The organism is Thermoflavimicrobium dichotomicum, from assembly GCF_900114055.1.
Lineage (GTDB): Bacteria > Bacillota > Bacilli > Thermoactinomycetales > Thermoactinomycetaceae > Thermoflavimicrobium > Thermoflavimicrobium dichotomicum.
The window spans coordinates 1-115,343 of record NZ_FORR01000008.1; the positions used below are offsets into that span (position 1 = coordinate 1).

The following is a 115,343-nucleotide window of genomic DNA, read 5'->3' on the forward strand; positions in this document are numbered from 1 at the left end:
CCACCCGTTCCCATCCCGAACACGGAAGTTAAGCCCTCCAGCGCCGATGGTACTTGGGGTGAAGACCCCTGGGAGAGTAGGTCGTTGCCAGGCAATGAGTAAAGCTCATCCATATTGGATGAGCTTTTATTATGTGTTTTTCTTTTTAATATAAAAAAATGACTTTTTTTCCAATTATTTATAAAAATAAAGTACGGTATTTAGGATGAAAGATTTTTGTGCAATTGAATGGTTTTGGAAAATAGAGGGTATTAAATGAGTAAATATGCAAGAGAACCGTCCAATGTTGGGCGGTATTTTTCATAAAAATAATAATTGAAATATGTATTATATTACTAAATGGATTTATTTAAAATATATTTGGTGGTGTTTATTATATGGGAGTCAAAAGTTTAGAAATGGGTGGTGATCAATATGCTGAAACTGAATGATCAAGAAATGGAGAAGTTAAGTATGGCGGCTCAGTCAGGGGATGTCTGGGCGATGGGACATCTAGGCTTCTGTCTATTGAGTGAGGATTTATTTCCTTCTTATTGGCAAGAAGGTGAGAAATGGTTACGTCGCTCTGCGGAAGCGGGTGGGAAAGAAGCGATGGGATGGCTGGGCTACTGTTTGATTACAGGTTATAAGCTGAGAAAAAATATAAAGGAGGGTGAAAAGTGGTTGAGAAGGGCAGCTAACTTGGGAGATATATGGGCGATGGATCGATTGGGGACATTGTTAGTTCATGGATATGGCTTGACCAGAGATTTATGCGAAGGAGAATACTGGTTAAGACAAGCAGCCAAAGCAGGCTGTGTGACCACGATGATCAAGCTGGGTAAACACTTGTTACAGTCAGGAATGTATACGGAAAGTAAAAAAGAGGGTGAAATGTGGTTAAGGGAAGCAGCCAAGTTTGGAAGTTATGAGGCAATGACTTATTTAGGAAAACATTTGCTTAAATATGCACAGACTGCGACTGAAAAACGAGAGGGGGCCATGTGGCTTTTGAAAGCGGTTGAATTTGAAGTGAATCAATATGAATGCGACTTACGTTATATTAGTTCTCAATTTATTGTTGAATTGATGGAAGGAAAAGATGACCCGAAAAAATTAGCCTCCCTTTGTAAGCAAGCAAAGAAATTTACGGATGTTTGGACTTTGGGTGAGATTAGTAAATATATTTCTAATGGAAGTTTGTCACTAAACAGTTTAAGGGTGATTACGATGGCCCTTCGCAAAGCAGGAGAAGCGGGTGAAATCAAAGCGATGAGAGAATTGGGAACTCGTATGTTGGGAGGATATGAAATGAAAAAAAATCCTCAGGAGGGAGAGAGGTGGTTGCGAAAGGCTGCAGATTTAGGTGACCGTTTATCAATGGGCATCCTTGGGGTTCGTTTTCTTAAAGGAGAAGGATTATCAAAAGATAAAAAAGAAGGTGTTAGGTGGTTAAGTAAAGCCGTCAGGTTATTAGCGTAAAGGAAATGAGCTGGACATTTTACATACTTGGAAACATCCTTTAGGATTCGGGATCCCTAGGGAATTTAATTAGATAAAATAGATGGACATATATTATTATAAATCGATTGGATTCATTGGAAAGTATAAAATATGGCATTTCTGTTTAGTGGATTATTTTCGGTATAGTTGTTTAAATATATTTTTTCTGTCAATAATGGGATATAAGGCAATTGGCCAGTCAAATTCAAAGAGGTAGGCGATTGAATGTCCAATCAAATGGAGCTCATGCATTGCAGCATTTGTCATCATTCATGTATGGATGGCATCATGCTATTAGAAAAACAAATTTGTCCGTCTTGTGAGCAGAAGTTAGTTTGTATCAAAGCGGAGGATCAATCATACTTTTATTATGTTTGGCGTATAAAACAATTATGGTTAAATTAAAGAAGGCTTGCATTTTAGTCTGAGATGATCCTTTGATCTGGATCTTTTCAAATACCCCACTCTTCTCAGACTAGCATCCAAGCCTTTTTTCTTTTTCGATTTCATGGAAAAGAGGAGAGGAACTATGAACAAGCAAGAAAGGGCGCCTCTATTTGAAGCATTATTGAATCATAAGCAATGTGCAAAAGGAAATTTTCATGTTCCAGGCCATAAACAGGGGCGGGTCTTTGATAAACAAGGAAAAGATTATTTCCACCCGATTTTGCAACTGGATCTGACTGAGGTGGGCGAACTGGATGACTTACACGATCCAAGTGGTGTGATTGCTGAAGCGCAACGGTTAGCTGCTGATCTGTTTGGTGCGGATGAAACATTTTTTTTGATTGGAGGTACTACCGCAGGAAATATCGCCACGATTCTCAGTCTTTGTCAGCCGGATGATGAAATAATTGTTCAGCGCAGCTGTCACCAATCCATATTTCATGGCTGTTTGCTGGCTGGAGTAAAGCCGGTTTGTTTACGGGGGAAGTTGAATTCAAAAAATGGATTGGAAGAACCCATTCAACCAGCAGAGCTGGAAAAAGCGTTAAGGGACTATCCAGAAGCAAAGGCTGTTATTGTTACCAGCCCTTCTTACTTTGGAGTCGTACAGCCGCTTCAAGAGTTAAAACAGGTATGCGATCAATATAACGTTCCTCTTGTTGTCGATGAAGCACATGGAGCGCACTTTACATTTCATCCTGACCTTCCCATGTCTGCGATGGAAAGTGGAGCTGATATAGCGATTCAATCTACACATAAGATGTTGTCTTCGATGACCATGTCCTCCATGTTGCATCTGAAAGGAAATCGGGTGAAAAAAGAAGAATTGGCCCGATGGCTCAGAGTGATTGAATCAAGCAGTCCGTCGTATCCACTCATGGCTTCACTGGATTTGGCCAGACGTGATATGGCTTTACATGGTCGAGTTTATCTGGAACAAACCTGGAATGATATAAATGATTTACGTAAGCAGTTGCTATCTCTCCATCATTTAGAAGAAGTGAAACGATCTGGAGAGTATGATCCTTTTAAACTTGTCCTTCGTTCACGTAAGCGGATAACGGGTTATCAAATGGCAGACTGGCTGGCTGACCAGGGGATTTTTGTGGAACTGGCCGATCATGAAAAAATCTTGCTTTGTTTTTCATATGGGAACCAAAAAGAGGATTTTCACTATCTGTCTGTCAAATTAAAGGAGTTAGATCAAGCTATATCCTCATTCCGAACGATTCCGTTTGAATCATGGCCAGAGTTTCCAGAGGTTCATACACTAACTTCTTCTTTTTATCAACTCAAGAAAGGAACCCGTGTTCTGATTTCATTAAGTGAAGCTGTCGGTAAAATTTCGACAGACATGGTTGTTCCATATCCTCCGGGTATTCCCATAGTTCTTCCTGGAGAAGTATTCACTAAGGAAGTGGTGGATTATCTTCTTCATCTGGTTAGTTTAGGTGGAAAAATTAGAGGGGTGTTTCAATCTTTCGCTCCTCAGGTGTACGTGTTAGAATTAAATAATATGAGTAAATAAGCTGAGCGGGTTGACAAAATTTTTTGGGGTTTGTCAACAGGCGCAGTCAATAATCGCCTGATTGTTGTTTGCTAGAGAAGTTGAAATGGATTTGTAAGTTGGGATAGTTGGAGGCCTTAGCTGTGAAAGGGTTATTTGTCAGCTTGGAAGGACCAGAGGGAGCTGGAAAAAGCACACAGATTGCATTGATACGGAATTTATTACAAGAGAAACAAATTCCTTTTATGATAGTAAGAGAACCAGGCGGAACACGAATTGGTGACCTGATTCGAAATATATTGTTAAATCCGGAATTGACAGAGATGACACAGCGAACGGAGATGCTTTTGTATGCAGCATCCCGGGCGCAATTGGTTGAACAGAAGATTATACCTGCGTTAAGGCAGGGGCAAATGGTTTTATGTGATCGCTATGTAGATTCTAGCATTGTGTATCAAAGCATTGGAGCTAAATGGGATTTGGATGAGGTCATTGCCATTAATGATATTGCAACAGGATGTTTAAAACCAGATCGCACATATCTACTCGATCTCCCGGTTGAAATCAGTCAGCAAAGATTGTTATCGCGTCAGGCTGAAAAAGATCGGATTGAGATGAAAGATATCGATTTTCATCTACGAGTGCGTGAAGGATATTTGGCTTTGGCTCAAGAGGAGCCAGAACGCTTTCGGGTGATTAAGGCTACAGGATCGATCGAGGAAGTTTTTGAACAGATTGCCGATGATTTGCGAAAACTGATTGAGGTTCATTATAAATAAGGGAAATCCCTTGGCAAAATCATCCATATATTGGAAAAAGAGAGGTGTTTGCTCCATTGTATAGCGAAATGCTAGAATGATATTTAGAAAGCTCTCTGATCCATGGATTTTGGAGCTTTTCCATGGGAATGTTAGACCGTTTGTCTTTTTAATCTAATCTATCCCTTCTTGGTTGAATAGTAAGCCACACGATAAGCTGTGGTTGCTAAAAATGGGAGTTTGCAGTGTGAAGCGAGTTGATGTTACTGCTCTCCCCAAAGCCGTACTGAAGCAGATGGCATTGGCTGTGCAGGAGGGATCCTATATGTTAAAGGTCATTGGCGTTCGTTTTAGACAAGCGGGTAAGATATACTATTTTGATCCGGTAGATTTTCAAATTCAGCGTGGCGAAAATGTGATTGTAGAAACGGTTCGTGGAATCGAGTATGGAAAAGTAGTAATGGGTACTCGATTTGTAAAAAAGGATCAGGTTGTCCTTCCGTTGAAAAAAGTCATACGTATTGCGACAGAAGAAGATACAAAGCAGATGGAGGCTAATCGAAGGGATGCTTTATTGGCTTTAAGTATCTGTCAGGAAAAAGTATCAGATCATGGATTGGAAATGAAACTGGTAGATGCGGAGTACACTTTTGATCGCAATAAGGTGATTTTCTATTTTACAGCGGATGGGCGTGTTGATTTTCGGGAGTTAGTTCGTGATTTGGCTGCCGTTTTTCGTACACGTATTGAACTCAGACAAATCGGTGTACGTGATGAAGCGAAGATGTTAGGTGGAATAGGTCCTTGTGGACGTATTTTATGTTGTTCCTCGTTTTTAGGTGACTTCGAACCGGTCTCGATCAAAATGGCCAAGGATCAAAATCTTTCTCTTAATCCTGCCAAAATTTCTGGTTTATGTGGACGTTTAATGTGTTGTCTCAAGTACGAAAATGATCACTATGAGGGAAGCAAACAATTAATTCCTGATATTGGCGAACAAGTATATACACCAAATGGAGAAGGGCAAGTCGTTGTACTGAACTTATTGGAGCGTCGAGCGTACGTTCAACTCTCTGAAACGGGTGTAACAGTTGAACATTCTTTGGATGAATTGTCACCTGTGCACTCTTAAATTCTTCATAACGGAATGTTTTCAGGTGAAGGCTAGGTTGATTTCTCAATCTAGCCTAAATTACAAGGAGAATATAAATCGATTGGCAAACAAATTAGGTAAGTCTGCCTTTGATCAGTTTTCTGTTTTGTGTTTATCCTATGAATAGGAGCTAGACTGCTGATGTGAGTATGGGATTGTACAATGCTTGAAGTAATGAGGTGGGGGTTTGGATAAGCAAGCAATTTTAAAACAAGTCGCTCAAGTAGAGGAGCAAATGGGAGAATTGTATAAAGAGCTGGGTGAATTAAAGGAGCAAATTGTTGCGTTGATGGAAGAGAACACAAGATTATGGATGGAAAATCAGAGACTGAGAGAATTGCAGGAGACTAAATCTTCTCTATCTGAAGTGCGGGATGAAAAGGATAAAGAAAATGACAAGCAGGTAGAAACAGGAAAAGGTTATAACAATTTGGCTCAATTGTATGAAGAGGGATTTCATATTTGCAATGTTCACTATGGGCGATTGCGTAGTGAAGGAGATTGTCTTTTTTGTATCGCATTTCTCAATAAATCAAATAAAGATTTTTGACGCTGGCTGAGTTGGTTGATAAAGAAGTGGATGGGAGAGGGGTGATTTTCCGTAAAACGAGGAAGTCAAAGAAACCAGACGGAAAATCATCCAATACTGACTCATCAGCGTCTTTTTTCATGCAAGAAGGGATCAGGATGGGACAAGAGGATCAAAGCTATTATGTATATATCTTGGAATGTGCAGATGGTACATATTATACGGGGATTACCAATCATTTAAAGCGCAGGATTAAGCTGCATCAACAAGGGAAGGCAGCCAGGTATACACGCGGGAGGTTACCGGTTACTCTGAAATATGTGGAAAAGGTGAAAAACAAATCCGATGCTCTTAAAAGAGAGTATCAAATTAAACAGATGGAACGCAAAGAAAAAGAACAGTTGATCCAAACGTTTGTGCATGAAGGGATGAAATACATTGTGGATTCAAAAGAGTTTTGAACAAAAGCAGGGGGCTCTTTATGTGGTAGGAACTCCGATTGGCAATCTGGGTGATCTAAGTCCCAGGGCACAGGAGGTATTGGCTCAAGTTGATTTGATTGCTGCTGAAGATACAAGGCATACACGTAAATTGCTTTCCAAATTCAATTTCTCCACACCATTGGTTAGTTATCATGAACATAACAAGATTCAGAGAGGGGAAGAATTAATCGAACGATTACAAAATGGAGAAAGCATTGCCATTGTCAGTGATGCAGGTATGCCTGCGATTTCCGATCCTGGCGAAGATTTGGTCAAGCTGGCGGTTCAAAAGAGGATTCCGGTTATTCCAATCCCTGGCCCCAATGCTGCACTTTCTGCTCTGGTTGCTTCCGGTTTGCCTACGCAGCCTTTTTTATTTTTAGGATTTTTGCCACGTACGACGAGAGAGAGAAAAACACAGTTGCGACGTTGGGTTCATGTTCCAGCTACTCTTCTTTGTTATGAAGCGCCGCATCGTTTAGTTTCGATGTTGGAAGATGTTTTGGAAGTGATGGGAGATCGTGTTATTGCTATTTCTCGGGAAATGACAAAAAAACATGAAGAATGGTTAAGAGGATCACTGAGCGAGTGCCTGGAATATGTGAAGAAAGAAGGGACCAAGGGAGAATATACCATTGTGATTGCTGGAGCTGATGAATATATAGAAGAGGAATCAAAGAAGTGGTGGGAAGATCTGTCTGTAATCGAGCATGTAGAACATTATTTGGCACAAGGAAAGCCCAAAAAAGAGGCCATTCAACTTACAGCACAAGATCGCGGTTTGCCCAAGCGGGAGGTATATAATTTGTATCATGCTGAACAGAGGTAGTCGTTCAAAACCGTTCATGGTGCGGATTATCCTGAATTTGTATATTTCGGTGGGATGGAGAACAGATCCGTGGAATAGAACAGGGATATTGATGATCGAATAAGCGAGGTGGACTGAAGAGGAAGGCTTTTTTGTAAGGATCAACGGTATGAAGGTTCAAAAATCCCTTGATCTCCATTCGGATATTGGGAAAGGAACACCACTGGGTAGAGAATTGTCTCATTCAATGAAAAAAGCGAGGCTAGCCCAGATTACCTCGCTTTTTTAAGTAATGTTTTGGTAACAGAAGTGAAATAGTCAACACATTTATGTGATGAGAGCCTGACTAGGTATTGTATTATTCAGAGGTGACTTTATCGCTATGAATCATACGGTACATTTCTTCGATGCATTTCTTGCTTACTACTTTGTTGCGATAGAGAACTGTGTCATCCACTTCGCCAGTAAAGATGCAAGCAGGTTCATATTTTTTTAGAACAATACGTTCCCCATCGACGTAAATTTCTAGAGCGTCTTTTTCACCGATTCCCAATGTTCGACGTAATTCGATTGGAATAACTACACGGCCCAGCTCGTCCACTTTGCGTACAATACCAGTTGACTTAAGCATCTCAGTAATCTCCTCTCAATTTTGGTCTTTGGTTTTTTACTTATTATCTTTATAAATTGCCGTCAAATTTCGACATTGACGACATTAAAATCATCATACCAACGATTGCCAAACCAGTCAATATTACATTAGAAGCTTTATAGAAATTTTCTTGACTATCTAGTGTATATATGTTTTTTAAAATATAAAACTTTCTATTATAGAAATATACTTTTGTTAGGATAAGGAGTTGATTTTATTGCTGCCTGTTTCGGAAGAATTAAAAAGGAAGCTTAAAAAAGTAAATGAATCTCTAAGAAAAATATACCCTATTTCCAATTTGGATCAAACAGAAATACGAGAACGGCTTTCAAGATATGGGAAATTTTATAAGATAGAGAAATGGAAGGATGATCAGTTAAAAGATTGGTTATCAAGTAAAACATTAGTTGGTGTCGATGGATCAGTCAATTCCACAAAAGGAATGCAGACACGTACATTATCTGTGTTTCAAGCCTTGGCAAAAGGAACACGTGGAGAAGAAAAATGGGCTGCAGATGTATTTACTCCTTTGTTGGCACCTGATGAAGAAGAGGAAGAGGGACAAGCAGCGCGAGAGGCAAAGGAAAGGGGTAAGCTTTTATCCGGTTTGGAACTGGAAGTAGCCAGGTTTGCGATTGAACACTGGCATCCGAAGGTCGTACTGATGGATGGTTCGCTATTGCACTTTTATATTGATCATTTGGAAGCGTGGATGCAAGTGGTTGAAGTTGCAGAGAAAACAGGTACTTTATTGGTTGGAGTGGCTGAAGAGATTGGAACACGCAGTTTGGTAAAAGAAGTGTTTCCTGAGCTTAAGAATTGGTCTGACCGTGACTTGTTGTATGGTGTATTACAAGTTGGAGAAGCGTTTGAATGGGAGGATTGGAGCCCGACAGGCAGTCAGATGTGGAAAATGGTATTGCGTTCTTCGCGCAGTCCCCAACCCATTGGGATTGATGGGTTGGAATCACAAAGAGAATATCGGCATGATTTGGTACGATTGATCTATACTTTAACTCCGGAACAGGGGCGTGGAGTTCCTTTTTGGCTGGATATTGTTGATAATCAAGTGCGAGTGACTGACCCGTTAGTTGAGACGATGGTAGAACAATATATTGATCCCGATTTGCGCCATCGACTGTTAGTTCCGAAGAGAACTGAACGGGTGATCTAGACAAGAAAGAGGGGAATGGATCTATGCAAGTTGTCGGGGTAACCACACAGCAAGAAGTTCATATTGTTTCGCGTGATCGGAAATTTCGGATCAATGAAATCCTGGTCATTGAAGATCCTGCTTTAAACTATCCCAAAGGGGAAGTTGTCGAAACGATGGCTTATAACCGTTTGATCCCGATGGGATATGATAAGTCACTGGTTGATCATCAAGTGTTGGAGACATTGCGCCACATTGGATATGATATTGAGTCTGATGAGATTAATGTGGCCAAATTGCGCCTGTTTGAAGAAGCACCCTACCCTGTTCGGACAGGCTGTGCTGTACGTTTGCCTGAATTTGATGAAGTCAGGCATTTATTGGTAAAAACGATGCCGGATGAGGGAATGGTGTTAGGAGAAATTCACGGGACAGAATCCATGGCTGACTCGATGAGTGAAGATTTGCAAGATCAAGTCATGATGTTGGAACAGGGAAAATTGAGATCTCAGCAAGGTGTTCCCTTTATTTTTGATATTAAATCCATGCAGCAATACCCTCATGTAGGAGTGTTTGGCGGATCTGGATCTGGAAAATCATTTGGTTTGCGAGTGATGTTGGAAGAATTAATGAAGCTGAGAATTCCTGCCATTGTATTTGATCCACACTTTGAAATGGATTTTCGTGACCGGGTTCCCGAATTGAAAGAAAGAAGCGAAGGGTTGATGGGACGTTCGGTTACTGTGCAGATTGGGCAAGATGTGGGGATTTCTTTTAGTGAATTGTCAACACGGGATATTGAACAGTTATTGGGAGCTGCTGGAGGCAATTTAACGGAATCGATGGTCAATGTCATTCAAAGTTTACACCAGCGTAAGGATTCCTTTACCTCTTTTAGTGATCGTTTGAACAATTTGGTGCTAGCCCAAGAAGAAGGAAGCAATCATTTAAAACGAAAGTTAAATGATCCAGAATTAACTCCAATGGAAGCAGAGCGGATTAAAGATTTGCTTTCAATACTCCAGCAATATGGAACTCTGCCTCCTGCTTCTGTGAGAGGCATTCATTGGCGTCTCAACCGTTTGGAAAAGGCAGGGCTATTTCAACATGATATCCGGGCGATTGAAAAGGGACTGGAGCAGAGAAAATTGGTAGTTGTCCAAGGATCGGCCTGGGTTTTGCAAGTGTTTGCCACTTATGTCATTGGTGCTCTCTATCGCAAGCGGAGAGAATATAAGGATCGTAAAATGAATGGTGAAGAAGGAAAGTTTTTCCCTCCGTTTGTCATTGTTACTGATGAAGCCCATAATTTTGCTCCTAAAGGAGTGGATTCGCCTGCCAAATCGATTCTGAAAGAAATTGCGCAAGAAGGTCGCAAATATGGTGTGTTTCTCTTTTTAGCGACTCAACGGCCTACTTTATTGGATGAAACCATTACAGCCCAGTTAAACACAAAGTTTGTGTTTCGTACGGTGAGAGCGACGGATATCCAAACGTTAAAAGAGGAAACGGATTTAACTTCGGAGGAAGCCAAACGCCTTCCATATTTACGTTCAGGGGATACATTTGTTTCTTCTGCGGCATTTGGTCGAACGGTTTTTATCCGAATTCGAGCTGCTTATACACGAAGTCCACATGTGGCGAATCCATTTGATGAATTGAACCAGTTTGCAGATGAGCGGGATGAAAAGGTACTAAAAGTGATTGAAAAACATCTCCCGATCTTTGATACAGACTTATTGCCATTAACAGGAGAAATTCGCCGGGAATGTGGTCTGGACTGGGATGTTTCCCGTTTGAAAGAAGAGATGGAACGTTTGGCTGAAGAAGGGCAACTGAAAAAACATGAAACTCCCTTTGCGACTCGTTATGATAAATAAATGGAGATGTTTCCTCGTCCAGAATGATGAGTTGAAACACAGGTCAGGATCCTTTTTGAAAAGTCAAGCAGAAAGTTGAATTTTCCATCATTCTGTGGCTATAATGAAAATAAATCATATAATGAATGATCGATGACAGGGAAGAGTAATCAGCTGTGGCTATTTCCAGAGAGCCGGGGCAGGTGAAAGCCGGTATAGCTAGGTTGATGAACATGGCCCTTGAGACTTTTCTGCTGAAATTCGCGGCGAAGAGTAGGCGGAAACGCATACCAGCGTTATTGGGTTAACCAAAGGGCATCCTTTTTTTAGAAAAAGGGTGCTGAAATTGGGTGGTACCGCGTGATCGATATCTCGCCCCAAGTCTGGGCGGGTTTTTTTATTCTAAAGAGAAAGGAGAAAGATCAATGAGTAAAAAGCAGACGTTTTATATTACAACACCCATTTACTATCCAAGTAACAAGTTGCATATTGGGCATGCTTATTCAACGGTAGCTGCCGATGTGATGGCACGTTATAAACGGTTGCGTGGCTTTGATGTTATGTATTTGACTGGAACTGATGAACACGGCCAAAAAATTCAAAGGCGAGCACAAAATGCAGGTAAAGACCCGCAAACTTTTGTAGATAACATTGTCAAAGGGATCAAAGAGCTCTGGGATAAACTGGACATTTCTTATGATGACTTTATTCGGACAACAGAGGAGCGCCACAAAAAAGTCGTACAGCAAATTTTTGAACGTCTCAAGGACCAGGGAGATATTTATTTAGGTGAGTATGAAGGTTGGTATTGTGTGGATTGTGAATCATTCTTTACGGATCGCCAGGCTAAAGACGAAAAATGTCCAGACTGTGGGCGGCCGGTGAAAAAAATTAGAGAAAAAAGCTATTTTTTCCGTATGAGCAAGTATGTGGATCGTTTGCTTGCCTATTATGAAGAAAATCCAGGCTTTATTGAACCAATTTCGCGCAAGAACGAAATGATCGAAAACTTTATTAAACCCGGTTTGGAAGATTTATGTGTTTCCCGTACGACCTTTGAGTGGGGTATTCGAGTTCCTTCTGATCCCGACCATGTTGTATATGTTTGGTTAGATGCATTAACCAACTATATTACGGCGATTGGTTATCTGTCCGATGATCCTGTTCAAAGAGAGCGGTTTGAAAAATATTGGCCTGCAGATGTTCACCTGATTGGAAAAGATATTCTGCGTTTCCACACCATTTATTGGCCGATTTTCTTGATGGCTTTGGGCTTGCCTTTACCGAAAAAAGTATTTGGACATGGCTTTTTCCTGGTCAAAGGGGAAAAAATGTCCAAATCGAAAGGAAATGTGATTGACCCTGTTCCGTTAATTGACCGGTATGGATTGGATGCCATCCGTTATTATTTAATGCGCGAAGTCTCCTTTGGAAGTGACGGGGTCTTTACTCCGGAAGCCTTTATTGAACGTGTAAATGCTGACCTGGCCAATGATCTGGGTAACCTCCTCCATCGTACTCTGACGATGGTTGAAAAATATCGGGATGGAGTTGTTCCCAAATGCCCGGAGCATGGAACAGAACAAGATCAGGGATTAAAAGAGTTGGCAGCCACCACGGTTAAACGCTTTGAAGAAGCAATGGAGAAAATGCAGTTCTCGGTGGCTCTAGCGGTTGTATGGGAGTTGGTGCGAGCTGGCAATAAATACATTGAAGTAACAGCTCCATGGAATCTGGCGAAAGATCCGGAAAAAGCGGAGGAATTGGACGCCGTTCTCTATCATTTGCTGGAAGTGTTGAGAATGGTGAGTGTCCTCATTCAACCGTTTATGACTCAAACACCTTTAAAAATGTGGGAGCAATTGGGAATCCAAAGAGGCGAACTGACCAGCTGGGATAGCATCCAAACCTTTGGAAAAATGCCGGCAGGTGTTCGTTTGAAGAAAGATAAACCTCTTTTCCCGCGTCTGGAAATGGAAAAAGAAGTGGAGGCGATTTTGGCCATGATGTCAGGACCAGCAAAAGAGGCAGTAGCTGACAAAAAAGAAACCAAACCGAAGGAAGAACCATCTTCAACAGAAGGAATCATCACCATTGATGACTTTATGAAAGTGGATCTCCGTGTAGCAGAAGTCATTGAAGCAGGCCCGGTAAAAGGAGCCGACCGTCTCTTGAAGTTACAGTTGGATGTAGGTGGCGAGAGAAGACAAGTTGTTTCGGGCATTGCAGAATTTTATCGCCCGGAAGAGCTAATCGGTCAAAAAGTCATTTGTGTTGTGAACTTGAAGCCAGTCAAATTGCGTGGTGAAAAGTCGGAAGGAATGATTTTGGCTGCTAAAGAAGGAGACCGTCTGGTGCTTGCTACCGTTTCAGGCGAAATTCCCACAGGTGTTCGGGTAAAATAATTCTTTTCAAGCAGTAGATTGAAAAAAAAGCTCCTTTTCCAGTTGAGCAACTGTTGGATTGTACCCATTGGACGGGAGCGAGATGGAAAAGGAGCCATGACGCTCATAAAGTGACTTTGCCAACAAGCTGAACCTCCCCAAAAAGGGAGGTATCATTTTTGTTATGGTAAACGTGGTAACAGAAAGAAACAGAATATTATCTATAAGTACACGTCAATGAATCCTGCTAAAAGGGAAAAAGAATTCTAGATAAACTGGGTTTTCACTTGCTTTTTGTCGTTCTGTTGACTACTTATATATGATAGAAGGTAGGTTACAGTGTGACGAGAAAAAAGGCCTTTTTCCCTATTTGGTCTGTGATCATGTTGACGGTTTTGGCTGTTGCCTTTTTCATTCGCCATTGTGTGTTTACTCCTTATGAAGTGTATGGGCGATCCATGAATCCTACTTTACAGGGTGGCGAACTGTTATTGGTAAACAAATGGATTTATAAGCTATCCAATCCGGAATTTGGAGATATCATTGTTTTTCACACACGAGAAGGAGAGAATCATCAACCTAAAGATTTTATCAAGCGTGTGATTGGATTGCCTGGTGATCATATTGTCATAGAACATGGGCATGTATTTCGTAATGGTCAACGATTGATAGAGCCTTATATTCAAGAACCGATGGAAGAAGAAAAGGAAACCAGTTTGGTTGTTCCAAATGGCAAGTTATTTGTGCTTGGAGATAATCGCAATGATAGCAAAGATAGTCGTGAAATTGGTCCGATTGAACTAAAAGAAGTAGTCGGACGTGCTGAATGGATTATTTACCCCATGGAACGAATGAAATGGTTGGTGCATTAGCTGAATGAACAGATCAAGGAGGAATTTGCCATGCTATTTGATACACATGCACATTTAAACGATGCGAAATTTGCAGAAGATCAGGACGAAGTCATACAGAGGGCAAGAGAAGAATATAGAGTTCGTTATATTTTAAATGTAGGTTATAATCGGGAGACCATTCCGACTTCTCTTGCTCTTGCTGAGAAGTATGATTTTATCTATACAAGTGTTGGTTGGCATCCGCATGATGCAGTTCATTGCACCGAGGAAGATCTGGAATGGATTCGTTCATTGACACGTCATCCCAAAGTGGTTGCTCTTGGGGAGATGGGGCTTGACTATTATTGGGACAACTCTCCACGTGATGTACAAAAAGAAGTGTTTCGCAAACAAATCCGTTTGGCACGTGAAGTGGGATTACCGATTATTATTCATGATCGGGATGCTCACGAAGATGTCGTACAAATTTTAAAGGAGGAGCATGCAGAAGAAGTAGGGGGTGTCATGCACTGTTTCAGCGGAGATCTCCATATCATGGAAGCTTGTTTGGAGCTTAACTTTATGATTGGATTAGGCGGACCGGTTACATTTAAAAATGCGAAGTTGCCGAAAGAAATAGCCGTGCAGGTGCCTGAGGATCGTTTGCTGATCGAGACAGATTGCCCTTACTTGGCTCCGCACCCCTTTAGAGGAAAGCGAAATGAAACGGGATATGTCCGGTTAGTAGCAGAACAAATTGCTGAACTTCGTGGAGTTTCATTTGAAAAACTGGCCCAATTGACAATGGATAATGCCAAAAGGCTATTTGGATTGACCGAACGTTTATGATTATGGATATTTTTTCTTTCTTTTCAGTCTTTTTGGTTAAAATTTATATATAGTGGAGAAAGAGGTTTAGGCATTGGTATTAAAGAGAATAAAAGAAGTAATTGTGGTGGAAGGCAGAAATGATACCGTTGCGGTTAAGCGAGCAGTTGAAGCAGATACAATTGAAACCAGAGGATCTGCAATTAGCAAGCAAGTGTTGGCTGAAATAGAGCGGGCACAACATCTTCGAGGAGTCATTGTCTTGACGGACCCAGATTATGCTGGAGAGAGAATCCGGCGAATTATTTCCGAACATGTACCTGGAGTGAAACATGCCTTTTTATCACAAAAATTGGCCAAAGGAAAAAATAAAGTCGGCGTAGAGCATGCTTCTGCCGAAGCGATTGCACAAGCTTTGGAGCAAGTGCGATCACCAGAAGGCTTTTTTGATAAAGAAGGGCCAATCACTTGGGAGGAGTACGTTGATTTGGGGTTTGCCGGTTCCCCTGATTCCCGTCATTTTAGAGAACAGGTAGCCGAAGAATTAGGAATTGGATATGGAAATGCCAAACAATTTTTTCGACGGCTACATATTCTATGTGTAAATAGAGAAGAGCTTTACCAAGCGATCAACCGAGTGAGAAAGGATGCAGGCGATGAAGCAAAAGACGATTTCTGTACGTACGCGTGAGATTTTAAATCAATATGGGCTCGTGCTGAAAAAAAGCTTGGGACAAAATTTTCTCACAGATCCTTATGTGTTGGAAAAAATTGTACAAGCAGCAGACTTGACGAATCACTCGGGGGTTATCGAGATCGGACCGGGAATTGGGGCTTTGACTGAAAAGTTGGCCGATGTGGCGAAAAGAGTAGTCGCCATTGAGATCGACCAGCGTTTGGTTCCTGTTTTAAATGAACTGTTTAAGGAAAGAAAAAATATAGATGTAATTCATGGGGATGCCTTGAAAGTTGACTTGCATCAAGTGATCACAAACCATCTGGCAGATGTGGATACGGTACATGTAGTAGCCAATCTCCCCTACTATGTTACTTCGCCCATATTAGTGCGTTTACTGGAAGAAAGGTTACCACTGAAAAATATTGTGGTAATGATACAAAAAGAGGTAGCTGATCGTTTAACCGCAACGCCAGGTACAAAAGACTATGGTTCACTGACCATATTGGTGCAGTATTTCGCTGTGGCGAAAGGGATCGCCCGCGTTCCTGGTCATGTATTTGTTCCACGGCCCCAAGTTGATTCAGCTGTTGTTAAGCTGGAGATTCGTGAAACACCTGCTGTAGAGGTAGCTGATGAAAAGCTGTTTTTCAAATTGGTACGTGCTGCGTTTGGACAACGTAGGAAAACGTTGTTAAATGCTCTTTATGCCGGTTTGCATTCATCAGCGACCAAGCAAGAAATTGAACAATGGCTTACATCTGCAGGGATTGATCCAAAACGAAGAGGGGAAACATTAAATCTACAAGAATTTGCAGCCCTAACCGAAGTGATTCATTCAGCTAATGGTTAACAGATCAATCGTCCAGTAGGTGAGTAATAGTCCAGGGAGGTTTAAAGTTGGACTTTTTTCATCCGCGCAAAGGTAGATGTAGCTTGGAACAGATGATAGAAGGAATTCAATCTTTTGTGCGAGAAGACGAAAATGCGGAGTATAAGATTGTGATCGGAACCGATTCGCAGACACGAAATGGCGAGACGCTATTTGTCACAGCCATTATCGTCCAACGGATCGGAAAGGGTGCAGTGTTTTACTATACCCGTTTCCATCACAGGGCGATGAAGGATTTGCGCTATCGGATTTATCGCGAAACCGAATACAGCTTGGCATGTGTCGAGATGTTAAAAGAAAAAGGTTTTTTTCGGTTTTTTTCCAACTTACCCATGGAGATTCACCTCGACGTTGGACAAAAAGGTGAAACGAGAAAGCTGATTCAAGAGGTAGTCGGTTGGGTGACATCGGTTGGTTATACTGCAAAAATCAAGCCAGAATCGTATGCAGCCAGTGCGGTAGCCGATCGTTTTACCAAATAAAAATTCATTGACAAAGTGATTGTCCCCTTGCTATAATACTTAAATTTGACTTACGCCCCCTCTTTATAGTATAATCTTCTATAAGTGAGGTGGTCGTAAGTCATGGGTAGAAATGCGCTATCTGAAATCAAATGTACATTGGATGGCTATATTGGATACAAGATCCGCCTAAAAGCCAATAGCGGCCGACGTAAGACCATTGAACGTACAGGAATTCTAGAGGAAACCTATCCATCTGTATTTATTGTTAAATTAGACGAGGACCAACATGCATTTAAGCGCGTTTCATACAGCTATGCAGATATTTTGACGGAATCTGTGGAGTTAACCATTCTCAATAATGATAATGAATTAGTCCCCGTCAAATATGTAAAGGAAACGCAATAAATAGAACACTTCGGTGTTCTATTTTTTTATGAGCTAAATGAAATTCTAACACAAAATCTGGATGGAATACAGCCAAACATCATGAACATAATAAGAACACCCTGTTAAAATTGCTTGAATTAAAGGAGGCTTGAAAATGGCGCGTCGTAAAGGTGTCATGTCTGAAGCCTTGAAAGTCGAGCTGGCCAAGGAATTAGGGTTTTATGATGTTGTCCAAAAAGAAGGCTGGGGCGGAATTAAAACCCGGGATGCCGGAAACATGGTGCGAAGAGCCATTGAATTGGCTGAAGAAAGGTTAGCTGATCGATCCAGTTCAAGTCAGTAACAGGGTGCTGATTTTAGAGAACATGGCTCTCTAAAATCCCAAAATCACTCCGCATTTCTGTGCGGAGTGATTTATTTTTTGATTGGTTCAAGCTTATGATAAAATAAGGACGATTGTCTTTTTTAACACGTCATACATACAACTCTTTCTTTTTTATCAGGCTTTTGAAATGGTTGGCCTTGTTGCATAATCATCCAGTCTTGGAGCGAATCGATTTTGTGTAGGAACGACTTTTGCGCCAAACGGGAGCGAAAAGGGAGTTCAAAAACGGTAAGCATCTGGATAATGCATCAGCCTATTTGCTTATTAAAAAATATCTGGTTCAGATAGAACAGGTTCATGTACAAAAAACGGTTTTTGATCTTTGTACCAGTTGGTAAGGAAAGGTGGGAAGATATGTACATATCAGAAAAAGCACCAGCAAAGATTAATTTGACCTTGGATGTTTTATATAAAAGAGATGATGGTTATCATGAGTTGGAAATGGTAATGACCACCATTGATTTGGCGGATCGCATCGATTTGATCGATCTTCCTTATAATGAAATTCGTCTGGAAAGCAGCTCCGGATTAGTCCCCCAAGATGAACGGAATCTGGCTTATTTGGCAGCTAAACGGTTAAAAGAAAAAATGAGGATTGATCGAGGGGTATCCATCTATATATCCAAACAAATTCCTGTAGCTGCTGGACTGGCTGGTGGTAGCAGTGATGCAGCGGCAACATTACGAGGTTTGAATAAACTGTGGAAATTGGGTTTGAGTTTGGAAGAACTCGCAGACATTGGCGCTGAAATTGGATCGGATGTTCCATTTTGTGTATATAGTCATACGGCCATTGCAAAAGGTCGAGGAGAGATTTTAATCCCCCTTCCGCCGCCCCCGCCTTGTTGGGTTGTTTTAGCTAAACCGGTTCATGGTGTGTCTACAGCCGATATATTTGGCCAACTTCGTGTCGATGAAATCCGTGTTCACCCTTCTACTGAGGCCATGGCAGCAGCGATTCGTTCAAATGATTTTGAAGCCATTTGCAACCATTTGGGCAATGTTCTTGAACCGGTTACCATGAGCATGTATCCAGAAGTACGCAAAATTAAAGATAAAATGATTCAATTTGGGGCAGATGCCGTTTTGATGTCCGGAAGTGGTCCCACTGTATTTGCATTGGTCAAACAGGAATCTCGGGCGCAAAGATTGGTCAATAGTTTAAAAGGATTTTGCCAGCATGTTTTTTTGGTCAGAATGTTAGGTATACTTGATCAAAGACGAACAAAGTGATATATTTCCGTCAGGATATTTGGTTATATCGGAGGTTATTCATGGAAAAATGGAAGCGGAGTGCACGTCTGGTAGATATGACGAAACAATTAATGGCACAACCGCACCAACTAATCCCACTGACTCATTTTGCACAAAAATACGCATCGGCCAAATCGTCAATCAGTGAGGATTTGGCCATTATTGATGAGGTCATGTCCAGCGAAGGATATGGTACACTGGAAACAGTCACGGGAGCAGCTGGGGGGGTTCGCTATATTCCTCAAATGAACTTGGCTCATGCCAAAAAAGTATTGGAGGAATTATGTGAGCGGTTATCCAATCCAGAGAGAATTTTGGCTGGGGGATTTTTATATATGTCCGATTTGTTGGGAGATGTGAATCTTCTGGATAAAATCGGGCATATATGGGCAACCGTATTTGCAAAAGAAAAAATCGATGTGATCATGACAGTGGAAACGAAAGGGATTCCGCTTGCCTATGCGGTTGCTTATTACCTCAGAGTTCCTGTTGTTATTGTACGTTATGATTATCGTGTAACTGAGGGCTCTGTCGTAACGGTGAATACAATTACGGGTTCGAGCCGTAGAATTAAGCAACTATCTCTATCCAAACGGAGCTTGCAGGAAGGTTCACGCGTTTTAATCATTGATGATTTTATGAAAGCCGGTGGCACCATCCGCGGGATGATAGAACTCCTTGGTGAGTTTAATGCAGAAGTAGTGGGAGTCGGTGTAATGGTTGATTCGCCAGCTGAAGAAAAATTGGTCGATTCCTATGTATCGTTGGTGAACATCACGCAAGTAGACACGAAACAACGGCAAATTCATGTAGAGTTTGGGAACTTTTTGCATTTGGAGGGAATGAAACATGAAGAAAATTGAGACTGCCCATGCACCACAAGCGATCGGCCCTTACTCTCAGGCGATTGAAGTTGGAGACTTTATTTATACCTCTGGACAGATCCCTTTGACACCTGCAGGCGAATTAGCAGGAGCTGACATTGAGACACAAACTCACCAAGTATTGAAAAATATCCAAGCCGTATTGGAAGCAGCTGGTTCTGATTTAAATCATGTTGTAAAGACAACCCTGTTCATTAAAGATATGAATCAATTTGCCAAAATCAACGAGATCTATGGTGAGTATTTCAAAGAACACCAGCCTGCACGTTCGTGTGTTGAAGTTGCTCGTTTGCCAAAAGATGTCCTGATTGAAATGGAAGTTGTTGCATTAAAAAGGTAACGAGATGGAAAATTTTTAATTTATTCCATTTTTTAGGAGGAGTCACTGCCGTTTGTCTCGAATAGGGAAAGTGAGACATCTTTGGAAATAGGTGGTGTATTCCGTTGGAGATTACCGATGTTCGTCTTCGTAAAGTAAACCGTGAAGGTAGGATGCGGGCGATTGCATCCATTACCATTGACAGTGAGTTTGTCGTTCATGATATTCGTGTGATTGATGGGAATAATGGTATGTTTGTAGCCATGCCGAGCAAACGGACACCAGATGGAGAGTTTCGTGATATTGCCCATCCCATCTCTCCAATGAGCCGTGAAAAGATCGAAGCAGCTGTTTTAGCGGAATATCATAAAGCTGACGCCCCGAAACATGCATTGAATGTATCAGAAAATACAACAGCATAAACTTGAAAAGAATGGGAAAACCCTTTGGAGGGGTTTTTAAATGGTATAGAGCCCTCTTGCTTTCATGCAAGAGGGCTCTTATTAGATGTTCAAAAAAATAACTTTCAGTCTCAATGTTTTGTGGAAATAAGTTCAGATGATATCTTATTGTAAATGTGCATGCTTTAGGATATATTTGAAAAGGAAGTTTGCGTGGAAACGGGGGCGTGCCAGAATGCAAGACTTATTTGCTGTAATATTAGCTGCGGGAAAAGGCACAAGGATGAAATCAAACAAACACAAAGTGCTTCATCAAATCTGCGGCAAGCCTATCATTGATCATATTTTGGATAGTTTGGATAAACTCGGTGCGGCCAAAACCATTCTGGTCGTTGGGCATTTAAAAGAATCGGTTCAAGAGCATTTGGGAGACCGAGTAATTTTTGCAGAGCAAAAAGAACAATTGGGTACAGCACATGCCGTACTGCAAGCGAAACCCATTTTAGCAAATAAAGCGGGGGTCACATTAGTTTTAAATGGTGATCATCCGCTATTTACTGTGGATACATTAGCCAAACTGGTGGAAGAACATAAAAGATCAGGAGCAGCTGCAACCGTTTTAACTGCCCGTTTGGATGATCCGACGGGATATGGTCGTATTGTGCGTCGAGCTGATGGAAGTGTCGAGCGGATTGTGGAACACAAAGATGCAAGTGAAGAGGAGCGTCAGATTAACGAAATCAATACAGGCACGTTCTGCTTTGATAATGAGAAATTATTTTCTGTTATCGGACTCGTGAATAATGACAATGCACAAGGCGAATATTATCTGCCTGATGTGCTAAGTATTTTGCAGGAGCAGGGAGAAAAAATTGCTGCCAAAGTGATGGATGATATTAGTGAAGCAATGGGAGTCAATGATCGTGTACAACTGGCACAAGCAGAAGCGGTAATGCGTCAGCGCATTTTGCGCAAACACATGTTAAATGGTGTGACGATCGTCGATCCTGCTCATACTTATATTGATGCAGATGTAGAAATCGGTCCGGATACCATTATCGAGCCTGGCACCTTTTTGAGAGGAAAGACTGTGATCGGAAGCGGGTGTCATATCGGTCCGCATTCGGATTTGACCGATGTGGCTGTTGCTGATGATACAACGGTCAAATATGCAGTCATTGATGGTAGCCAAATCGATGAACAAGCAAAAATTGGTCCATTTACTTATATTCGTCCAGGTTCGCACATTGGTGCACAAACCAAAATCGGCTGTTTTGTTGATGTGAAAAAGGCGCAAATTGGTAAAGGGACAAAAATATCTCATCTTGCTTACGTAGGTGACGCTGAGGTAGGGGAAAATGTTAATATCGCTTGTGGTGTCATTACTGTTAACTATAATGGTGTTGACAAAAATCGGACCATCATTCAGGATGGGGCTTTTGTCGGGTGTAATACCAATTTGATCGCTCCTGTAACGGTTGAAAAAGGTGCGTACGTTGCGGCTGGTTCCACGATTACCAAAGATGTACCGGAAAACGCTTTAGCAATTGCGAGAGAACGGCAAGTAAACAAGTTGGATTATGTACCCAAGTTAATGAAAAAAATTAAAAAACAAAATGGATGATGGAAATTGGAGGCATGTATTCTTATGTCGGATCAACAAAGACGTTTACAAATATTTAGTTGTAATTCCAATCCCGATCTGGCTAAAAGTATTTGTGAACACATTGGCATTCCATTGGGAGATGCGCAGGTAGGAAAGTTTAGTGACGGGGAAATTCATATTAAACTAAATGAGAGCGTTCGGGGTTCCGATGTTTATGTCATTCAATCTACATGTGATCCTGTGAACCAACATTTAATGGAACTGCTTGTCATGGTGGATGCACTGCGTCGTGCTTCTGCACGTACCATTAATGTAGTGATCCCATATTATGGGTATGCACGCCAAGATCGCAAAGCTCGAGCACGTGATCCCATTACAGCCAAACTTGTAGCCAATTTGATCCAAACAGCGGGTGCTGACCGTGTCATTACAATGGATTTGCATGCAACCCAGATCCAGGGATTTTTTGATATCCCTGTAGACCATTTATTGGGTGTCCCCATTCTGGCCAGCTATTTTAAAGATAAAGGATTGGAAAATATCGTGGTCGTATCACCTGATCATGGCGGAGTTGTTCGTGCACGGCGTTTGGCTGAGCGCCTTGAAGCGCCCATTGCGATTATTGATAAGAGACGACCTGAGCCAAATGTGGCGGAAGTCATGAATATTGTCGGAGATGTAGCTGGGCGGACAGCCATTATTATTGATGATATTATCGATACGGCAGGAACAATTACGCTTGCAGCCAATGCTTTGTTGGATCACGGGGCAAAAGAAGTATATACTTGTTGCACTCATCCTGTTTTTTCTGGTCCGGCCATTGAACGAATCCGTGAATCCAATATTAAGGAAATGGTTGTAACCGATACGATTCCGCTACCTGATCATAAAAAACTGGACAAAATTAAGGTTCTTTCGGTTGCCTCTCTCATGAGTGAAGCGATTATCCGTGTTCATAATGAACAGTCAGTCAGCAAGTTGTTCGATTAATAGGAAGTCGGGCGCAATCATTGTGGTTGCGCCCTCATCGCTATGTAAAATGTGGGGGGGAATAACGATGAAGTGGATCGTGGGTCTGGGTAATCCAGGAATCAAGTATGAACAGACTCGCCATAATATTGGCTTTTGGGTGATTGATGAACTAAGTAAACGGTGGGGAATCCCTGTGCACAAAGAGAAATGGAAATCACTGGTGGGAGAAGGGGTGGTACATGGGGAAAAAGTGTTATTGATCAAACCGCTCACTTTTATGAACAATTCTGGAGAAGCAGTTCGCCCAGCGCTAGATTATCTCAAGGGAAATGTGGAAGATCTCGTTGTCATCTATGATGATATGGATCTTCCTTTAGGGCAAGTACGCCTGCGACTCAAAGGGAGTGCTGGCGGGCACAATGGAATGAAATCCATGATTGCACACCTGGGAACACAAAATTTTAAACGAATCAGGATTGGCATTGATCACCCACCCGTGCAAATATCAGTACCCGATTATGTATTATCTCCTTTTTCCAAAGATGAATGGCCTATTGCTCAAGAAGCGGCACAAATAGCGGCAAATGCGGTTGAGCAATGGATCAAAACCGATTTTGTCGATGCTATGAATAAATTTAATGCAAGAAAGTAAGAGAGCCTGCGATTGCCTTCTAAGTGTATGAATGAAAGGATTTTCGGTCATACTGTTAACCGGAATATTTTTTCTTAGGAGGCATATGGATGGCAATAGAATATATATGTCGCTATTGTCAGATTTACTTGGGGAGAATTGATCCGGATGGTTTAACAGAAGCGCAATTGGGTTTTGATCAGTTGACCCCAGAGGAACGGAAAGATATAATAACCAATGATATCGATGGTAACCAATATGTGCATGTTGTGTGTGAGACATGTCAGGAAGTGTTGGAAAGTTATCCAGAGCGCTCACTTTTGCCTTCTCTTTTTCATTAGAGATGAGGTCGAAGTGTTTTAGTCTTGCCTGTAAGCTGCAAGACTATGCTTTTTCTCATAAATAGTAAAAACATTCTTCTTTTCTGGCATAGATTCGCTAATCTAATGCTTGAATTAAATGGAACGGTATCCATCAATTGATAAGCTTTGTATTAGTTGGGGTGTTCCATGCTCAGGATTCCATTTTCTGACTATATTGAAAACAGCCTTGGCTATTGCAAGCTGAGGCTTCTTTTCTATTTCATCTAAGTGAAGTTAAGGAGGAACAACGATTGGGCTCATTGAACCATTTGATTAAGCAGGATTATGATTTTCAGTCAACGGTCATGGGAATCCAGAATCATTTAAAAGAGCAATTGGTAGCAGGTTTGACGGGAACAGCTCGTGCTTTATATGTAGCTGCTATATATGAAGAAACAAAGCGGCCTGTTTTACTGATTACCCATAATTTAAATCAGGCACAAAAAGTAGCGGAAGATCTGATCGAATTGCTTCCTAAAGAGGAAGTACTTCTTTACCCGGCAAACGAATTGGTTACCACGGAAATTGCTTTGTCGAGTCATGAGACTTTGGGAGAGCGAATGGATGTTTTGTTTAAATTATCGCAAGGTTTCAATGGGGTACTTGTTGTGCCTTTTGCGGGATTGCGTAAATTGTTCCCACCCAAAAAGATATTTGATAGAAGCCGCCTTGCTTTTCAAGTAGGAAAAGAAATGACCATTGATCATGTGGTAGAGCATTTGTTGAAAATTGGATATGAACGTGTGGAAATGGTAGAGAAAAGAGGAGAATTTAGCCTGCGTGGCGGGATTGTGGATATTTTCCCTGTTACATTTGTAGATCCAATTCGTATTGAGTGGTTTGACAATGAAATCGATTCCATTCGCTATTTTTCTGTGGTCAATCAACGTTCGATTGGCAAAATCGATGAAGTGGTTATTCCACCAGCTCGCGAACTCTTTGCTGAAAAAAGTGTATTGGTTCAAGCAGCAGAGCGGGTTGAGCGTTTATTGGAAGAGCGGTTGTCAGTGATAAAAGATACCCAATTAAAGAAAAAATTGACCGAGAATATTGGTTGGGAGATTGAACAATTAAAGAGCGGTATTTTGTTTACAGGCATCTATAAATATATTTCACAGATTTATCCTGAGTGCGAAAGTTTAATTGATTATTTGTCGAAAGACACCATTTTAGTATTGGATGAACCCTCGCGGATTGCTGAGAGTGCCAAACAAATGGAACGGGAAGAGGGAGAATGGCAAACAGCTCTTTTGCAACAGGGTGAATTTTTACCGCAGCTTAAGTTATCCCTTTCATATGATGATGTTGTTTTAAAGAAACAACACCAACGTATTTATTTATCTTTGTTTATGAGGCAGATTCCGGGAACACAGCCGCAAAATATTGTGCAATTTGTATGTCGTGGAATGCAGCAGTTCCATGGACAAATGCATGTATTAAAGACAGAGTGGGATCGGTGGTTAAAATCAAACTACCGAGTTGTGTTCGTGGCAAGCAGTGAAGAAAGACTTGAACGGTTAGAACGTGTATTGGCGGATTATGGAATGGAGGTCACACGTGACTATTCCAATCAGGTTCCTGCACCAGGCAAACCTGTGATTCGAATTGCTTCTTTACAAAATGGTTTTGAAATGAATACGCTTCGTTTGGCCGTCATCACAGAAACAGAGGTATTCACACAAAAACAGCGTCGGATCCGTCGTTCTGCTAAACTCGATCATGCCGAAAAAATTAAAGATTACCAAGAATTAAAGCCTGGTGACTACGTTGTTCATGTCAATCATGGAATTGGACGTTATGCAGGGATTGAAACATTAAATGTCGGAGGAATGCATAAAGACTACTTACTCATCCAATATGCCGGTAATGATAAGTTGTATGTCCCTGTAGAACAGATTGATCAGGTGCAAAAATACGTGGGTAGCGAGGACCGGACTCCCAAAGTATATAGCCTGGGTGGTACGGAATGGAGTAAAGTAAAAAATAAAGTCCGCAGCTCTGTGCAAGATATTGCCCAGGATCTTATCGAGTTGTATGCGAAGCGTCAACAGGCGAAAGGTTACGCATTTTCAAAGGATACGCCTTATCAAAAGGAATTTGAAGCGATGTTTCCGTATGAAGAAACACCAGATCAATTGCGATCGATTGAAGAGATTAAACGGGATATGGAATGTAGCCGGCCGATGGATCGTCTTTTGTGCGGTGATGTAGGATACGGAAAAACTGAAGTCGCTGTTCGTGCCGCATTTAAGGCTGCGATGGATGGAAAACAAGTGGCTGTCCTTGTTCCTACGACCATTTTGGCGCAACAGCATTATGAAACTTTTAAGGAACGCTTTGCTGATTTTCCCGTTACCATTGATGTGTTAAGCCGTTTCCGTTCGCGAAAGGAACAAAAGGAAACCATTGAAGGTTTGAAAAATGGAACGGTTGATATTGTGATTGGAACGCATCGTTTGCTTTCCAAAGATATTGTTTTCAAGGATTTGGGTCTGTTGATTATTGATGAAGAGCAACGCTTTGGTGTCAAGCACAAGGAACGGATTAAACAATTAAAACACAATATTGATGTGCTAACGTTGACTGCAACACCCATTCCGCGTACACTTCATATGGCCATGATGGGAGTTCGTGATCTGTCTGTGATCGAAACACCACCTGAGAATCGATTCCCCGTGCAAACCTATGTGTTGGAATACTCTGGGGCATTGGTTCGTGAAGCGATAGAACGGGAACTGGCACGGGGCGGACAGGTATATTTTCTCTACAATCAAGTACAAAATATCGAGCAGATGGCTGAACAGATTCGCATGTTGGTACCGGATGCCCGGGTTGCAGTGGCTCATGGGCAAATGTCGGAAAACGAGCTGGAAAAAGTAATGTTGGACTTTTTAGATGGAGAATATGATGTTCTGGTTAGCACAACAATTATTGAGACAGGTGTAGACATTCCAAACGTAAATACGTTAATTATTTATGACGCGGATAAAATGGGCTTATCTCAGTTATACCAATTGCGCGGACGTGTAGGTCGTTCCAATCGAATTGCTTATGCTTACTTTACTTATCAACGGGATAAGGTATTGTCAGAAGCAGCCGAGAAGCGACTGCAAGCGATTAAAGAATTTACGGAACTGGGTTCAGGTTTCAAGATTGCGATGAGGGATTTGAGTATTCGTGGTGCGGGGAACATTCTCGGTGCAGAACAACATGGTCATATTGCTACGGTTGGATTTGAGCTATATAGCCAGATGTTAAAAGAAGCTGTAGCTGAGCTGCAGGGAAAAGAAGTAGAGGAGCAGAAGAAAGAACCGCAAATCGAACTCAGTGTCGATGCTTATTTGCCTTCAGAGTATATTCAAGACGAAAAGCAAAAAATCGAATTGTATAAAAAGATACGCGCAATCTCTACCTTGGATGAAGTGAAAGAGTTGGAAGAGGAGATTGAGGATCGTTTTGGAAATTTGCCTGAACCTGTACAAAGCTTGCTATTGGTAGCAAAAATTCGTGCTTATGCCATCAAATATCATGTAGAAAACATTGAGCAAAAAGGGACGGATATTATTTTGAAATTCTCACCCGAACAAACAGAGCGAATGGATGGTTCCAAGCTGTTCAAAATCGCTCAGCAATTCCCGGGTAGAATTCGTTTTTCGTCTGGTCAGCGAATTGGCGTTATATTCAAAACGAGTGGGCTAAGTTCAAAAGCCGCGCTGGAATTGGTGGAACAGTTTTTGATCCAATACAAAATGGTTTCCCAAGAGAAAGGAGCAATTGAAAATGTGGCAGTGGAATAAACGAGTCATCGCCGGATTCATTGCAGTATTCTTGGCAGGAGCAGTCTTGGCAGGCTGCAATTCAGCCAAAACGGAGGACAAAAAAACGACGGCAACAGCAAAACAGGAAAAAGCGGATTCTATTTTACCTTTGGATACTTCAAGCAAGAAAGTGATTGGCGAGTTTCAGAACGGTAAAGTCACAGAGGGAGAACTGAACCGCTATATTAACATGCTGGGATTTTTGGATTTGCAGGTAAGTATAGCATTGAGCAATCCTGAGATGAAAGCGCGATTAAATGAAGTGAAACAGGATATTCTCAAGGATTATGCGACAAGAAAATGGATTTTGAGTCAAACAAAAGCGGATAGTGAGTCAACCAAAAAAATCGATGATGAGATGAAAAAGATCGAGGAGATGGCGAAAAACAATTCGGTGACTGCTACTCCGAATGGAAAACCTCCGAAGAATTTGGATGAAGCGATCAAGGGAAAAGGGTTTACCAAAGAAGAACTGCGTGCTTATGTATTAGAGGAATTACGTATTCGAGACTTTCTGGATCAAAAATTGAAAGGTCAGAAGTATGACCATGTCAAAGTGCAACATATTTTGGTTTCAACGACAGCGGAAGCAAAAAGATCAGAAGCTGATGCGAAAAAAAGAGCGGATGAGGTAAAGAAAAAATTGGAAGCTGGCGGAGATTTCGCCAAATTGGCCAAAGAATATTCGGATGATCCAGGTTCTAAAAATCAAAGTGGCTTGATCGAAGGTCCTGCGGATCAGTTTGTGCCTGAATTCGCCAATGCTGCCAAAAATTTGCCATTAAATCAAATCAGCGATCCCATTAAGACGGAATATGGTTTCCATGTGCTTAAAGTACTCGAACGAAAGCAAGAGACAGTGGACAAGGCGCCTGAGCAGTATAAGTATATGAAGCGTTCCAAAGTTTTTGAGGATATCATGAACAAAGAACTGAAATTAAAATCATTCTTGCCGGTTACTAAATCAGCTAAAAAATAAAATACAATCAATAAAAAAACAAAGTATTTTTTACTTTGTTTTTTTATATTCGCATATTATGTCCGTAGCAGTTCATACTATGGGCAGATGAGAAGGAAAAAGATCACAGGCCTTATTAACCAATTATACGAGGAAAGAGAGGAAATTCTAAATATGAAAGCAACCGGCATCGTTCGTCGGATCGACGATCTGGGACGGGTGGTTATCCCCAAAGAAATTCGTCGGACGCTTCGCATTCGCGAGGGAGATCCGCTTGAGATTTTTGTCGATCGCGATGGAGAAGTAATTTTGAAAAAGTATTCCCCTATAGGGGAACTAAGTGATTTTGCCCAAGAATTTGCAGAAGCCTTATATGAGAATTTACATCATATTACTTTGATCAGTGATCGTGACCAAGTGATCGCAGTAGCAGGTGCTTCCAAAAAAGAGTATTTAAACAAACCAATCGGAGAGATTGTAGAAAATTGTATGGATCAGCGACGGTCTCAAACAGAAACTGCATCCATGACCACTGAAATTATTAAAGGAGCGCCAGAAGAATATTATTCTTACATTATCGTGCCGATTAATGCTGGTGGAGACCCGATTGGATCTGTTATTTTACTTTCCAAAAAAGAAGGAACGAAAATGAGTGAAGTAGAGTTAAAAATAGCAAGTACTGTGGCTTCTTTTCTAGGAAAGCAGATGGAGCAATAAAGGGCGACCGATTTGAGGTCGCCTTATTTTTTCGCTTTGCCAACTTTCCTTGCTTCAGTATAATGAATAAGCAGCGCCAGATGGAAAGGGGAAAGTATAGAATAAATGAAGCAGTCATTTGTAAAAGGGGCAGCTATTTTAAGCTTTGCTACATTAATTTGTAAAATTCTTGGAGCAGTCTATCGTGTTCCTTATCAAAATATTACGGGTAATGAGGGGATGTTTGTTTACCAGCAGGTGTATCCTTTATATAGTACTTTACTGGCGATGGCTACAGCAGGTTTTCCTGTGGCGATCTCCAAAATGGTTTCTGAACGAATAGCTACAGGCAACTATGCTGCGGCTAAAAAAGTATTTCACATTTCTTTGGTTACACTATTGGTAATCGGTGGGGTTTTTTTTAGTTTGTTATTTTTTGGAGCGGGTAAATTAGCCGGATGGATGGGGAATCGTGAATTACTGACATTGCCCATTCAATCTGTATCGTTTGCACTTTTGATTGTTCCAGTTATAGCGGTAATGAGAGGGTTTTTTCAGGGACAACAGGATATGATGCCGACAGCTATTTCCCAATCCATTGAACAGATGGTTCGGGTAGGGACCATTATTTTTTTGGCCTGGTATTTTATGGAGTATGGCTTTGGCATTGTATATGCGGGAGCAGGAGCCGTGTTTGGAGCTGTAACTGGAGCGGTAGCGGCAATGGCAGTACTATTTGTTTTTCTGCATAAAAGAAAGAAAATTTCATTATCAAAGATACAGGAATCACCAGCAAAAGAAAGTACCTTATCTCTTTTGCGTCAAGTATTACTTTTATCTTTGCCTGTTTGTCTTGGGGCTTTAGTGATTCCTCTTTTTTCCTTGGTCGATTCCTTTACAGTCGCCAACCTGTTAGCAGGGGAAATTGGAAAGGAAGAGGCGATCAATTTAAAAGGTGTGTTTGATAGAGGTCAACCGCTTGTTCAGTTTGCTTCCTTTTTTGCTACAGCTTTGTCTTTATCGATTGTACCAGCGATTGCAGAGGCAATAGCTTTGGGGAATGAACAAGAAGCGAGAGAGCAAGCGAAGTTGGCTATTCGCATAACATGGCTTACAGGTTTGCCTGCAGCAGTAGGCTTAAGCATTATCGCTATGCCTACCAATGTGATGTTATTCAAAGATCCATTGGGATCAGACGCTTTGTCCATATTTGCTTTTACGGCTGTATTTCTTACTTTAAATCTGACGTCAACCGGCATTTTACAAGGATTTGGACGTGTTTATTTACCTGTCATCTACCTGTTTGTAGGCGTTGGTGTAAAACTGTTGGGCAATATTCTTTTGATTCCCAGATGGGAGATTAGAGGTGCAGCTGTAGCGACCGTGGTTGCCTATGCCTTGGCCACATTTCTTAATTTCCTCTCTTTGCGTCATTTAGGAATTTCCTTAAGGACAAGTGGATTCCTTAAAAAACTGGGTGTGGCTGTTGGATGGATGGCCTTAGTGACGTTTGGATTTATGCACCTTTTTATATGGATGACTTCAGGGATTCCGTTTCGTTTATCGATGATGTTGACAGCCTTGTGTTCGGCGCTCATTGGTTTACTTGTTTTTTTAGTGGCTATATTCCGTTATGAAGTACTGACTACGGCCGATTTGGAGAAGATGCCAAAGTTGAAGAAAAAAATTGCCCCTATTTTACATAAATGGCGTTTACTTCGTTCATAGAGGAGGAAAAAAATGAAAAAGAAAATCGTTGTGGTTGGATTGGGTTTTGGTGATGAAACAGCTTTACCTATTGGTACAGTAGCCCTATTTAGTCGAAGTGAGATGATTTGGCTTCGTACGGAAAAACATCCTGCTGTTCATTGGATCAGGGAAAAAGGAATTCCTTTCCAAACATTTGATGAAGTATATGAAATGTTTTCAGACTTTGAGTCAGTGTACCAAGAAATTGCGCAACGTTTACTCCAGTTAACCGAGATGCAGGAAATTGTAGTGTATGCGGTTCCTGGACATCCCATGGTAGCTGAACGTACTGTACAGTTGTTGCGTCAGCTGGGGCCGCAATATGGTGTAGAGATTGACATACGAGGGGGTGGCAGCTTTCTTGATATTGCATTTGCCCGATTGGGTATTGATCCTATTGAAGGATTTATGATGGTAGACGGAAACTCGCTACGCCCAGAGGAGATCAATCCCCGCTTACATATTTTGATCGGACAAGTATATGACCGGATTGTTGCATCTGATATTAAGCTGACATTGATGGAAGTGTATCCGGATGATTATGAGATACATGTTGTGACTGCACTTGGAATCGAAGGAATGGAAACCGTTCATCGTCTGCCTTTGTATGAATTGGATCGAATCGATGCATTTACCGATCTTACTTCCATCTATATTCCGCCAGTAAGTGATGAACAAATCTTATATCGCCGTTTTGACTATTTGACACAAATCATTGCTCATTTGCGAAGCCCAGAAGGTTGTCCCTGGGATCGAAAGCAAACCCATCAAAGCCTGTTGCCATATCTGATTGAAGAAGCGTATGAATTTATTGAAGCCGTTCACAACGAAGATGTCGATGCCATGATGGATGAGTTGGGGGATGTATTGTTACAAGTGATGCTCCATGCCCAAATTGCGAAGGAAGAGGGAGTATTTGATATTCATGAAGTAATTCAAGGGTTAAATGCGAAGATGATTCGACGGCATCCTCATGTTTTTGGAGAAGAACATGCAGAGACCGCAGAAGAAGTGAAGCAAAATTGGGAGGAAATCAAAAGAAAAGAGCGACAGGGCGAGGAAACTTCTTCTATATTGGATGAGATTTCGAAAGGATTGCCTGTTCTCCTTCAGGCTTTTGAACAACATAAAAAAGCGGCTAAAGTAGGGTTTGATTGGGATAAAAAAGAAGATGTTTTGTTAAAAGTGGAAGAAGAGTTAGCAGAATTAAGGAAAGCCGAAACGAAAGAAGAGCAGGAAGAGGAGATTGGTGATTTGCTTTTCATTTTGACATCGGTTGCCCGTATGTACGAAGTTCATCCGGAAATTGCGTTATGGAAGGCTACACAAAAATTTGCCCGTCGCTTTCGTTATTTGGAAGACCAGGCACGAAAGACAGGAAGAAAGTTACAGGAAATTCCAATGGAACAGCTGGATGAATGGTGGGAAGAAAGTAAACAGCAGGAAAAAGGGGAGTAAAATTGGAAGGTATTTCCTTTTGTTTCTCGAAATTAGATCAATGTTGAATGTAGAAGGTTGTGAAGTCACAGATGAGATTGGATAAGTTTTTAAAAGTGTCCCGCTTGATTAAAAGGCGTACGTTGGCCAAGGAAGTATGTGATCAGGGACGAGTCATGATTAATGGCAAGCCGGCAAAAGCAGGAGTAAATGTTTCTGTTGGAGATGAGCTTTCCATTCGCTTTGGGAATAAAACAGTGACGGTCAGAGTAGAGAAAATAGCTGAAAATGTAAGGAAAGAAGAAGCTGGAGCCATGTTTACTTTGATTCAGGAAGAAGTAAAGGAATCAGATTCGGATGTTCTAAGCTCATAACTTTGTCCATAACATGTACCAAGGAGAAGGAGGTACATGTTATGGTGGAACAAACTTCTCAAACCAGGCATGAGATCGTTTTAGTTGACCGTAAAAATTTGGAAATAAGTGGTGTTGTAAGTGTAGAGAGTTTTGACAATGAGGAATTTTTATTGCAAACCGACTGTGGTTTTTTAGGCGTACGTGGACAGGATTTGCACATTAAAAATTTGGATTTGGAACAGGGTTTGGTTTCGATTGAGGGACACTTGGTAGAATTCAACTATTTGGATGCAGCCATTCCTCGAGCAGACAAAAATAAAGGGCTTTTGGGCAGGCTGTTTCGGTGACTTTGCAAACGCAGGCTTTTACAATGATACTGATGTTCTGCTCGGGTTTCCTTTTAGGAATGATTTTGGATGCTTATCAGGAACTAAAGGCACGTTTCCGGTTAAAAGGATGGACTGTTTCTCTGATTGACTTGTTATATTGGATTGTATGTGCCTGGTTAGTTTTTAGCTTATTATTGTGGAGCAATTGGGGACAACTTCGATTTTATATTTTTATAGCGATTCTTGCTGGTTTGTTTTTCTATTATCAATGGTTGAGTAAGCTTGTTATTCAGATAATTAGAGTGGTTTTTAACAGCATCGAGTATCTTCTTCGTTGGATCATTGCTCTGGTTCGTCTGCTCGTTTGGGTTCCTTTGGTGACCTTGTGCTCTTGGATCAGGAATTTGTTCCTGATTTTATGCAAGATGGTCATGCGCCCCATTTTATGGATTTTTAAACCGATTCATCGGTTATTTGTTCCTTATATAAAAAAAATGTCTCAGTTACGTGATCGTTGGAAAAAGAAGTGGAATCAGTTTAAAAAAAAGAGGTGAATTGAATGGCAGCGAGATCAAAATCAGAAAAAGTGCTTGCTTTTCGTTCCCCTCATATACAGACGGCCGAACGGAAAAAGGAGCCGGCCAAGTCAAGACAAACATTACATCCAGCTGCACGTCGTCGGAGATTCATTTGGCTTGGCATTATGTTGTTTATGCTAAGTTGGGCGGTTGGACAACTGGTTATTCAACAGTTTCGTATTTGGGATAAAGAGGAAGTTTTGGCACAGAAAAAACAGGAGTTGGCGGCGGTAAAGCAACAGACTGAGCAGTTGAAAAGAGAAGTAAGACAGTTAAATGATACAAACTATTTGCTCGAGTTGGCTCATAAATTAGGGTACATTAAACCAGGAGAACAAAATTACCAAGAACATCATGAATAAATCGAAGTATTCCATAGGATGGCCTCTATGCTTGGGAAAAGCAGGAGGTCATTTCTATCAAAAAAAATTTTTCTATAAGGACCTTGACTTTCATTTATATGCTCTATATAATAAAGAATGTTCGCGGATGATGCGAATTCGATGGACAGATGCCGCGGGGTGGAGCAGTCTGGTAGCTCGTCGGGCTCATAACCCGAAGGTCGCAGGTTCAAATCCTGCCCCCGCAACCAAATTTGTGGCGGCGTAGCTCAGCTGGCTAGAGCGTACGGTTCATACCCGTAAGGTCGGGGGTTCGAGGCCCTCCGCCGCTACCAAAATAAGATAGATGGGACAAGGCGAAGTACCACCTCTAAAGTGCGGGGATGGGTAATCGCCTTTTTTTCATCTAGCAGGGGAATTCCTAAGGAATCCGGTGTTTATGGTTAGGGATGCATTCCGAGAAAGTGTGGGAGTTCATGTGAATGTAGTGATAAAAAAAATAAAGTTTACCACGATTAATAAAACCTATTCAGAGTTAGTGCGTGATTGGCGAGGGAGGCACTGTTTTGCTACCCAGTATGCGAATCCGGACGGGAAGCGTATTTTTCTTACCTACTACTTTGTCAAGAATGGATATACTATCTCCAAGGTCTTTAAGCGATCAGGCGAGTTTCTTTATTATTATTGCGATGTAATGGAAATGCATCAAACGGGTCGGCTTCGTTATGTAATGGTGGACTTATTGCTTGATTTAATTGTGTATCCAGATGGTCGCTATCATCTGATTGATGTGGATGAGTTTGCGGACTCGGTGGAAAAAGGCCATTTGAAAAAAAGACAGCAGGTACATGCTCTCCGCACACTGGATCGGATGCTTCGTTTAACAACGGAAAAGAAGCTGATTCCTTCGTTTATACAAGAGGCGAAAATGTATCCGCTCATCGGAAAAATGAAACGTTAGCATAAAAGAAAATCGACAGAAATAGGAAGTTTTGTCGCCTATTTCTTTCCTTTGATCATTTTCGACAAAGAGCGACGCTATTTGTTTCAACCTCCTTAACGATTAGGGAGGTCTTTTTTATTGGATCGCCATCGAAAGAGAGGGTCTCTTTCTTTTTGTATAAAAGGATGATGACTGTTTACAAAATATGTCGGAAAATTTTTTATACTCATTCAGCCAATCTGACAAACTTTCCTGAGCAACCCCGATATAATGAGTGACAAAATGGCTCAGGGGTGATGGGAATGAATACGATGGCAAACAAATGGAATGGTTTCATAGATAAATGGGTAAGGCTTGGAAAGAGTAAGCAAAAACGGTGGATGTATCGTTTTGTTCATATGTGGAATGTGCCTGTGATTTGTATGGGATTTTTACTTGGAAGAGCCATGATTTTGGAATCGGTCTCACCTTTTGCTGTAGCTTATCTGGGGGCGATGTTTTATTTAGGGAGAAAGAGTTGGCCAATCGTCATGCTGGCTTTGATATCAGGAGCGTCTACGTTAGATATGACACAAACTACACGTATTTCCTGTTTTCTGGTATTACTTCTTTTCATCCAAAAGATATTTTCCTGGGCAGGCAAAGGACAAATCTATCATGTCCCTTTCATGGTGCTACTGACCAGCACCGTGGGCCACCTTTTGTACTTATGGTGGGGAGAATCAACCATATATCAGTGGATGTTGTCAGGGTTGGATGTTTTGCTTAGCTGGATTCTCAGTTTCATTTTTATTCGTGCTCTCCCTTTATTTACAATTAAGAAGAAACGATTAACCCTGCGCACAGAAGAAATCATTGGTTTGGTTATTTTAATGGGTTCAGTCATGACTGGGACTATGGGTTGGTTTATATGGGACCTGTCTGTTGTTCATATTGTTTCCCGCTATCTGGTTTTGGTCCTGGCTTTTACGGGTGGAGCGATGCTTGGAGCATCGATGGGTGTCGTCACAGGGATCATATTATGCCTGTCAGATCCACAAGCCATGTTGGAAATGAGTTTATTGGCTTTTGCCGGTTTGCTGGCTGGGCTACTGAAAGAAGGAAAGAGAATAGGTGTTTCACTTGGATTCATATTTGGTTCGTTGATGATCCATTTGTATGAAGGAACCACTTTAACCCTGTGGATCTCTGGAATCGAATCAGCCATGGCGATCCTTTTCTTTTGGCTTACACCTCAAATGGTTTATCAGGGAATTGCCAAGCTGATACCAGGAACACCAGAAAATCAATCCGTACACCAAGATTACGTTCGGCGTTTGCGTGATGTGACTGCTGCCAAAGTAGGGCAGTTTACGGATTTGTTTTATGAACTGGCCAGCAGTTTCCGAACAGATACAGCAAAAGAGCGAAAAGAAGACGAGGATTTTGTTCATCAGATGATGACAGATGTGATGGAGCAATCTTGTTTGGGCTGCCATCGTTTTAGTCAGTGTTGGGAGCAAAATGTGATGAGAACATATCAAGGGATGACAGATTTAATGACGTTAGTCGAAATGAAAGGAAATCCAATCCATTTGGCGGCTCCGCGCGAGTGGGTTGAGTATTGTGTGCGCCCTGAGAAGGTACTGTCTGCGATTCAGGATCAATATGCTTACTATGAACAAAGTATTTATTGGAAAGAGAAAATGAAAGAATCACGCCGGATTGTTTCAGAACAACTGGCTGGTATGGCAGAAGTGATGGATAAGTTGGCCCAGGAAATTAGGCATGAAACGCAAGTTCAAACTGCTCAGGAAGAACAAATTCATGAGGCTCTGGAAGAGTTGGGTTTATCGATTCAACGGGTTGATATTATTAGTTTGGAAGAAGGAAAGGTTGAAATTGAAGTGATTATGCCACATCCCGATGCATTTGATGAGTGCAGGAAGCTGGTTGCACCTGTTTTAACTGAAATTATAGGTGAACCTATTGCAGTTTTTAGGAAGGTGATACAGGATCGTACATCAAATGCAGTTATTACTTTAGGTTCTGCCCAACGTTATGAATTGAAAACAGGGGTAGCCACTGTTGCCAAAGGTGGTGGATATGTATCAGGAGACAGTTACTGTTATATGAATTTGGGAACAGGAAAATATGCAGTTGCTTTAAGTGATGGGATGGGTAACGGAGAACGTGCACAGGAAGAAAGCAGTGCAGCTCTGAAATTGCTGCGCCGTTTGCTGCAAGCTGGTTTAAATGAGGAACGAGCTGTAGAAACCATCAATTCGATTTTGAGCTTGCGTTCGACGGATGAAATGTTTGCCACGGTGGATCTGGCCATTGTAGATCTCAATACAGCTCATACGCGATTTATGAAAATTGGTTCAACACCTGGCTTTATCAAAAGAGGCGATCAGGTGCTTACTTTGTTTTCTTCCAATCCACCGATTGGCATATTAAATGAAATTGAGATTGATTCGATTGAAATGGTATTACAACCAGGAGATCTGCTCATTATGATTACAGATGGAATTTATGATGCACCTGGTCATGCTATCAATAAGGATTTATTGATGAAACGGCTCATTTCAGAAATTGAAACCAAAGATCCGCAAGGATTTGCTGATTGCTTATTGGAAAAAGTGGTTCGACGCCAGAATGGTCAAATTCACGATGATATGACGGTGATTGTGGCGAAGGTAGAGCGTTATACGCCAGAATGGTCTACGATTCGCATAACAGGGATGCCTCGTTTAAAACGGGCACAAATGGTATAATGCCACAATACAAAAAATTTCACAATTTGCCTTGCTAAATAAAAAGGAATAAGATAGGAAACAGAGAATTGAAATTAAGTCAGAATTAAATCCCGGAGAAATCCGGGTTTTTCATTATGAGGGGAAGGTTGCTTTGTTTTTAAAACGGTTGGAAGAGGAAATAAACAAATACCCATTACTTTTGCCTGGAGAAAAGGTATTGGTTGGTGTATCAGGTGGCCCTGATTCGATGGCGCTTCTCTCGGGGCTTCGTCAACTATCTTCTTCGTATCAGTGGCGTTTGTATGTGGTACATGTCAATCATCAGCTTCGTGGGCAAGATAGTGAGGAAGATGCTGCATATGTAAAGGCTTATTGCGAGAAATGGCAAATTCCGTGTGAAGTCAGACGAGTGGATGTACTAGCTTCGCTAAAATCGGGTGGCAACCGACAGGCTGCTGCCAGGGAACTTCGCTATCAAGCTTATTATGAGGTGGCAAAGCACTGGCAGATTGAAAAATTGGCCCTGGCCCATCATGCTGATGATCAGGTAGAAACGATTTTGATGAGGATGATTCGGGGAACAGGGGTTACTGGATTATCGGGAATGGAGCCGATTAGAAAATGGCGTGGTCTTTTCATTGTTCGACCGATGTTAAAGATGAGTCGGGCAGAAATTGAACGATACTGTGAACAGGAAAATTTGGAACCAAGGCAAGATCAAAGCAATTTTTCTTTGATTTATACTCGAAACCGAATTCGTCACCAGTTGATTCCAGTGTTGAAGCAGTTAAATCCAAAAGTAAAAGAGGCTATTTTGCACTTGGGAGAAATCGTGGCTGAGGAAGAAAAAGTTTGGATTGAGTTGGTTGAAGATGCTCTGAAAAGGGTAGTGTCGCAAAGAGAGGAAGGGCGAATTTGTGTAAATGTCCAACCGTTTCTTGAATTGCCAGTTGCTTTACAAAGAAGAGTGGTTAAACTAATATTAAGTTATCTTGTGAACGGTGGAACAAATGATGTTACACTCGATGCAGTTGAACGGATTCGGGCACTTGCACAACAACAACATCCGTCAGGCATGATCCACTTATTGAAAGCAGTTCATGTTTACCGTGAATATGAGAAGCTTTGGTTCACTTTCAATGATCAGAAAAAGGTAGAGGATTCTTTGCTTGATATATCGATTCCTTTATCCATTCCAGGTGTGACCCCTATTCCCGAATTTGAGGGAATGATGGAGGCCATTCTTACTAGTGAACCGTTGAACAAGTGGACGAGAAATACAGCGGTGTTTGATGCCGATGAATTACCAACGGATCATCCCATTCTTGTTCGGTCAAGAAAGCCTGGTGATCGGATGAGCTGTTTTGGAATGCAGGGAACAAAGAAACTGAAAAAAATTTTAATGGAAGCTAAAATTCCACGACACAAGCGACATCTTCAACCCGTTGTTATAACAGGAGACCAAATTTTGTGGGTTCCAGGTGTGCAACGTTCCAACATTGCACCTGTTTCATCCAAGACTACGCGATTTTTATATTTGATTTGGCATGTGGAATGATGGGATGTTTTGCATCCTATAATACTTACATAATGGTGGAATTAGGAGGATATGCATGCATCAAGATATGGAGGAAATTCTGATTTCAGAAGAGCAGATTCAAAAAAGGGTAAAAGAATTAGCTGCAGAATTAAAAAAAGACTATGCTGATTTAAATCCTCTATGTATTTGTATTTTAAAAGGAGCCGTTCCTTTTATGGCCGATTTGATCCGAGCGATGGATATTCCTCTTGAAATGGATTTTATGGCAGTTTCCAGTTATGGTGCCTCCACTCAATCATCTGGAGTTGTTCGGATTGTAAAGGATTTGGAAACATCCGTAGAAGGTAGACATGTTTTGGTTGTCGAAGACATAATTGATTCTGGCTTGACCCTCAGTCATTTGATTGAATTGTTAAAAGCAAGAAACGCAAAATCAGTGAAAGTGGTTACCCTTCTGGATAAACCGGAACGGCGTAAAATAAACTTGTCTCCGGATTATTCAGGATTTACGATTCCGAATAAGTTTATTGTGGGATATGGTATGGACTATGCTGAAAAATACCGCAATTTGCCTTATATCGGTGTATTGAAGGAAGAGCTGTATCGTTCATAGTTTTCCATACATTTGATCTTTGTTGACCTATTGAGTATGAATGTTTGCCTATGATACAATGAGAGAAGTGGATTGAGAGGAGGCCAGGAATGAAAAATAACTTCCTCAGGCATGGAATACTCTATGTCATTCTTATTTTAGTAACCATCGGCGTTATCAATATGATTGCAAACTCCGATACACAAACTCAACAATTGAGTTACGATCAATATAGAACGAAACTGATGCAAGGGGAGTTCGCAAAGGTTACCCTGCGCCCCGAAGGGCCGACTTATCATATTGAAGGGGAATATAAAAGAGTACAGAACAACAGAGTCAAAAGCTTCGTTTCACGAGCACCAATGAGTGATCGTGTAAATGCGGAACTGGAAAAAGCTTATGAAAATGGGAAAATAGACCGACTGGATGTGGAAAAACCCAAAGGAGATTCTGTTTGGCTTACTCTGTTTACCTCTGTCATTCCGTTTGTGATTGTTCTTCTCCTGTTTTTCTTCCTGCTAAATCAAGCGCAGGGCGGTGGCAGCCGAGTGATGAACTTTGGCAAAAGCAAGGCCAAGCTCTATAGTGAAGACAAAAAGCGGGTCACTTTTGATGATGTAGCAGGAGCTGATGAAGAAAAAGCGGAATTAGTGGAGATTGTCGAGTTCTTGCGAGATAATCGCCGGTTTGCAGCAATGGGAGCGAGAATTCCAAAAGGTGTTTTGTTAGTGGGACCACCTGGTACAGGAAAAACGCTGCTAGCTCGTGCTGTTGCTGGTGAGGCGAAGGTGCCATTCTTCTCGATCAGTGGATCCGACTTCGTAGAAATGTTCGTTGGGGTCGGGGCATCACGTGTGCGTGACTTGTTCGAGCAAGCGAAGAAAAATGCTCCATGTATCATTTTTATTGATGAGATCGATGCAGTAGGTCGTCAACGTGGGGCCGGTCTTGGTGGCGGACATGATGAACGCGAACAAACCTTGAACCAGCTGCTTGTAGAGATGGACGGATTTGATGCAAATGCTGGAATTATCATTATGGCAGCAACCAACCGTCCAGATATTCTGGATCCTGCACTGCTTCGTCCAGGACGCTTTGACCGCCAAATCCTGGTGAACCGTCCAGATGTAAAAGGGCGTGAAGCCGTACTCAAAGTACATGCTCGTAACAAGCCTTTGGCGGATGAAGTGAAGTTAAGTGTCGTGGCTCAAAGAACAACCGGTTTTTCTGGTGCTGACCTGGAAAACCTGTTAAACGAGGCAGCGTTATTGGCTGCACGCGCCAATAAGAAGCAAATCACCATGGAAGAGATTGATGAAGCAATTGATCGTGTTATCGCAGGTCCACAGAAGAAAAGCCGTGTCATTAGCGAGAAAGAACGTAAGATCATTGCCTACCATGAAGCAGGGCATACCATTGTAGGTTATTATTGTGAGAATGCAGATGTCGTGCATAAGGTAACCATTGTCCCTCGTGGGCAAGCAGGCGGTTATGCCATGATGTTGCCAAAAGAAGATCGATTCTTGGCAACGAAGAATGAGCTGCTTGACCGGGTTACTGGCCTGTTGGGTGGTCGAGTGGCCGAGGAGATCGTTTTTGGTGAAGTAAGTACAGGAGCAAGCAATGACTTTGAAAAAGCAACTGCTATTGTCCGGGCCATGATCACTGAATATGGCATGAGTGACAAACTGGCTACCATGCTTTATGGCCGTTCTTCTGGTCATGTATTTCTAGGCCGTGACTTGGGTCATGAGCAGAACTATAGTGACAAGATCGCTTATGAAATTGATATGGAAATGCAAGATATGATTCGCAAATGTTATAATCGTGCGAAAGAGATCTTGCTGAAACATCGTGAGAAATTGGATCTGTTGGCACAAACACTGCTGGTGCGTGAGACCTTGGATGAAGAACAGATCAAGCAATTGCTCGAAACCGGGAAACTTGCGGATGATGACGGGGTGAAGGTAAATATTCAAGGCAAAGAGGAGGCAAAAGAGGAAACTTCCTCTGAAGAAAAATCTTCTTTGTCTGATGACAAATATCCGCGAAGAGATTATCCTTCTCCAAGACCATATCCGCCGACAACAAGTCATATTGAAGATCAAAAAGATAAGGTTTAAATGAGAACGAGGGGCTTCATCCCCTCGTTTTGTTTATTGTGGATTGGATGCATGATCAAGATTTAGATATTATTGCTTGTAACTCCAAACCTCCATTGATATGATGAATTTGATTTTATTGGCAAAGCAGGTGTCTGTTTTATGCTATTAGTGATGGATGTAGGGAACACTACTACAGTCTTTGGGGTTTATAAGAAGGATCAACTTCTTCATCATTGGCGTGTGCAATCAGACCAAAAGGCGACTGAAGATGAATATGCAATGATATTAAAAAATCTCATGTCTCATGCAGGAATCGATTTTAGGCAGATAACAGGTGTCATAATTGCTTCAGTGGTGCCGCCTTTAACTTATGTACTAAGGACGCTCGTGGAGAAATATCTTCATATGAAACCGATTATTTTGGGGCCTGGAGTAAAAACAGGACTCAATATTAAATACGATAGTCCACGAGAAGTGGGAGCGGATCGAATTGCTAATGCTGTTGCTGCTTTAGAACTATATGGTCCGCCTCTGATTATCGTTGACTTCGGTACTGCCATCACTTTTTGTTTTGTGGATGAGCAAGGTCATTATAAAGGTGGTGCGATTGTACCTGGGGTAAAAATTTCAGCAGAAGCGTTATATCATCAAGCAGCAAAATTAACGCATGTAGAGATTGTAAAGCCAGAATCTGTAGTCGGACGGAGTACAGTTCAAGCTGTTCAAGCAGGCATTTTTTACGGGTATGTAGGTGTGGTTGATGGAATTGTGTCAAGGATGAAAGCATTGTTATCCCAATCACCCAAAGTTGTTGCAACAGGTGGAATGGCTGACCTTATTTGTAGTAGTACGGAAATGATTGATGTAGTGCATCCTTTTTTAACGTTAGAAGGGTTGCGGCTGATTTATGAGAGGAATCAGCCAAATCTTTCCGGGAAAAAAGGAGAATGAAAGAACGAGTGTTTGAAGGAGTGAAATCATGAAAGACTACACTGTACGAGCGATTTCAGAAGATGGTTTGGTAAGAGGGTTTGCAGCTTATACCAAAGATCTGGTTCAAGAATTGCAAAAAAGACATCAGACAACTCCGCTTGCCAGTGCTGCGCTAGGACGAACCGCTACCATGGGCGCCATTATGGGATGTATGCTAAAAGGAGAAAAAGATCGAGTGACGATTCAAGTCATTGGCGATGGACCGCTTGGAGCGATTCGGGTTGATGCGAATAGTCAAGGGGATGTAAGGGGGATGATTGACCATCCTGATGTCATGCTGCCCCTGAATGCATCTGGAAAATTGGATGTAGCCCAGGGGGTAGGGCAAGGAAATATTTATATTTTAAAAGATTTAGGCTTAAGAGAGCCGTATCGTGGAAGTTCGCCGATTATTTCAGGAGAATTAGGAGATGATTTTACTTATTATTTTACAGCTTCAGAACAAGTTCCTTCATCTGTTGGTTTAGGTGTCCTGGTACACAATGAGCAGATTATCGCCGCTGGTGGTTATTTGCTTCAAGTGATGCCTGGGGCCAGTGAAGAGACGATCAGTCAATTGGAAAAAAATATTGCCAAGCTAGAGTCGGTTACTGGATTGTTTGTGGATGGAGTAACTCCAGAAGAACTATTACAGAGGCTCATGGGTGAAGGAACTGAAATTCTGGAACAAAAACCTGTTCAATTCCGTTGCCACTGTTCCAAAGAGAAAACAGAGGAAATGCTGATCAGTTTGGGGAGAGAGGAACTGCTCTCGCTGATTGAAGAGCAGGGACAAGCAGAAGTTATTTGTCATTTTTGTAATGAGAAATATTTATTTACCCGTACAGAATTGGAGCAGATATTAGCAAAACTCTAATTGACAGACGATTCCGTTCACTGTTAATATAAACTTGATAAAAACAGTATATTTACTCGGAATAGGAGGATATAAAGTGGCACGTGTAGCAAATAATATTTTGGAACTGGTAGGAGATACACCTTTAGTCAAGCTGAATCGGATCGTTGGAAAAGCAGATGCAGATATATATGTAAAGCTGGAGTATTATAATCCAGGAGGTAGTGTAAAAGACCGTATTGCGCTTAGCATGATTGAAGAAGCAGAAAAGCGCGGTGAATTGAAACCGGGAGATACGATTTTGGAACCAACGAGTGGTAATACAGGAATTGGTTTGGCGATGGTTGCTGCTGTTAAAGGATACAAAGCGATTTTGGTCATGCCAGATACGATGAGTTTAGAGCGGCGCAATTTGCTAAGAGCATATGGTGCTGAATTGGTATTGACTCCAGGCGCTGAAGGTATGGGTGGAGCGATTCGCAAGGCTGAAGAAATCAAGAAGGAAAATCCGCATTATTTTGTTCCACAACAATTTAATAACCCGGATAATGTAAAAGCACATCTGGAAGGAACTGCTCTAGAATTGGTTGAGCAGGTAAATGGCCAGATCGATGCTTTTGTAGCAGGAGTAGGTACAGGCGGAACCATTACAGGTGTAGGACGCGTATTAAAAGAAAAATTTCCGAATGTACACGTTGTAGCTGTTGAACCTGCTGCTTCTCCAGTTCTATCTGGTGGTGAAAAAGGACCTCATAAAATTCAAGGAATCGGTGCTGGTTTTGTTCCAGAGATTTTAGATACATCCATCTATGATGAGATTATTCCAGTAACCAATGAAGAGGCGTTTGAGTGGGCAAGAAAAATGGCTAGAGAAGAAGGGATTCTGGCAGGAATTTCTTCAGGGGCAGCTGTGGCTGCAGCAGCGAAGGTAGCTCGTCGTTTGGGCGAAGGAAAGAAAGTAGTGGCCGTTGTACCAAGTAATGGAGAACGTTATTTAACCACTGCATTATATCAGTTTGAATAATCTGAGTCTGTCATTTATAACACCGGGGTTGCTTTTCTGTTTCGCTTAACTGGAAAAGCAGCCCCTCTGTTTGTTTTTATTTCTATAAACTGCTGATTTTCCCGATTCTGCAGTTTTTTCTTTTTTGCATCAATATGTTACAATAATACAATCAATTTTGATGGGGGCGTGAAGGCCGTGATTCTAATGATTGATAATTATGATTCTTTTACGTATAATCTGGTACAATATTTGGGTGAATTGGGCGAAGAACTTCAAGTGGTACGAAATGATCAGACCACTTTGGAGGAAATCCAGGCGAAGCAACCAAAGATGATTGTGTTATCCCCAGGACCTGGTAATCCGGATACTGCAGGGATTTGTTTGGATATTGTCAGGCATTTGGCTGGAAAGATCCCGATTTTAGGTGTTTGTCTAGGACATCAAACCATTGCACAAGCTTTTGGTGGCAAGGTAGTACGAGCGGATCAATTGATGCACGGAAAAACATCTCAAATTATCCATGATGGGAAAACTATTTTCGAAGGCTTGCCTTCTCCTTTTACAGCGACTCGATATCATTCTTTGTTAGTTGAATATGAGACTTTGCCGGATGTGTTTGAAATCAGTGCGAAATCGGAAACGGGTGAAATCATGGCGATCCGTCATCGGTCATTCCCGGTTGAAGGCGTACAGTTTCATCCGGAATCGATTTTAAGTGAATATGGCAAAGAGATCTTGAAAAATTTTCTAACTGCTTATTGTTGAAGATATAAGGGGAAGTGTCTGATGGCAATCATGATGCTAAATGGCAAACCCATTTCAGAAGAAGAAGCAACCATCTCTGTTTTAGACCATGGCTTACTGTATGGAGTGGGAGCATTTGAGACGTTTCGTATTTATCAAGGTCATCTTTTTTTAATAGAAGATCATTTGACAAGGTTGGAGAAGTTTTTACAGCGGATGATGATTACTCTTCCCTATACTCGCAGGGAGTGGGAGGAACAGATTCACGAGTTACTTCAGCTAAATGGGATGACAGAAGGGATTGTACGTTTAAGTGTTACAGGCGGGATTGAGGGGCTGGGTTTAACAGCCTCTTCTTACAAGCGTCCTTCTACGATGATTTTTGTTCGGCCTCTTCCGTTTGAACCAAAGCAACTTTTTGAAACAGGCAAGAAATTGCAAGTCGTGTCTGTACCCAGGCATGCAGGTGGTGGTTTGGCCCCCTATAAATCGAACAATTATTTAAACCTGATCCTGGCTCGACAAGAAGTTTCAGATTTTCCGCATACGGAAGGCTTAATGATTACAGAGAATGGCTATTTGGCAGAAGGGATTGTTAGCAATCTTTTTTTTGTTCGAAGGGAAAAAATATGCACCCCTGGTTTGGATCTTGGCATTTTACCAGGCATAACCCGCCAGTGGATTCTTCACTTGGCAAAAAGTTTGGGGTATAAGATAGAGGAAGGACATTATACTTTGGCTGATCTGGATCAAGCTGATGAAATATTTGTGACCAACTCGGTGCAGGAAATTGTTCCCATCTATACTTGGAACGGTCAGCGTAAACAGCCAAGACAGTCCATTGTTCAACAATTGTATCAGGAGTATCAGAAATATACAACGAAGCTGCGGAGTATAAACGAATGCCTGGAGGGTAGCATGAACGATGAACAAAAGTGAAATACGTGCTGGAAAATATACATTGTCTCTAGGAAATCGTACTTGGGTTATGGGTATCTTGAATGTAACCCCTGATTCGTTTTCGGATGGTGGAAAGTATAATTCATTAGAACGAGCCTTGGCCCATGCTCTTAAATTGGCTGAAGATGGAGCAGATATTTTGGATATCGGAGGAGAGTCGACTCGTCCGGGGCATCAGCCAGTCAGTCTGGAAGAAGAGCTGGAGCGAGTCATCCCGGTCATTGAACGGATTTCCCAAGAGATTGATTTGCCCATTTCCATTGATACGTATAAAGCGGAAGTGGCGAGACAAGCCATACAGGCTGGTGCCCATATCATTAATGATGTGTGGGGAGCAAAAAAAGACCCAGATATGGCGAAAGTAGCTGCAGAGTTCGATGTTCCCATTATCTTGATGCATAATCAGACAGAGGCGAAATACCAGTCCTTGATGGGAGATATCAAGGCAGATTTGTTGGAGTCCGTAGAAATTGTGAAGCGAGCAGGAGTAAAAGAGGAGAAAATCATTTTGGATCCTGGGATTGGTTTTGGAAAGACGTATGAGCAGAATTTACTGGTTATGCGCCATCTAGAGCAAATTGTCGCTTTAGGCTATCCTGTTTTACTCGGCACTTCGCGCAAATCGATGATTGGAAATACCCTTCGTCTCCCGCCAGAAGAGCGCGTGGAAGGAACAGCAGCGACGGTGGCGCTAGGCATTGCAAAAGGGTGTCATATCATGCGAGTGCATGATGTCAAGGAAATGGTTCGTGTATGTCGGATGATGGATGCCATGCTATATGGTCCGGAATCGCAAGGGGGACAGACCCATGGATAAAATTTTTTTTAACAAAATGGCTTTTTATGGTTATCATGGAGTTTATGAGGAAGAAAATCGTTTAGGTCAACGCTTTTATGTGGATTTGGAAATGAGATTGGATTTAAAACCAGCTGCTCAAACCGATCATTTAAATCTGACGGTTGATTATGGACAGGTGTATGAAATGGTCAAACATGAAGTGGAGAATAGCCGTGTGCAGTTAATTGAAACTTTGGCTGAAAACATCGCACAAAAGCTATTGGCGAACTTTCCGATTAAAGAAATTCTTGTACGTGTGACAAAACCAGACCCGCCGATTCCAGGCTATTATGATTCGGTTGGTGTCGAGATCATAAGGAGTCAAGGATGATTACGGCTTATTTGGGGCTAGGGACAAATTTGGGAGATCGGGTAGCGAGCTTGGAACAAGCGATTGGCATGCTCAAACAAACACCAGGCATTTCTGTTCAGCGCATTTCGTCTGTGTATGAAACAAGCCCGGTTGGTTATCTGGAACAACCCCCTTTTTATAATCTGGCAATGGAGATATTGACCACTTTACCTCCTCGTGATTTATTAGGTAGGATATTGGAAGTGGAACGTAAGCTACATCGTGTACGAACGGTTCGTTGGGGACCAAGAACAATTGATATTGATATCCTGCTTTATGGAGATCAAATCGTGAATGAAGAGGGGTTGCAAATTCCACATCCTCGGATGACTGAGCGTGCTTTTGTATTGGTGCCGCTTTATGAGATTGCAGGAAATATCTTGATTCCAGGCAAGCAACAAACTGTAAAATATTGGTTGGCTCAATTACCCAAGGATCAAGAAATTCAGCAAACAGAGATCCGGTTGGGGTTAGAGCGTTATCCTGTATAAAGCCTCTGAAAGATTTCGTAAGGTTACATTTGTTGACAAATGCATGGGTTCTTTTTCCGATGGAGCGATTTTGTTCACAGGAACGCTATGAAAAAGGAACCCTCGTGTCAGAGCGGGTTTTTTTGTAACGATTAATCAAGTGAAATCACTTTGTAAAGGAAAGGAGGAATTTTGATGCTTAAAATTGGTGATATTCAATTAAAAAACCAGGTTGTATTAGCTCCGATGGCTGGAGTATGTAATCCCGCTTTTCGTTTAATTGCGAAGGAATTTGGAGCAGGATTGGTTTGTGCAGAAATGGTGAGTGATAAAGCCATTTTACATGGAAACAAACGGACAAAAGAAATGCTTTATGTTGATGAGCGGGAAAAACCGCTTAGCCTCCAGATTTTTGGCGGTGATAAAGAGAGTCTGGTGGAAGCGGCAAAAATCGTTGATGAACAAACGAATGCAGATATTATCGATATTAATATGGGGTGCCCGGTTCCAAAAGTAACGAAATGCGATGCAGGTGCTCGCTGGCTCCTCAATCCAAAAAAGATTGAAGAAATGGTGTCTGCAGTGGTCAAAGCCGTTAAAAAACCGGTGACAGTGAAAATGCGAATCGGATGGGATGAAGATCATATTTATGCCGTAGAAAATGCTCAAGCTGTTGAACGTGCAGGGGCAAAAGCGGTTACTGTTCATGGTCGTACTCGCGTCCAGATGTATCGTGGAACAGCCAATTGGGATATGATCCGGCAGGTCAAAGAGGCTGTCAAAATTCCTGTGATCGGAAATGGAGATGTATTTACACCCGAAGATGCCCGTCGGATGCTAGATATCACAGGTTGTGATGGGGTAATGATTGGACGCGGGGCTTTGGGTAACCCATGGATGCTCTATCGTACCGTTCATTATCTCGAAACGGGTGAGCTTTTGCCTGAGCCGACCCCCATGGAAAAGATGCGTATTGCAATTGTTCACATGGATCGTTTGGTTGCCTTGCGTGGAGAAAGAGTAGCGGTTCGGGAAATGCGCAAGCATGCGGCTTGGTATTTGAAAGGGTTACGTGGTGCTGCGCGTATCAAGGATTTGGTCAATTTACAAGAAACACGTGACGGAATGGCTGAACTTCTGCTAAACTTTGCTAGAGAGTTAGAGGAACAAAGAGAAATAAAAGAGCCAGCTGCGGCAGTTTGATGTGCCGCAAGCGCCAAGAGGTGAGTAAGAGATGACACATGAAGAACAAAACGAGCTAATCAAAGTGCGTCATGAAAAACTGCAAACACTGAGGGAACGTGGCATTGATCCGTTTGGCCAGAAATATGTACGCACACATACAGGGAAAGAACTGGAAAATCTGTATGGTGATCTAACCAAAGAGGAACTTGAAGAAAAACAAATATCTGTATCCATTGCAGGTCGTTTAATGGCGAAGCGGAAGCAGGGAAAAGCCTCTTTTGCTCATTTGCAGGATGTGAGTGGGCGGATTCAAATTTATGTTCGTTTGGATCGGATTGGTGAGGAACAGTACCAAACATTTATGACAGCAGATATTGGAGACTTCATTGGCGTTCAAGGAATTGTGTTTAAAACAAACCGTGGAGAACTGAGTGTCAAAGCCAATGAAGTCACTTTCCTGAGCAAATCACTGCGTCCTCTACCTGAAAAATATCATGGTCTCAAAGATGTAGAACTTCGTTATCGTAAACGGTATCTAGACTTGATCATGAATCCTGAAGTAAAGGAAACATTTATCACCCGTAGTCGCATCATCCGCAGCATTCGCAGTTATTTGGATGATTTGGGATATCTTGAGGTAGAAACGCCAACGATGCATGTGATCGCTGGTGGGGCGGCAGCGCGGCCATTCATCACCCATCATAATGCGCTTGATATGGATTTATATATGCGCATTGCTTTGGAACTGTATTTAAAACGACTGATTATCGGTGGAATCGAAAAGGTTTATGAAATCGGTCGCTGCTACCGAAATGAAGGAGTTTCTACACGTCATAACCCCGAATTTACCATGTTAGAGCTGTATGAAGCTTATGCTGATTTCCATGATATTATGGATTTGACAGAGAATTTAATAATCCATGTATGTAAAGAAATCCATGGTACAACGAAAATCACTTACCAAGGGCAGGAAGTGGATTTATCGCCAGGCTGGGCACGTAAATCTATGGTAGAACTCATTAAAGAGCATGTGGGTGTTGATTTTACACAACCATTGACCGATGAGGAAGCACACCAGCTAGCGAAAGAACATGGCGTAGAAGTCACAGAAAACATGACATTTGGCCATATTGTGAACGAGTTTTTTGAGCAAAAAGTAGAACACCTGCTCATTCAACCTACTTTTGTATACGGTCATCCACTGGCTATTTCGCCACTTGCCAAAAAGAATGAGAAAGATCCACGTTTTACGGATCGTTTTGAGTTGTTTATTGTGGGCAGAGAGCATGCCAATGCTTTTACAGAGTTAAATGATCCCATTGATCAACGGGAACGTTTTGAAGCACAAATTGCGGAAAAAGCAAAAGGAAATGATGAGGCTCATCCAATGGATGAAGATTTCCTTGAAGCCATGGAGTATGGAATGCCTCCAACGGGCGGTTTGGGAATCGGAATTGACCGGTTGGTTATGTTGCTGACAGATAGCCCATCGATTCGTGATGTACTGTTATTCCCGCATATGCGTGAACATCATGAAGGATAAAATGAACCAGAGGTGCATTTCTCAGCTAGTGAGAATGCATCTCTTTTTTTTTATGAAGAAAATAGAGAGTTCTTAGAGAAAAATAAATAAATTTCTAGTATACTATGATTTGTAGTTTTTTGATAAAAGGGTGAGGAAATTGGAACATCATTTTCAGGTACATCTAAAAGGGATTATCGACTTACTTAGCCATCATTTGTATAGTGGGCCTCACGTATTTGTCAGGGAATTGTTGCAGAATGGAGTAGATGCGATTTCGGCTCGTCAAAAGTTGGATCCAAAGTATCAAGGGAAAGTTGAAATTGAATTGGTTCAACCCGAACAAGGCTTTCCTACCATTATCTTTCAGGATAACGGAATTGGTTTAACAGAAGAGGAAGTTCATCGTTTTTTGGCGACAATCGGTCAAAGTTCCAAACGGGCAGAACTGGCTGAGCAACGTACGGATTTCATTGGACAGTTTGGGATTGGGTTGCTTTCCTGTTTTATGGTAGCAGATGAGATTGTGGTTGTGACTCAGTCAGCAAAGGCCGGGCATCCACCCATCGAGTGGAGAGGGAGACAGGATGGAACTTATGAAATCAAAAAGATTGATCAGGTGAAGATTGAGCCAGGTACCCGTGTTTATTTGCGGGCTCGCCCAGACCGCCTGGAATATTTTACTCCCGAGAAGATCATAGAGTTGGTAAGGTATTTTGGTGAGTTGCTTCCTGTTCCTATTTACTTCCATACTGATGATCGCTCGATTCAAGTCAATGACCGTCGTCCGCCTTGGGAGAGAACCTATTTAACCAAAGAAGATGAAAAAAGTGCTTATTTAGCATTTGGCAGGGAAATGTTTAACCTGGAAGTACGTCATTATATTCCTCTTTATTCAGAGGTGGGGGGAGTGGTTGGTGCCGCGTATGTTTTGCCTCATTCTGCGACACTCCATACTCGCTCTCGTCACCGGGTATATCTAAAGGGAATGCTTCTTTCGGAAAAGATTGAAGGATTATTGCCAGAGTGGGCGGTATTCCTTCGGTGCGTAGTAGATGCCCAATCTTTAAGGCCGGTTGCTTCTCGAGAAGGATTTTATGAAGATGAAAATCTAGAGGCAGTACGTCATTATTTTGGGGAGACGATTCGTCACCATTTGCTGGATTTGGCAACGACCCAGCCTGAAATGCTGAATTATATCATTTCGTTACACCATGCTGCGATGCGGGAGTTAGCGGCAGAGGATGATGAGTGTTTGCGTGTGTTTGGAGAATGGTTGCCATTTCAGACAACGCTGGGAACGATGACATTAAAGCAATATCGACAAAAATATGATGTCATCCGATACGTTTCCAGTGTAGATGCTTTCAGACAGATTGCTCAGGTTGCTGCAGCAGAGGATTTGTGTGTCATTAATGCAGGATACTATCGGGATGCTGAAGTCATTCGAAAATTGAAAGAAATGGAGCCAGGCTTGAAAATAGAACATCTTGATGCCACAACCATTGCACAACATTTTGAAGAGTTGGCATTGGCCGAGCGGGACCAGGCATTTGATTTGTTGCGTACAGCTGAAATTGTCTTGCAACCTTTTCGTTGTGGAGTGGATATCAAAAAGTTCCAACCTGTCAGTTTACCCGTTCTTTATATCAACAATGATGAAGAACAATTTCTGCGTCAGGCAGAACAAAGCAAAGAAGTTGCCAGCTCCCTGTGGGGAGACATTTTGGATGCAGTTACAGCGGGAAAAGAAGAAGTGAGTTATGCCAGTCTCTGTTTTAACTACAATAATCCGCTGGTTCAGCGTCTGATGACAATCCAGGATCGCCAACTGATTCGTCGTTCTGTGGAAATGTTATATGTCCAAGCCTTGCTCATGGGACATCATCCCCTTTCCAATCGTGAAATGACTTTATTGAATCAGGGATTACTTGGGTTGATTAATATTGCTTTGGAACGGGAAAAAGGGTAAGCGGAAGGACGTAAGGAGGATTATGATTCATGAATTATGTAGAAGAAGTGGAACAGTTAATTGCAAGTGTGAAGGATGAAACGGGTTCAAAGCGATCTGAAGCGATTAAGAAAGCGATCCGTATAGCGGATACCCATCAGGATGTTCGGTTGGGTTTAAAGGCAAGAATAGAAGGGATTTTTGATGGCCTGAACGTTGATGAAATGATGGTCGCATTTAGTTGGGTATGGTCGCAGCTTGATCAACATCCAGAGTTGGAAGAAGAAGTAGATATATGGAAGTTGCTGTTTAGATATAAAAGTGCTCCTCATTATGCGTGTAAATACCCAACATTGACGCGTGAGAAGATTTACCGGATCATGGATGATGTGATTAAACGGTTTCGAAAGTATGGCTATGGTGAGAAGCCTTTGTATCGTCAAAGATGTCGTATTGCCATGTCTATGAAGGATAAGGAAATGGCTCGTGATTATTACCAATTGTGGAAAACCTCGACAGAGGACGGAAACCTGGAAGACTGCAGAGCCTGTGTAACAAGATTTGAAGCCCACTACCATTTATGGTTGGGAGAGCTCGACCAGGCACTCGAATTGGCAAAACCGATCTTCCAGAAGGAATTACAATGTCGGGGAATTGATGAGAGTTTTTACTCTCCATTTCTACTTCCCCTGTTACAAGCAGGCAGACTGGAAGAAGCAAAACGGTTACATCAAAAAGGATTTAAAAAAGTCTTTGATGAGGAATGGGTAGCGGATGGAGGCTACCATTTGCAGTTCCTGGTTTTGACGGATCAAATGAATCGTGCGACCCGTTTGTTTAAAAAATTGATTGGTACGGCGTTTAAAGCTCCGCGTGAACCATGGGAGGAATGGTATTTTTTCCTTGGCGGCCGACTTTATTTAAAGAAGTTGTTGCAGTTAGGCAGAAAAAAGATCAAAATAGATACAACTACACCTTTACCTGTTCGTGGGGATGCAAGAAACTTTTATCGGATTGATGAACTGGCGGAATGTTTTTATCATGAGCTGAAAATGTTTGCTGATCAAATGGATGCAAGAAACAGGAATGACTGGTACAATAAAAAAATAGAAGAAAATGAATCTTTACTGGAAAAGATATCTCTTGTTCGCGGAAAATGATAAAATAATAATGGGACTCTATATAAAAAACTACGTTATAGCATTATTTTTCTACTTAATGCAGATAAGAAATATCATGAATATGCGAATAAATCATTTTTGGAGAGATCTCACTGCTTCTTTGTTTTTGCTTGTCATGGACTGTGCCTACATTGATTTTGCCCTTAAAATTCCTTGATTGAACAGCGGTGTTTGCTTGTCTATTGAATCGAAACAGACTATAATGAGCGTGTAACCATGTGAATTTGTGTACTTGTGTACGATCTTACGACAAATTCGTATATAAGGCAGAATTTAACGAACAAAAGGGAATAAAAGTACTGAGTTTCGATAGACAATCTCTAATATTGAAGTAATTTTTACAAATACTTCTACTATACTAGGATTATATCCATAAGATATGTAAACTAGTAAACAGGGAGGAACAACCATGGATCCCAACAAAGAGAGAAAAGAGACAACCGGTCACCTTGTTCCACATGAGTCTCGGCGGATGAGATTTCGCATGGCGAGAGATGATATGAGACAGGATCGACAACAACAGCAGGTTCTCTCTTTTTTATCTAGTTTGCAAGCGAATTTTAGCTCACTAGTGCGTCTGATTGAATCCCGACTCAAATATGATAAAACAAAAGAGGCTGCTTTTGAACGTCTTTACCAAGAAATGGATGAATTAAAACAGGATCAGGAGCTTAATCAACTACGTCCACTTTATATTGATTTGATTTTGCTCATAGACCGCATGAATAATATATATAAAGAAAAAGTCAGTTCTGGATCAGCCTCACCTGAGATTACTAGTCTGCTAGAATCGCTTAGCCATGAGTTGATTGAGATTTTGTATCGAAGAGGAGTCGAATTGATTGTCTGTCCATCCCCTAGATTTGATCCAAAAATTCAGCAAGTCATTCGAGTAATTCCGACCTCCAATCCCCAAGAAGACAATCTAGTGGTTGAAGTGGTTCGTCATGGTTTCAAATATAAAGATGTCCTTCTACGCCCAGAAGAAGTAGTCATTAAAAAATATAAGCCTTAAGATTGAAAACATCCCAATGAGTTGATCGTTGGGAGTTGTTTTCATTTTGTGACTTTAGTAGGCTTTTTTAGAGAGAATGTCAAGTATTCCTATATAAGAAAATTAGTTGGATTACAATAATTTGCATCCTTTTTATCCCTTCGTTTTATTTTGCAAAAGGAGTGAAAGAAGAAATGGGCAAAGTCGTAGGCATCGATCTAGGGACAACCTTTTCTGCTTTAGCGGTGGTCAATCAGTATGGCAAGCCAGAAATTTTGATTAACCGTGATGGTGAGAGAATTACCCCTTCGGTTGTTCTGTTTGATAGTGCAGGGCCAATTGTCGGAAGCATTGCTAAGCGGTCTGCAGTAGCGAACCCATTTAATGTTGTGCAATTTGTTAAAAGACAAATGGGAGATAAAAACTGGAAATTCCGCACGGAGCAGAATGAAGTTTACACACCAGAAGAGATTTCTGCCATGATTTTAAGAAGGTTAAAAGAAGATGCCGAAACACTTCTGGGTGAGGAAATTACAGATGCCGTGATTACAGTTCCTGCTTATTTTGATGATGCACAGCGAAAAGCCACACAGGATGCTGGTCGGATTGCCGGTTTAAATGTGTTAAGAATCATTAACGAACCAACTGCAGCTGCATTGGCATATGGATTGGATAAGTTACATATGAAACAAACCATCCTCGTTTATGATTTGGGTGGAGGAACCTTCGATGTGACCATTATGCGCCTTAGCCCAGATGGATTGCGTGTACTCGCAACGGGTGGAGCGAAAAACCTGGGTGGATTTGACTGGGATAACTGCATTATGAATTATTTGAATGACGAATTTAAGAAAATGGGCGGGATTGATTTGTTAGATGATCCCGTTTTGGAACAGGATTTGCGAGATAAAGCGGAGATCGCCAAGAAAAACCTGTCCAGGCTCGAAAGTACCCAAGTTTTCTTGTCTGCTCAGGGAGTAAATGCCCGTATTACATTGACAAGAAAGAAATTTGAAGAGATTACGGCGCATTTATTAAGACAGACACAGACCATCATGCAGTTTGTATTAGAAGATGCTGAATTGGAATGGAAAGATATTGATCGGGTGCTTTTGGTCGGAGGATCAACCAGAATGAAGGCTGTTCCGGAGATGATCGAGCGCGTTACAGGGATTCGTCCATCACTGGATGTCAATCCGGATGAAGTCGTAGCGATGGGAGCTGCCATTCAAGGAATGATCTTATATAAGAAACTGGGTAAACATGATTTGGAAGATAGTGCAGACTTCCCAATGATTAATGTACAAGATGTTAACTCGCACAGCTTGGGGGTTGTCGCAGTAGATGATCAAAATAATGAAGTAAACTCCATCGTTTTACGGAAAGATACAGTCATTCCGGCACGTGCCAAAGGATACTTCAAGACGACGGTGGATCAGCAAACCCAGTTACACATTCAGGTAACCGAAGGAGAAGATACCGATCTCGATTATGTAAAAATTGTTGGGGAGGCCATGATTAATTTGCCTCCATATCCGAAAGGTGCTCCGCCTGAAGTCATCTTTGAATATGACAGTGATGGAATTATTCATGTCTCTGTGTATGACCTGACAGCAAATCGACTGTTGGGTGAGTTGGATATCGATCGTAAATCAAATCTCACTGAAGAGGAAGTACGGCAGAAACAACAACGTGTTGGTAAATTGGCGATTGGTTAAGATCATCTAGAGGAGAAGGAAAGTCATCATTATGCAGAACTACTATGAGCTGTTAAACATTTCTCCATCTGCTACAACTGAAGAGATTCGGCAGGTGCTGGTAAGAGAATTGCGCAAATGGACACAGCGTACCAATTCGCCGCATTTTGAAAAAAGGCAGGAAGCAGAGAGGATGGTACGCAAACTAGAAGAAATTGAGGCCATTCTTCTAAACGAGGAAAGACGTCGGGCATATGATGAACAGCTGAAAAGTGCAAGTGCCAATATATCTCATTCATCTTTGGATGTTTCGGCAGAGTATTCTTCTGCAAATATCCAACAGGAGATTGCACAAGGTTGGAAGCTTTTGAAGCAAGGAAAAAGTATAGATGCTCTTTTGCTAGTGAGAAAGTTGGTTGAACAAGCACCAAACCATGATGAAACATGGGCACTCTTGGCGCATGCCCGTTTTCAAAATGGAGAAAAGGAAGAAGCCATTCAAGCAATGGTTCGTGCTTGTGAACTCAATCCTCAAAGTGAGTATTTTATTTTTTTGGGGGATATCTACCGAAGTTTTCAACGTTTGGATCAGGCAGAAAAATGTTATCAACAGGCAGCTCAATTAAACTTACAGGACTTTTCCGCTCTATATAAATTAGGGACATTATATCTGGAACTGAAACAATATCAAAAAGCCATCGAATATTTAGAGCGGTGTCAACAAAGAAATCCTCATAGTCCTGAAGTAAACCGTGAGTTAGCCAGAGCTTACTTTGAAATGGCTACATCAGACTGGGTCGAGATCCCTAGTGGAAATCCTTACTTACCACAAGGGTTATACCCGGTCAACCAAAATTTAAACCTGACAAAAACAGAAGTTTATCTGCAGCGAGCCAGTCAACTTTCTTTTATGGATTATGAACTTCGAGGAAAGTTGGAATCGGCTAAGAGAAATCTAGCCCATATCAAAGGACGGAAATTTACTGGAAGCTGGGTTTGGGCGATTGCCAGTGTGGTTATGTTTTGGGGAATTATTTGGATGAATTACTTTACAGCTAATCTCGATTATACAAAACAGTGGGATAATGTAATTGCCATGTTTGGCTATCCGATTCTTTATATCATTTCTGCTTATAGCCCACGTCTGCGTATTTTTAAAGAGGCAGCCAAAAGGAGAAGTCCCCGCACTGATTTTGCTTATTTATTTGATTGGTTAAAAGAACGGACAGGCGATTGGGCTTATTTACTGACTTTGGTGATCATGGCTTTGTGTTTTCCAGTCATCAATTTTATTTTGCCTGTGGTGATTGTTTATAACTTTTATCAAAACTATATTCGGTCATGGTCAGAAAAAGCATAATAGGCGAATGGCGGTCTATTATGCTTTTTACTTTTTGTTATTGCTAAAAAAGCAGCAAATTGGTAAAATAATTCCAACAAGTACCATAAATTGACTATTTCCGATAATTGCATCTCTTTTTTGCCAGGACCCTATTGATTCTTGATTCTGATCCTTCCGGATGAATCAACATCAAGAAATCGTGATATTTGACATGACTTTTCTGGTCCTAAAGGGAGCTGGAACCATGAAGTTATCAATGAATTCAGATATAAAGGTGCTAGTTATTTCAGAAGATTCGCTATCGGTTTCGGATGTCACTGAGCGTGTGAAAAGGCTATTTTCTCAAGTGCTACATTTGTCGTTTTCTGAAGTCAAGAGAGAAATTTCGCGTATTCAGCCCCATCTTGTGTTGCTTTATGAGGGAAATGACAATGCATGTATTTCGTACATTGCTTACATTTTGAAAGAAGTACAACGAGTGGCTATTGTATATATAACAGAATCAAAAGATTTCAGGCGTGTTCGTGATGCCAATCGAGCAGGAGTCTTTGATGTACTGTTTTTTCCAGAAGAAATCAATTTACTTGAAGACGTGATGATGCGTGCAGCTCAATCGCTACAGGTAGATCAAGAAAAGGAGGGGATCTGGGGACGAGGGAAAGTAATTGCGATTTACAGCGGAAAAGGGGGGACAGGGAAAAGTTTAATTGCCTCGACGTTAGCCCAGACTCTACAATTGGATACTTATTTCAGTGTCCTGTTGGTCGATTTAAATCTGCAGTATGGCGGCATTGAAACTTTTCTCAACCTTCAAGCAGGTCGCCATATCTATGATTTAACCCCTGTATTGAATGAATTAAATGACAATCATATTCGAAATGTCACTGTAGCAGAACCACATTCCCAACTGGAAGTTTTGGTCAGTCCCATTCATGCTGAGATCGGTGAACAAGTGACAGAAATACATGTTGAACGGTTGCTACGCACAGCCCGATTGTACTATGATTATATCCTTGTTGATTTACCCTCAGCGATGAATGAGCTTACTTATACAACGTTGGAAGAAGCAGATCAGATTTATTATATACTTACTCCTGACCTTCTTTCTCTGAAAGTCTTGCATGAGGCACTCACATTATTTGCATACATAGGTGTCGATTTGACGAATCGATTCAGAATTGTGATGAACAGGAAAAAGGGTGATGCAAAAGTTAAATCGAGGGAAGTGTATGATCGTTTTGGTTATCCTGTTGTATCTGAGTTACGGGATGACGAGAAAAAGGTGCAAAGTTTCATTCATCGTGGTGAATTGCTACGAAAAGAGCGCCAGGAAAAGGGACTCTGTGTATTTGCCAGGGACATTCAGAAATTGGCGCAGATTATTTTAAATGATGAATGAAGGAAGAGACATGAGTGGAACTTTTTATTTTGGAAAAGTTGTTGACAGGTATATTGTTAATGTTACTCACAGTGATGACCTTGATGGATTTAAGACAAAGGTGGATTGATAACCGCTTCATTGTAATGGGGATCCTGTCAGTGATGATGGTTCGGATCTTTTATCGCGAGGAACCTTGGTGGGATTACTTGATGACAGGACTTCTGGTATTTGCCGTATTGGAAACCATTGTAGAAATAACCGATGAACGATCATTGGGTGGTGGAGACTCTAAAATATTTGCCATGATTGGTTTTGCGGTGGGGTGGAAAAAATTTGTCTTTATTTTTTTCCTCTCTCATTTATTGGCGCTCATTTTTCTTTTGATACTGAAATGTATACTGCCGAAATCCGTAACCTGGCACAGCGAATTTCCGTTTGTTCCTTTTATTCTATGTAGCTTCATTTTCGTTATCTTTTAACGATAAGCAGGTGTGTTTTTTTATGCCCGATACCAAACGAAGAGCATGGCTCTTTCTGGGGCTGTCTCTATTGTTGGCTGCAGTTGCCGGATATCTGTTCCTTCAGAAGGTACATGCTGTAAACCAAACGTTGGGAGAGAAAGTGAAAATTTATATAGCAAAGAAAAACATTGCATCTTATGAACTGCTTAGAGAAGAGGACTTTCAAGGGATCGAGATTCCGAAACAATTTGTAAAAGGATCTGCTGTCATCGATTTATATGCGATTCAGATTGACCAAAATACATATCCCCTTCATCGTCTGGTATCTGTCGTACCGATGACCCAGGGAGAATTGCTGACCTCACATGTTTTAAAACCGAAAGGGGATGTGATGTCCAAAGAAAAACGGTTGGTCAGTTTAAGCAGGTCAGAACGGATCGGTTTTGATGCACCGATTGATTTTCACGATCAGGTAGATATTGTTGTTTCCGGTAAAATTGGAAATAGTGAGCCGAAGACAATGGTCTTGATGAGGAATGTTCCAGTTAAGGGGATTGTGAAAGATGAGAAAGGGAATGTTGTGGCAGTGGGCTTGGAAATGACATTACCAGAGGCTGAGCGACTGATTCACGAACAAAACTTTGCTATTTCTATTCGCGTCTTGAAAGTTCCTGACTTTTAATCATGGGTGTGGATCCAATGGGGTTTTTTTCTAATGAGAGAAGGCGAAAAAAGAAATGGCTTGATGCTCCAACCCAAAAAAGATCCTTAGTCGGTGAATATTACCTTCAAGAATGGGTGAATCACTTTAAATCCCGGATTCTAAGAGAGACGGATTTGGAACAATTGACTCGTATGCCTGTAGTCGAACAGCGGCTGACATTAAATCGATTAATCCATCGTTATCTATCCGAAGAACAGTTGATTATTTCCAGTGGAGACCGTGAGCAATTAATCAATCAGATTATTGATGAATCTGTTGGTTTTGGGCCTTTGGAACCTTTGTTAAAGGATGAAACCATTACTGAGATCATCGTAAATGGTCCATTTGAAGTGTATTGTGAGAGTAATGGGAAATTATCGCTTACAGATATTCAATTTCGAGATGAAGAGGCTTTACGGCATGTGATTGAGCGGATTGTTGCACCGATTGGCAGGCGCATTGATGTTAGCTCTCCAATGGTGGATGCGCGTTTGCCAGATGGAAGTCGAGTCAATGTTGTGATTCCTCCGATTAGTTTAAAAGGTCCTCTCCTGACGATTCGCAAGTTTCGTAAAGAGCCTATCCGATTGGAAGAATTGGTTTCCTTTGGCAGTTTAACCCAAACAATGGCCGAATTTTTGATTGCTTTGATAAGGGGAAAACAAAATTTGGTTATCTCTGGAGGGACCGGAAGTGGAAAAACGACCTTGTTGAATGCATTGGCCTGTTACATTCCAGAGTATGAACGGATTGTCACCATTGAAGATATGGCCGAATTACGAATTCCGCATCCTCATGTCGCTGCAATGGAGGCACGTCCTCCCAATGTAGAAGGAAAAGGAGAAATCACGATCCGACAATTGGTACGGAATGCTTTGCGTATGCGGCCAGATCGGATGATTATTGGAGAAGTAAGAGGTGCTGAAGCATTTGATATGTTACAAGCAATGAATACCGGCCATGAAGGATCGCTCACAACCATTCACGCAAATTCTCCCGATGATGCTTTGGATCGTTTGGAAGCGATGGTAATGATGTCAGATGTTCTATTGCCTGCTCATATGATTCGTTCTTATCTAGCAGGAGCCATTGACATCATTATTCAGGTAAGTCGTATGAAGGATGGGCGCAGGAGGATGTTGGCTATATCTGAATTGATTCGACAAGAGGATGGAACCATTCAAGTAAAAGACATTTTTCGATTTGTACAAACAGGAATTACTGACGAAGAAGGTGTACAGGGCGATTTTATAAGGACAGAGTATGTACCCAAATGTTTAAATCGCTTAAAAGCGTATGGAGAGGATGTAACCTCTTTGATGAGGAGAGGAAATCAATGCTAGGCGCTTTGTGTGCAGCTGGAGCTATGTTTTTTCTGGCTTCTTTTCTGTATTTTATATGGTTGGGACAAGTGGAGAAAAAACAAATAGAAAGGCGACTACGAAGATCCGATTGCGCAACTTTGACAACAAGTTGGTCGGGGAAGCTTGCCGATTTTTTGGATGGAATGATCTGGGCCAAGCGGCTGGCACCACAGCTAAAACAGGCACAACTTTCACTTCGACCGGCTGAGTATGGAGCTATTTTAATACTATTGGGATTGGGAATTTGCTTTTTGTTCTCCATCGGTTTTCAATTGCCAGTTGGCTTGGGGGTATTTCTTGCTGGCGTAATGGTTCCTTTTGTCTCCAGGATTTATCTTCGTTCACGTAAAAAAGCCATGATTCAAAAAGTAAACAATCAGCTGGCAGAAGTTTGTCGTTTATTAAGCAGTGCAGTTCAGGCTGGTTTATCAATTCCACAAGGCTTGGAGTTTGCAGCGATGGAAATAGATCCTCCGTTACGAAATGAACTGATCGGGGTTGTTTATCAACTTAGGTGTGGGAGGGACTTGGAGAGTGCATGCCGTCACTTGTTAAGGGTTTTACATAGTAAAGATATGGAATTATTTGTACATGCGATCTTAATGCAATGGAAAACAGGGGGAGAGGCCACTCAAGTGTTTGGTGCGATGGCTAGCATGATGGAAGAAAGGAAAAGGATTCAACAATCCATTGCTGCAACCGTTGCTCAAGCCAGATATTCTGCTTATCTGCTTCCTGTGATCTCTTTAGTTATCCTGTTATTTCTGAGTCAGATGATTGAGCATTTCAGGGATTTTGTCACTTCTTTGTTTGGAATTTCTGTACTCTCGATTTTCTGCCTTATGCAGGGCTTGGGCATTTATCTCATTAGAAGGATATCCAATATTAAAGTATAAAAGGTAGATGGATCATGTTTTTGGTTTTGGTATTAGCAAGTTGGTGCTGTTTCCTTTATTCTGTTATTTGTTTCTTTGCTTTTTTCAGACAGCGGGAAAAGTATTGGCAGCGACTCGATCAGCTCATTCCGCATAATGAATGCCAGAATCGAAGAAAAGAGTATATCTATTTTTTTATTCAACTGTTGGATAAACTTTCTAATTATGGGCAAAAAATGAAAGTATTAAACAATGAAATGGAATGGGAAAGGGATCTGTTACAATCAGGCTATCCTTATCAATTAAGCGTAAAGAGATTGCATGGAGCCAGATTGTTAGGAGGATTTACAGGTTGTTTCATTGGTTTGGTTTATTTCCTCCTGGGAGGTCCATTGGATGCATTTGTTGTTGTTTTTCTCCCTGTTTTGGGCTTGCAGACTCCGATTTGGTTCATTCGACTTTCTGCCAGGCAAAGACAACGGCAGATCTATGATGAGTTGCCTAATTTTTTTGACTTGATCAGCATGATGTTACAAGCTGGAATCAGTTTGGAGAATGCTTTTCAGTTTTATATGGATACCAGAAATAATCCCTTAAGTGAGGAATTGGCCCGTGTGCAACAGGAAATTCAATTAGGAATGCAAAGAGAGGTTGCCTATCGCTCTTTACTAAAGCGCGTAAGTATAGAGGAGTTTCAAACATTTATTCAGACATTGATTCACATTTACCGCTTGGGTACTCCACTTGCTGGAACCCTTACGAAACACGCAGAAGAATTAAGGCGCTTGCGACTAGAAAGAGCAAAGGAACTGGCAGGGAAAGCCTCCCCTAAAATTTCGTTGGTGAGTGCTTTGATTATGGGACCATCGATTATGTTTTTAATGTTTAGTGCATTGGTATACAGCCATTTTATTGCTGAAAATGTTTTTAGAAAATAGATCATGAATGAAAGGAAGAAGAATCAATGTGGAAAAAAGTTTTTGCAGGATTTAAGCGGATTTTATGTAGAAAAAAAGGTTCTCCCACACTTGAATATGTAGTGATTATCGCTGTTGGTGCTGCTTTTGCGAGTCTATTGTTATGGGCTTTTAGTGGTGGAGAGCGTAATGCGATTACAACTATACTGCGTGAAAAGGTATTGGAAGTGATTAGTGGAACAGTTGTCAAAAAGTAAATAGATCTGAATGAAAAGGAAAGTTGTCTTTGATGGGTTGTGAGATTCAGAGTATAACAGAAACCGTATTCAACCCTTTGAGAGAACATTCTTATCTGAAAAAGGAGGATTTCATTTTGAATAGAACAAAAATGGGTCTAATGGCAGTAGTGGTTTTCCTTGTATTTATCAGTACTTCTTCAAGATCTTTGTCCATTCCAACCATTGAATCTGTCAATCTTACGATTGAAACCCTAAAAAAACGAGTAAACAAGTTTTCTGGCAAAGATCTTGAGTTACTGAAGCAAAAGCAAGGAGTCTTGAAATTACCAAACAAATGGTATGAAAAAGAAATAAAGCAGTTCATTTCTCCTTTAAATAAAGAGAGTCGTGAAAGTAGAAGTAATAATCTGGAGAAGATGTGGCAAAAAGATGAAGAGTCTATCAAAGCCAACCGTTTATAGGATGATCGGAAAAAGAGTGGCATTTCGTCAAAAAGGAAGCATAACGATGATTTGGATGACAGGTTTACCTGTTTTTATGATTTTGTTTCTTTTTTTGACCACACTCATTTGGGTTTGGAGTACCTATTATTCGATTCAATTGGCTGCTGATGCTGCGAGTGTAGCTTTAACCAATCAAATGGATCTTTGTGTGAAAGGGGAAGTACAACGAATCAGGCAGCAATCATGGGGATGGATGGAAGATCCGATTGGAACACCAGAAAAAAAGAATGAGTTAATCCAAAGGGTCATTGAGCATCAACAGGATCAACTAAAATCGATTGTTCATACATACATGAGAAAAAACCAAGTGAGCCCGCATGGGCAAATAACTTTCTTTTACAACCAGCGAATCAAGGTAACCGTGCACCAAAGGTTGAATATCCCTTTTTTGCGGAAAGAAGTTGAAATCTATGGTAGTGGTACAGGGCCGTCTCATGATTATATGGCGTGGCTCATTTCTCCCATTGTTATTTCCTATTAGGGTTGATTTTATATCCTTGCGAGCGAGAAAATCTCTTGGCTTCAGCTATGGGGATGAGAGCGAGCGTCAAACTAGGCTGAAAATCGAAAATCAAGCAGTGGGTTTAGTTTGAAAAATATTTTTTTCACCGCTGGACTGGCGGGTTGAGCTTGATCAGTAGAAGGGATTATCCAAGAATCCTCTGCGTTTACGTATGGAAAGTGGTGTATCAATCCGCTGTGAATGGATTGATGGAAATAGTGAGAGGCAGAAGGAGTGGAGAAATGGTTGGATGAAGTTTTTTAGGAAACCAGGAGGTATAAAGTGGTATAGAGGAGCGGTGACCGTGGAATTTATTATGATTCTTGGTTTGGTGGTGCTCTTATGTATGCTTGTTTGGGAACTGGTGTTAATTGGAGTGGCAGTGCTGGATACAAAGGTTTTGGTTCGGGATAGCGCGAACATGGCTGCTGGCCATCCAGAACTGAAACAGGTAGAAAAGAGGACACGTTCTGCTTTCGGATTGTTTTCAAACTATCAAATTCAAAGTTTTTCTATCAAGATAAAACATGGACAAGCAGTTGCTACTGCTCAAGTCAAGATTCAGATGGTACTGCCTCGTTTTTCTATTTTTTATACTGAGACAGCAGTAGCTCCTGTGATGAAGTAGAATTGAGGTTGGTAAATCATGAGCCAACGACATTCATGGCTTCAACGAATTCAAAGACATCAAAAAGGAACGATGACACTTGAGTATATTGTGGCATTGCCCATGTTTTTTTTATTAGGATTGGTACTCTGGCAATTCGTTATTGCAGGATTGGCGATGATGGATACTCATTCAGCACTTCGCGGTGCCATGCAAGTTTTTGTCACAACGAAAAGTAGCGACAGAGCCAAAAAACAAGCGATGCGTTCATTTGGTCAGCAGAAACCATATCGACTCCAATCATTTTTGATCAAAATCCGTGGTAACGAAGTATTGGCAGTGGCTACAACAGAAATTCCTATTTTTTTTGCCCGTATGAAACCACTTATTTATAAAAAGGAATTGCGTTCACCTTTTCTTCAGGATTATACTGGAATTCCATCCAGCGAGCTTGTATATTTACAAGCTCCTTATTCCTCTCATTTATCTGAAAATGGGATTTTTCGCTCTCCAGTGAAGGTTTGGCAAATGACTTCAGCTTATGGTGTACGTCGCAATCCGTTTACTGGCAGGATCATGGAGATGCATGCTGGAATAGATTTGGCTGGACCTGTGGGTACGCCTATTTATGCAGCAGGAGATGGGTTAGTACTTGCTGCAGGACCAGTACGTGGTTTTGGGAATTGGATCGTGATTGCACATGGAAATGGTTTAGTCACCATTTATGGTCATATGTACAAAGATCAAATATACGTAAAGCCTGGTGATTATGTGAAGAGTGGACAACATATTGCCGGAATTGGAAATGCAGGACGATCAACAGGTGCCCATTTGCATTTTGAGGTTCGTGCAGGAGGGATAGGAGGAACTTCTCTCAATCCTCTTCGTTTTATTGCTAGATAATAAATGAGATATCAAGTGGTAAGTGGATCATTTTTGACTGACTGAATTTAGTTCCAAAGGATTTTGTTTGATATCGGTGAAGTGGCAGTTATACAATATGCCTCATATGATATAAGCATATTCAATCATGATTCAAAGGATTTATCCATCTTTGTAATGAATATGTAAGAAAAACATATTGTTTTCGTCATATTGTCGTGTACAATGTACATTGAATGCAATTTTGGAGGATACGGAATGAAAAGTTATCCAAAAATCTCCATATTAAAAAACATCCGGCTTTTGGCTATTTGAGAGCGATTGGATAAGCGGATTCTCTTGCGATTCATCTGAAACGTTTTTTTAGCAGATTTTTAGGGGAAGGTATTCAAATGCGATCCATGTGAGTGAGTAGAATTTTATGAATTCCAAATATTGGGATAAGAGAGAAAAGAGATGGTGAATCGAATGGGTAAATGGGCGCAAGTCGGGGTGGTTCTGTGTTCAACCAGTTTGATATTGGCGAGTTGCAACTGGTTGGAATCATCGGAAAATCAAGAACAGAAAAAAGTAAATGCCAAGGCCATTTCAACTCAAACCCAAAAACAGCAACAGTTTGCAACAGGTAAGGCTGAACGGAAACAAGGGCCTATTACCAAAGAAGAAAAAATACAGCTGGGAAAACTGGAAAAGGATCATGTCATTTATCACGGTCCAAAAGATCAGAGGGTCGTAGCACTTACATTTGATGATGGACCGCATCCTAAATATACACAGAAGATATTGGATATTTTGCACAAAGAAAATGTGAAAGCAACGTTCTTTTTGATTGGCAAAAATGTCCAATACTATCCGGAATTGGTTGAAAAAGAAATAAAGGAAGGGCATGTAGTTGCCAGTCATTCTTGGGCACATCGATTTTTTTCCAATATGGGGATGGAGAATGCAAAAGAGGATTTGGAAAAAACAAGAGCTGAAATCAAAAAAGCGACAAAGAAAAATGTACTATTGTTTCGACCACCGTATGGAGCCATTAAAGGAATGGAAGAAGAGGTTAAAAAAGCGGGTTTTGTGGTGATCAATTGGGATGTGGATACAAATGATTGGCGTCCGGGCCGAACGCCCCAACAAATCCTGCAAGTGATTAAAAAACAAGTTCAACCTGGAAGTATTATTTTGCAGCATGATGGCGGTGGAAATCGGACAGCCACTGTCCAAGCATTGCCGAAAGTGATTAAATATCTAAAAGAGCAGGGATATCGTTTTGTCACCGTCGATGAATTGTTAGGAATCCGTCCTTATACCAATTAGCCATATATTTTTGAATGCCTGTTTTTTCTTTTAGATGGATTTTTATGGTTAATCATGTTTGTGATTTTAGCTAGGAATGGGGATAGCTGAAAAAAATAGAAATTTATATAATAAAAATAAACGTTGCTTGATGAGGTGCATTATGAATAAGCGGAAGCAATATTATATTGTTATTCTTTTTTTCTTAATGTTATCAGTTGCCCTTCCCTTAGCATTTTATCAGCCTTTTCAGTCTGCACCGAAAGCGAAAGCAAATAAAAAAATAAAAATTCCCAAGGGGGATAATGTTGTTGTTTATTTTTCTCCCCATGCAGATGATGAAGTACTGACGTATTCTGTATCCATTTTGAACGACCTGAATAAAGGAAAAAAAGTGTATTTGGTTTTAATTTCAGATGGAGATCGTTCTTTTGCCCGTGAAATAGTCAACGGTATGATTGACTATGAATCCTTGCATTTTGAAAAGGCAGGCCAAAAAGTATACTGTCGAATACACCACACCTATCATGATCCGAAAAAGGAAAAATATAAAGATGGCTGGTTAAGCCGGTTTGATATTGGGCAAGCTCGGATTCGTGAGTTTTATAAAGCTGCTGAAACATTGGGAATACCAAAAGAACAGGTAGAAGTATTTACATTGAAAAACGATCAATATACAGATGTAGAGGTGCGAGCGATTTTCCAATTGTATATGGATCGTTTCCCGGATGCTGAATTTAAAACCATGTCTAAACTGGACAAGCATCCGGATCATGCAAAGTTAGGAAAAGTATTGGAAGAACTATATTTGGAAAAGAAAATTAAAAAGCCAACTTTCTTCTTGTCTGTGTACATGGATCGGTTTTCGAAAGAAATGATACCTGGGCGGCGAGTTCGTTTAGAAAACCCGGCTGATCGCCAAAAACTGGTTCAGGCTTTAAATGTTTATAAGACGTGGCGGCCACGTGAGGGCTGGTATGCACTTGGATTGCACAGTGTACCGGAACAATTTGATAGAATGGCCAAAAATCCATATGCGACCATTGATACAACGAGCGGAAAAGTTGTTAAATGAAATTAGTTAGCCGAGTGGGAGGTTACTCACTCGGCTTGTTCATATTTGATCGCTTCCATTTTTCCTTTTTCAATGTTGACAAAGACCAGGATGATCATACCAATGATAAAAAACAAAGCAAGAGAAATGATACCTGAACGGCTTGATCCGAATGATTGTGCAACCAGACCAAATAGTGCGGGGCCAAAAATGGAAGAGAATTTCCCAGAAAGACCAAAGAAACCAAAGAATTCAGCGTTATGATTTTTGGGGACCATTCTGCTAAAAATAGATCGACTGAGTGCTTGACTACCACCTTGTACGAATGCGACCATGCTGGCCAGTGCATAGAAGTGGTATTGGTTTTTCATAAAATATCCAAGTGTGACAATGATCAAATAAATGCCAAGAGTAATCATCAAGGTCATTTTGGCTCCCAGTTTATTAGCCACACGCCCGAACAATAATGTACAAGGAATACCGACAAATTGTGTAATTAATAAAGCTGCAATGAGATGTGTTTCGCCAATTCCGATTTCTGCACCATAAATGGTAGCCATTTTTATAATCGTATTAATTCCGTCGTTAAAGAACCAGAATGCTATCAGGAATTTGATCAATTCAGGGAATTCATGTATTTTTCTGATTGTTTTTCCGACACTTTTAAAGGCATCAACAGCGAGGGAAAGTGGTTTTGTTGTTTGGATGGAGTCGTTTTTTTCGGGTTCATGGACATGTCTAAAGATAGGGATCGAGAAAACAAACCACCATATTCCGACAGATAAAAAAGAGAGTTGTGTAGCTTGTGTGCTTGTCAAGTAAAACCATTCAGGTTTTAAAATCATGATCAAGTTTAAGGTAAGAAGGAGACCACCACCGATATAACCGTAAGCATAACCACGTGAAGAAATCATATCTCGCTCTCTTTCCGGGGCAAGGTCCGTGAGAAATGCATCATAAAATACATTGGCTCCCGAAAAGCCGAGAGTTCCGATGGTGACCAGGATACATGCCCAAATCCATTCACCTTGATCGATCGTATACATAAAGATGGATGCAGCCACGCCGAGATAAGTGAAAAATCTTAAAAATGTTTTTTTGGAATGGGACTTGTCGGCAATCGCTCCGAGAATGGGAGAGAGAATAACGATAAGGACAAGAGCGATTGACTGCGTGTAACCCCAAAAAGCTGTGGCAGTTGTTTCTGATAGACCCTGGCTTGCGACTTTGGAAAAGTAAATAGGCATAACCGCAGCCATAATGGTCGTGGCAAAAGCAGAGTTAGCCCAGTCATACATATACCAGGCACGAATGGTTTGTTTGTCCATAAATCGACCTCACATTCTATGAAAGAGTCGGATGGGGAAAGTAGAAAGAATTCCAATTATTATTAGTTTAACATAGAATTGTTCACATTGTTTTATAGGAAGTTGAAATGAAAATGATCCATTTCATGTAAAATAAGTTCATGATAGAATAATGGGTGATAGTTTTTTCTAAAAATAATCTCTGAGATAGGAAACAAGAGTTTAAAGGGGAAATATTAATTATGGAAGCAAAAGGACAAAATGAAAGAATTGGTAATAAGTATCGGGTATTGCGTTCTTTTAAATTTGTGAATGGAATTCTTTATTATACAGAATCAGAGGAAGACGGCTTTACGATTACACGGTATATTCATGCGATGGATATACGCGCTTTTCGTAATCAGGTACACGAAGAACAGCTCTATACTCGTCATAAAACTGTTTTTTGTCCTTTGAAAGAAGTGTTTATTGAAGAAGGTATTTTATATCAAGTATTTGAGAAGATCGAAGGTAGCTTATTAGCCTATCAACTGATGAAATCTTTACCTCTTCGGATGGCGGATATGATCTGGGTTTCTCATGGAATTACCCGCAATTTGTTAGAATTATACAGTGAAAAACAATCTGCATTAATTCATCCGCAAAATATTTTTGTAACACCAAATAGAGAAATTTATTTCTTGCATGGTGGACCGATCCATGCCTTCCCACGTGGATATAGTATTGGTAAAAGAGATGAGGAATCGATTTTAAAGATGATTAATTCTTCTGATGCTTATACTGTTGGTGTTATGATGTATTGGATGGTTACAGGAACAAATCCGCTGATGAGTGGTCTTCAGACACCCAAAATTACTGATTATGTGCCTGATTGCCCACCCGTGTTGGCTGATATGATTTCCAGAGCGATCTCTTTTGATACCAATAAAAGACCGAGCATTGAAGAAATTAATAGGGTATTGGGTCAGATGTTGTCGAAGTAGTTGCAAGGAGTAGAGGGGGGTAGAAAGTGGAGATAAAAAGGAAAGGTGACGTGATTTGTGAGAAATATCGAGTGTTAAACGCTTTTCCATTTGTGTATGGTGTGTTTTATTTGGCCGAGACTCTCACAGACTCAGCGATGCTTCCTTCCACATGCTTGATTCATGCTGTAGAGATGCAGCAACAACTGGATGAACAGATCATCGAGGGCTTGAAGTCAAGAAATGAAGATATCTTTTATCCTATACAAGATGTGTTGATTGAAGATGGTGTGGTTTATCAGGTATATGAAAAAATGGAAGGACATCTTCTGGGAATTTACTTGCTCCAGTCTGCCCCTCTTCCTTTAGGAGAAGCTGCCAATATTGTCAAAATGATTACCAGTCATTTGATGAAATGCTATGATCAAGGTTATTTTGCACTGGTTGATTCTCATAATATTGTGATTACACCTAAAGGAGAGATTCGGTTTTTATATGGCGGACCGAATCATCTTCTGCCTCATCTGACGGCTGAGGAAGCAAGCAAAGGCTATGATGAGCGAGAAGATGTGAAGCAAGTAGGAAGATTGTTTTATACCATGCTGACGAAAGAGTCGATTTCCTATAATTGGGATCCATCCCATTTACCCCATATTGCAGGAGAAATTCCGCAAGAGCTGCAAAATGTTTTATGGCGGGCACTTTCTCCGAACCGTTTTAAACGGCCTCGTGTCCATGAGCTGTGGAAGGTTGCATATGAATTTGCTGATGAAAAACCGATTTCTTTAAGTGGATTTTATTCGGATTCATTTATTTCACCTGATTATATTCAGCCTTTGGTCATTGTTCAGAAGAAGAAGGTATTAACAGGAAAAGAAGTACCAGATGATGGAAAAAAATATCGAAAAAGGAAGAAAATTTCCTCGTTCAAACCAACTTTTTTTATAGTCATCTGTTGTTTGTGTGTGATTGCATTCATTTTTTCTATTATAAAAATTCATTCGGCTTCGATTTCTGACCAATCTTTGGCCCAAATTGTTTATTCGGATATTCCAAATGATGAACAGCAGGCGATGGCTTGGTATCAAGCATCTGTCAAAGCTTTAGAAGAGAAAAAGATAAAAGAAGCCATTGATCTTGCTCGAAAAGCGTTAAGTGCCAACTTGGACCAAAGTGAGTATTACCTGCATTTAGCCAATTTGTATGGAATGGCCAAAGAATATAAAAAGGGAATGCAAACCCTGAAAGCAGCAAGCAAAAAGTTTCCGCAAGATGCGAGTATCTTTGATGCATTAGCGGTTCATGCCTATTTTGCCAAAGATTTTCCAACGGCCAAGATGGCCAGTGATAAAGCGGTAGAATTGGACAGCAAAGACCCTCGATATTTATATCACCAGGCTAAAATTTATGCTGCTCTAAAGCAGTATATCAAGGCGGTCAATATCCTTGGCTACGCCATTTATATGCACCAGGATCATGCGCTTTATTATAATGATTTAGCGGTGTTTTTGGCTCACTTGAATCGGTTGGATGATGCGATCGACTATGCGCATATGGCTGTAAAGTATGATCAGGGAGATCCGACCTATAAGATCACGCTAGGAGCACTTTATTTAAAAAAAAGAGAGCAAACGGCTAAGGATACGCATTTGGATCCGAAACAAAAAGAAGAAGCACTGTTACATTGGACCAAAAAAGCAAATGAAACTTTTTCAGAAGTGGCCGAGCAGGATGCGAGTCTGGCTGAACCTTGGTACTATCAATCAATGGCTTTGTATTATTTGGGTGAAATCAAACAAGCGAAACAAGCGATATTAAAAGCCGTAGAGATCGATCCACAAAACCCGCTCTATCAATATCAGTTAGGTGTTACATATATGGCGGAGGCGAGTAAGGCGGATGCCATTACCGCTTTTCGCAAAGCGACCATACTTGATCCGCATAATGAGCTATTTCAAACGGGTTTAAAGAAAGCACAGGCAATGGAGGTAACGAAGAGGGTGAAAAAATGAGTAAACGTGTAAGGAATCTTTTTTTATTTGGTTTGATTATGATTTTCAGCCTTTTCGTATGGGTAGAGAAAAGTAAAGCGAATATCATGGTAAAAAGTTCCCCGCTACAAATGGAGCCGGAAAAATTGGAAGTGACACCGATTCCATTGAAATAAGAGAAACCACCGCGGAGGGATGGGTTCTTTAGAATCAAATCGGATGAAACCGATTGAATGAATGGAAATGTTATCATTCATGATGGGAATAGAATCAGTAAAAATCACCATTTGCTTATATTTCTTAACGGATCACTTTCCGTCATAATAAGGATAGAAGAGTGATACAGGCTGAATAAAGGGTAGATCGGAGTTATGGGTTTTAGAAAGGGGAGCTAGTATTTGTCCGAAAATCGATCAAAGAAACCGCGTGGAAGAATAGCTTCATGGTTAGTTGGTTTAGGTGCTGTATTGCTTAGTTTGGGTGGGAAATTAAAGTCACTCCTTCCATTATTGAAATTGGGGAAGTTTGGTGGAACCATTATTTCCTTAGTTATATCCGTTTGGGCATATACCGTGTTTTATCCATTGGAATTGGCCATTGGGTTGGTCTTGCTTATTTTGATTCATGAATTAGGACATGTTTGGGCGGCGAAGAGAAAGGGGTTACCTGTTACTGCTCCTGCCTTTATCCCATTTTTGGGGGCGCTTATCATGATGAAGCGCCAACCTCAAGATGCAGTAACAGAAGCTTATATTGCATATGGTGGTCCGCTTGTGGGAACGATTGGAGCGTTGGCTTGTTATGGTTTGGGCATGATCACGGATAACGAAGTATTTTATGTAATCGCGATGTTAGGCTTTTTCATAAATCTGTTTAATTTGATTCCTGTACATCCACTCGATGGTGGACGTATTGTTGTGGCGATTACACGCTGGTTGTGGGTAGTGGGCTTAGTGATCGGCCTGGCTTTGATTATTTATCTCCAAAGCTTATTGTTGCTCGTTTTTTACCTGTTATTTGTATTTGAAATTTGGTCTACGTTTAGGAAACGTAAGCAAGGATTAAAACCTCGAACGATTAGACAGGTTCTTCAAGTACCAACGGAACACTTTTTACAAAATGGTGTTTGGGTTCCGGGAGAAGAGCATCGTCGACCTCTGTTTTTTAGACAATATTGCGACTTGAATACGCAAATGCATATGGTTGACATTGAATATCCCGGTGTGGGTGTGATTGGAAGATTCAATGAATTTGAAGGGCAGATTGAAAAAGTGGAATTGATCCAAACCAGACGGATGGATGACGTGTATCCTTCGATTGTACAAATGGTTATTGAGATTACTTATTTTGTATCAAGCGCAGAGTTCATAGAAAAAGAGAAGCGCTATTTTCAAATCCCGCTCAAAAAGCGAATTCAATTTAGTGTTGCCTATGTAGGATTGATTGCTCTTCTTATTTATATGATGGTAATTACGTATCCTTTTATCGAACGAGTACCAACAGCAACGGGTTAAGAAAAAAGCATCCCCTTTGCTATGAAAACAGGGGGATGCTTCACTGTTGTTATTGTACTGTTAATTTTTCCTCTTTATGTTCATGTAAATGCTCTGATTCTTTCTCGACATGCAGCTTGATATGATAGGTACCGGTTTCTGGGAAAGTGTATGAAGCGGTATATTCTCCAGGTTGATTTTCTTTTGTATCTACATATTGACGTTGTTCTTTGCCTTCTTGCCAAATTTCAAAACGGACACGTGCTTGTGTTAAGGGCTTCCCTTCCTTTTGTACATGTCCCACCAAGGACGTTGCCTGTCCTTTTTTGGCTTGTTGAGGCAGCATCACATGCAGGTTGATTGCTTGATCATGTACATGTCCCTGATGAGAGTGTCCTTCTGTTTCTTTTCCCACTTGAAACTTTCCGCTAATCATTTGGTGGACCTGTGGTGCAGTGGCATGAACCACAACCAGGTATTCCCCAGCTTGTTTAAAGGTTTGTGAAGTAGCATAGGTGCCTTTTTCAACTTGTTTTGTTTCCAGCATTTGATGTGGATCTTTACTGTTTTTTTCCCAAACTTCCAATTTGACTGTCGCATCTGTTGCTGGTTGATTTCCTCTCTTGACTGTTGTACTTAATTGGATTGGTTGACCGATCTCTACTGGAGTTGGCTTTGCTTGAAATTCAATGGATAATGATGCTGTTGACTGGGGCTTGTCCGTTTTGTCTGTGTTTTGATGATGTTGATGATCGGATTGTTGTTGACAAGCAGTAAGCCAGAGTAAAGAAATCAGGAGAAAACCTGAAAAAAAGAAACGAACCCGTCTATTCATATAAAATGTCTCCTTTATGCCAAATAATATCTAGAAATGCCTATATTATGGTATATCCAGCAGAGGCAAACTTCTATCCCTCAAACGGGCTATTTATGATTCTGTGTTTCGTGGTTGAACCCAACCGTGTTCATAGGCATATCGAGTTAATTGGACACGATTGTTTAAATGCAGTTTTTGCATAATGTTTTTTAAATGGTTTTTCACTGTATACTCTGAGATATAAAGCTCGGCAGCGATTTCTTTGTTGCTTAAACCCTGAGCGACTCGAGAAAGGATTTCCTGCTCCCTGGCGGTCAGGATCGTTTCTACTGCTGGCTTGGTTGGCTGGTTCAATTCGTTTAAAATACGCCAGGCCACTTCCTTGGGCATGGGAGCATCATCCCGAGCCACGGAGTGTAGATATTCCAACCACATGGATGGATTCAGGTTTTTGAGTAAATAGCCTTGTGCTCCTTTTTTTAAAGCCTCAAACAGATCCGAGACATCGTCAGATACAGTGACCATGATGATTTTGACATAAGGAAAACGGGATTTGATGATTCGGGTAGCTTCCAATCCATTGATAACCGGCATATTGATGTCCATTAAAATAATATCAGGCATAAACTGTTCAGTTAGTTCCACAACTTCTTGACCATTGGTTGCTTCACCTATGATTTCAAAGGTCGGATCGCTTTCTAATATTAATCGAATCGCTTGCCGGGCATGTTCGTGATCATCCCCGATTAGAATCCGGTATGTTTCCACATTGATCCTCCTTTTTGATGATAAGCTTGGTTTTATCATTCATGCGTTCCAGGGATAAATGAGCACCGATTTCACAAGCTCTTTCTCGCATGATTTTGAGGCCGAAGCAATTTGGATTTTGGAAGGGGTCTTCTTTCCATCCAATTCCATCATCTTCAATGATTAACTTCCAACCCTTTTTCCATGGTGTAAACAAAATGGAGATATGCTTTGCTTTGGCATGCTTACGGATATTTGTGAGTGCTTCTTGTACACAAGCAAACAATTCCACCTTTTCCTTGAGATTTAACTGTTCAGTTGGATATTGTATTTGTAATTGGATGGGGATGCCTGTGTTTAGTTGATACTGATCAATCCATGTTTTCACCTGTGTTTGCCAATTTTGATTTTCAGGTGAAGGAACATTTTTGAGATTACTGATCGCATGACGGACATAATCGTGCATTTGGCGCAAACTTTTTTCCAGCTCAGTCCAATCAATGGAAGGATATTGTTTTTTGATGCGATTGATTTGTACAGAGTAAAGAAAAAGGGATTGAGCCATTCCATCATGTAACTCACGGGCAATTCGTTCACGCTCTTGTAAAACCGCTTTTTCAGCTCGTTCCTTTTCCAATTGTTCTTGCATGTGTTCATAAATCAAAAATAACTTACGTAAAATGGTAATCGTTACAATGAAAATAATAACAGGAGATAAATAGTTTCCTGTATCCATTGAAAGATACGGAAGCAAAAGAGTATGCCGGATATGTTCCCATAACCCGATCACGACGGTCGGTAAAATAAGGATCAGTACTTTAATTTGTTTATATGACATTCAACCAACTCCTATCGTTCAAAGGTAAGGGATTGTTTTGGATGATGATAAAAGGGAAAAAAAAGATGTTAATAACAATATCTTAGCAAAAGAAGGTGTGAGGATTGCGAGCCATTTTTTTCGATTTAGACGGAACACTGTTTCAAACAGAGAAAATTGCTGTCCCTGCATTTCAACAAGCGTTTATTTGGTTGAAAGAACAAGGAGAGTATGATGGGGAGATTCCGACGGAAGCAGACATTTTATCGGTTACCGGCATGACGATTGAACAATTATGGGCTCATCTATTACCCAATGCGACAGAAGAAATGAAAGAGCGAATGAATCAAAAAGCATTGGAGATCGAGCTTAAGCTAATAAACGAAGGAAAAGGGGAATTATATCCTAAAACGGAAGAAACACTGGTTCAGTTGAGAGAGCGAGGATGGACTCTGTTTATTGCCAGCAACGGTCTTGGGCCCTATGTACATGGTGTGTTGGAAGCAACCGGAATTCTTCCGCTGTTTCAAGATATTTATGCCGCAGGTGAACATCAAACGAGAAGTAAAGTAGATTTAGTACGAAAGTGTATACAGCAATATGATGTGACTGAAGGATATATGGTCGGAGATCGTAGCTCAGATGTAGAAGCTGGAAAAATGAATCAACTCAAGGTTATTGGCTGTCGATATACAGAATTTCCAAAATTTGGTTCATTGGACGAGCTAAAAGAAGCAGATTATAAGATTGGAGCATTTGATGAGTTACTGCAAGTCATCCGTCCTTAAAGCCAGTGTCCATTTTTTCAGCACGATTTTGCACAGGTAGGTGTTAGACATGAGTGATGTATGGAGCATTTCCTATGGTGAACTGGCTTTGCGTCTCGTTGTAGCAGCGGTCTTGGGAGGAATTGTTGGATGGGAGAGAGAGTTAAACAACTCTCCCGCTGGCTTTCGTACGCATATATTGGTTAGTGTAGGTTCCGCACTTATTATGTTGATTTCTATCTATGGCTTTTCTGAATTCATGCAAGAGCCGCGTGTAACGTTTGATCCTGGAAGAATTAGTGCCCAAGTGGTAAGTGGGATTGGTTTTTTGGGTGCGGGTACGATTTTGCGTCAAGGTGTAACGGTGAGCGGACTGACGACTGCTGCATCCTTATGGGTAGTGGCAGGGATTGGTTTGGCAGTAGGAACAGGATTCATGTTTGCAGCAGTATTGACGACAATGATCGCCCTGATCAGCTTGGAGCTGCTGAATCGGATTGAAACAGGGATGTTAAAAAAGCGTTCTTTGTGTGTGATTCATGTCACCGTGATTGATGAGCCAGGGAAGTTGGGGGAGCTTGCTTCCTGCATCGCTGAGCAAGGAGGAAATGTAAGAAGGGTCAAAATAGAAGAGAGAGACAAGGATGTGGCAGAAGAGTTAGACATTACTTTTATGGTTCGTTTATCTGAACGGATGGCGATCGCGGAGTTATTAGATCAGATTCGTCAAATTCGTGGAGTGAAAAAAGTTCGTTCTGAAGGGTATGAGAGATAAGTATAAAGCAGAAAGGAAGGCGAAAAAATAATAAGAAAACGACTTGGCAAAAAAGTAAGTGTCGTTTATAATAAAGTCAGAAGGTCAAAGATAGTCAAAGTCAGCAGGAGGAATGTCCGATGAGTAGCATTTCGGACATCATTGAGCTTTATCTGAAACGAATTTTAAAAGAGAGTGATACGGGTGTAATAGAGATTAAACGAAGTGAATTGGCTGATATTTTTCAGTGTGTTCCTTCTCAGATCAATTATGTCATCAGCACTCGTTTTACCCTTGAAAAGGGATATATTGTGGAAAGCAAAAGGGGGGGCGGGGGCTTTATACGAATCAAAAAAGTCCCGCTAAAACCTCATCAGGCAAATGATTACGACAATTTGTTGGAGCAAATCGGTCACTCGATTTCACAGATGGCAGCGGAGCATATGATCAGTCGGCTCGTTGAAAACAAGTTGATGACGGAACGTGAAGCAGCATTAATGCGTCATCTCATTTCAAGAGAAACTTTACAGCTTCCCATTCCCTTTCGTGACCAACTGCGGGCACGAATGATGCGAATGATGGTCACGATTTTATTTGCTAATAAAGGAGAGTGACACCCTATGCTCTGTCCAGAATGCGGAAAACGCCCAGCAACCATTCATTACACCAAAATTATCAACGGCAATAAAACAGAGCAGTATTTATGTGAAGTATGTGCTCATGAAAAGGGAGATGTACCAACTTTTGAGAATGGTTTTTCATTCCAAAAATTATTATCGAGCTTTTTGAACTTTGAGCCATCTTTTTCCGAACATGAAAGCCGGGCAACGGTGAAGCACCAAACTTTACGTTGCCCCACCTGTGGCATGACTTATAACCAATTTGGCAAGTTTGGCCGATTTGGTTGCAGTGACTGTTACTATACATTCCGTACCCATCTGGAGCCGATGCTGAGACGTATTCATGGTCACACTACACATCGGGGCAAAATTCCGGAACGGACCAAGGGGGCTTTAAAAATCCGGCGCAAGCTTGAGCTGTTGAAAGAGGAACTGGCGCGCAAAGTTCAGGCAGAAGAATTTGAAGAGGCAGCAAAGATTCGAGATCAAATTCGCGCATTGCAAGAACAACTCGAACAGTGAGGGAGGGAGATTGATGTCACTCCAACATTTTATAAAAAATGCGATTAGTGAATGGATGCGGGTAAAAGGTCCTCAATCGGATATTGTCTTTTCAAGCAGGGTTCGGATTGCCCGGAATTTGGCCGGTCTCCCATTTCCGACATTGAGTACGTCTTCCCAGGCAGAAGAAGTTGTACGAATGGTATACGAGGCATGGCAAAAAGATTCTGATCTTCCATTCCTCAAAAAAGCTGCGTTTATTCGCATGAGTGATTTAACTCCACTGGAAAAACGGGTATTAGTAGAAAAACACCTAATCAGTCCTCAGTTAGCAGAAGAGTCTCCGCATGGTGCAGTGTTGTTAAGCCAGGATGAAGCCATTAGCATTATGATCAATGAAGAGGATCATATTCGGATTCAATGCCTCTTTCCCGGATTGCAGCTGGAAAAAGCATGGGAAATGGCAAGTCATTTGGATGATTGGCTGGAAAAACATTTTACTTTCGCTTTTGATGACCAGTGCGGATATTTGACCAGTTGCCCGACCAATCTAGGGACTGGCATTCGTGCTTCTGTCATGGTTCATTTACCGGCTTTGGCGATGATCCAACAGCTTCCACGTCTGTTGCCAGTTATTACACAAGTGGGATTAGCAGTACGTGGAATTTATGGTGAAGGAAGTGAAGCATTAGGACAGTTGTACCAGATTTCCAACCAAGTGACACTGGGGCAGTCAGAAGAGGAGATTATTGACAAGTTACAAGGAGTCGTACGGCAGATTATTGAGCATGAACTGGATGCCCGAAGAAGAATTTTGCACCAATCTGCGCTTGAACTGGAAGATCGTGTCTATCGTTCTTATGGCATCTTGGCCCATTCTCGGGTGATTGACTCGAAAGAGGCGATGCAAAGATTATCTGATGTACGTTTAGGGGTAGACTTGAATTTGATCAAAGAAGTTTCAGCCAGTGTGATGAATGAATTAATGGTCATGATTCAACCCGGTTTCTTACAGCAGTATGCAGGTCAACGTTTAGATCCTGAAGAACGGGATGTCCGTCGAGCCAAGTTGATTAGGGAAAGATTATTGATGGAAAATAATAATCCATCTGAGTGAGGTGTAAAAACGATGTTATTTGGTCGATTTACAGAGCGCGCCCAAAAAGTGTTGGCACTGGCTCAAGAAGAAGCTGTTCGGTTAGGGCATAACAGCATTGGCACAGAGCATATTTTGTTGGGTTTGGTGCGTGAAGGAGAAGGGATCGCAGCAAAAGCTTTAATTGCACTGGGACTGGGCTTGGAAAAGATCCAGAAAGAAGTGGAAACACTCATTGGCAGAGGTTCAGCGCAAACGAGTAATATTGGCTATACACCCCGAGCTAAAAAGGTGATTGAGCTTTCGATGGATGAAGCACGAAAATTGGGTCATACCTATGTGGGTACTGAACATATTCTTTTAGGGTTAATTCGCGAAGGGGAAGGAGTAGCTGCCCGGGTTTTGAACAATTTGGGAGTCAGTCTCAATAAAGCCCGACAACAAGTGTTGCAGCTTCTGGGAAGCAGTGAGTTGACAGGCGGGCATCAGGGGGCTACTGCACATGCGAATACACCTACCTTGGACAGCTTGGCTCGTGATTTGACGCAAGCAGCTCGTGATGGGAATCTCGACCCCGTTATTGGACGCAGTAAGGAAATCGAACGGGTGATTCAGGTTTTATCACGGAGAACCAAAAATAACCCTGTATTAATTGGGGAGCCTGGTGTAGGGAAAACGGCGGTTGCCGAAGGATTGGCACAACGCATTGTAGATGGAGAAATTCCAGAAACATTGCGTGGTAAACGCGTGATGACCTTAGATATGGGAACCGTTGTTGCTGGAACCAAGTATCGGGGAGAATTCGAGGATCGTCTGAAGAAAATTATGGATGAAATTCGGCAAGCCGGGAATATTATTTTATTTATTGATGAATTGCATACCTTGATCGGGGCAGGGGGCGCTGAAGGAGCCATTGATGCTTCGAATATTCTAAAACCAGCTCTTGCACGCGGTGAGCTTCAATGTATTGGAGCTACCACACTGGATGAGTATCGAAAATATATCGAAAAAGATGCAGCACTGGAACGCCGTTTTCAGCCAATTATGGTAGATGAACCTACCACTGAGGAAGCAATCCAAATCCTGGAGGGCCTAAGAGATCGTTATGAAGCCCATCATCGTGTCAAAATCACGGATGAAGCCATTGAGCAAGCAGTAAAACTGTCTGATCGTTATATTACGGATCGTTATTTACCGGATAAAGCGATCGACTTGATCGATGAGGCAGCATCCAAAGTTCGTTTGTCTTCTTACACGGTTCCACCTGAGCTTAAAAAGTTGGAGCAGGAATTGGAAGAAGTCAAAAAGGAGAAGGATGCGGCTGTACAAAGTCAAGAGTTTGAAAAAGCAGCAGCTTTAAGAGACCGCGAGCAAAAGTTGCGTGAAAAACTGGAGATTACCCGGAATCATTGGAAACAGGCACAAGGAAAAACAGATTCGGAAGTAACTGCAGAAGATATTGCACAAGTAGTTGCGAGCTGGACCGGTATTCCAGTTAATAAGCTGGCACAGGAAGAATCAGAGCGTTTGTTGAAATTGGAAAGCATTTTGCATAATCGCGTGATTGGTCAAGAAGAAGCTGTCAAGTCCGTATCTCGTGCGATTCGTCGGGCACGGGCTGGATTAAAAGATCCGAAGCGTCCCATCGGTTCATTTATCTTCCTGGGACCTACGGGTGTAGGTAAAACGGAATTGGCACGAGCCTTGGCTGAAGCCATGTTTGGTGATGAAGATGCGATGATTCGCATCGATATGTCCGAATATATGGAGAAGCATGCAACAAGCCGTTTAATTGGGTCTCCTCCCGGATATGTGGGTTATGAAGAAGGAGGACAGTTAACGGAGAAAGTACGTCGCAAACCATACTCGGTTGTATTGTTTGATGAGATTGAAAAAGCCCATCCAGAAGTCTTTAACATTCTTTTGCAAGTACTGGAGGATGGCCGCCTGACGGATGGAAAAGGACGTACTGTCGATTTCCGTAATACGATTATTATCATGACTTCCAATATCGGGGCACATGCGATTCGCAAGAATGCACGTCTGGGCTTCACACATTCTCAAACAAGTGAAGATGATTATGAGAATATGAAACGGAATGTGATGGAAGAATTAAAGAAAAACTTCCGTCCCGAGTTTTTAAATCGTATTGATGATGTGATTGTGTTCCATGCGTTAAAAGAGGAACATCTTCAAGAAATTGTTTCACTTATGGCTGAACAACTGCGCAAACGCCTCTTGGAGCAGGATATTGACTTTACCTTGACAGATGCGGCCAAAAAACATTTGGCCAAAGAGGGATTTGACCCAACGTATGGAGCAAGACCGCTAAGAAGAGCGATTCAAAAGCATATTGAAGATCGACTTTCGGAAGAATTATTACGTGGCAATATTGCACGAGGTGATCGTGTCATTATCGATGTAAAAGATAAACAACTGACAGTGGAAAAAGCAAACCATGCTCACTTGTAATCAGTAACACCGCTTCGAAAGAACGAGTAGCCTAGCACCTATTGAAAGATAGATGCTAGGTTTTTTTCTTTGACAGGTCTTGCATTGATTTTGACAAAAATAGGGCAATATAAGTTTTGTTAGAAGTCAAGTAAAAAAGAAGAAACATGCAGAAACAACCGTTTCTCTTTTCTTTTTGCCCAAGAAACAGCTTCGTCTAATTATATAATATATATAAAATAACTTTATATGAAATGGATTCCTTAACATGATTATGATCAAGTCAATCTTTTAGCATTCATTCTGAAATTTTCCTTTTTAGATGTTTTTTTATTTGTTTGATATAATTTGTCTGGAACTTTTTTTGGAATCGAGGATGAACCGTGGCGAAAATGAAAAGTAAGTTTGTATGCCAAGAATGTGGATATGAATCTCCAAAATGGATGGGTCGCTGTCCTGGGTGCCAAAGCTGGAATACCATGGTGGAAGAACGGGATGTCTCGGCTAGCAAAATGCCCATGGTAGGAATCAAGAGTAGAAGTCAGCGTGAAAAAGCGACACCGATCACAAAGGTGGGTAAACTGGAAGAACCACGTGCTGATACAGGGATTAAAGAGTTGAATCGTGTACTTGGTGGAGGTCTGGTCCCTGGCTCCTTAATTTTGGTCGGAGGCGATCCAGGGATCGGTAAGTCGACGCTTTTATTACAAGCCACTTATCAATTGGCTAAACGAGGTATGCAAGTTTTATATGTTTCTGGTGAAGAATCCATTGAGCAAATTCGTCTTCGAGCAGAGCGGTTAGGGGCTTTGCATGATAATGTAATAGTAGCATCTGAAACGGATTTGATTGCAATCGAATCATTAATTGAAGAAACGAAGCCAAAATTGGTGATCATTGATTCAATCCAAACCATGTTTCATCCAGAAGTCACCTCCGCACCGGGCTCTGTTTCGCAAGTGCGAGAGTGTACAGGGCAAATCATGCGGTTTGCGAAAGATTGGGGAGTTGCTATTATTATTGTAGGACATGTAACGAAAGCTGGAGCGATTGCAGGACCAAGAATGCTGGAACATATGGTTGATTCTGTTCTTTATTTTGAAGGTGAACGCCATCATACGTATCGAGTGCTTCGAGCTGTTAAAAACCGCTTCGGTTCAACGAACGAAATTGGTGTTTTCGAGATGAAAGAATCGGGATTGGTGGAAGTTGAAAATCCATCAGAAATGTTCTTATCAGGGAGACCCGTTGGGGTGCCTGGTACTGCTGTGGCAGCAAGTATAGAAGGAACTAGGCCTGTACTTGTGGAATTACAGGCATTAGTTGCTCCTACGACCTTTGTCACACCGAAACGCATGGCAACTGGAGTGGATCATCATCGCGTCACCATGATTATGGCTGTATTGGAGAAGCGATTGGGTTTCTTCTTGCAAAATCAGGATGCTTATCTAAATGTAGTCGGAGGCGTTCGTTTGGATGAGCCTGCAGTCGATTTAGCGATGGCAGTGAGTCTGGTTTCCAGCTTTCGGGATCAGCCGACGGAAGCACACGACCTGTTTATTGGAGAAGTGGGCTTAACAGGCGAAGTTCGTGCCGTATCTCGTGTAGAACAACGAGTCGCAGAAGCATATAATTTGGGGTTTAAGCGAGTGATTCTGCCAATAAAAAATCTTCGCGGATGGACACCGCCTAAAGAAATCGAGCTGATCGGTGTGGGGACTTTGGGAGAAGCATTAGAAGTGGCGTTAGGAGGGTAGATCTGTGAGAGATGAAGATCAAATGAGTGAAATCTTGCGCCTGACTGCTCCCGGAACCCCGCTGCGCGAAGGATTGGATAATGTATTAGGAGCGAAGACGGGCGCATTGATTGTCATCGGTTATGATGAAAGTGTTCGTGAAATTGTCGATGGTGGTTTTCATATTGATAGCCCTTTTACAGCAGCCAGTTTATATGAGTTGGCAAAAATGGATGGGGCGATTATTTTAAGTAATGACGGGAAAAGAATATTATATGCAAATGCCCAACTCGTTCCTAACTCTTCGATTCCTTCTACGGAAACAGGGATTCGCCATCGGACAGCTCAAAGGACAGCGAAACAGACCGGAAAATTGGTTGTTTCGATTTCGCAACGCCGGAATACCATCACTTTGTATAAAGGGAATACACGCTATTCTTTGCAAGATATTGGTGTCATTTTGACGAAGGCTAACCAGGCGATCCAAACCTTGGAGAAATATAAATCTGTACTCGATCAAGCGACCACAAATTTAAGTGCTTTGGAATTTGAAGAATTGGTCACATTAAGCGAAGTTGCTATGGTTTTGCAACGAATTGAAATGGTTTTGAGGATCAAACGGGAAATTCAAAGCTATATCAATGAATTGGGAACAGAAGGCCGTTTGATTCGAATGCAGTTGGAAGAATTAGTGAATGATGTAGAGGAAGAAGCATATTTACTTATTAAAGATTATGTGAATGACCTGGGTTGTCCAACACCTCATGAAGTTTTGGCCGAGCTGCAGAAATTATCAGCAGATGATTTATTGGAACATATGCACCTGGTACGGATTTTAGGTTATGTGGGCAATATAAATATCAATGAAGAATCTGTTGCGCCTCGTGGCTATCGAATTTTGAGCAAAATTCCTCGCTTACCTGCAAATATTATTCACAAATTAATTTTACGCTTTGAAACGCTACCGCGCATTATGACCGCGACCATTGAGGAACTGGATGAAGTAGAGGGAATTGGAGATGTCCGTGCCCGTGCGATTAAAGAAGGGTTGAAGCGAATTCAGGAACAGGTCTTTATTGACAGACATATCTAAATAACCTAGAATGAATGAAACTACACATATAAAAAGAAAATGGTTTTATGGGCGAAGGAGGGGGCGTTAGCCGCCTAAGCGGTACTTGATCAATTTAGGAGGTTCCCTTTTATGTTTGCGAGAGCATTACCGAGTTTTTTTACCGTTGGGAACTTATTTCTCGGTATTATAGCGATTTTATTTGCGTTTCAGGGGCACTGGGAATACGCAGCAATGATGGTCATTATCGGTATGTTATTGGATGGTTTGGACGGACGAGTAGCCCGGATGTTGAATACGCAAAGTGAATTTGGTAAAGAGTTGGACTCATTATCAGATGTTATTTCTTTTGGTGTGGCTCCTGCCGTTATTATGTATGTATCTGCCTTCAAAACGACTGGTATTGAGGGATGGATCGTTACAGCTATATTTCCGATTTGTGGGGCTCTGCGTTTAGCCCGGTTTAATGTAAATCCGGGTGAACCCGGTTATTTTATTGGTTTGCCGATTACTGCGGCAGGTGGAATTCTAGCTACACTGGCTCTTTATAATCCTTATTTACAAAATGTCTATATTTCAATGGCAGCGATGCTCTTTTTGTCGTATTTGATGATTAGCCGGATTAAATATCCAGCTTTTAAAAAACAAGATGTTCCCAAGATCGTGTATATTTTAGTTCCAATCTTCATCATTGCGTTAGCCATTTCGGCTATTCTCTATCCGAAAGAATTGCCTAAAGTCATTTGTGTTCCACTTATTTTGTATGCTTTGTATGGAATCAAAAAAACTGTTGCAAGAAAACGACGTCGATAACAATCACAGTTTTGGACATAGATGTAAACAGCAAGACAAAACAACCCAGTATCAGAGACTGCTGCAAAAACCTTTACCTATTTAAGCTGGTATTTTTGCAGTGTTCTCTATTCTGGGTTGTTTTTGTTAGGGTGGATGAAAATTTCCCGTTTTTTCAAAAACGCTTTTTCTATCGGAAAGAGGTTTCAAGTATAATGACAGTGGTTAGAAAAACACGGGATAACCCCCTGGTTTTGAGCTAGCTTTCCTTCTTATCGCAGGTTAAAAATGCCTAAAGTGGACAGTTTATTTGCTTCCTGATTGATGACATCCGTTAAGTTAATTTCTAGCAAATTGCAAAGTGCAGCAAGATAAAACAAATTTTTTCCCATTTCTGCTTTGACTATATCCAGGCAGTGATCGCATAACTCGCCAGATAAATGTGTTTTTAACTGTTTTTTCCAGAGTGAGAGAGAAGCATTTTGCGGAAAAAGCTGTCGTTCACCTTGTACTTTAATACACCCGCACTCGGTGATTGCTTTCATTAAAGCACGATTGACACGGGCATTTGATTCCTGAAATTTTGATGTCACATCTAAAAAACTACGGTGACGCAATAATAATTCTGAAACCTGTTGTTGAAAAGAAAGGACGTTATTATCCTCACTCATGGATTGCACCTCTTTTTCTAAAGAGATCATAGAAAAAAATGGATCGCATATTTTTTAGTTATATTCCTATTATATCGGCTTGGGTTCTTAAGTGTCAATTTTTTGTCAAATTAGACAAGAGTTCGACAGATAGAAAAAGTGTTGACGTATTTCGTGGTAATGTGCTAATATGTTTTTTTATTTATTGACAATATTTTTTCGTTGTGATATCTTGGAAAATAGAAATTTCCCCTGGAGGTGGCCATTTTGTTCAATGTGGGCGATAAGGTGGTTTATCCAATGTATGGAGCTGGAGTCATTGAGTCAATTGAAGAGAAAGAGATTTTAGGGGAAACACAAAAATATTATGTAATGCGTATGCCTATTGGAGATATGAAAGTGATGATTCCAGTAAACAATGTAGAAAACATTGGATTAAGAGAAGTAGTAGATCTTGGCACAGTGAAACAAGTGCTTGAACGCTTGAAAAGCAAGGAAGTCGATGAGACAACAAACTGGAACCGCCGTTATCGTACCAATATGGACAAAATGAAGAGCGGGGATATTTACGAAGTAGCCGATGTAGTCAAATCACTCATGCTCCGCGAGGGGGAAAAAGGTCTCTCTACAGGGGAAAGAAAGATGTTGGATAACGCAAGACAAATTTTGATCAGTGAGCTAGCATTAGCCAGTAATTTAAAAGAGGATCAAGCTGTTGAACTGCTAAAAGAAATTGTTCCAGTAGGAAATGGGAATGAAAAATGAGGAGAGAGGGAAAAAATTAAGGGATCAGGTTTCCGTTCCAATAGATTGTCTATAATAGTATTAGATACTGTTAAATATTGGAGGAGGTGGAGCCCCTATGCTAAAACGATTTGTGCAACTCGCTTTCATTGTGATTGGAGCATCTGCGGGCTACTATGCCGGCCCCTTGTTGTTTCAGGTGCTTCGAACATCTCCTCTAAAATTTGGTGAGGTTCCATACCCTCATCTCATTGGAGCAAGTCTTGGTGCTATACTTGCCTTTGTTGCAACACTTTGGCTAACCAACCAAGTGGTGAAGTGGATTCGATGGAGTGAAGAACGTTTAATTAAAATTCCAGCGGTAGATGGTTTGTTTGGGACATTGGGACTCATAATCGGTCTTATTATTGCTTTTCTTGTTCAACAACCTTTGTCTCTTTTGCCGATTCCAGGTATAAAGAGTGTGCTGCCTTTTATCGTTTCTGGACTCTTGGGATATCTGGGGTTCCGCGTGGGATATAAAAAACGGGATGAACTGATCTCCATTTTTACTCTAGGTCGTCAAGGGAAAGATAAAAATAGCAAGAAAGAAAATAAAGAGGTATTTGAGCATAAAATTTTGGATACCAGTGTCATTATTGATGGCCGTATTGCGGATATTTGCCGTACCGGTTTTTTGGAAGGCACTCTGGTTATTCCCAGCTTTGTCTTGGAAGAGCTTCAGCATATTGCGGATTCTTCTGATGTGTTGAAACGGAACCGTGGCCGGCGCGGTTTGGATATCTTAAACAAAATCCAAAAAGAGCTCAATGTAAAAGTACTCATTTATGAGGGCGACTTTGAGGATGTATCCGAAGTGGACAGTAAATTGGTTAAGTTGGCTAAAGTGTTATCTGGTAAGGTGGTAACTAATGACTTTAATTTAAACAAGGTTTGTGAGTTGCAAGGGGTTCAGGTTTTAAATATTAACGATTTGGCTAATGCTGTAAAACCGATTGTATTACCTGGTGAAGAAATTAATGTCCAGGTTATTAAGGATGGAAAAGAGCATGGGCAAGGTGTTGCTTATTTAGACGATGGCACGATGATTGTGATCGAAGGTGGACGTGAATATATCGGTAGTCATATTGATGTATTGGTAACCAGTGTATTGCAAACATCCGCTGGTCGAATGATTTTTGCCAAGCCCAAGCTCTTGGAGAGAGCACTACAATCTGGAACGTAAACATACGCCCGTGTGGCTTTTTAGCCGCCGGGCATTGTTGTGTATTGAAAGGGGTAAGATTTTCAGTGAAGGTTGGCGTTGTGATTCCAGCAGCTGGTCTGGGAAAGAGAATGGGTTCGAAGAAAAGCAAACAGTTTTTGATGCTTGAAAAAAAGCCGATTCTTATACATACTTTATTGGTGTTTGAAACACATCCTGCCATTGATGAGATGATTGTAGTGGCTCAAGAAAAAGAAATCGAAGAAACAAGGAAACTCATTCAAGAATATGGGATCAAAAAGGTCATAAAAGTGGTCACAGGTGGAAAAGAGCGGCAGGATAGTGTATATGAAGGTTTAAAATATATACAATCCGAGTGGGTTTTAGTTCATGATGCTGTTCGTCCTTTTGTCACTCATGAAGCGATTGACCGTTTATTGGCATCTGCCAAAATGCACGGAGCGGCTATTTTGGCAGTTCCCGTGAAAGATACGATCAAGCAAGTGGATTCTGCTGGAATTGTTGAAATGACTCCGGAACGTGAGAGGCTTTGGGCTGTCCAGACGCCTCAGGCGTTTCGACGTGAGTTGTTATGGGAAGCCTATAGCCAAGCTCAGGAGCAAGGGATTTTAGCGACAGACGATTCCATGCTTGTGGAAGAATTGGGGATCGATGTGCGGGTAGTTCAAGGAGAATACTTGAATATTAAGCTGACGACACCAGAGGATTTAATTTTGGCAGAAGCGATTTGCAAAGCGAGGAGACAAACAGAATGATGCGCATTGGACAAGGATTTGATGTACATCAATTGGTGGAAGGACGTTTACTTATTATCGGCGGAGTAGAAATCCCTTTTGATAAAGGGTTAATGGGACATTCGGATGCGGATGTTTTATTGCACGCCATTACAGATGCCATTTTGGGCGCTCTTGGTTTGGGGGATATTGGCAAGCACTTTCCTGACACTGATCCAGCCTATAAGGATGCGGATAGTGCGAAGTTGCTTGCTGATGTTTGGGATCTTGCCAAAGATCGTGGATTTTACCTTGGGAATGTTGATGCAACGATCATTGCGCAAAAGCCTAAAATGGCTCCTTATATCCCACAAATGATCAAGCGGATTGCAAATATATTGGGGGCAGATGAAAGCCAGGTAAATGTGAAAGCAACAACCACCGAGAATATGGGCTTTACTGGAAGAGGAGAAGGGATAGCAGCGATGGCTGTTGTTTGTTTGTATCAGAAATAAAACGTTAAAGCGAAATAAGGAAGCTTCAGGTATAATGAAAATCAAAGAAAACGAAAGATGGAGGAAATATCATCTTTTTCATGATCGAAGCATGAGGGAGTTTTGCAGATTACTTCAACCAGATGAACTTATGGAAAGGGAGTCAGACGAAGAATGGCAAAAGTTCGTACGCGTTACGCACCGAGCCCAACAGGACATTTACATATTGGGAATGCTCGTACAGCTTTGTTTAGTTATTTGTTTGCCCGTAAAAATGGCGGTGATTTCATTATACGTATTGAAGATACAGATACAGAACGCAACGTGCCAGGCGGAGAATACAGCCAGATGGCTGGTTTGAAGTGGCTGGGGCTTGATTGGGATGAGTCGATTGATAAAGGCGGTCCCTATGGTCCGTATCGTTGTATGGAGCGATTGGATATTTACAAAAAGTATGTGGACAAGTTGTTGGCTGAAGGAAAAGCGTATAAGAGCTATAGCACGCCTGAGGAACTGGAAAAAGAGCGTCAAGAACAGTTAGCACGCGGTCAGGCACCAAAATATAGCGGATGGGATCGGGATCTGACCCCAGAACAGCAAGCAAAGCTCGAAGCAGAGGGCAGAGTGCCAAGTATCCGTTTTCGTGTACCAGAAGGACGGATTATTTCCTTTGAAGATGCTGTTCGCGGAGAAGTAAAATTTGAATCGGATGGGATTGGCGATTTTGTCATCATGCGTCCGGATGGACGTCCTACCTATAATTTTGCCTGTGTAATCGACGATGCCCTGATGGAAATTACGCATGTCATTCGTGGAGAAGAACATATTTCAAATACACCTCGACAAATTCTCATTTATGAGGCATTGGGCTTCCAGCCCCCCCAGTTTGCTCATATTCCACTGATTTTGAACCAAGAGGGAAAAAAGATGAGCAAACGGGATGAATCGATTGTTCAATTTATCGATCAGTATAAGGAGTTAGGCTATTTGCCGGAATCACTTGTCAATTTTATGGCTTTGTTGGGATGGGCTCCTGAGGGAGAAGAGGAGATTTTTACCCTGGAGGAACTGTGTCAAATTTTCTCACTGGAGCGTATATCTAAAGCACCAGCGATTTTTGATACCGGAAAATTGAAATGGATGAACAACCACTATATCAAAAAAGCTTCACTGGAGCGAATTGTAGATTTGGCGATCCCTTATTTTGAACAAGCTGGCCTGATTACTTTACCGTTGTCTGAAGAGAAAAAGAACTGGATCACCCGTGTGGTGGCTCTTTATCAGGAACAACTGGATCAAGTTTCAAGCATTGTAGAGCTATCTGAAATCTTTTTCCGCCAGGAAGTCGAGTACTCTGAAGAAGGAAAGCAAGTGCTTGCCGAGGAACATGTTCCTGCTGTACTTGGCTCGTTCCTTGCCAAGTTGGAGGAAGTGGAAGAATTTAACCCCGATCAGATTAAAACGGTGTTTAAAAAAGTTCAGAAAGAAACAGGATATAAAGGTAAACAGCTCTTTATGCCTATCCGCGTGGCAGTAACCGGTGAAGTTCATGGTCCTGATTTGAGAGAGACCTTGTCATTGATTGGTTTGGAAACCGTTAAACAACGCTTGCAGAAGTTGGTTGACAACAAAGAATAACTTATTAGAAAATAATATAAAATTTAATGGTTAGGTATTGGTAAACTTCAAAATGGGAATATGTTGTTGGGTATTATTTGATAATTGGATATGCTACGAGTGATGACTGGGAGAGTAGAATCTGGCTGGAATTCCAGAGAGAAGCTGTTTGGTGGGAATGCTTCATTCCACCAGGTTTGAAATGCACCCAGGAACTGACATCTGAACCAGCTGCAAATCAGCTGCAGTAGGATGATCCGACTTCCGTCGTTATCGGACTTGAGTGGAATTCTACTTCAGTAGAGTTCAAACAGAGTGGAACCGCGGAGTAAAACCGTCTCTGTAGCCTAGCCTACAGAGACTTTTTTATTGATGAGGAGGGGTGAAGCGAACGATGGGGTTTTGGAGCAAATTAAAAGAAATACGAGAGCTTTTAAAATCAGATATTCAAGCTGTATTTGATCGGGATCCGGCGGCCAGAAGCACTTTGGAAGTGGTTTTGACTTACTCGGGATTACATGCTCTTTGGGCGCACCGGATCGCACACTTCTTTTATCGACATCGGCTGTTTTTGGTTGCTCGGATCATTTCCCAACTCAGCCGCTTCTTTACAGGAATTGAAATTCACCCTGGAGCGAAAATCGGTAAAGGTTTATTTATTGATCATGGCATGGGGGTAGTCATTGGGGAAACATGTGAAATTGGCGATTATGTGACAATTTACCAGGGCGTAACGCTTGGAGGAACAGGAAAAGAAAAAGGGAAACGCCATCCTACCATCGAAGATCATGTACTCATTTCATCTGGAGCAAAAGTGTTGGGCTCGATCCGGGTGGGCAGGTGTGCTAAAATTGGTGCCGGTTCTGTTGTATTGAAGGAAGTGCCACCGAATTCTACAGTGGTAGGAGTTCCTGGTCGTGTTGTTGTTCAAGATGGTGTTCGTGTACAAACAGACTTGGATCATGTTAATTTGCCAGACCCAGTAGCTGAAATGTTTCGTTCGATGCAAGATGAAATAGCCAAATTGAAGACAGAATTGGCATCACTTAAAGAAAAAGTGGATTCAAAGGATCAAGGAGGAGCTAAGAAACATGACAGTCCTGCTTTACAATACGATGACTCGAAGTAAAGAAAAATTGGAACCCATTCATCCGGGAAAGATAAAAATGTATGTGTGTGGACCTACAGTGTATAATTACATTCATATCGGGAATGCTCGTGTATTTGTGTTTTTTGATGTAGTACGCCGGTATCTTCGTCATCTGGGGTATCAAGTTACGTATGTACAAAACTTTACGGATGTCGATGATCGATTGATTCAAGCATCGATCGAAACAGGGCGTTCCGTGCCAGAGATTGCAGAACAGTACATCGAAGCTTATTTTGCTGATATGGATGCTCTAAGAGTGGAGCGAGCAGATGTTCACCCTCGTGCAACAGAGCATATCCCAGAGATGATTGAGGCGGTACAGGATCTAATCGCCAAAGGATATGCTTATGAAAAGAATGGCGATGTATACTATCGCTCCCTTCATAAAAAGGATTATGGTAAGTTATCCCATCAGTCGCTCGACGAACTGAAGGCAGGCGCTCGGATTGAGCTGAATGAACGAAAGGAACATCCGCTTGATTTTGCCTTGTGGAAAGCTGCCAAACCAGGCGAGATTAGCTGGGATAGTCCCTGGGGGCCTGGACGCCCGGGTTGGCATCTGGAATGCTCTGTAATGGCCCGGAAATATCTGGGGGATACTCTGGATATTCATGCTGGTGGAGTCGATCTTTGCTTTCCGCATCATGAAAATGAGATTGCCCAGAGTGAAGCCTGGACGGGAAAAACGTTTGTTCGATATTGGTTGCATAATGGTTTTATCAATATAGATAACGAAAAGATGTCGAAGTCATTAGGAAATATCGTGAAGGTAGTTGAGTTACGTCAACAATATTCTCCATCGGCCATCCGTTATTTTCTGCTGTCTTCTCACTATCGCCATCCAATCAATTTTAATGCTGAAGTCATGCGTCAGGCAGAAAGCAGTGTGGAACGGATCGAAACAGCTGTAACCAATTTGAAGCATCGAAAACAGACAGCATTGGAAGGGACCGCACCCGAGGAACTGATCAGTGAATTAAATGGCTTGGCTGATCGTTTTGTTGCTGAAATGAATGATGACTTTAATACGGCAAATGCGATCAGTGTCTTGTTTGATGCTGTTCGTCTGGCAAATGAATGGGTAGCTCGTCCAGTTATCACCAAAGGGGCGGTTGATGCGATCTTAGACTGGATGAAACGATATGCTGAAGATATTTTGGGCTTGGTCGAGCTAGAAAAACAAGAAAGCCTTGATGCGGAAGTAGAAGCCTTAATCGCTGAGCGACAACAAGCAAGAAAAGAGCGGAACTTTCAACGGGCAGATGAAATTCGTGATTATTTAGCATCGAAGGGGATTATTTTGGAAGATACACCACAAGGGGTTCGGTGGAGAAGAAAATGATCCAGCCCCTTCTCTTTTCTCTGCCCAAATCCCCTCAAGAGATGAATCCATTGGTTCTGGCTTATATAGGGGATGCTGTTTATGAAGTATATGTCCGTCAGTTTTTGATTGCTCAAGGTATTTCACATCCGCAAAACTTGCAAAAAGAAGCAACAAAGTATGTCTCAGCTGGTGCGCAAGCAGATATTGTTTATCGCATTAAAAATGAGTTAGCCCCTGATGAATTAGCGATATTAAAACGAGGTAGAAATGCAAAGTCAGGTAGTATACCCAAAAACGCTAAAGTTTCAGACTATCGGTATAGTACAGGTTTAGAGGCGTTGATTGGCTTTTTATACCTCTCGGGTAATTATGCTCGTTTGCAAGAATTGATGCAGATGATTTTGCAGAAAGTGGATGAAGAGGTGTAGTAGGATGGGAACAGAATGGATTATTGGTCGACATGCAGTAAACGAGGCGCTTCGTGCAGGAAGAACGATTGACAAGATTTTGCTTGCTAAAGGGGTGCAAACAAAAAGTATACAAGCCATTTTGGAGCAGGTTCAGAAAGCGAAAATCCCTTATCAATGGGTTCCGCGTTCGAAACTTGATCAATTATCCGAAGGTGGAAACCATCAGGGTGTAATGGCTCAAGTTGCTGCATATCGTTATGCTTCGATCGAGGAGTGTTTTTCACGGGCTGAAGAAAAGGGAGAAGCCCCTTTTTTCCTGTTGTTGGATGGCATTGAAGATCCACATAACCTGGGGTCCATTTTGCGTACAGCAGATGCGACAGGTGTTCATGGAGTCATTATTCCAAAAAGAAGGGCAGTAGGATTGACTTCCACGGTTGCCAAAACGTCGGCAGGAGCCATTGAATACGTACCAATGGTTCGGGTAACCAACTTGAATCGAACTGTAGAAGAATTGAAAGAACAAGGGGTCTGGATCGTTGGCAGTGATGGAAGCGCAGAACAAACATACGATCAAGTCGATTATCAGATGCCTGTTGCACTTGTCATCGGCAATGAAGGACAAGGGATTAGCCAGTTGTTAAAGAAAAAATGCGACTTCCTTGTTCGACTGCCTATGCGCGGTCGCATATCATCCCTGAATGCGTCTGTTGCAGCAGGGATTTTGATGTATGAAGTGATGCGCGGCAGGATGAGCCATGATTAGACAGGAAGAATGGCTCATTGTCGATGGATATAATGTCATCGGTACAGACCAGAAAGCGCGCTGGAATCCGACATATTTGGAAGAAGAGCGTTTACGGTTAATTCGTGATTTATCCGAATATCAGGCGGTAACGGGAAGAAGGGTTATTCTGGTATTTGATGCCCATCAAACCCCAGGAAAAGAAGTGGTGGAAGAACATGAGAAAATAACCGTTCTGTATACACGATATGGCGAGACAGCCGATGAACTGATTGAACGTTTTGTCAAGCAATCCAAAAGCCCTCATCGTCGGATATTTGTCGCTACCTCCGATTATTTGGAACAACGCATGATTTTTGGACAAGGGGCTTATCGGATCTCTTCGCGTGAGCTTTTACAGGAAATTCGATTAGCTAAGCAGAAATTGAGTAATAGTTTGCGAAAAAAGGGGAATATGAATATTACTTCCGCGAGAAATTCCCTGGAGGAGAGGTTATCTGATGAAATTCGAAACAAATTGGAAAAATGGAGAAGGAAAAATTAGGAGAAAATTTGACGTTTTTGTTGCAGGTCAGCTATAATAGCATAAATCGGGTTTCTATGCTTACTTAGTCGGAGGGATAGCGGTGAGTGTAGATCTACAATCCAGCGAAGCGATCAATTATGACAAATTGGTAGATTATAAGTCATTACCCGACGAAGAGCTGGTAAAAGAAGTACGTTATGGCGATGATGAAGCGTTGGAATACTTGATTAATAAGTACAAAAATTTTGTCAAAGCAAAAGCGCGATCTTATTTTTTGATCGGTGCGGATCATGAAGATATTGTACAGGAAGGTATGATTGGCTTATATAAAGCGATTCGGGATTTCCGCGGGGATAAACTCTCATCTTTCAAGGCTTTTGCTGAATTATGTATAACCCGTCAAATTATCACAGCGATCAAAACCGCTACCCGGCAAAAGCATATACCGCTAAATTCATATGTATCGTTGGACAAGCCAGCATATGACGAAGATTCAGACCGCACATTGATGGATAAGATCCCCGGCAGCCGGTTAAATCCCGAAGAAATTTATATTACACAAGAGGAGTATCATGACATTGAAGATAAGATATCCCAGATTTTAAGTGATTTAGAACGAAAGGTTTTAATGCTATATTTAGATGGACGCTCCTATCAGGAGATTGCGGTAGATTTAAATCGACATGTGAAGTCGATAGATAATGCACTTCAGCGGGTAAAGCGCAAGTTAGAGCGTTACCTTGAAGTGCGTGAAATTTCACTTTAGACAGAACATATTCCAAAATAATAAAAGCAGGTACCGTGTTTGGTAGTACCTGCTTTTATTATTCGACAAAAAGTTACATATTCCTTTTTTATTTGTGCGCCTTTATGAGTTTTTTCGATAAAATTTGTACAATCTCTTTGGTGCGGTTTAATTGGTCTTGTGACATGTCCATACTGTAAAACAAGAAGAATGAGCACATTGACAGAAAAAGCACGGTATGATAATGTAATTTGGGTATTTTATATATTATTTATAGAGCGGTTATCTTGTTTTAAGGAGGTGCCAACCATGCGGGTATCAGTTACCATGCAATGTACAGAATGCCGTAACCGCAACTATACAACCACCAAAAATAAACGGAAGCATCCAGACCGTATGGAACTCCGTAAATATTGTCCTCGTTGCAACGCGCATACCGTGCATCGCGAAACAAAATAAGGATTTCGCGCTTTTTAGAAGATGGGGGTGACAGCATGGCATCTATTTTAAGTAGTATAGGCCGGGGACTGAAAAGAAGTGTAACCGGTACAACAGGCTTCTTTCGCGGCAGTGTTCAAGAGTTAAAAAAAGTGCGCTGGCCGAGCAAGAAAGAGATGGTTAGCTACACCTTTGTGGTCCTGATCACTTGTTTTCTTCTCACGCTCTTCTTCTTTATCATCGATTTAGGAATCGCTGAATTGGTTAAGCTGATTACTAAAACCAAATAGGTGGAAGGGCGTCGATATCTATGCCATGAAGGGGGGAAAGGGTAAGGCCCTGAGCTTATGGAAAAGCAATGGTATGTTGTTCATACGTATTCTGGCTATGAAAATAAAGTGAAGGCCAACCTGGAGAAACGGGTTCACTCCATGGATATGCAAGATAAAATCTTTCGTGTGCTTGTTCCAATGGAAGAAGAGGTCGAGCACAAGGAAGGTAAAAAGAAAACAGTCATGCGCAAAGTCTTTCCAGGGTATGTACTAGTGGAAATGATCATGACGGATGACTCGTGGTATGTTGTACGGAACACACCGGGTGTAACCGGATTTGTCGGTTCATCTGGGGCTGGTTCAAAACCGACCCCCCTTCGGCCGGAAGAAGCACACGCCATTCTGCATCAAATGGGCCTCGAAGAGCCGCGGACTTCCGTTGACTTTGCCGTGGGTGACAATGTAAAAGTCAAAGAAGGCCCGTTTGCCAATTTTGTAGGTGTGATCGAAGAAGTGGATTTAAGTCGTTCCAAGCTGAAAGTGCTTGTGAATATATTTGGGCGTGAGACGCCTGTGGAGCTTGACTTTTTCCAGGTAGAAAAAATTTAAAGAAGCCTTTCGTTTTCGGCTATGTTGTGGTAAATTAAATACTGTTTGTTTGTTGTACCCCTGTCTTCGGGGCAGACGCTTTGTCGTTGCCGTGGGAGGGTCAAACCCGAGAAAACCACATTTTTGAAGGAGGTAGATTTGCATGGCCAAAAAAGTGATTAAAGTGGTCAAGCTGCAAATCCCCGCTGGTAAAGCAAATCCGGCACCGCCTGTAGGTCCGGCTCTTGGTCAAGCTGGGGTAAACATCATGGGCTTTTGTAAAGAATTTAATGCCCGTACTGCAGATCAAGCTGGGTTAATCATTCCAGTTGAAATTACTGTTTTTGAAGATCGTTCGTTCACTTTCATCACCAAAACTCCACCAGCTGCAGTTCTCTTGAAAAAAGCAGCAGGTATTGAATCTGGTTCTGGTGAACCAAACAAATCGAAAGTTGGAACGGTTACACGGGATAAAATTCGTGAAATTGCTGAGCTCAAAATGCCCGATCTCAATGCAGCGAGCGTAGAAGCAGCAATGCGGATGATCGAAGGTACAGCTCGTAGCATGGGGATCGTAATCAAAGACTAAGCCTGGATACTCTGCCACGGGTAGTCAAGGCTTGTGGGAGGATCTTCCGTTACGACCACGAAAGGAGGAAATACAGTGGCTAAACATGGTAAAAAATATCTAGAGGCGCTAGGTAAAGTGGATCGTGAAAAACAATACGATCCAAAAGAAGCGTTAGAACTGGTAAAGAGCATTTCCACTGCGAAATTCGATGAAACCGTTGAAGTGGCATTCCGTCTCGGAATCGACACCAAACGTGCTGATCAACAAGTAAGAGGTGCAGTTGTACTTCCGCACGGAACTGGTAAAACCAAGCGTGTACTTGTTTTTGCCAAAGGGGAAAAAGCGAAAGAAGCAGAACAAGCAGGTGCTGACTTTGTAGGGGACGAAGATCTGATCAACAAAGTAAGCCAAGGCTGGCTTGACTTTGATGTGGTGGTAGCTACCCCTGATATGATGGGGCAGGTAGGTCGCCTGGGTCGGATTCTTGGTCCAAAAGGTCTTATGCCAAACCCAAAGACGGGTACAGTTACCTTTGAAGTAGCAAAAGCTGTACAGGAAATTAAAGCAGGTAAAATTGAGTATCGTGCAGATAAAGCTGGAAACGTTCATGCTGCAATCGGTAAGGTTTCTTTTGATGTTGAGAAACTGGCTGAAAACCTACAGGTACTGGCTGAAGCACTCATCAAAGCCAAGCCAGCTGCAGCAAAGGGTACCTATATGAAGAGCTGCACGGTTTCTTCGACCATGGGTCCTGGTGTATCTGTTAACGTTGCTCGTTTAACCGGTCGTTAATTTTTGACAAACGCTTGACATTCATTGAAACATTCGATATCCTTAACGCTGATTGAAAATGGAATAGTAGCTACCGTAGACAGTAGGTGCGAGAGAATCGCTTAATATCCTACCGAGGTGTTTGAAGTGTTTTCTTGAGGCCTTCGACTGTCTACGAGGGCTTTTTTTAATGCTTGCGAGCGAGAAAACTCCATAGCTTTAGTTATGGAGATGAGAGCGAGTGTCAAACTAGGCTGAAAAGCGAAAACCAAGCAGTAGGGCTAGTTTGAAAAATATCTTTTTACACCGCTGGACTGGCGGGTTGAGCTTGGTTCATTTCTCTTCAATAGAAGGGATTACCCAAGAATCCCCTACGTTTACGCATGGGGAAGTGGTCAATTTTGAAAAGCTCCTTATGAGGAGGTGTACCCATGTCCAAAGCGCTAGAGCTGAAAAAACAAAAAGTAGCTGAGATTGTTGAGAAGCTGTCGAACAGCAAAAGCACCATTGTGACTGACTATCGCGGTCTGACAGTGCAAGAAACCAATGAACTTCGTAAACAGTTGCGTGAAGCAGGGGTAGAGTTCTATGTATTGAAAAATACATTGACCCGTCGAGCAACTGCAGAAGTTGGTTTGACTGAGTTGGATCAATACTTAACTGGACCAACCGCGATTGCATTCAGCAATGAAGATGTAGTGGCGCCAGCGAAAGTGCTCTATAAATTTTCGAAGGATCATGAAGCGCTGGAAATTAAAGGTGGAGTGGTAGAAGGTAAGGTAGTCGGCTTTGACGAAATCAAGGCGCTGGCTGATCTACCATCCCGCGAAGGACTCTTGTCCATGTTGCTTAGCGTACTGCAAGCGCCAATCCGCAACTTTGCTCTTGCTGTTAAAGCAGTGGCCGATAAAAATGGAGATGGCGCTCAAGCTCAAGAAGCTTAATTTCATATAACAGGAAAATGAATGAATATAAGGAGGTAACCTTTCATGACGAAAGAACAAATCATTGAAGCGATTAAAGGTATGAGCGTTCTTGAATTAAACGATCTGGTAAAAGCAATCGAAGAAGAGTTTGGTGTAACTGCTGCTGCACCAGTTGCTGTAGTACAAGGTGGCGGAGATGGAGCTGCTGCTGAAGAAAAAACCGAATTCGATGTAATCCTGGCAAACGCTGGTGCTTCCAAAATCAACGTTATCAAAGTTGTTCGTTCTATCACTGGTCTTGGTCTCAAAGAAGCAAAAGCGCTTGTTGATGGTGCTCCAAGCCCAATCAAAGAAGGCGTGTCCAAAGAAGAAGCAGAAAAAATCAAAGCAGAACTCGAAGAAGCCGGTGCTACTGTAGAACTGAAGTAAGGAATTCCGGCCTGACCCGCCGTCATTGGTCGGCGGGTCGATTTGTTCTTTTAGCCGAGATGTTCCCGTTAAACAAAGTGAACGAGGAATGGATCGGCTTATGATTTGTTAAGGAAAACTTCTTAAGCCCTGTAGGAGCTGGAATGGATTAGGAGATTGCTGCTCATGCATGAACATTACTATTCTTCCAAACCCACTGCAAAAAGTGAAGAACGTGAGATTCAAGCCAAACTGCTGGACCAGTCATTGGTATTTTATACTGATCGAGGTGTTTTCTCGAAAAAAGGGGTCGACTTTGGCAGCCGCTTGTTGATCGAAACGGTTTCGATTGAACATGAAAGAGTCATTCTTGATTTGGGCTGTGGCTATGGACCGATCGGAATTGCGATGGCCAAAGCTTATCCACAACTTTCTGTAGTGATGCTGGATATAAATGAACGAGCGGTGGAACTCGCGAAAAAAAATGTTGTGCGAAATCAGGTCAGCAATCGAATAGAGTTATTGGTAAGCGACGGTTTTTTCGCAGTCTCTGAACGTAGATTTGATGCGATATTATTCAATCCACCCATTCGTATCGGAAAATCGGCTGTATATGCTTTATTTGCACAATCAAGAGAGCATCTTGAATCAGGTGGAAAATTGTGGGTTGTCATTCGTAAGCAGCAAGGAGCCGCATCAGCAAAAGCAGAGCTCGAACGGATATTTGACCAGGTTGATGTGGTAGAGCAGAAAAAAGGGTACTGGATTATTCGAGCGGCAGTTCGTTGACATGTTCTATTCTATATGCTAATGTAATAAATTGCAGATAGTGTATCTGGACGAGCTTAACCATTTTGACTGGAGGACCTCTGCTTTCCTCTTGTTTAATTATGTCAATAATTGGTTAAGATAGGTAAATAAGCTACTTCTAGGTGAAAAATGAGGTTTCATGCCCATTTTCTTTTTTTAGGCACAAACGCCTTGCAAGCGTCATGCGACTCGGTACGAGGGGGGAGTTCGTTTGGCTGGTAAAATGATTCAGTGTGGTCGGAGGCAAAGAAGGAGCTATGCTCGAATCAATGAAGTTCTGGAACTGCCTAATCTGATTGAGATCCAAAAGAAATCCTATCAGTGGTTTTTAGATGAAGGGCTCAGGGAGATGTTCCGTGATATTTCCCCGATTGAGGATTTCACTGGAAACCTGGTTTTGGAATTTATTGATTACAGTTTAGGTGAACCAAAATACAACGTGGAGGAAGCAAAAGATCATCAAGTGACCTATGCTGCTCCACTGCGTGTGAAAGTTCGCTTGATCAACAAAGAGACTGGTGAAGTGAAAGAGCAGGAAGTATTCATGGGTGACTTCCCGCTAATGACCGAGACTGGTACCTTTATCATCAATGGTGCTGAACGTGTCATCGTCAGCCAATTAGTTCGTTCACCTAGTGTGTATTATAACACGAAAGTAGACAAGAACGGTAAACCAACTTATACAGCAACGGTAATTCCGAACCGTGGCGCTTGGCTTGAATTTGAAACGGATGCAAAAGATATTATCTATGTACGGATTGACCGCACGCGTAAAATCCCTGTGACAGTTTTGTTACGGGCATTAGGTTTTGGCAGTGATGCGGAGATCCTTGAATTGTTAGGTGATGATGAGTACGTTCGTAATACATTGGATAAAGACAATACTGGAAACACTGAAAAGGCACTGATTGAAATTTATGAACGTCTACGTCCTGGTGAACCACCTACTGCAGACAATGCCCGTAGCCTCTTGTATTCGCGCTTCTTTGATCCCAAACGGTATGATCTGGCTGCAGTTGGCCGATATAAAATCAACAAAAAATTACACATTAAAAATCGTCTCTTGAATCAAAAGTTGGCTGAGCCCATTATAGATCCGGAAACAGGCGAAGTATTGGCTGAAGCAGGAACTGTTTTGGAACGGCGAGTGCTTGATAAACTGTTGCCGTATCTGACGGGTGAGAAAGCTTTTGGATTTCATGAGCATACCGTGCGGGGTGGAGTACCGGATGAAGGTTCTGTTCGTTTGCAGACGGTACATATTGTATCTCCGCTGCAAGAAGATAAAGTGATCAAGGTCATCTCCAACGGAGAAATTGATCAATCAGTCAAACATATTACTCCGGCTGATATCATTGCCTCCATTAACTACTTCATTAACTTGTTACATGGTGTGGGTACGATTGATGACATCGACCATTTGGGTAACCGCCGTCTTCGTTCAGTGGGTGAGCTCTTGCAAAACCAATTCCGGATCGGTCTGTCACGGATGGAACGGGTTGTACGGGAGCGTATGTCCATCCAGGATGCGAACGCTATTACCCCACAAGCCTTAATTAACATTCGTCCAGTGATTGCTTCGATTAAGGAATTCTTTGGTAGTAGTCAGTTATCCCAATTTATGGATCAAACCAACCCACTTGCAGAATTGACTCACAAACGCCGCCTTTCTGCTCTGGGACCAGGTGGTTTGACCCGGGAGCGTGCAGGGTTTGAAGTGCGTGACGTTCACCACTCACACTATGGTCGGATGTGTCCGATCGAAACTCCTGAGGGTCCAAACATTGGTTTGATTAACTCGTTATCTACGTATGCACGCATCAATGAATACGGTTTTATTGAAACCCCTTATCGGCGTGTGGATCCGGAAACGGGGCGAGTCACGGATCAGATCGATTATCTGACAGCGGATGAAGAAGATAACTATTATGTAGCACAGGCAAACGCACCCATTGATGAAGAAGGTAACTTTATCAATGAAATGGTTGATGTGCGCTATCAAGATGAAATTTTAACCGTACCTCGTGATCGAGTTGACTATATGGACGTTTCTCCAAAGCAAGTTGTGTCCGTCGCAACGGCCTGTATCCCCTTCTTGGAAAATGACGACTCCAACCGTGCTTTGATGGGATCCAACATGCAGCGGCAAGCTGTTCCGCTGTTGAAACCTGAAGCTCCGTTTATTGGAACGGGAATGGAACACAAAGCGGCCAGGGACTCGGGTGTCATGATCTTGGCGAAACGTCCAGGAACTGTCGTGCGCGTTACCGCAGATGAAATCTGGGTACGTCATGAAGAAGAAGTAGACGGTGTGCTTGTAAAAGGCGATATCGATAAATATAAATTAATCAAATTTGCTCGTTCCAACCAGGGGACCTGCATCAATCAACGTCCTCTTGTTCGTAAAGGGGAAAAAGTCAAAAAAGGCGACATTTTGGCTGATGGACCATCAACGGAACAAGGAGAACTCGCACTGGGCAGAAATGTTCTCGTTGCCTTTATGACCTGGGAAGGGTACAACTACGAGGATGCGATTTTGCTCAGTGAGAAACTGGTAAAAGAAGATGTTTATACATCCATCCACATTGAAAAACATGAAATTGAAGCACGGGATACCAAACTGGGACCGGAAGAAATTACGCGGGATATTCCGAACGTGGGAGAAGAAGCGTTAAAGAATTTGGATGAACGTGGAATTATTCGTGTAGGTGCTGAGATTAAAGCAGGCGACATTTTGGTTGGTAAAGTAACACCAAAAGGAGTCACCGAGTTAACTGCAGAAGAACGGCTTCTCCATGCGATTTTTGGTGAAAAAGCAAGGGAAGTTCGGGATACATCTCTCAGAGTGCCTCATGGCCAAGATGGAATTGTTGTGGATGTGAAAGTGTTTACTCGTGAAAATGGCGATGAACTCCCACCAGGTGTCAATCAATTGGTTCGTGTCTATATCGCCCAAAAACGGAAAATTTCCGAAGGAGACAAAATGGCTGGACGCCATGGTAACAAAGGGGTAATCGCTCGGATTCTACCCGAAGAAGATATGCCATTCTTGCCGGATGGTACACCTGTTGAAGTGGTTCTCAATCCGCTGGGGGTACCTTCACGGATGAATATTGGTCAGGTATTGGAAGTACACCTGGGAATGGCAGCGAAAGCGCTTGGGCTGCACATGGCTACACCTGTATTTGATGGAGCAACTGAACAAGATGTATTTGACACATTAAAGGAAGCAGGTTTGTCTCCAGATGGCAAGACCGTCCTTTATGATGGTCGGACTGGCGAACCGTTTGAAAACCGGGTAACCGTCGGGGTCATGTATATGATTAAGCTGGCCCACATGGTAGACGATAAGATTCATGCCCGGTCAACGGGTCCTTATTCGCTCGTTACCCAACAGCCACTGGGCGGAAAAGCACAATTTGGCGGACAGAGATTTGGAGAGATGGAGGTTTGGGCACTGGAAGCCTATGGTGCAGCTTATACTCTCCAAGAGATTCTCACTGTCAAGTCCGATGATGTGGTTGGACGGGTTAAAACATACGAAGCGATTGTCAAAGGAGAAAATGTACCCGAACCAGGTGTGCCTGAATCGTTTAAAGTCTTGATTAAAGAGCTGCAAAGTTTGGGAATGGATGTCAAAATCCTTTCTGAAGACGAAAAAGAGATTGAAATGCGCGAGCTGGATGAAGATGAAGAGCCAGCCAATGAGAAACTTGGCCTGGATCTTGATAAGGAAAAAGACGCCCGGTCTACTTCGTAATGGGGTGAAGGGGAGCTTGTGAGCTCCCTCTCCTCTACTTAACTCTATAACGGGATGAATCCTGAGGGAGGAATGCCCATGTTAGATGTAAACAACTTTGAATATATGAAAATTGGTCTTGCTTCTCCGGAAAAAATTCGTTCATGGTCGCGCGGTGAGGTAAAAAAACCGGAGACCATCAACTACCGCACGTTAAAACCGGAAAAAGAAGGCCTGTTCTGTGAAAAGATCTTTGGTCCGACAAAGGACTGGGAATGTCACTGCGGAAAGTATAAGCGTGTCCGTTATAAAGGGGTCGTTTGTGACCGCTGTGGTGTAGAAGTCACACGTGCCAAAGTACGCCGTGAGCGGATGGGACATATTGAGCTTGCAGCACCCGTGTCTCACATTTGGTACTTCAAAGGCATTCCAAGCCGGATGGGTTTAGTGTTGGATATGTCTCCGCGTTCACTGGAGGAAGTTATTTACTTTGCTTCTTATGTGGTTGTTGACCCAGGTTCAACACCGCTTGAGAAAAAGCAGTTGCTATCGGAAAAAGAGTATAGAAGCTACCGTGAGAAGTATGGAAATGCCTTTGTCGCTATGATGGGAGCAGAGGCGATCAAACGTCTTTTACAAGATATTGATCTTGACAAAGAAGTGGAAATGCTCAAAGAAGAGCTTGCAACTGCACAGGGTCAGCGTCGGAATCGCGCAGTAAAAAGGTTAGAAGTATTGGAGGCATTCCGTTCTTCTGGAAATAAGCCAGAGTGGATGGTTCTGGATGTTCTGCCTGTCATCCCGCCTGAATTGCGTCCAATGGTACAGTTGGATGGTGGACGTTTTGCGACATCCGATTTGAACGATTTGTATCGACGTGTGATTAACCGGAATAACCGTCTGAAACGTTTACTTGATCTGGGTGCTCCCGATATTATCGTGCAAAATGAAAAGCGGATGTTGCAAGAAGCGGTAGATGCTTTGATTGATAATGGTCGTCGCGGGCGTCCAGTAACAGGGCCAGGAAATCGACCACTCAAATCGCTTTCTCATATGTTAAAAGGGAAACAAGGGCGTTTCCGTCAGAATTTGTTGGGTAAACGGGTAGACTACTCTGGTCGTTCGGTTATCGTTGTAGGTCCAAATCTTAAAATGTATCAGTGCGGTCTGCCAAAAGAGATGGCACTGGAGTTGTTCAAACCTTTCGTGATGAAGGAACTGGTAGCGAAAGGTCTCGCCCATAATATTAAAAGTGCGAAACGGAAAGTCGAAAGGGTTCATCCAGAAGTATGGGATGTTCTTGAAGAAGTGATCAAAGAACACCCTGTACTCTTGAACAGGGCACCTACGTTGCACCGTTTGGGAATTCAGGCCTTTGAGCCTGTTCTCGTTGAAGGGCGTGCCATTCGTTTGCATCCGCTGGTATGTACAGCGTATAATGCTGACTTTGACGGTGACCAAATGGCTGTGCACGTTCCATTGTCTGCAGAAGCACAAGCTGAAGCCCGTCTATTGATGTTGGCAGCCCAAAACATTTTGAACCCGAAAGATGGTAAACCAGTCGTGACTCCTTCGCAGGACATGGTTTTAGGTTGTTATTACCTGACCATTGAAAAAGAAGGAGAAAAAGGCGAAGGAAGCATTTTCCATTCGATTGGCGAAGCGATCAATGCGTATCAGCATGGTTATGTGACATTGCATAGCCGGATTGCAATTCCAGCAAAAAACATTCCCAAAAATACCTTTACCGAAGAGCAGAAAAAAGCATTGCTGGTTACTACGGTTGGCAAGCTGATTTTCAACGAGATTTTCCCTGCTGATTTCCCTTATCTCAATGAGCCTACGACACGAAACTTCCAAGGTACGCCAGATAAATACTTTATTTTTGAGAAAGGGACCAATATCAAAGAATTTATTGGCAAGTTGTCAGACCCTGGGGCATTCAAGAAAAAGTATTTGGGAGCGATTATCGCAGAGATCTTCCGTCGATTCGGTACTACAATAACGGCTGAAACATTGGATAAAATCAAGGCTCTTGGCTATACCTACTCGACAAAAGCAGGTATTACGATTTCTGTATCGGATGTAACGGTTCCGGAAGAGAAACAGGAAATTCTCAAAGAAGCTCAACAAAAAGTGGATACGGTTCTAAAACAATACCGTCGTGGTCTTATTACGGATGAAGAACGCTATGATCGGGTTATCTCGATTTGGAGTCAGGCCAAAGATAAAATTACAGAAGTATTGATGAACAGCATGGGTAAATATAACCCAATCTTTATGATGGCAGACTCGGGCGCACGGGGTAACGTATCACAGATTACCCAGCTTGCAGGTATGCGTGGTTTGATGGCGAACCCGGCTGGTAAAATCATTGAGCAACCGATCCGAACCAACTTCCGTGAAGGTCTGACAGTATTGGAGTATTTCATTTCAACCCACGGTGCGCGGAAAGGTTTGGCTGATACTGCGCTCAGAACAGCAGACTCGGGTTACTTGACTCGTCGTTTGGTTGATGTGGCTCAAGATGTGATTGTGCGTGAGGATGACTGTGGAACAGATAGAGGATTGGCTGTAACAGCGATTAGTGATGGAAATGAAATTATTGAAGGGCTGTATGATCGAATTGTAGGGCGGACTGCTTTTGAAACGATTCGCCATCCGGAAACCGGTGAAGTGATCGTGAAACGAAATGAAATGATTGATGAAGAAATCGCTACGAAAATTATCGAAGCCGGTATTGAAAAAGTGGTAATCCGCTCTGTACTTTCTTGCCGTACCCGACATGGAGTATGTAAAAAATGTTATGGTCGGAACTTGGCTCTGGGTACACCTGTTGAGATCGGTGAAGCAGTTGGAATCATCGCAGCTCAGTCGATCGGAGAACCAGGTACTCAGCTCACCATGCGTACCTTCCATACTGGAGGAGTTGCAGGTGATGACATTACGCAAGGTTTGCCACGGATTCAAGAGCTGTTTGAGGCACGCAATCCGAAAGGGCAAGCGATTATCAGTGAGATTTCGGGTAAAGTGATCGATATTCGTGAAGTGAAAGATCGCCGTGAAGTCGAAATCGAAGGTGAAGTCGAAAACAAGGTTCACCATGTTCCTTATGGTTCTCGTATCAAAGTCAATGTAGGTGACTACGTGCAGGCAGGTGACGAACTAACGGAAGGTTCGATCGATCCGAAAGAACTTTTACGTATCAAAGGTACTCAGGGAGTGCAAGCATATCTCTTGCAAGAAGTACAAAAAGTATATCGTTTGCAAGGGGTAGAAATTAACGACAAACATGTTGAAGTAATGATCCGGCAAATGATGCGGAAAGTACGGATTACGGATGCGGGTTCAACCGATCTCTTGCCGGGTTCAGCGGTAGATATTCATGATTTCGAAGCAGCCAACCGTAAAGTGCTTCTCTCTGGTGGAGAGCCAGCAGTAGCACGTCCGATCATTTTGGGAATCACCAAAGCATCATTGGAGACCGAGTCCTTCTTGTCAGCAGCTTCGTTCCAAGAAACGACACGTGTATTGACGGATGCTGCCATCAAAGGAAAAGTGGACCGTCTCTTGGGATTAAAAGAGAACGTCATTATCGGTAAGTTGGTGCCAGCAGGAACAGGAATGGCACGCTATCGAAACCTGAAGCCGAAACTAGCTAACGAGTTGACCAATGATGCCGAAACCAATTCAAAAGAAACGGTATTGGTAGAGTAGAGAATTGGTAAAACGATTTTTCATGGCATTTTATTGACATAGAGAAACTTCGGTGGTAAGATATCCTCGTGTGCTTGGGAATTCTTCACTTTGGAGGGCGAATCAATGTCTTATGAAAAAGTGAAACAAGCGAAATCGCTGACGATTGGTACCAAGCAAACGAAGAAGGCTATTGAGCAGGGCAAAGCAGAGGAAGTGTTTGTGGCAGCGGATGCTGACCCACATATTACAGACTCCATTGTTGCTATGTGTAAAGAACGCGGAGTTGCTGTCGTACATGTCGATTCGATGAAAGAATTGGGCAAAGCATGCGGCATCGAAGTCGGAGCCGCTACGGCAGCGATTTTATCCGATTGAGCGACTATAGATTCGACCGCGTACTACCCAGATGTACGCGGTCCCATTATGAAATCAGTCGTTCGTCTTTTTCGTTTAAAAAATGAACCGCCTGGATCTGTGGTCTTAAAAACCGCTACATGTAAAAAAGGAGGTGCTGAATCATGCCAACAATTAACCAGCTAGTACGTAAAGGTCGTAAGAAAAAAGTGACCAAATCAAAATCTCCTGCTCTACAAGTAAGCTATAACAGCTTCAAGAAAACCCACATCCCGCAAAGCTCTCCACAAAAACGCGGTGTGTGTACTCGTGTAGGTACCATGACCCCGAAAAAGCCGAACTCTGCTCTTCGTAAATATGCACGTGTTCGTTTGTCGAACGGGATCGAAGTAACAGCCTACATCCCAGGAATCGGACATAACTTGCAAGAGCACTCGGTTGTTCTTGTACGTGGTGGACGTGTAAAAGACCTGCCTGGTGTTCGTTATCACATCGTTCGTGGTGCACTCGATACGGCTGGTGTGGCAAACCGGATGCAAGGCCGTTCCAAATATGGAGCAAAACGTCCAAAGAAATAATGGCATCATCATTGACGTCAATATAGAGAAAAGGAGGGAAAAGCATGCCACGAAAAGGCCCAGTACCTCGCAGAGAAGTACTGCCAGACCCAATTTACAACAGCAAGCTTGTTACCCGTTTAATCAACCGCCTCATGTACGACGGCAAAAAAGGAAAAGCACAACGCATTCTTTATGAAGCATTTGATATTATTCGTGAGCGCACTGGCAATGATCCAATGGAAGTTTTTGAGCAAGCACTCAAAAACGTAATGCCAGTACTCGAAGTAAAAGCTCGTCGTGTAGGTGGTTCCAACTACCAAGTACCAGTAGAAGTTAAACCAGAGCGTCGCACCAGCTTGGGGCTACGTTGGTTGGTAAACTACGCTCGCTTGCGTAACGAAAAAACTATGCAAGAGCGTCTTGCTAATGAAATTTTGGATGCTGCCAATAACACAGGCGCAGCTGTGAAGAAGAGAGAAGATACACATCGTATGGCAGAAGCTAACCGTGCGTTTGCACATTATCGTTGGTAATTGCATCAAACTTTTGTGAACATGAAGGGAGAAAATTCCGATGGCACGCCAATTCTCCTTAGAAAAAACACGCAATATCGGAATCATGGCTCACATTGATGCAGGGAAAACAACAACCACTGAGCGGATCTTGTTCTATACTGGTCGTGTTCACAAAATCGGTGAAGTGCACGAAGGTGCAGCAACAATGGACTGGATGGAGCAAGAGCAAGAGCGGGGTATTACCATTACCTCTGCTGCTACTACTGCTCAGTGGAAAGGCCATCGTATCAATATTATTGATACACCAGGTCACGTTGATTTCACTGTAGAGGTAGAGCGTTCTCTGCGTGTATTAGATGGAGCTGTAGGTGTTTTCTGTGCAAAAGGAGGCGTAGAGCCTCAATCTGAAACGGTTTGGAGACAGGCCGATCGTTATGGAGTTCCGCGGATCGCTTATGTAAATAAAATGGATATCATGGGTGCTAATTTCTACGGGGCTATCGAGCAAATGCGCGAGCGCCTGGGAGCAAATGCAGTAGCGATCCAATTGCCAATCGGTGCAGAAGATACCTTTGAAGGTATTATTGACCTGATTGAAAACAAAGCGATCTTCTACCTGGATGATCTGGGTAAAGAACAAGAAGTGCGCGATATTCCAGACGAGTACAAAGAGAAAGTGGAAGAATATCGTACAGCACTGATCGAAGCAGTTGCTGAATTGGACGAAGAACTCATGATGAAGTACCTCGAAGGGGAAGAGATTACTGTCGAAGAAATCAAATCCACCCTTCGTAAAGGAGTATGTAATGTACAAATTACTCCTGTACTTTGTGGTTCTTCTTATAAAAACAAAGGGGTACAATTGCTGCTCGATGCAGTTATTGACTACCTACCATCTCCGATAGATATCCCACCAATCAAAGGGGAACTACCGGATGGTAGCGAAGCTGAGCGCATTTCGAGTGATGATGAACCATTTGCTGCTCTAGCGTTTAAAATTATGACAGATCCATATGTTGGTAAGCTGACCTTCTTCCGTGTTTACTCTGGTACATTGGATTCCGGTTCCTATGTATTCAACTCCACCAAAGGTAAGCGTGAACGGATCGGTCGTATCCTGCAAATGCATGCAAACCATCGTGAAGAGATCAGTCGTGTATATGCTGGGGATATTGCTGCTGCTGTTGGACTCAAAGATACCACCACAGGGGATACCCTTTGTGACGATAAAAACCCAATTGTCCTTGAATCCATGACCTTCCCAGATCCAGTGATTCAAATTGCAATCGAACCAAAATCCAAAGCAGACCAAGATAAAATGTCTGTTGCTTTGCAAAAACTGGCTGAGGAAGACCCAACCTTCCGTGCTTGGACGGATGAAGAAACAGGCCAAACCGTTATCGCTGGTATGGGTGAGCTTCACCTCGACATCATCGTGGATCGCCTCAAACGGGAATTTAAAGTGGAGGCAAATATAGGTGCACCACAGGTGGCCTACAAGGAAACCTTCACAACTTCTGCGAAAGTCGAAGGAAAATTTATCCGCCAGTCCGGTGGACGTGGACAGTACGGACACGTTTGGATCGAGTTCGAGCCGCTTGAAAGAGGAAAAGGCTTCGAATTCGTCAATAAAATTGTCGGTGGTGTGGTACCAAAAGAATATATTCCAGCTGTGCAAGCAGGTATTGAGGAAGCCATGCAAAATGGTGTGCTAGCTGGGTATCCAATGATCGACATTCGTGCAACCCTGTTTGATGGTTCTTACCACGATGTAGACTCCTCGGAGATGGCCTTCAAGATCGCTGGTTCAATGGCACTGAAGGCTGCAAAATCCAAATGTAACCCGGTTCTTCTGGAACCAATCATGAAAGTAGAAGTAACGGTTCCTGAAGAGTATATGGGTGATGTCATGGGTGACATCAACTCTCGTCGTGGTCGCATCGAAGGTATGGAAGCACGCGGTGGTGCACAAGTCATTCACGCAATGGTACCACTTGCTAACATGTTTGGTTATGTAAATACCCTGCGTTCTCGTACGCAAGGTCGTGGTACTTTCACGATGCTATTTGACCATTACGAAGAAGTACCGAAAAACGTAGCTGATGAAGTTATTAAAAAAGCTACTGGTGAATAATCAATAATTTTGTTATAAAAATACTGGAGAAGCGCTTTTGCGCTTCCCAGGTTTCATATAAATTATTTTGACACAACATACTTTACTAATCGAAATTAAGGAGGACTCAATCATGGCAAAAGCCAAGTTCGAGCGTACTAAACCTCACGTTAATATTGGTACCATCGGTCACGTAGACCACGGTAAAACCACTTTGACCGCTGCCATTACCACTGTTCTTTCCCAAAAAGGTATGGCACAAGCTCAAGCTTATGACCAAATCGATAAAGCTCCAGAAGAAAGAGAACGCGGAATTACCATTTCTACCGCTCACGTAGAGTACGAAACCGAAAACCGTCACTATGCTCACGTTGACTGCCCAGGTCACGCTGACTATGTTAAAAACATGATTACCGGTGCTGCACAAATGGACGGTGCAATCCTGGTAGTATCCGCTGCTGACGGTCCAATGCCACAAACTCGTGAGCACATCCTGCTCTCTCGCCAAGTAGGTGTTCCATACATCGTTGTATTCTTGAACAAATGCGACATGGTTGACGACGAAGAGCTTCTCGAACTGGTTGAAATGGAAGTTCGTGATCTTCTCTCCGAGTACGACTTCCCAGGAGATGAAATTCCAGTCATCAAAGGTTCTGCTTTAAAAGCTCTTGAAAACCCAACTGGTGAAGAAGCAAAATGCATCTTCGAATTGATGGAAGCAGTTGACAGCTACATTCCAGAACCAGAACGTGATGTTGATAAAAACTTCTTGATGCCAATCGAGGACGTATTCTCCATCACCGGTCGTGGTACCGTTGCTACCGGACGTGTTGAGCGCGGAACCATCAAAACAGGTGAAGAAGTTGAAATCGTTGGTTTGGGTGAAACCCGCAAAACCGTATGTACCGGTATCGAGATGTTCCGTAAAATCCTTGACCAAGCTCAAGCTGGTGACAACATCGGTGCTCTCTTGCGTGGTATCGATCGTAAAGACGTACAACGTGGTCAAGTACTTGCTAAACCAGGTTCTGTAAACCCACACACCAAATTTAAAGCGCAAGTTTACGTTCTCACCAAAGAAGAAGGTGGACGTCATACCCCATTCCTAAACGGTTATCGTCCACAATTCTACTTCCGTACCACTGACGTAACTGGCGTAATCAAATTGCCAGAAGGCGTTGAAATGTGCATGCCTGGTGACAACGTAGAAATGGAAGTAGAACTCATCGCTCCAATCGCTATTGAAGATGGTACCCGCTTCGCTATCCGTGAAGGTGGACGCACCGTAGGTGCAGGTTCCGTAACTGCGATCATCGAGTAATTTGATTAAAAAGACTACTGGTCAATGCCAGTAGTCTTTTTTGTTACGATCTAAATTCGATATAAGCCAGCCACTAGCCAGATAAAAGGCTAATCAGGTGGCTTTGTTTTGGACTCTTTCTTTATATAGCTTATTGCATAATTGATGAAAGATTTCTTCCAACTCCTCTTGGTTCAATTGCATTCGAATAGCAGTTTGAATGGCTTCTGTCAGGGATTGTTTAACCATTTTCTCTTTATACTGTTTACTTTGTTCAGTTTCGACTTCGGCGACAAATGTTCCTCTCCCTTGTCTTGTATAAATAAGTCCTTCATATTCCAAGTCCTGATAAGCTCGACGTGTTGTAATGACACTACAGGATAAATCCTGTGCGAGCGCTCGAATCGATGGCAGTGAGGTGCCGGGGGGCAGTTGACCGCTGATAATGAGATCTCTAAGCTGTTGCTTAATTTGATGATAGATGGGTTCTGAACTGTGAAGGTCGACTTGGATTGGTAACAAGATCGGAATCACCCCCCGTATAAACTGTTTCTATAAACTCCGTTAGTTATTTTACTAGATAACAGGCTGATCCATCCATATAGTGTAAGTGAACCGGTTCCAATGGTAAACAGTCTGTTAGTTTGAATGGCCTGTATCCATTTTAAAATGATTGGAGAGGGAACCATCTGCTCCAAGGAGCTTAAATAAGAAATTTCTTTACATGCCCAAACTTTTTCCCTCATGGATGATCCACCTTCAGGCCTTTTTTACGATGAAACTGAGTCAGCTCAGTAACGATCTCTTCTACATTCATCGCTGTTACTTCTAAAACGGATATGTTTTTAGCATTGAGTGCTTCAAGCGTTTGAGATGA

Annotated in this window: 115 protein-coding genes, 2 tRNA genes, 1 rRNA gene and 3 other annotated features (1 of these 121 running past the window's edge); of the genes, 110 read left to right on the forward strand and 8 right to left on the reverse strand. The window is 41.9% G+C overall.

Annotated features, from left to right (window positions below; genetic code table 11):
- The 9 genes from rrf to rsmI form a co-directional block, all read left to right on the forward strand.
- Positions 1-93: ribosomal RNA gene (rrf, locus tag BMZ78_RS09290) — 5S ribosomal RNA — on the forward strand; the annotation flags it as partial.
- 321 nt (positions 94-414) lie between these two features.
- On the forward strand, positions 415-1,461 hold the full coding sequence (locus BMZ78_RS09295) for a tetratricopeptide repeat protein (protein WP_093229794.1): 1,047 nt from the start codon (positions 415-417) through the stop codon (positions 1,459-1,461).
- A gap of 267 nt (positions 1,462-1,728) precedes the next feature.
- Positions 1,729-1,887, forward strand: a complete 159-nt coding sequence (locus BMZ78_RS19580) for a sigma factor G inhibitor Gin (RefSeq protein ID WP_425263926.1) — start codon at positions 1,729-1,731, stop codon at positions 1,885-1,887.
- Between the two features lie 124 nt (positions 1,888-2,011).
- Entirely contained in the window at positions 2,012-3,457 is a 1,446-nt protein-coding gene (locus BMZ78_RS09305; RefSeq protein WP_175482386.1) for an aminotransferase class I/II-fold pyridoxal phosphate-dependent enzyme, read from the forward strand.
- Positions 3,458-3,579: 122 nt separating this feature from the next.
- A complete protein-coding gene (gene tmk / locus BMZ78_RS09310; protein WP_093229799.1) occupies positions 3,580-4,215 on the forward strand; it encodes a dTMP kinase in 636 nt (211 codons plus the stop codon).
- Between the two features lie 304 nt (positions 4,216-4,519).
- Complete coding sequence (locus tag BMZ78_RS09315; protein WP_093230035.1) at positions 4,520-5,326, forward strand: PSP1 domain-containing protein; 807 nt, start codon at positions 4,520-4,522, stop codon at positions 5,324-5,326.
- Positions 5,327-5,534: 208 nt separating this feature from the next.
- On the forward strand, positions 5,535-5,897 hold the full coding sequence (yabA, locus tag BMZ78_RS09320) for a DNA replication initiation control protein YabA (protein ID WP_093229801.1): 363 nt from the start codon (positions 5,535-5,537) through the stop codon (positions 5,895-5,897).
- A 137-nt stretch (positions 5,898-6,034) separates the two neighbouring features.
- Positions 6,035-6,337 (forward strand): GIY-YIG nuclease family protein, encoded by a 303-nt coding sequence (locus BMZ78_RS09325; RefSeq protein WP_093230037.1) that lies wholly within the window; start codon positions 6,035-6,037, stop codon positions 6,335-6,337.
- Positions 6,315-7,187: a 16S rRNA (cytidine(1402)-2'-O)-methyltransferase gene (rsmI, locus tag BMZ78_RS09330; protein ID WP_093229802.1), complete on the forward strand. Its 873-nt coding sequence runs from the start codon at positions 6,315-6,317 to the stop codon at positions 7,185-7,187. The genes BMZ78_RS09325 and rsmI overlap by 23 nt, the downstream gene beginning before the upstream one ends.
- A 337-nt stretch (positions 7,188-7,524) precedes the next feature.
- Here rsmI and BMZ78_RS09335 read toward each other — a convergent pair whose 3' ends face one another.
- Positions 7,525-7,797: an AbrB/MazE/SpoVT family DNA-binding domain-containing protein gene (locus tag BMZ78_RS09335; RefSeq protein ID WP_093229804.1), complete on the reverse strand. Its 273-nt coding sequence runs from the start codon at positions 7,795-7,797 to the stop codon at positions 7,525-7,527.
- A gap of 229 nt (positions 7,798-8,026) precedes the next feature.
- Between BMZ78_RS09335 and BMZ78_RS09340 the strand changes: the two genes are divergently transcribed.
- From BMZ78_RS09340 to BMZ78_RS09650, 62 genes are all read left to right on the forward strand, one after another.
- Complete coding sequence (locus BMZ78_RS09340; protein ID WP_139203301.1) at positions 8,027-8,992, forward strand: DNA double-strand break repair nuclease NurA; 966 nt, start codon at positions 8,027-8,029, stop codon at positions 8,990-8,992.
- A 23-nt stretch (positions 8,993-9,015) separates the two neighbouring features.
- Complete coding sequence (locus BMZ78_RS09345) at positions 9,016-10,851, forward strand: ATP-binding protein (RefSeq protein ID WP_093229807.1); 1,836 nt, start codon at positions 9,016-9,018, stop codon at positions 10,849-10,851.
- A gap of 123 nt (positions 10,852-10,974) precedes the next feature.
- Positions 10,975-11,213 (forward strand) — a binding site (T-box leader).
- A 42-nt stretch (positions 11,214-11,255) separates the two neighbouring features.
- Complete coding sequence (gene metG, locus BMZ78_RS09350; protein WP_093229808.1) at positions 11,256-13,235, forward strand: methionine--tRNA ligase; 1,980 nt, start codon at positions 11,256-11,258, stop codon at positions 13,233-13,235.
- 320 nt (positions 13,236-13,555) lie between these two features.
- Complete coding sequence (gene lepB / locus BMZ78_RS09355; protein WP_093229810.1) at positions 13,556-14,086, forward strand: signal peptidase I; 531 nt, start codon at positions 13,556-13,558, stop codon at positions 14,084-14,086.
- 30 nt (positions 14,087-14,116) lie between these two features.
- The gene (locus BMZ78_RS09360; RefSeq protein WP_093229811.1) at positions 14,117-14,896 is read left to right on the forward strand and encodes a TatD family hydrolase; all 780 of its coding nucleotides are present in this window, start codon (positions 14,117-14,119) and stop codon (positions 14,894-14,896) included.
- Positions 14,897-14,969: 73 nt separating this feature from the next.
- The gene (gene rnmV / locus BMZ78_RS09365) at positions 14,970-15,566 is read left to right on the forward strand and encodes a ribonuclease M5 (RefSeq protein ID WP_093229813.1); all 597 of its coding nucleotides are present in this window, start codon (positions 14,970-14,972) and stop codon (positions 15,564-15,566) included.
- Positions 15,523-16,404, forward strand: coding sequence for a 16S rRNA (adenine(1518)-N(6)/adenine(1519)-N(6))-dimethyltransferase RsmA (rsmA, locus tag BMZ78_RS09370; RefSeq protein WP_093229814.1), 882 nt, complete (start codon positions 15,523-15,525; stop codon positions 16,402-16,404). The genes rnmV and rsmA overlap by 44 nt, the downstream gene beginning before the upstream one ends.
- A 47-nt stretch (positions 16,405-16,451) precedes the next feature.
- Complete coding sequence (locus BMZ78_RS09375) at positions 16,452-16,925, forward strand: ribonuclease H-like YkuK family protein (protein WP_093229816.1); 474 nt, start codon at positions 16,452-16,454, stop codon at positions 16,923-16,925.
- Between the two features lie 102 nt (positions 16,926-17,027).
- Positions 17,028-17,312 carry a biofilm formation stimulator Veg gene (gene veg, locus BMZ78_RS09380; RefSeq protein ID WP_093229817.1) on the forward strand — a complete coding sequence of 95 codons (285 nt, stop codon included), beginning with the start codon at positions 17,028-17,030 and terminating at the stop codon, positions 17,310-17,312.
- Positions 17,313-17,448: 136 nt separating this feature from the next.
- Positions 17,449-17,637, forward strand: coding sequence for a small, acid-soluble spore protein, alpha/beta type (locus BMZ78_RS09385; protein WP_093229819.1), 189 nt, complete (start codon positions 17,449-17,451; stop codon positions 17,635-17,637).
- 396 nt (positions 17,638-18,033) lie between these two features.
- On the forward strand, positions 18,034-18,912 hold the full coding sequence (gene ispE, locus BMZ78_RS09390) for a 4-(cytidine 5'-diphospho)-2-C-methyl-D-erythritol kinase (RefSeq protein ID WP_093229821.1): 879 nt from the start codon (positions 18,034-18,036) through the stop codon (positions 18,910-18,912).
- Between the two features lie 41 nt (positions 18,913-18,953).
- Positions 18,954-19,796, forward strand: a complete 843-nt coding sequence (gene purR, locus BMZ78_RS09395; RefSeq protein WP_093229823.1) for a pur operon repressor — start codon at positions 18,954-18,956, stop codon at positions 19,794-19,796.
- Positions 19,783-20,157, forward strand: coding sequence for a RidA family protein (locus BMZ78_RS09400; protein WP_093229824.1), 375 nt, complete (start codon positions 19,783-19,785; stop codon positions 20,155-20,157). The genes purR and BMZ78_RS09400 overlap by 14 nt, the downstream gene beginning before the upstream one ends.
- 104 nt (positions 20,158-20,261) lie before the next feature.
- Positions 20,262-20,558, forward strand: a complete 297-nt coding sequence (spoVG, locus tag BMZ78_RS09405; RefSeq protein ID WP_093229826.1) for a septation regulator SpoVG — start codon at positions 20,262-20,264, stop codon at positions 20,556-20,558.
- A gap of 214 nt (positions 20,559-20,772) precedes the next feature.
- Complete coding sequence (gene glmU / locus BMZ78_RS09410) at positions 20,773-22,161, forward strand: bifunctional UDP-N-acetylglucosamine diphosphorylase/glucosamine-1-phosphate N-acetyltransferase GlmU (protein ID WP_093229828.1); 1,389 nt, start codon at positions 20,773-20,775, stop codon at positions 22,159-22,161.
- A gap of 24 nt (positions 22,162-22,185) precedes the next feature.
- Positions 22,186-23,133, forward strand: a complete 948-nt coding sequence (locus tag BMZ78_RS09415) for a ribose-phosphate diphosphokinase (RefSeq protein ID WP_093229830.1) — start codon at positions 22,186-22,188, stop codon at positions 23,131-23,133.
- 67 nt (positions 23,134-23,200) lie between these two features.
- Positions 23,201-23,767 carry an aminoacyl-tRNA hydrolase gene (pth, locus tag BMZ78_RS09420; RefSeq protein ID WP_093229831.1) on the forward strand — a complete coding sequence of 189 codons (567 nt, stop codon included), beginning with the start codon at positions 23,201-23,203 and terminating at the stop codon, positions 23,765-23,767.
- Positions 23,768-23,856: 89 nt separating this feature from the next.
- Complete coding sequence (locus BMZ78_RS09425) at positions 23,857-24,087, forward strand: anti-sigma-F factor Fin (protein WP_093229833.1); 231 nt, start codon at positions 23,857-23,859, stop codon at positions 24,085-24,087.
- Between the two features lie 326 nt (positions 24,088-24,413).
- Positions 24,414-27,905, forward strand: coding sequence for a transcription-repair coupling factor (mfd, locus tag BMZ78_RS09430; RefSeq protein ID WP_093230039.1), 3,492 nt, complete (start codon positions 24,414-24,416; stop codon positions 27,903-27,905).
- Positions 27,889-28,905, forward strand: coding sequence for a peptidylprolyl isomerase (locus tag BMZ78_RS09435; RefSeq protein WP_093229834.1), 1,017 nt, complete (start codon positions 27,889-27,891; stop codon positions 28,903-28,905). Before mfd ends, BMZ78_RS09435 begins: the two co-directional genes overlap by 17 nt.
- 153 nt (positions 28,906-29,058) lie before the next feature.
- The gene (spoVT, locus tag BMZ78_RS09440) at positions 29,059-29,601 is read left to right on the forward strand and encodes a stage V sporulation protein T (protein WP_093229836.1); all 543 of its coding nucleotides are present in this window, start codon (positions 29,059-29,061) and stop codon (positions 29,599-29,601) included.
- A 105-nt stretch (positions 29,602-29,706) separates the two neighbouring features.
- Positions 29,707-31,308: a putative polysaccharide biosynthesis protein gene (locus BMZ78_RS09445; RefSeq protein WP_093229838.1), complete on the forward strand. Its 1,602-nt coding sequence runs from the start codon at positions 29,707-29,709 to the stop codon at positions 31,306-31,308.
- A gap of 12 nt (positions 31,309-31,320) precedes the next feature.
- Entirely contained in the window at positions 31,321-32,787 is a 1,467-nt protein-coding gene (gene yabN, locus BMZ78_RS09450) for a bifunctional methyltransferase/pyrophosphohydrolase YabN (protein ID WP_093229839.1), read from the forward strand.
- A 71-nt stretch (positions 32,788-32,858) separates the two neighbouring features.
- Positions 32,859-33,140, forward strand: a complete 282-nt coding sequence (locus BMZ78_RS09455) for an RNA-binding S4 domain-containing protein (RefSeq protein ID WP_093229841.1) — start codon at positions 32,859-32,861, stop codon at positions 33,138-33,140.
- Positions 33,141-33,181: 41 nt separating this feature from the next.
- Positions 33,182-33,469: a sporulation protein YabP gene (gene yabP, locus BMZ78_RS09460; protein ID WP_093229842.1), complete on the forward strand. Its 288-nt coding sequence runs from the start codon at positions 33,182-33,184 to the stop codon at positions 33,467-33,469.
- Complete coding sequence (gene yabQ / locus BMZ78_RS09465) at positions 33,466-34,005, forward strand: spore cortex biosynthesis protein YabQ (protein ID WP_093229844.1); 540 nt, start codon at positions 33,466-33,468, stop codon at positions 34,003-34,005. Before yabP ends, yabQ begins: the two co-directional genes overlap by 4 nt.
- 5 nt (positions 34,006-34,010) lie before the next feature.
- Positions 34,011-34,391, forward strand: coding sequence for an FtsB family cell division protein (locus BMZ78_RS09470; RefSeq protein WP_093229846.1), 381 nt, complete (start codon positions 34,011-34,013; stop codon positions 34,389-34,391).
- A gap of 153 nt (positions 34,392-34,544) precedes the next feature.
- Positions 34,545-34,621 (forward strand) — tRNA-Met (locus BMZ78_RS09475).
- A gap of 7 nt (positions 34,622-34,628) precedes the next feature.
- Positions 34,629-34,705, forward strand: a tRNA-Met gene (locus BMZ78_RS09480).
- A 143-nt stretch (positions 34,706-34,848) separates the two neighbouring features.
- Positions 34,849-35,331, forward strand: coding sequence for a ribonuclease FAU-1 family protein (locus BMZ78_RS09485; RefSeq protein ID WP_175482388.1), 483 nt, complete (start codon positions 34,849-34,851; stop codon positions 35,329-35,331).
- Positions 35,332-35,615: 284 nt separating this feature from the next.
- On the forward strand, positions 35,616-38,069 hold the full coding sequence (gene spoIIE, locus BMZ78_RS09490; protein WP_175482389.1) for a stage II sporulation protein E: 2,454 nt from the start codon (positions 35,616-35,618) through the stop codon (positions 38,067-38,069).
- Between the two features lie 133 nt (positions 38,070-38,202).
- A complete protein-coding gene (gene tilS / locus BMZ78_RS09495; protein WP_093229850.1) occupies positions 38,203-39,609 on the forward strand; it encodes a tRNA lysidine(34) synthetase TilS in 1,407 nt (468 codons plus the stop codon).
- A gap of 55 nt (positions 39,610-39,664) precedes the next feature.
- The gene (gene hpt, locus BMZ78_RS09500; RefSeq protein WP_093229852.1) at positions 39,665-40,204 is read left to right on the forward strand and encodes a hypoxanthine phosphoribosyltransferase; all 540 of its coding nucleotides are present in this window, start codon (positions 39,665-39,667) and stop codon (positions 40,202-40,204) included.
- Between the two features lie 89 nt (positions 40,205-40,293).
- Complete coding sequence (gene ftsH, locus BMZ78_RS09505) at positions 40,294-42,306, forward strand: ATP-dependent zinc metalloprotease FtsH (RefSeq protein ID WP_093229853.1); 2,013 nt, start codon at positions 40,294-40,296, stop codon at positions 42,304-42,306.
- 141 nt (positions 42,307-42,447) lie between these two features.
- Positions 42,448-43,239: a type III pantothenate kinase gene (locus tag BMZ78_RS09510; protein ID WP_093229855.1), complete on the forward strand. Its 792-nt coding sequence runs from the start codon at positions 42,448-42,450 to the stop codon at positions 43,237-43,239.
- A 28-nt stretch (positions 43,240-43,267) separates the two neighbouring features.
- The gene (gene hslO / locus BMZ78_RS09515; RefSeq protein WP_093229856.1) at positions 43,268-44,137 is read left to right on the forward strand and encodes an Hsp33 family molecular chaperone HslO; all 870 of its coding nucleotides are present in this window, start codon (positions 43,268-43,270) and stop codon (positions 44,135-44,137) included.
- Between the two features lie 76 nt (positions 44,138-44,213).
- The gene (cysK, locus tag BMZ78_RS09520) at positions 44,214-45,140 is read left to right on the forward strand and encodes a cysteine synthase A (RefSeq protein WP_093229858.1); all 927 of its coding nucleotides are present in this window, start codon (positions 44,214-44,216) and stop codon (positions 45,138-45,140) included.
- Between the two features lie 177 nt (positions 45,141-45,317).
- Positions 45,318-45,887 (forward strand): anthranilate synthase component II, encoded by a 570-nt coding sequence (locus BMZ78_RS09525; protein ID WP_093229860.1) that lies wholly within the window; start codon positions 45,318-45,320, stop codon positions 45,885-45,887.
- A 21-nt stretch (positions 45,888-45,908) separates the two neighbouring features.
- Positions 45,909-46,805 (forward strand): aminotransferase class IV, encoded by an 897-nt coding sequence (locus tag BMZ78_RS09530; protein WP_093229861.1) that lies wholly within the window; start codon positions 45,909-45,911, stop codon positions 46,803-46,805.
- Entirely contained in the window at positions 46,792-47,643 is an 852-nt protein-coding gene (gene folP, locus BMZ78_RS09535) for a dihydropteroate synthase (protein WP_093229863.1), read from the forward strand. Before BMZ78_RS09530 ends, folP begins: the two co-directional genes overlap by 14 nt.
- On the forward strand, positions 47,636-47,995 hold the full coding sequence (gene folB, locus BMZ78_RS09540; RefSeq protein WP_093229864.1) for a dihydroneopterin aldolase: 360 nt from the start codon (positions 47,636-47,638) through the stop codon (positions 47,993-47,995). The genes folP and folB overlap by 8 nt, the downstream gene beginning before the upstream one ends.
- On the forward strand, positions 47,992-48,507 hold the full coding sequence (folK, locus tag BMZ78_RS09545; RefSeq protein ID WP_093229866.1) for a 2-amino-4-hydroxy-6-hydroxymethyldihydropteridine diphosphokinase: 516 nt from the start codon (positions 47,992-47,994) through the stop codon (positions 48,505-48,507). The genes folB and folK overlap by 4 nt, the downstream gene beginning before the upstream one ends.
- 174 nt (positions 48,508-48,681) lie before the next feature.
- Positions 48,682-49,689, forward strand: a complete 1,008-nt coding sequence (gene dusB / locus BMZ78_RS09550; RefSeq protein WP_093229867.1) for a tRNA dihydrouridine synthase DusB — start codon at positions 48,682-48,684, stop codon at positions 49,687-49,689.
- 31 nt (positions 49,690-49,720) lie between these two features.
- Positions 49,721-51,214, forward strand: coding sequence for a lysine--tRNA ligase (lysS, locus tag BMZ78_RS09555; RefSeq protein WP_093229869.1), 1,494 nt, complete (start codon positions 49,721-49,723; stop codon positions 51,212-51,214).
- A 139-nt stretch (positions 51,215-51,353) separates the two neighbouring features.
- On the forward strand, positions 51,354-53,165 hold the full coding sequence (locus BMZ78_RS09560) for an HSP90 family protein (RefSeq protein WP_093229871.1): 1,812 nt from the start codon (positions 51,354-51,356) through the stop codon (positions 53,163-53,165).
- A 29-nt stretch (positions 53,166-53,194) separates the two neighbouring features.
- Positions 53,195-54,304, forward strand: coding sequence for a hypothetical protein (locus BMZ78_RS09565; protein ID WP_093229872.1), 1,110 nt, complete (start codon positions 53,195-53,197; stop codon positions 54,302-54,304).
- A 430-nt stretch (positions 54,305-54,734) separates the two neighbouring features.
- Positions 54,735-55,340, forward strand: coding sequence for a nucleotide exchange factor GrpE (locus tag BMZ78_RS09575; RefSeq protein ID WP_093229875.1), 606 nt, complete (start codon positions 54,735-54,737; stop codon positions 55,338-55,340).
- A 173-nt stretch (positions 55,341-55,513) separates the two neighbouring features.
- Positions 55,514-57,037 carry an Hsp70 family protein gene (locus tag BMZ78_RS09580; protein WP_093229877.1) on the forward strand — a complete coding sequence of 508 codons (1,524 nt, stop codon included), beginning with the start codon at positions 55,514-55,516 and terminating at the stop codon, positions 57,035-57,037.
- 31 nt (positions 57,038-57,068) lie between these two features.
- Positions 57,069-58,376, forward strand: coding sequence for a tetratricopeptide repeat protein (locus BMZ78_RS09585; RefSeq protein ID WP_093229878.1), 1,308 nt, complete (start codon positions 57,069-57,071; stop codon positions 58,374-58,376).
- A 226-nt stretch (positions 58,377-58,602) separates the two neighbouring features.
- On the forward strand, positions 58,603-59,757 hold the full coding sequence (locus BMZ78_RS09590; protein ID WP_175482390.1) for a CpaE/TadZ family protein: 1,155 nt from the start codon (positions 58,603-58,605) through the stop codon (positions 59,755-59,757).
- 14 nt (positions 59,758-59,771) lie between these two features.
- Entirely contained in the window at positions 59,772-60,218 is a 447-nt protein-coding gene (locus tag BMZ78_RS09595) for a prepilin peptidase (protein ID WP_093229881.1), read from the forward strand.
- A gap of 22 nt (positions 60,219-60,240) precedes the next feature.
- Positions 60,241-60,882: a hypothetical protein gene (locus tag BMZ78_RS09600; RefSeq protein WP_093229883.1), complete on the forward strand. Its 642-nt coding sequence runs from the start codon at positions 60,241-60,243 to the stop codon at positions 60,880-60,882.
- A 17-nt stretch (positions 60,883-60,899) separates the two neighbouring features.
- Positions 60,900-62,246 carry a TadA family conjugal transfer-associated ATPase gene (locus BMZ78_RS09605; RefSeq protein ID WP_093229884.1) on the forward strand — a complete coding sequence of 449 codons (1,347 nt, stop codon included), beginning with the start codon at positions 60,900-60,902 and terminating at the stop codon, positions 62,244-62,246.
- A complete protein-coding gene (locus BMZ78_RS09610; protein WP_175482391.1) occupies positions 62,240-63,163 on the forward strand; it encodes a type II secretion system F family protein in 924 nt (307 codons plus the stop codon). The genes BMZ78_RS09605 and BMZ78_RS09610 overlap by 7 nt, the downstream gene beginning before the upstream one ends.
- Before the next feature lie 14 nt (positions 63,164-63,177).
- Positions 63,178-64,080: a type II secretion system F family protein gene (locus BMZ78_RS09615; RefSeq protein ID WP_093229887.1), complete on the forward strand. Its 903-nt coding sequence runs from the start codon at positions 63,178-63,180 to the stop codon at positions 64,078-64,080.
- A gap of 26 nt (positions 64,081-64,106) precedes the next feature.
- A complete protein-coding gene (locus BMZ78_RS09620) occupies positions 64,107-64,316 on the forward strand; it encodes a hypothetical protein (RefSeq protein ID WP_093229889.1) in 210 nt (69 codons plus the stop codon).
- Positions 64,317-64,432: 116 nt separating this feature from the next.
- On the forward strand, positions 64,433-64,759 hold the full coding sequence (locus BMZ78_RS09625) for a hypothetical protein (protein WP_139203302.1): 327 nt from the start codon (positions 64,433-64,435) through the stop codon (positions 64,757-64,759).
- A gap of 46 nt (positions 64,760-64,805) precedes the next feature.
- The gene (locus BMZ78_RS09630; RefSeq protein WP_139203303.1) at positions 64,806-65,282 is read left to right on the forward strand and encodes a hypothetical protein; all 477 of its coding nucleotides are present in this window, start codon (positions 64,806-64,808) and stop codon (positions 65,280-65,282) included.
- 325 nt (positions 65,283-65,607) lie between these two features.
- The gene (locus BMZ78_RS09635; protein ID WP_139203304.1) at positions 65,608-65,931 is read left to right on the forward strand and encodes a hypothetical protein; all 324 of its coding nucleotides are present in this window, start codon (positions 65,608-65,610) and stop codon (positions 65,929-65,931) included.
- Between the two features lie 18 nt (positions 65,932-65,949).
- Positions 65,950-66,813, forward strand: coding sequence for a M23 family metallopeptidase (locus tag BMZ78_RS18995; RefSeq protein WP_217645001.1), 864 nt, complete (start codon positions 65,950-65,952; stop codon positions 66,811-66,813).
- Between the two features lie 435 nt (positions 66,814-67,248).
- Positions 67,249-68,103 (forward strand): polysaccharide deacetylase family protein, encoded by an 855-nt coding sequence (locus tag BMZ78_RS09645; protein ID WP_093229895.1) that lies wholly within the window; start codon positions 67,249-67,251, stop codon positions 68,101-68,103.
- Between the two features lie 142 nt (positions 68,104-68,245).
- The gene (locus BMZ78_RS09650) at positions 68,246-69,157 is read left to right on the forward strand and encodes a PIG-L family deacetylase (RefSeq protein ID WP_175482392.1); all 912 of its coding nucleotides are present in this window, start codon (positions 68,246-68,248) and stop codon (positions 69,155-69,157) included.
- A gap of 26 nt (positions 69,158-69,183) precedes the next feature.
- Here BMZ78_RS09650 and BMZ78_RS09655 read toward each other — a convergent pair whose 3' ends face one another.
- Positions 69,184-70,464 carry an MFS transporter gene (locus tag BMZ78_RS09655; protein ID WP_093229898.1) on the reverse strand — a complete coding sequence of 427 codons (1,281 nt, stop codon included), beginning with the start codon at positions 70,462-70,464 and terminating at the stop codon, positions 69,184-69,186.
- Between the two features lie 221 nt (positions 70,465-70,685).
- Here BMZ78_RS09655 and BMZ78_RS09660 point away from each other — a divergent pair, with 221 nt between their 5' ends.
- The 4 genes from BMZ78_RS09660 (at position 70,686) to BMZ78_RS09670 (ending at position 74,910) form a co-directional block, all read left to right on the forward strand.
- A complete protein-coding gene (locus BMZ78_RS09660; RefSeq protein ID WP_093229899.1) occupies positions 70,686-71,426 on the forward strand; it encodes a serine/threonine-protein kinase in 741 nt (246 codons plus the stop codon).
- Positions 71,427-71,452: 26 nt separating this feature from the next.
- Positions 71,453-73,417: a tetratricopeptide repeat protein gene (locus BMZ78_RS09665; protein ID WP_093229901.1), complete on the forward strand. Its 1,965-nt coding sequence runs from the start codon at positions 71,453-71,455 to the stop codon at positions 73,415-73,417.
- A complete protein-coding gene (locus BMZ78_RS18765) occupies positions 73,414-73,572 on the forward strand; it encodes a hypothetical protein (RefSeq protein WP_175482393.1) in 159 nt (52 codons plus the stop codon). Before BMZ78_RS09665 ends, BMZ78_RS18765 begins: the two co-directional genes overlap by 4 nt.
- Before the next feature lie 222 nt (positions 73,573-73,794).
- A complete protein-coding gene (locus tag BMZ78_RS09670) occupies positions 73,795-74,910 on the forward strand; it encodes a site-2 protease family protein (protein ID WP_093229902.1) in 1,116 nt (371 codons plus the stop codon).
- A 49-nt stretch (positions 74,911-74,959) separates the two neighbouring features.
- On the opposite strand, the gene BMZ78_RS09675 is transcribed toward BMZ78_RS09670, so the two are convergent.
- The 3 genes from BMZ78_RS09675 to BMZ78_RS09685 all read right to left on the reverse strand — a co-directional run bounded on the left by BMZ78_RS09675 (position 74,960) and on the right by BMZ78_RS09685 (position 77,291).
- Entirely contained in the window at positions 74,960-75,724 is a 765-nt protein-coding gene (locus BMZ78_RS09675; RefSeq protein WP_093229904.1) for a FixH family protein, read from the reverse strand.
- 93 nt (positions 75,725-75,817) lie between these two features.
- Positions 75,818-76,474 carry a response regulator gene (locus BMZ78_RS09680; protein WP_093229905.1) on the reverse strand — a complete coding sequence of 219 codons (657 nt, stop codon included), beginning with the start codon at positions 76,472-76,474 and terminating at the stop codon, positions 75,818-75,820.
- Positions 76,443-77,291: a sensor histidine kinase gene (locus tag BMZ78_RS09685; RefSeq protein ID WP_093229907.1), complete on the reverse strand. Its 849-nt coding sequence runs from the start codon at positions 77,289-77,291 to the stop codon at positions 76,443-76,445. Before BMZ78_RS09685 ends, BMZ78_RS09680 begins: the two co-directional genes overlap by 32 nt.
- A gap of 104 nt (positions 77,292-77,395) precedes the next feature.
- Between BMZ78_RS09685 and BMZ78_RS09690 the strand changes: the two genes are divergently transcribed.
- The 9 genes from BMZ78_RS09690 (at position 77,396) to pssA (ending at position 87,080) form a co-directional block, all read left to right on the forward strand.
- Entirely contained in the window at positions 77,396-78,058 is a 663-nt protein-coding gene (locus BMZ78_RS09690) for an HAD family hydrolase (protein WP_093229908.1), read from the forward strand.
- Between the two features lie 49 nt (positions 78,059-78,107).
- Positions 78,108-78,812: an MgtC/SapB family protein gene (locus BMZ78_RS09695; RefSeq protein ID WP_093229910.1), complete on the forward strand. Its 705-nt coding sequence runs from the start codon at positions 78,108-78,110 to the stop codon at positions 78,810-78,812.
- A gap of 119 nt (positions 78,813-78,931) precedes the next feature.
- Complete coding sequence (locus BMZ78_RS09700; protein ID WP_093229911.1) at positions 78,932-79,405, forward strand: CtsR family transcriptional regulator; 474 nt, start codon at positions 78,932-78,934, stop codon at positions 79,403-79,405.
- A gap of 6 nt (positions 79,406-79,411) precedes the next feature.
- Positions 79,412-79,933, forward strand: coding sequence for a protein-arginine kinase activator protein McsA (mcsA, locus tag BMZ78_RS09705; RefSeq protein WP_093229913.1), 522 nt, complete (start codon positions 79,412-79,414; stop codon positions 79,931-79,933).
- 13 nt (positions 79,934-79,946) lie between these two features.
- A complete protein-coding gene (gene mcsB, locus BMZ78_RS09710) occupies positions 79,947-81,029 on the forward strand; it encodes a protein-arginine kinase McsB (protein ID WP_093229914.1) in 1,083 nt (360 codons plus the stop codon).
- A gap of 12 nt (positions 81,030-81,041) precedes the next feature.
- Positions 81,042-83,480 (forward strand): ATP-dependent Clp protease ATP-binding subunit, encoded by a 2,439-nt coding sequence (locus BMZ78_RS09715; RefSeq protein ID WP_093229916.1) that lies wholly within the window; start codon positions 81,042-81,044, stop codon positions 83,478-83,480.
- Positions 83,481-83,842: 362 nt separating this feature from the next.
- The gene (radA, locus tag BMZ78_RS09720; protein WP_093229917.1) at positions 83,843-85,216 is read left to right on the forward strand and encodes a DNA repair protein RadA; all 1,374 of its coding nucleotides are present in this window, start codon (positions 83,843-83,845) and stop codon (positions 85,214-85,216) included.
- A gap of 22 nt (positions 85,217-85,238) precedes the next feature.
- The gene (gene disA, locus BMZ78_RS09725) at positions 85,239-86,288 is read left to right on the forward strand and encodes a DNA integrity scanning diadenylate cyclase DisA (RefSeq protein WP_093230043.1); all 1,050 of its coding nucleotides are present in this window, start codon (positions 85,239-85,241) and stop codon (positions 86,286-86,288) included.
- Positions 86,289-86,399: 111 nt separating this feature from the next.
- The gene (gene pssA, locus BMZ78_RS09730; RefSeq protein ID WP_093229919.1) at positions 86,400-87,080 is read left to right on the forward strand and encodes a CDP-diacylglycerol--serine O-phosphatidyltransferase; all 681 of its coding nucleotides are present in this window, start codon (positions 86,400-86,402) and stop codon (positions 87,078-87,080) included.
- Positions 87,081-87,331: 251 nt separating this feature from the next.
- Here pssA and BMZ78_RS09735 read toward each other — a convergent pair whose 3' ends face one another.
- Complete coding sequence (locus BMZ78_RS09735) at positions 87,332-87,730, reverse strand: nucleoside triphosphate pyrophosphohydrolase family protein (RefSeq protein WP_093229920.1); 399 nt, start codon at positions 87,728-87,730, stop codon at positions 87,332-87,334.
- Positions 87,731-87,985: 255 nt separating this feature from the next.
- Between BMZ78_RS09735 and BMZ78_RS09740 the strand changes: the two genes are divergently transcribed.
- The 26 genes from BMZ78_RS09740 (at position 87,986) to tuf (ending at position 114,487) form a co-directional block, all read left to right on the forward strand.
- The gene (locus BMZ78_RS09740) at positions 87,986-88,474 is read left to right on the forward strand and encodes a CarD family transcriptional regulator (protein ID WP_245739809.1); all 489 of its coding nucleotides are present in this window, start codon (positions 87,986-87,988) and stop codon (positions 88,472-88,474) included.
- Positions 88,475-88,571: 97 nt separating this feature from the next.
- Positions 88,572-89,678: a PIN/TRAM domain-containing protein gene (locus tag BMZ78_RS09745; RefSeq protein ID WP_093229923.1), complete on the forward strand. Its 1,107-nt coding sequence runs from the start codon at positions 88,572-88,574 to the stop codon at positions 89,676-89,678.
- A gap of 65 nt (positions 89,679-89,743) precedes the next feature.
- Entirely contained in the window at positions 89,744-90,433 is a 690-nt protein-coding gene (ispD, locus tag BMZ78_RS09750; protein WP_281244554.1) for a 2-C-methyl-D-erythritol 4-phosphate cytidylyltransferase, read from the forward strand.
- Entirely contained in the window at positions 90,430-90,906 is a 477-nt protein-coding gene (gene ispF, locus BMZ78_RS09755; protein WP_093229925.1) for a 2-C-methyl-D-erythritol 2,4-cyclodiphosphate synthase, read from the forward strand. The genes ispD and ispF overlap by 4 nt, the downstream gene beginning before the upstream one ends.
- Positions 90,907-91,059: 153 nt before the next feature.
- Positions 91,060-92,523: a glutamate--tRNA ligase gene (gene gltX / locus BMZ78_RS09760; protein WP_093229926.1), complete on the forward strand. Its 1,464-nt coding sequence runs from the start codon at positions 91,060-91,062 to the stop codon at positions 92,521-92,523.
- Positions 92,524-92,616: 93 nt separating this feature from the next.
- Positions 92,617-92,847: a binding site (T-box leader), on the forward strand.
- Between the two features lie 49 nt (positions 92,848-92,896).
- Positions 92,897-93,631: a serine O-acetyltransferase EpsC gene (gene epsC, locus BMZ78_RS09765; RefSeq protein WP_281244555.1), complete on the forward strand. Its 735-nt coding sequence runs from the start codon at positions 92,897-92,899 to the stop codon at positions 93,629-93,631.
- Positions 93,594-94,994 carry a cysteine--tRNA ligase gene (gene cysS, locus BMZ78_RS09770; RefSeq protein WP_093229928.1) on the forward strand — a complete coding sequence of 467 codons (1,401 nt, stop codon included), beginning with the start codon at positions 93,594-93,596 and terminating at the stop codon, positions 94,992-94,994. Before epsC ends, cysS begins: the two co-directional genes overlap by 38 nt.
- Entirely contained in the window at positions 94,991-95,404 is a 414-nt protein-coding gene (locus BMZ78_RS09775) for a Mini-ribonuclease 3 (RefSeq protein WP_093229929.1), read from the forward strand. Before cysS ends, BMZ78_RS09775 begins: the two co-directional genes overlap by 4 nt.
- 4 nt (positions 95,405-95,408) lie before the next feature.
- Positions 95,409-96,152 (forward strand): 23S rRNA (guanosine(2251)-2'-O)-methyltransferase RlmB, encoded by a 744-nt coding sequence (gene rlmB, locus BMZ78_RS09780; protein WP_093229931.1) that lies wholly within the window; start codon positions 95,409-95,411, stop codon positions 96,150-96,152.
- Positions 96,145-96,675, forward strand: a complete 531-nt coding sequence (locus BMZ78_RS09785) for an NYN domain-containing protein (protein ID WP_093229932.1) — start codon at positions 96,145-96,147, stop codon at positions 96,673-96,675. Before rlmB ends, BMZ78_RS09785 begins: the two co-directional genes overlap by 8 nt.
- Positions 96,676-96,757: 82 nt before the next feature.
- Positions 96,758-97,423 carry an RNA polymerase sporulation sigma factor SigH gene (gene sigH / locus BMZ78_RS09790; protein ID WP_175482395.1) on the forward strand — a complete coding sequence of 222 codons (666 nt, stop codon included), beginning with the start codon at positions 96,758-96,760 and terminating at the stop codon, positions 97,421-97,423.
- Positions 97,424-97,711: 288 nt separating this feature from the next.
- Positions 97,712-97,861 (forward strand): 50S ribosomal protein L33, encoded by a 150-nt coding sequence (gene rpmG / locus BMZ78_RS09795; RefSeq protein ID WP_093229934.1) that lies wholly within the window; start codon positions 97,712-97,714, stop codon positions 97,859-97,861.
- A 35-nt stretch (positions 97,862-97,896) separates the two neighbouring features.
- Complete coding sequence (secE, locus tag BMZ78_RS09800) at positions 97,897-98,130, forward strand: preprotein translocase subunit SecE (RefSeq protein ID WP_093229935.1); 234 nt, start codon at positions 97,897-97,899, stop codon at positions 98,128-98,130.
- A 57-nt stretch (positions 98,131-98,187) separates the two neighbouring features.
- Positions 98,188-98,721, forward strand: a complete 534-nt coding sequence (nusG, locus tag BMZ78_RS09805) for a transcription termination/antitermination protein NusG (RefSeq protein ID WP_093229937.1) — start codon at positions 98,188-98,190, stop codon at positions 98,719-98,721.
- Positions 98,722-98,863: 142 nt separating this feature from the next.
- Positions 98,864-99,289 (forward strand): 50S ribosomal protein L11, encoded by a 426-nt coding sequence (rplK, locus tag BMZ78_RS09810; protein ID WP_093229939.1) that lies wholly within the window; start codon positions 98,864-98,866, stop codon positions 99,287-99,289.
- A 75-nt stretch (positions 99,290-99,364) separates the two neighbouring features.
- Entirely contained in the window at positions 99,365-100,063 is a 699-nt protein-coding gene (gene rplA, locus BMZ78_RS09815; protein ID WP_093229941.1) for a 50S ribosomal protein L1, read from the forward strand.
- Between the two features lie 55 nt (positions 100,064-100,118).
- Positions 100,119-100,239, forward strand: a sequence feature (ribosomal protein L10 leader region).
- Positions 100,240-100,473: 234 nt separating this feature from the next.
- Positions 100,474-100,986, forward strand: a complete 513-nt coding sequence (gene rplJ / locus BMZ78_RS09820) for a 50S ribosomal protein L10 (RefSeq protein ID WP_093229942.1) — start codon at positions 100,474-100,476, stop codon at positions 100,984-100,986.
- A gap of 45 nt (positions 100,987-101,031) precedes the next feature.
- The gene (rplL, locus tag BMZ78_RS09825) at positions 101,032-101,397 is read left to right on the forward strand and encodes a 50S ribosomal protein L7/L12 (protein ID WP_093229944.1); all 366 of its coding nucleotides are present in this window, start codon (positions 101,032-101,034) and stop codon (positions 101,395-101,397) included.
- A gap of 165 nt (positions 101,398-101,562) precedes the next feature.
- Positions 101,563-102,165, forward strand: coding sequence for a class I SAM-dependent methyltransferase (locus BMZ78_RS09830; RefSeq protein ID WP_093229945.1), 603 nt, complete (start codon positions 101,563-101,565; stop codon positions 102,163-102,165).
- 244 nt (positions 102,166-102,409) lie between these two features.
- Positions 102,410-105,946 carry a DNA-directed RNA polymerase subunit beta gene (gene rpoB / locus BMZ78_RS09835; protein ID WP_093230050.1) on the forward strand — a complete coding sequence of 1,179 codons (3,537 nt, stop codon included), beginning with the start codon at positions 102,410-102,412 and terminating at the stop codon, positions 105,944-105,946.
- 78 nt (positions 105,947-106,024) lie between these two features.
- The gene (gene rpoC, locus BMZ78_RS09840) at positions 106,025-109,642 is read left to right on the forward strand and encodes a DNA-directed RNA polymerase subunit beta' (protein WP_093229947.1); all 3,618 of its coding nucleotides are present in this window, start codon (positions 106,025-106,027) and stop codon (positions 109,640-109,642) included.
- 105 nt (positions 109,643-109,747) lie between these two features.
- Complete coding sequence (locus BMZ78_RS09845; RefSeq protein WP_093229948.1) at positions 109,748-109,999, forward strand: 50S ribosomal protein L7ae-like protein; 252 nt, start codon at positions 109,748-109,750, stop codon at positions 109,997-109,999.
- Between the two features lie 143 nt (positions 110,000-110,142).
- On the forward strand, positions 110,143-110,556 hold the full coding sequence (rpsL, locus tag BMZ78_RS09850; protein ID WP_093229950.1) for a 30S ribosomal protein S12: 414 nt from the start codon (positions 110,143-110,145) through the stop codon (positions 110,554-110,556).
- 44 nt (positions 110,557-110,600) lie between these two features.
- Positions 110,601-111,071 (forward strand): 30S ribosomal protein S7, encoded by a 471-nt coding sequence (gene rpsG, locus BMZ78_RS09855; RefSeq protein WP_093229951.1) that lies wholly within the window; start codon positions 110,601-110,603, stop codon positions 111,069-111,071.
- A 40-nt stretch (positions 111,072-111,111) separates the two neighbouring features.
- Positions 111,112-113,187, forward strand: coding sequence for an elongation factor G (gene fusA / locus BMZ78_RS09860; RefSeq protein WP_093229953.1), 2,076 nt, complete (start codon positions 111,112-111,114; stop codon positions 113,185-113,187).
- Between the two features lie 112 nt (positions 113,188-113,299).
- Entirely contained in the window at positions 113,300-114,487 is a 1,188-nt protein-coding gene (tuf, locus tag BMZ78_RS09865; protein ID WP_093229954.1) for an elongation factor Tu, read from the forward strand.
- Between the two features lie 93 nt (positions 114,488-114,580).
- On the opposite strand, the gene BMZ78_RS09870 is transcribed toward tuf, so the two are convergent.
- Both BMZ78_RS09870 and BMZ78_RS18770 read right to left on the reverse strand, forming a co-directional pair.
- Positions 114,581-114,988, reverse strand: coding sequence for a GntR family transcriptional regulator (locus BMZ78_RS09870; RefSeq protein WP_341849634.1), 408 nt, complete (start codon positions 114,986-114,988; stop codon positions 114,581-114,583).
- A 220-nt stretch (positions 114,989-115,208) separates the two neighbouring features.
- Positions 115,209-115,343, reverse strand: the 3' portion of a protein-coding gene (locus BMZ78_RS18770; protein WP_175482396.1) for a hypothetical protein. It continues 15 nt past the right edge of the window; only the last 135 of its 150 coding nucleotides appear in the window; its start codon lies off the right edge, out of view; the stop codon is at positions 115,209-115,211.

Coding starts and splice junctions, on each gene's coding strand:
- BMZ78_RS09295 (WP_093229794.1), top strand. CDS start 415: ATGCTGAAACTGAATGATCAAGAAATGGAGAAGTTAAGTATGGCGGCT.
- BMZ78_RS19580 (WP_425263926.1), top strand. CDS start 1,729: ATGCATTGCAGCATTTGTCATCATTCATGTATGGATGGCATCATGCTA.
- BMZ78_RS09305 (WP_175482386.1), top strand. CDS start 2,012: ATGAACAAGCAAGAAAGGGCGCCTCTATTTGAAGCATTATTGAATCAT.
- BMZ78_RS09315 (WP_093230035.1), top strand. CDS start 4,520: ATGTTAAAGGTCATTGGCGTTCGTTTTAGACAAGCGGGTAAGATATAC.
- BMZ78_RS09325 (WP_093230037.1), top strand. CDS start 6,035: ATGGGACAAGAGGATCAAAGCTATTATGTATATATCTTGGAATGTGCA.
- BMZ78_RS09335 (WP_093229804.1), bottom strand. CDS start 7,797: ATGCTTAAGTCAACTGGTATTGTACGCAAAGTGGACGAGCTGGGCCGT.
- BMZ78_RS09345 (WP_093229807.1), top strand. CDS start 9,016: ATGCAAGTTGTCGGGGTAACCACACAGCAAGAAGTTCATATTGTTTCG.
- metG (WP_093229808.1), top strand. CDS start 11,256: ATGAGTAAAAAGCAGACGTTTTATATTACAACACCCATTTACTATCCA.
- BMZ78_RS09360 (WP_093229811.1), top strand. CDS start 14,117: ATGCTATTTGATACACATGCACATTTAAACGATGCGAAATTTGCAGAA.
- rsmA (WP_093229814.1), top strand. CDS start 15,523: ATGCAGGCGATGAAGCAAAAGACGATTTCTGTACGTACGCGTGAGATT.
- veg (WP_093229817.1), top strand. CDS start 17,028: ATGGGTAGAAATGCGCTATCTGAAATCAAATGTACATTGGATGGCTAT.
- BMZ78_RS09385 (WP_093229819.1), top strand. CDS start 17,449: ATGGCGCGTCGTAAAGGTGTCATGTCTGAAGCCTTGAAAGTCGAGCTG.
- ispE (WP_093229821.1), top strand. CDS start 18,034: ATGTACATATCAGAAAAAGCACCAGCAAAGATTAATTTGACCTTGGAT.
- purR (WP_093229823.1), top strand. CDS start 18,954: ATGGAAAAATGGAAGCGGAGTGCACGTCTGGTAGATATGACGAAACAA.
- BMZ78_RS09400 (WP_093229824.1), top strand. CDS start 19,783: ATGAAGAAAATTGAGACTGCCCATGCACCACAAGCGATCGGCCCTTAC.
- glmU (WP_093229828.1), top strand. CDS start 20,773: ATGCAAGACTTATTTGCTGTAATATTAGCTGCGGGAAAAGGCACAAGG.
- BMZ78_RS09415 (WP_093229830.1), top strand. CDS start 22,186: ATGTCGGATCAACAAAGACGTTTACAAATATTTAGTTGTAATTCCAAT.
- pth (WP_093229831.1), top strand. CDS start 23,201: ATGAAGTGGATCGTGGGTCTGGGTAATCCAGGAATCAAGTATGAACAG.
- BMZ78_RS09425 (WP_093229833.1), top strand. CDS start 23,857: ATGGCAATAGAATATATATGTCGCTATTGTCAGATTTACTTGGGGAGA.
- mfd (WP_093230039.1), top strand. CDS start 24,414: ATGGGAATCCAGAATCATTTAAAAGAGCAATTGGTAGCAGGTTTGACG.
- BMZ78_RS09435 (WP_093229834.1), top strand. CDS start 27,889: ATGTGGCAGTGGAATAAACGAGTCATCGCCGGATTCATTGCAGTATTC.
- spoVT (WP_093229836.1), top strand. CDS start 29,059: ATGAAAGCAACCGGCATCGTTCGTCGGATCGACGATCTGGGACGGGTG.
- BMZ78_RS09445 (WP_093229838.1), top strand. CDS start 29,707: ATGAAGCAGTCATTTGTAAAAGGGGCAGCTATTTTAAGCTTTGCTACA.
- yabN (WP_093229839.1), top strand. CDS start 31,321: ATGAAAAAGAAAATCGTTGTGGTTGGATTGGGTTTTGGTGATGAAACA.
- BMZ78_RS09455 (WP_093229841.1), top strand. CDS start 32,859: ATGAGATTGGATAAGTTTTTAAAAGTGTCCCGCTTGATTAAAAGGCGT.
- yabP (WP_093229842.1), top strand. CDS start 33,182: ATGGTGGAACAAACTTCTCAAACCAGGCATGAGATCGTTTTAGTTGAC.
- BMZ78_RS09470 (WP_093229846.1), top strand. CDS start 34,011: ATGGCAGCGAGATCAAAATCAGAAAAAGTGCTTGCTTTTCGTTCCCCT.
- spoIIE (WP_175482389.1), top strand. CDS start 35,616: ATGAATACGATGGCAAACAAATGGAATGGTTTCATAGATAAATGGGTA.
- hpt (WP_093229852.1), top strand. CDS start 39,665: ATGCATCAAGATATGGAGGAAATTCTGATTTCAGAAGAGCAGATTCAA.
- ftsH (WP_093229853.1), top strand. CDS start 40,294: ATGAAAAATAACTTCCTCAGGCATGGAATACTCTATGTCATTCTTATT.
- BMZ78_RS09510 (WP_093229855.1), top strand. CDS start 42,448: ATGCTATTAGTGATGGATGTAGGGAACACTACTACAGTCTTTGGGGTT.
- hslO (WP_093229856.1), top strand. CDS start 43,268: ATGAAAGACTACACTGTACGAGCGATTTCAGAAGATGGTTTGGTAAGA.
- BMZ78_RS09530 (WP_093229861.1), top strand. CDS start 45,909: ATGGCAATCATGATGCTAAATGGCAAACCCATTTCAGAAGAAGAAGCA.
- folP (WP_093229863.1), top strand. CDS start 46,792: ATGAACAAAAGTGAAATACGTGCTGGAAAATATACATTGTCTCTAGGA.
- folB (WP_093229864.1), top strand. CDS start 47,636: ATGGATAAAATTTTTTTTAACAAAATGGCTTTTTATGGTTATCATGGA.
- folK (WP_093229866.1), top strand. CDS start 47,992: ATGATTACGGCTTATTTGGGGCTAGGGACAAATTTGGGAGATCGGGTA.
- dusB (WP_093229867.1), top strand. CDS start 48,682: ATGCTTAAAATTGGTGATATTCAATTAAAAAACCAGGTTGTATTAGCT.
- lysS (WP_093229869.1), top strand. CDS start 49,721: ATGACACATGAAGAACAAAACGAGCTAATCAAAGTGCGTCATGAAAAA.
- BMZ78_RS09565 (WP_093229872.1), top strand. CDS start 53,195: ATGAATTATGTAGAAGAAGTGGAACAGTTAATTGCAAGTGTGAAGGAT.
- BMZ78_RS09575 (WP_093229875.1), top strand. CDS start 54,735: ATGGATCCCAACAAAGAGAGAAAAGAGACAACCGGTCACCTTGTTCCA.
- BMZ78_RS09580 (WP_093229877.1), top strand. CDS start 55,514: ATGGGCAAAGTCGTAGGCATCGATCTAGGGACAACCTTTTCTGCTTTA.
- BMZ78_RS09585 (WP_093229878.1), top strand. CDS start 57,069: ATGCAGAACTACTATGAGCTGTTAAACATTTCTCCATCTGCTACAACT.
- BMZ78_RS09590 (WP_175482390.1), top strand. CDS start 58,603: ATGAAGTTATCAATGAATTCAGATATAAAGGTGCTAGTTATTTCAGAA.
- BMZ78_RS09600 (WP_093229883.1), top strand. CDS start 60,241: ATGCCCGATACCAAACGAAGAGCATGGCTCTTTCTGGGGCTGTCTCTA.
- BMZ78_RS09605 (WP_093229884.1), top strand. CDS start 60,900: ATGGGGTTTTTTTCTAATGAGAGAAGGCGAAAAAAGAAATGGCTTGAT.
- BMZ78_RS09610 (WP_175482391.1), top strand. CDS start 62,240: ATGCTAGGCGCTTTGTGTGCAGCTGGAGCTATGTTTTTTCTGGCTTCT.
- BMZ78_RS09615 (WP_093229887.1), top strand. CDS start 63,178: ATGTTTTTGGTTTTGGTATTAGCAAGTTGGTGCTGTTTCCTTTATTCT.
- BMZ78_RS09620 (WP_093229889.1), top strand. CDS start 64,107: ATGTGGAAAAAAGTTTTTGCAGGATTTAAGCGGATTTTATGTAGAAAA.
- BMZ78_RS09630 (WP_139203303.1), top strand. CDS start 64,806: ATGATTTGGATGACAGGTTTACCTGTTTTTATGATTTTGTTTCTTTTT.
- BMZ78_RS18995 (WP_217645001.1), top strand. CDS start 65,950: ATGAGCCAACGACATTCATGGCTTCAACGAATTCAAAGACATCAAAAA.
- BMZ78_RS09645 (WP_093229895.1), top strand. CDS start 67,249: ATGGTGAATCGAATGGGTAAATGGGCGCAAGTCGGGGTGGTTCTGTGT.
- BMZ78_RS09650 (WP_175482392.1), top strand. CDS start 68,246: ATGAATAAGCGGAAGCAATATTATATTGTTATTCTTTTTTTCTTAATG.
- BMZ78_RS09655 (WP_093229898.1), bottom strand. CDS start 70,464: ATGGACAAACAAACCATTCGTGCCTGGTATATGTATGACTGGGCTAAC.
- BMZ78_RS09660 (WP_093229899.1), top strand. CDS start 70,686: ATGGAAGCAAAAGGACAAAATGAAAGAATTGGTAATAAGTATCGGGTA.
- BMZ78_RS18765 (WP_175482393.1), top strand. CDS start 73,414: ATGAGTAAACGTGTAAGGAATCTTTTTTTATTTGGTTTGATTATGATT.
- BMZ78_RS09675 (WP_093229904.1), bottom strand. CDS start 75,724: ATGAATAGACGGGTTCGTTTCTTTTTTTCAGGTTTTCTCCTGATTTCT.
- BMZ78_RS09685 (WP_093229907.1), bottom strand. CDS start 77,291: ATGTCATATAAACAAATTAAAGTACTGATCCTTATTTTACCGACCGTC.
- BMZ78_RS09695 (WP_093229910.1), top strand. CDS start 78,108: ATGAGTGATGTATGGAGCATTTCCTATGGTGAACTGGCTTTGCGTCTC.
- BMZ78_RS09700 (WP_093229911.1), top strand. CDS start 78,932: ATGAGTAGCATTTCGGACATCATTGAGCTTTATCTGAAACGAATTTTA.
- mcsA (WP_093229913.1), top strand. CDS start 79,412: ATGCTCTGTCCAGAATGCGGAAAACGCCCAGCAACCATTCATTACACC.
- mcsB (WP_093229914.1), top strand. CDS start 79,947: ATGTCACTCCAACATTTTATAAAAAATGCGATTAGTGAATGGATGCGG.
- BMZ78_RS09715 (WP_093229916.1), top strand. CDS start 81,042: ATGTTATTTGGTCGATTTACAGAGCGCGCCCAAAAAGTGTTGGCACTG.
- disA (WP_093230043.1), top strand. CDS start 85,239: ATGAGTGAAATCTTGCGCCTGACTGCTCCCGGAACCCCGCTGCGCGAA.
- pssA (WP_093229919.1), top strand. CDS start 86,400: ATGTTTGCGAGAGCATTACCGAGTTTTTTTACCGTTGGGAACTTATTT.
- BMZ78_RS09735 (WP_093229920.1), bottom strand. CDS start 87,730: ATGAGTGAGGATAATAACGTCCTTTCTTTTCAACAACAGGTTTCAGAA.
- BMZ78_RS09745 (WP_093229923.1), top strand. CDS start 88,572: ATGCTAAAACGATTTGTGCAACTCGCTTTCATTGTGATTGGAGCATCT.
- ispF (WP_093229925.1), top strand. CDS start 90,430: ATGATGCGCATTGGACAAGGATTTGATGTACATCAATTGGTGGAAGGA.
- gltX (WP_093229926.1), top strand. CDS start 91,060: ATGGCAAAAGTTCGTACGCGTTACGCACCGAGCCCAACAGGACATTTA.
- epsC (WP_281244555.1), top strand. CDS start 92,897: ATGGGGTTTTGGAGCAAATTAAAAGAAATACGAGAGCTTTTAAAATCA.
- cysS (WP_093229928.1), top strand. CDS start 93,594: ATGACAGTCCTGCTTTACAATACGATGACTCGAAGTAAAGAAAAATTG.
- BMZ78_RS09775 (WP_093229929.1), top strand. CDS start 94,991: ATGATCCAGCCCCTTCTCTTTTCTCTGCCCAAATCCCCTCAAGAGATG.
- rlmB (WP_093229931.1), top strand. CDS start 95,409: ATGGGAACAGAATGGATTATTGGTCGACATGCAGTAAACGAGGCGCTT.
- BMZ78_RS09785 (WP_093229932.1), top strand. CDS start 96,145: ATGATTAGACAGGAAGAATGGCTCATTGTCGATGGATATAATGTCATC.
- rpmG (WP_093229934.1), top strand. CDS start 97,712: ATGCGGGTATCAGTTACCATGCAATGTACAGAATGCCGTAACCGCAAC.
- secE (WP_093229935.1), top strand. CDS start 97,897: ATGGCATCTATTTTAAGTAGTATAGGCCGGGGACTGAAAAGAAGTGTA.
- nusG (WP_093229937.1), top strand. CDS start 98,188: ATGGAAAAGCAATGGTATGTTGTTCATACGTATTCTGGCTATGAAAAT.
- rplK (WP_093229939.1), top strand. CDS start 98,864: ATGGCCAAAAAAGTGATTAAAGTGGTCAAGCTGCAAATCCCCGCTGGT.
- rplJ (WP_093229942.1), top strand. CDS start 100,474: ATGTCCAAAGCGCTAGAGCTGAAAAAACAAAAAGTAGCTGAGATTGTT.
- rplL (WP_093229944.1), top strand. CDS start 101,032: ATGACGAAAGAACAAATCATTGAAGCGATTAAAGGTATGAGCGTTCTT.
- BMZ78_RS09830 (WP_093229945.1), top strand. CDS start 101,563: ATGCATGAACATTACTATTCTTCCAAACCCACTGCAAAAAGTGAAGAA.
- rpoB (WP_093230050.1), top strand. CDS start 102,410: ATGATTCAGTGTGGTCGGAGGCAAAGAAGGAGCTATGCTCGAATCAAT.
- rpoC (WP_093229947.1), top strand. CDS start 106,025: ATGTTAGATGTAAACAACTTTGAATATATGAAAATTGGTCTTGCTTCT.
- BMZ78_RS09845 (WP_093229948.1), top strand. CDS start 109,748: ATGTCTTATGAAAAAGTGAAACAAGCGAAATCGCTGACGATTGGTACC.
- rpsL (WP_093229950.1), top strand. CDS start 110,143: ATGCCAACAATTAACCAGCTAGTACGTAAAGGTCGTAAGAAAAAAGTG.
- rpsG (WP_093229951.1), top strand. CDS start 110,601: ATGCCACGAAAAGGCCCAGTACCTCGCAGAGAAGTACTGCCAGACCCA.
- fusA (WP_093229953.1), top strand. CDS start 111,112: ATGGCACGCCAATTCTCCTTAGAAAAAACACGCAATATCGGAATCATG.
- tuf (WP_093229954.1), top strand. CDS start 113,300: ATGGCAAAAGCCAAGTTCGAGCGTACTAAACCTCACGTTAATATTGGT.